The sequence below is a fragment of the Pseudomonas helleri genome, assembly GCF_001043025.1.
Lineage (GTDB): Bacteria > Pseudomonadota > Gammaproteobacteria > Pseudomonadales > Pseudomonadaceae > Aquipseudomonas > Aquipseudomonas helleri.
Genome location: NZ_JYLD01000007.1, coordinates 227,066 through 312,052 on the forward strand (window position 1 = coordinate 227,066; position 84,987 = coordinate 312,052).

General features: G+C 58.4%; 74 protein-coding genes, 10 tRNA genes and 1 riboswitch. Of the genes, 58 read left to right on the forward strand and 26 right to left on the reverse strand.

The window, feature by feature from the left end:
• The first annotated feature begins 72 nt into the window (after window positions 1-72).
• From TU84_RS13590 to TU84_RS13620, 7 genes are all read left to right on the forward strand, one after another.
• A complete protein-coding gene (locus TU84_RS13590) occupies window positions 73-789 on the forward strand; it encodes a response regulator transcription factor (RefSeq protein ID WP_048369720.1) in 717 nt (238 codons plus the stop codon).
• On the forward strand, window positions 779-2,146 hold the full coding sequence (locus tag TU84_RS13595; protein WP_048369722.1) for a sensor histidine kinase: 1,368 nt from the start codon (window positions 779-781) through the stop codon (window positions 2,144-2,146). The genes TU84_RS13590 and TU84_RS13595 overlap by 11 nt, the downstream gene beginning before the upstream one ends.
• Before the next feature lie 256 nt (window positions 2,147-2,402).
• Entirely contained in the window at window positions 2,403-3,305 is a 903-nt protein-coding gene (cysM, locus tag TU84_RS13600) for a cysteine synthase CysM (RefSeq protein WP_048369724.1), read from the forward strand.
• Complete coding sequence (rlmD, locus tag TU84_RS13605) at window positions 3,305-4,657, forward strand: 23S rRNA (uracil(1939)-C(5))-methyltransferase RlmD (RefSeq protein ID WP_048369726.1); 1,353 nt, start codon at window positions 3,305-3,307, stop codon at window positions 4,655-4,657. The genes cysM and rlmD overlap by 1 nt, the downstream gene beginning before the upstream one ends.
• A gap of 119 nt (window positions 4,658-4,776) precedes the next feature.
• Window positions 4,777-7,032 (forward strand): GTP diphosphokinase, encoded by a 2,256-nt coding sequence (relA, locus tag TU84_RS13610; RefSeq protein ID WP_048369728.1) that lies wholly within the window; start codon window positions 4,777-4,779, stop codon window positions 7,030-7,032.
• 93 nt (window positions 7,033-7,125) lie between these two features.
• Entirely contained in the window at window positions 7,126-7,959 is an 834-nt protein-coding gene (mazG, locus tag TU84_RS13615; RefSeq protein WP_048369730.1) for a nucleoside triphosphate pyrophosphohydrolase, read from the forward strand.
• 22 nt (window positions 7,960-7,981) lie between these two features.
• On the forward strand, window positions 7,982-8,527 hold the full coding sequence (locus TU84_RS13620; protein WP_048369732.1) for a DUF2058 domain-containing protein: 546 nt from the start codon (window positions 7,982-7,984) through the stop codon (window positions 8,525-8,527).
• Window positions 8,528-8,671: 144 nt separating this feature from the next.
• Here TU84_RS13620 and TU84_RS13625 read toward each other — a convergent pair whose 3' ends face one another.
• The 4 genes from TU84_RS13625 to purM all read right to left on the reverse strand — a co-directional run bounded on the left by TU84_RS13625 (window position 8,672) and on the right by purM (window position 11,858).
• The gene (locus tag TU84_RS13625) at window positions 8,672-8,854 is read right to left on the reverse strand and encodes a hypothetical protein (RefSeq protein ID WP_048369733.1); all 183 of its coding nucleotides are present in this window, start codon (window positions 8,852-8,854) and stop codon (window positions 8,672-8,674) included.
• Window positions 8,855-9,415: 561 nt separating this feature from the next.
• Window positions 9,416-10,141, reverse strand: coding sequence for a DUF3108 domain-containing protein (locus TU84_RS13635; protein WP_048369737.1), 726 nt, complete (start codon window positions 10,139-10,141; stop codon window positions 9,416-9,418).
• Window positions 10,142-10,149: 8 nt separating this feature from the next.
• Window positions 10,150-10,800, reverse strand: coding sequence for a phosphoribosylglycinamide formyltransferase (gene purN / locus TU84_RS13640; protein ID WP_048369738.1), 651 nt, complete (start codon window positions 10,798-10,800; stop codon window positions 10,150-10,152).
• Complete coding sequence (gene purM, locus TU84_RS13645) at window positions 10,800-11,858, reverse strand: phosphoribosylformylglycinamidine cyclo-ligase (RefSeq protein WP_048369739.1); 1,059 nt, start codon at window positions 11,856-11,858, stop codon at window positions 10,800-10,802. Before purM ends, purN begins: the two co-directional genes overlap by 1 nt.
• Before the next feature lie 382 nt (window positions 11,859-12,240).
• On the opposite strand from purM, the gene TU84_RS13650 reads away from it, so the two are divergent.
• The 5 genes from TU84_RS13650 (at window position 12,241) to TU84_RS13670 (ending at window position 16,856) form a co-directional block, all read left to right on the forward strand.
• Window positions 12,241-13,242, forward strand: coding sequence for a DUF2066 domain-containing protein (locus tag TU84_RS13650; protein WP_048369741.1), 1,002 nt, complete (start codon window positions 12,241-12,243; stop codon window positions 13,240-13,242).
• 33 nt (window positions 13,243-13,275) lie between these two features.
• A complete protein-coding gene (locus tag TU84_RS13655) occupies window positions 13,276-14,349 on the forward strand; it encodes an AI-2E family transporter (RefSeq protein ID WP_048369743.1) in 1,074 nt (357 codons plus the stop codon).
• Between the two features lie 228 nt (window positions 14,350-14,577).
• Window positions 14,578-15,282, forward strand: a complete 705-nt coding sequence (gene hda / locus TU84_RS13660) for a DnaA regulatory inactivator Hda (protein WP_048369745.1) — start codon at window positions 14,578-14,580, stop codon at window positions 15,280-15,282.
• A gap of 266 nt (window positions 15,283-15,548) precedes the next feature.
• On the forward strand, window positions 15,549-16,172 hold the full coding sequence (locus TU84_RS13665) for a C40 family peptidase (RefSeq protein ID WP_048369747.1): 624 nt from the start codon (window positions 15,549-15,551) through the stop codon (window positions 16,170-16,172).
• 144 nt (window positions 16,173-16,316) lie between these two features.
• The gene (locus tag TU84_RS13670; RefSeq protein WP_048369748.1) at window positions 16,317-16,856 is read left to right on the forward strand and encodes a C40 family peptidase; all 540 of its coding nucleotides are present in this window, start codon (window positions 16,317-16,319) and stop codon (window positions 16,854-16,856) included.
• 133 nt (window positions 16,857-16,989) lie between these two features.
• On the opposite strand, the gene TU84_RS13675 is transcribed toward TU84_RS13670, so the two are convergent.
• Entirely contained in the window at window positions 16,990-18,294 is a 1,305-nt protein-coding gene (locus tag TU84_RS13675; RefSeq protein ID WP_048369750.1) for a PQQ-dependent sugar dehydrogenase, read from the reverse strand.
• 128 nt (window positions 18,295-18,422) lie between these two features.
• A riboswitch (cobalamin riboswitch) is annotated at window positions 18,423-18,669 on the forward strand.
• A gap of 82 nt (window positions 18,670-18,751) precedes the next feature.
• Between TU84_RS13675 and cobO the strand changes: the two genes are divergently transcribed.
• From cobO to TU84_RS13740, 14 genes are all read left to right on the forward strand, one after another.
• Window positions 18,752-19,363 (forward strand): cob(I)yrinic acid a,c-diamide adenosyltransferase, encoded by a 612-nt coding sequence (gene cobO, locus TU84_RS13680; protein WP_048369752.1) that lies wholly within the window; start codon window positions 18,752-18,754, stop codon window positions 19,361-19,363.
• A 10-nt stretch (window positions 19,364-19,373) separates the two neighbouring features.
• A complete protein-coding gene (locus tag TU84_RS13685; protein ID WP_048369754.1) occupies window positions 19,374-20,687 on the forward strand; it encodes a cobyrinate a,c-diamide synthase in 1,314 nt (437 codons plus the stop codon).
• Entirely contained in the window at window positions 20,684-21,334 is a 651-nt protein-coding gene (gene bluB, locus TU84_RS13690) for a 5,6-dimethylbenzimidazole synthase (protein ID WP_048369756.1), read from the forward strand. Before TU84_RS13685 ends, bluB begins: the two co-directional genes overlap by 4 nt.
• Window positions 21,331-22,239: an adenosylcobinamide-phosphate synthase CbiB gene (cbiB, locus tag TU84_RS13695; RefSeq protein WP_048369759.1), complete on the forward strand. Its 909-nt coding sequence runs from the start codon at window positions 21,331-21,333 to the stop codon at window positions 22,237-22,239. Before bluB ends, cbiB begins: the two co-directional genes overlap by 4 nt.
• Window positions 22,232-23,236, forward strand: a complete 1,005-nt coding sequence (gene cobD, locus TU84_RS13700) for a threonine-phosphate decarboxylase CobD (protein WP_048369761.1) — start codon at window positions 22,232-22,234, stop codon at window positions 23,234-23,236. The genes cbiB and cobD overlap by 8 nt, the downstream gene beginning before the upstream one ends.
• On the forward strand, window positions 23,233-24,684 hold the full coding sequence (locus TU84_RS13705; RefSeq protein ID WP_048369762.1) for a cobyric acid synthase: 1,452 nt from the start codon (window positions 23,233-23,235) through the stop codon (window positions 24,682-24,684). The genes cobD and TU84_RS13705 overlap by 4 nt, the downstream gene beginning before the upstream one ends.
• 134 nt (window positions 24,685-24,818) lie before the next feature.
• On the forward strand, window positions 24,819-25,340 hold the full coding sequence (gene cobU, locus TU84_RS13710) for a bifunctional adenosylcobinamide kinase/adenosylcobinamide-phosphate guanylyltransferase (RefSeq protein WP_048369764.1): 522 nt from the start codon (window positions 24,819-24,821) through the stop codon (window positions 25,338-25,340).
• Window positions 25,337-26,392 carry a nicotinate-nucleotide--dimethylbenzimidazole phosphoribosyltransferase gene (gene cobT / locus TU84_RS13715; RefSeq protein ID WP_048369766.1) on the forward strand — a complete coding sequence of 352 codons (1,056 nt, stop codon included), beginning with the start codon at window positions 25,337-25,339 and terminating at the stop codon, window positions 26,390-26,392. Before cobU ends, cobT begins: the two co-directional genes overlap by 4 nt.
• Entirely contained in the window at window positions 26,389-26,964 is a 576-nt protein-coding gene (locus TU84_RS13720) for a histidine phosphatase family protein (RefSeq protein WP_048369768.1), read from the forward strand. Before cobT ends, TU84_RS13720 begins: the two co-directional genes overlap by 4 nt.
• Before the next feature lie 2 nt (window positions 26,965-26,966).
• Window positions 26,967-27,704, forward strand: coding sequence for an adenosylcobinamide-GDP ribazoletransferase (locus TU84_RS13725; protein WP_048369770.1), 738 nt, complete (start codon window positions 26,967-26,969; stop codon window positions 27,702-27,704).
• A 54-nt stretch (window positions 27,705-27,758) separates the two neighbouring features.
• Complete coding sequence (locus tag TU84_RS13730) at window positions 27,759-28,172, forward strand: MarR family winged helix-turn-helix transcriptional regulator (RefSeq protein WP_048369773.1); 414 nt, start codon at window positions 27,759-27,761, stop codon at window positions 28,170-28,172.
• A 51-nt stretch (window positions 28,173-28,223) separates the two neighbouring features.
• A complete protein-coding gene (locus TU84_RS13735) occupies window positions 28,224-29,432 on the forward strand; it encodes an MFS transporter (RefSeq protein WP_048369776.1) in 1,209 nt (402 codons plus the stop codon).
• Window positions 29,429-29,551 carry a hypothetical protein gene (locus tag TU84_RS26610; RefSeq protein WP_256677239.1) on the forward strand — a complete coding sequence of 41 codons (123 nt, stop codon included), beginning with the start codon at window positions 29,429-29,431 and terminating at the stop codon, window positions 29,549-29,551. The genes TU84_RS13735 and TU84_RS26610 overlap by 4 nt, the downstream gene beginning before the upstream one ends.
• 55 nt (window positions 29,552-29,606) lie before the next feature.
• Window positions 29,607-30,158: a glutathione peroxidase gene (locus TU84_RS13740; RefSeq protein ID WP_048369778.1), complete on the forward strand. Its 552-nt coding sequence runs from the start codon at window positions 29,607-29,609 to the stop codon at window positions 30,156-30,158.
• An 84-nt stretch (window positions 30,159-30,242) separates the two neighbouring features.
• Here TU84_RS13740 and TU84_RS13745 read toward each other — a convergent pair whose 3' ends face one another.
• Window positions 30,243-31,523: an OmpP1/FadL family transporter gene (locus TU84_RS13745; protein ID WP_048369780.1), complete on the reverse strand. Its 1,281-nt coding sequence runs from the start codon at window positions 31,521-31,523 to the stop codon at window positions 30,243-30,245.
• Between the two features lie 653 nt (window positions 31,524-32,176).
• On the reverse strand, window positions 32,177-32,401 hold the full coding sequence (locus TU84_RS13750; protein ID WP_048369782.1) for a hypothetical protein: 225 nt from the start codon (window positions 32,399-32,401) through the stop codon (window positions 32,177-32,179).
• 974 nt (window positions 32,402-33,375) lie between these two features.
• Between TU84_RS13750 and TU84_RS13755 the strand changes: the two genes are divergently transcribed.
• Complete coding sequence (locus tag TU84_RS13755) at window positions 33,376-33,699, forward strand: SEL1-like repeat protein (RefSeq protein WP_048369784.1); 324 nt, start codon at window positions 33,376-33,378, stop codon at window positions 33,697-33,699.
• A 172-nt stretch (window positions 33,700-33,871) separates the two neighbouring features.
• On the forward strand, window positions 33,872-35,236 hold the full coding sequence (gene rmuC / locus TU84_RS13760) for a DNA recombination protein RmuC (RefSeq protein WP_174479328.1): 1,365 nt from the start codon (window positions 33,872-33,874) through the stop codon (window positions 35,234-35,236).
• Between the two features lie 83 nt (window positions 35,237-35,319).
• Here rmuC and TU84_RS13765 read toward each other — a convergent pair whose 3' ends face one another.
• Together TU84_RS13765 and TU84_RS13770 are read right to left on the reverse strand one after the other, a co-directional pair.
• Window positions 35,320-38,787 (reverse strand): PAS domain-containing hybrid sensor histidine kinase/response regulator, encoded by a 3,468-nt coding sequence (locus TU84_RS13765; protein ID WP_048369788.1) that lies wholly within the window; start codon window positions 38,785-38,787, stop codon window positions 35,320-35,322.
• Between the two features lie 119 nt (window positions 38,788-38,906).
• Complete coding sequence (locus TU84_RS13770; protein WP_048369790.1) at window positions 38,907-39,452, reverse strand: TetR/AcrR family transcriptional regulator; 546 nt, start codon at window positions 39,450-39,452, stop codon at window positions 38,907-38,909.
• Between the two features lie 89 nt (window positions 39,453-39,541).
• Between TU84_RS13770 and TU84_RS13775 the strand changes: the two genes are divergently transcribed.
• The 3 genes from TU84_RS13775 to TU84_RS13785 all read left to right on the forward strand — a co-directional run bounded on the left by TU84_RS13775 (window position 39,542) and on the right by TU84_RS13785 (window position 44,019).
• Window positions 39,542-40,738 (forward strand): MFS transporter, encoded by a 1,197-nt coding sequence (locus TU84_RS13775; RefSeq protein WP_048369791.1) that lies wholly within the window; start codon window positions 39,542-39,544, stop codon window positions 40,736-40,738.
• Between the two features lie 120 nt (window positions 40,739-40,858).
• Window positions 40,859-42,010, forward strand: coding sequence for a TDT family transporter (locus TU84_RS13780; RefSeq protein ID WP_048369793.1), 1,152 nt, complete (start codon window positions 40,859-40,861; stop codon window positions 42,008-42,010).
• 134 nt (window positions 42,011-42,144) lie between these two features.
• Window positions 42,145-44,019 (forward strand): MFS transporter, encoded by a 1,875-nt coding sequence (locus tag TU84_RS13785; RefSeq protein ID WP_048369887.1) that lies wholly within the window; start codon window positions 42,145-42,147, stop codon window positions 44,017-44,019.
• Window positions 44,020-44,093: 74 nt separating this feature from the next.
• Here the strand turns inward: TU84_RS13785 and sugE are convergent, their stop codons facing one another.
• The 3 genes from sugE to rdgC all read right to left on the reverse strand — a co-directional run bounded on the left by sugE (window position 44,094) and on the right by rdgC (window position 46,535).
• Entirely contained in the window at window positions 44,094-44,408 is a 315-nt protein-coding gene (gene sugE / locus TU84_RS13790; RefSeq protein ID WP_048369794.1) for a quaternary ammonium compound efflux SMR transporter SugE, read from the reverse strand.
• A gap of 118 nt (window positions 44,409-44,526) precedes the next feature.
• On the reverse strand, window positions 44,527-45,492 hold the full coding sequence (locus tag TU84_RS13795; protein WP_048369795.1) for a bile acid:sodium symporter family protein: 966 nt from the start codon (window positions 45,490-45,492) through the stop codon (window positions 44,527-44,529).
• A gap of 122 nt (window positions 45,493-45,614) precedes the next feature.
• On the reverse strand, window positions 45,615-46,535 hold the full coding sequence (gene rdgC, locus TU84_RS13800) for a recombination-associated protein RdgC (protein ID WP_048369798.1): 921 nt from the start codon (window positions 46,533-46,535) through the stop codon (window positions 45,615-45,617).
• Between the two features lie 161 nt (window positions 46,536-46,696).
• On the opposite strand from rdgC, the gene TU84_RS13805 reads away from it, so the two are divergent.
• The 4 genes from TU84_RS13805 to TU84_RS13820 all read left to right on the forward strand — a co-directional run bounded on the left by TU84_RS13805 (window position 46,697) and on the right by TU84_RS13820 (window position 47,259).
• Window positions 46,697-46,772, forward strand: a tRNA-Val gene (locus TU84_RS13805).
• A gap of 19 nt (window positions 46,773-46,791) precedes the next feature.
• Window positions 46,792-46,868, forward strand: a tRNA-Asp gene (locus tag TU84_RS13810).
• A gap of 219 nt (window positions 46,869-47,087) precedes the next feature.
• A tRNA-Val gene (locus TU84_RS13815) sits at window positions 47,088-47,163 on the forward strand.
• 19 nt (window positions 47,164-47,182) lie between these two features.
• Window positions 47,183-47,259: transfer RNA gene (locus TU84_RS13820), tRNA-Asp, on the forward strand.
• 176 nt (window positions 47,260-47,435) lie between these two features.
• Here TU84_RS13820 and TU84_RS13825 read toward each other — a convergent pair.
• From TU84_RS13825 to rloA, 8 genes are all read right to left on the reverse strand, one after another.
• The gene (locus TU84_RS13825; protein WP_048369800.1) at window positions 47,436-49,871 is read right to left on the reverse strand and encodes a TonB-dependent siderophore receptor; all 2,436 of its coding nucleotides are present in this window, start codon (window positions 49,869-49,871) and stop codon (window positions 47,436-47,438) included.
• Between the two features lie 76 nt (window positions 49,872-49,947).
• Window positions 49,948-50,934 (reverse strand): FecR family protein, encoded by a 987-nt coding sequence (locus tag TU84_RS13830; RefSeq protein ID WP_048369802.1) that lies wholly within the window; start codon window positions 50,932-50,934, stop codon window positions 49,948-49,950.
• Entirely contained in the window at window positions 50,934-51,452 is a 519-nt protein-coding gene (locus TU84_RS13835; protein ID WP_048369804.1) for a sigma-70 family RNA polymerase sigma factor, read from the reverse strand. The genes TU84_RS13830 and TU84_RS13835 overlap by 1 nt, the downstream gene beginning before the upstream one ends.
• Before the next feature lie 158 nt (window positions 51,453-51,610).
• The gene (locus tag TU84_RS13840; RefSeq protein ID WP_048369806.1) at window positions 51,611-52,345 is read right to left on the reverse strand and encodes a phosphoadenylyl-sulfate reductase; all 735 of its coding nucleotides are present in this window, start codon (window positions 52,343-52,345) and stop codon (window positions 51,611-51,613) included.
• Window positions 52,346-52,414: 69 nt separating this feature from the next.
• Window positions 52,415-53,758: an aminodeoxychorismate synthase component I gene (gene pabB, locus TU84_RS13845; RefSeq protein ID WP_048369807.1), complete on the reverse strand. Its 1,344-nt coding sequence runs from the start codon at window positions 53,756-53,758 to the stop codon at window positions 52,415-52,417.
• Between the two features lie 183 nt (window positions 53,759-53,941).
• Entirely contained in the window at window positions 53,942-54,922 is a 981-nt protein-coding gene (locus TU84_RS13850) for an alpha-L-glutamate ligase-like protein (RefSeq protein ID WP_048369809.1), read from the reverse strand.
• A complete protein-coding gene (gene rloB / locus TU84_RS13855) occupies window positions 54,922-56,454 on the reverse strand; it encodes an osmotic stress tolerance membrane protein RloB (RefSeq protein ID WP_048369811.1) in 1,533 nt (510 codons plus the stop codon). Before rloB ends, TU84_RS13850 begins: the two co-directional genes overlap by 1 nt.
• A gap of 5 nt (window positions 56,455-56,459) precedes the next feature.
• The gene (gene rloA, locus TU84_RS13860) at window positions 56,460-56,996 is read right to left on the reverse strand and encodes a retropepsin-like aspartic peptidase RloA (protein WP_048369813.1); all 537 of its coding nucleotides are present in this window, start codon (window positions 56,994-56,996) and stop codon (window positions 56,460-56,462) included.
• A 281-nt stretch (window positions 56,997-57,277) separates the two neighbouring features.
• On the opposite strand from rloA, the gene TU84_RS13865 reads away from it, so the two are divergent.
• The 6 genes from TU84_RS13865 (at window position 57,278) to prpD (ending at window position 65,769) form a co-directional block, all read left to right on the forward strand.
• Window positions 57,278-58,000 carry a GntR family transcriptional regulator gene (locus tag TU84_RS13865; RefSeq protein WP_048369815.1) on the forward strand — a complete coding sequence of 241 codons (723 nt, stop codon included), beginning with the start codon at window positions 57,278-57,280 and terminating at the stop codon, window positions 57,998-58,000.
• The gene (gene prpB / locus TU84_RS13870; RefSeq protein ID WP_048369817.1) at window positions 57,997-58,884 is read left to right on the forward strand and encodes a methylisocitrate lyase; all 888 of its coding nucleotides are present in this window, start codon (window positions 57,997-57,999) and stop codon (window positions 58,882-58,884) included. Before TU84_RS13865 ends, prpB begins: the two co-directional genes overlap by 4 nt.
• Before the next feature lie 59 nt (window positions 58,885-58,943).
• Window positions 58,944-60,071: a bifunctional 2-methylcitrate synthase/citrate synthase gene (gene prpC / locus TU84_RS13875; RefSeq protein ID WP_048369818.1), complete on the forward strand. Its 1,128-nt coding sequence runs from the start codon at window positions 58,944-58,946 to the stop codon at window positions 60,069-60,071.
• 171 nt (window positions 60,072-60,242) lie between these two features.
• On the forward strand, window positions 60,243-62,834 hold the full coding sequence (acnD, locus tag TU84_RS13880) for a Fe/S-dependent 2-methylisocitrate dehydratase AcnD (protein WP_048369889.1): 2,592 nt from the start codon (window positions 60,243-60,245) through the stop codon (window positions 62,832-62,834).
• Window positions 62,835-62,934: 100 nt separating this feature from the next.
• Window positions 62,935-64,119 (forward strand): 2-methylaconitate cis-trans isomerase PrpF, encoded by a 1,185-nt coding sequence (prpF, locus tag TU84_RS13885; protein ID WP_048369820.1) that lies wholly within the window; start codon window positions 62,935-62,937, stop codon window positions 64,117-64,119.
• Window positions 64,120-64,284: 165 nt separating this feature from the next.
• Window positions 64,285-65,769 carry a 2-methylcitrate dehydratase gene (prpD, locus tag TU84_RS13890; protein WP_048369823.1) on the forward strand — a complete coding sequence of 495 codons (1,485 nt, stop codon included), beginning with the start codon at window positions 64,285-64,287 and terminating at the stop codon, window positions 65,767-65,769.
• Between the two features lie 90 nt (window positions 65,770-65,859).
• Here the strand turns inward: prpD and ppsR are convergent, their stop codons facing one another.
• Window positions 65,860-66,678, reverse strand: coding sequence for a posphoenolpyruvate synthetase regulatory kinase/phosphorylase PpsR (ppsR, locus tag TU84_RS13895; protein ID WP_048369824.1), 819 nt, complete (start codon window positions 66,676-66,678; stop codon window positions 65,860-65,862).
• Between the two features lie 178 nt (window positions 66,679-66,856).
• On the opposite strand from ppsR, the gene ppsA reads away from it, so the two are divergent.
• The 9 genes from ppsA to TU84_RS13940 all read left to right on the forward strand — a co-directional run bounded on the left by ppsA (window position 66,857) and on the right by TU84_RS13940 (window position 76,088).
• A complete protein-coding gene (gene ppsA / locus TU84_RS13900; RefSeq protein ID WP_048369825.1) occupies window positions 66,857-69,232 on the forward strand; it encodes a phosphoenolpyruvate synthase in 2,376 nt (791 codons plus the stop codon).
• 102 nt (window positions 69,233-69,334) lie between these two features.
• Window positions 69,335-70,288 carry an alpha/beta fold hydrolase gene (locus tag TU84_RS13905; RefSeq protein WP_048369827.1) on the forward strand — a complete coding sequence of 318 codons (954 nt, stop codon included), beginning with the start codon at window positions 69,335-69,337 and terminating at the stop codon, window positions 70,286-70,288.
• 220 nt (window positions 70,289-70,508) lie between these two features.
• Window positions 70,509-71,000 carry a ribonuclease E activity regulator RraA gene (gene rraA, locus TU84_RS13910; protein WP_048369829.1) on the forward strand — a complete coding sequence of 164 codons (492 nt, stop codon included), beginning with the start codon at window positions 70,509-70,511 and terminating at the stop codon, window positions 70,998-71,000.
• Between the two features lie 41 nt (window positions 71,001-71,041).
• Window positions 71,042-72,037, forward strand: a complete 996-nt coding sequence (locus tag TU84_RS13915) for a zinc transporter ZntB (RefSeq protein WP_048369830.1) — start codon at window positions 71,042-71,044, stop codon at window positions 72,035-72,037.
• A 65-nt stretch (window positions 72,038-72,102) separates the two neighbouring features.
• Window positions 72,103-72,348 (forward strand): hypothetical protein, encoded by a 246-nt coding sequence (locus TU84_RS13920; protein WP_048369831.1) that lies wholly within the window; start codon window positions 72,103-72,105, stop codon window positions 72,346-72,348.
• Window positions 72,349-72,350: 2 nt separating this feature from the next.
• Window positions 72,351-73,175, forward strand: coding sequence for a mechanosensitive ion channel family protein (locus TU84_RS13925; RefSeq protein WP_048369832.1), 825 nt, complete (start codon window positions 72,351-72,353; stop codon window positions 73,173-73,175).
• Window positions 73,176-73,268: 93 nt separating this feature from the next.
• Window positions 73,269-73,859 carry an RNA polymerase sigma factor SigX gene (gene sigX, locus TU84_RS13930; protein ID WP_088500243.1) on the forward strand — a complete coding sequence of 197 codons (591 nt, stop codon included), beginning with the start codon at window positions 73,269-73,271 and terminating at the stop codon, window positions 73,857-73,859.
• Between the two features lie 106 nt (window positions 73,860-73,965).
• Window positions 73,966-74,943, forward strand: a complete 978-nt coding sequence (locus TU84_RS13935; protein ID WP_048369836.1) for an OmpA family protein — start codon at window positions 73,966-73,968, stop codon at window positions 74,941-74,943.
• A 119-nt stretch (window positions 74,944-75,062) separates the two neighbouring features.
• Window positions 75,063-76,088: a quinone-dependent dihydroorotate dehydrogenase gene (locus tag TU84_RS13940; RefSeq protein ID WP_048369838.1), complete on the forward strand. Its 1,026-nt coding sequence runs from the start codon at window positions 75,063-75,065 to the stop codon at window positions 76,086-76,088.
• 131 nt (window positions 76,089-76,219) lie between these two features.
• Here TU84_RS13940 and rmf read toward each other — a convergent pair whose 3' ends face one another.
• Window positions 76,220-76,435, reverse strand: a complete 216-nt coding sequence (rmf, locus tag TU84_RS25585) for a ribosome modulation factor (protein WP_082148720.1) — start codon at window positions 76,433-76,435, stop codon at window positions 76,220-76,222.
• A 543-nt stretch (window positions 76,436-76,978) separates the two neighbouring features.
• Here rmf and rlmKL point away from each other — a divergent pair.
• The gene (gene rlmKL / locus TU84_RS13945) at window positions 76,979-79,234 is read left to right on the forward strand and encodes a bifunctional 23S rRNA (guanine(2069)-N(7))-methyltransferase RlmK/23S rRNA (guanine(2445)-N(2))-methyltransferase RlmL (protein WP_048369839.1); all 2,256 of its coding nucleotides are present in this window, start codon (window positions 76,979-76,981) and stop codon (window positions 79,232-79,234) included.
• 79 nt (window positions 79,235-79,313) lie between these two features.
• Here rlmKL and dacB read toward each other — a convergent pair whose 3' ends face one another.
• The gene (dacB, locus tag TU84_RS13950) at window positions 79,314-80,780 is read right to left on the reverse strand and encodes a D-alanyl-D-alanine carboxypeptidase/D-alanyl-D-alanine endopeptidase (RefSeq protein WP_048369841.1); all 1,467 of its coding nucleotides are present in this window, start codon (window positions 80,778-80,780) and stop codon (window positions 79,314-79,316) included.
• Window positions 80,781-81,012: 232 nt separating this feature from the next.
• Between dacB and TU84_RS13955 the strand changes: the two genes are divergently transcribed.
• On the forward strand, window positions 81,013-81,357 hold the full coding sequence (locus TU84_RS13955) for a YggL family protein (protein ID WP_048369844.1): 345 nt from the start codon (window positions 81,013-81,015) through the stop codon (window positions 81,355-81,357).
• Between the two features lie 164 nt (window positions 81,358-81,521).
• Here the strand turns inward: TU84_RS13955 and TU84_RS13960 are convergent, their stop codons facing one another.
• Window positions 81,522-82,292 (reverse strand): hypothetical protein, encoded by a 771-nt coding sequence (locus TU84_RS13960; RefSeq protein ID WP_048369846.1) that lies wholly within the window; start codon window positions 82,290-82,292, stop codon window positions 81,522-81,524.
• Between the two features lie 373 nt (window positions 82,293-82,665).
• Between TU84_RS13960 and TU84_RS13965 the strand changes: the two genes are divergently transcribed.
• The 6 genes from TU84_RS13965 (at window position 82,666) to TU84_RS13990 (ending at window position 83,339) form a co-directional block, all read left to right on the forward strand.
• Window positions 82,666-82,741 (forward strand) — tRNA-Glu (locus TU84_RS13965).
• A 2-nt stretch (window positions 82,742-82,743) separates the two neighbouring features.
• Window positions 82,744-82,819, forward strand: a tRNA-Gly gene (locus TU84_RS13970).
• A 103-nt stretch (window positions 82,820-82,922) separates the two neighbouring features.
• Window positions 82,923-82,998: transfer RNA gene (locus tag TU84_RS13975), tRNA-Glu, on the forward strand.
• Window positions 82,999-83,003: 5 nt separating this feature from the next.
• Window positions 83,004-83,079, forward strand: a tRNA-Gly gene (locus tag TU84_RS13980).
• A gap of 103 nt (window positions 83,080-83,182) precedes the next feature.
• Window positions 83,183-83,258, forward strand: a tRNA-Glu gene (locus TU84_RS13985).
• Between the two features lie 5 nt (window positions 83,259-83,263).
• Window positions 83,264-83,339: transfer RNA gene (locus TU84_RS13990), tRNA-Gly, on the forward strand.
• A 117-nt stretch (window positions 83,340-83,456) separates the two neighbouring features.
• Here the strand turns inward: TU84_RS13990 and TU84_RS26615 are convergent.
• Together TU84_RS26615 and TU84_RS13995 are read right to left on the reverse strand one after the other, a co-directional pair.
• Window positions 83,457-83,582, reverse strand: coding sequence for a hypothetical protein (locus TU84_RS26615; RefSeq protein ID WP_277620857.1), 126 nt, complete (start codon window positions 83,580-83,582; stop codon window positions 83,457-83,459).
• Window positions 83,583-83,679: 97 nt separating this feature from the next.
• Window positions 83,680-84,342 carry a GAD-like domain-containing protein gene (locus TU84_RS13995; protein WP_048369848.1) on the reverse strand — a complete coding sequence of 221 codons (663 nt, stop codon included), beginning with the start codon at window positions 84,340-84,342 and terminating at the stop codon, window positions 83,680-83,682.
• Window positions 84,343-84,987 lie beyond the last annotated feature (645 nt).

An 84,987-nucleotide genomic window follows, 5' to 3' on the forward strand; every position in this document is an offset into this window, starting at 1 on the left:
AACGGCCATGCCGGTTGCTCGTGCAGGCTCAATCTTGAATAATCAGCGATTGAGAATGACTAGCAGACGTTAATGAATCCCGTAGCCGTTCAGCCCTCGCGCCTTTTGGCCATCGAAGACGACCCCGTTCTGGGCACCTACTTGCATGAGCAATTGGTGCGCTGCGGGTTTGAGGTGGTGTGGTGCCAAAACGGCCAGGAGGGCTTGAGCCGCGCCAGAGATGAACACTTTGATGTGGTGCTGATGGACATCTTGTTGCCGGGCATGAACGGCCTGCAGGTGCTCACGCAGTTGCGCCAGACCCATGCCCTGCCGGTGATATTGATGTCGGCGCTGGGGGCGGAGGCCGACCGCATTAGCGGGTTTCAGCTGGGCGCCGATGACTACCTGCCCAAGCCGTTCAGCATGGCCGAATTGCGTGTACGGATTCAGGCCATCTTGCGCCGGGTGGCGCTGGACCGCATGCCGCCGCAAGCGCCGGTATTGGCCGAAAGCGCGCTGGTGCTCGATGAAGACGCGGCCGACGCCCGTTACGGCCAGCTGTGGGCCGGGCTGACCCGCAGTGAATACCGCTTGCTCGACACCCTGCAACGCAACGCTGACGAAGTGTTGAGCAAACCGTTCCTCTATCAGCAGGTGTTGCAGCGTGGCTATTCAGCCCATGACCGCAGCCTGGACATGCACATCAGCCAAATCCGTCGCAAGCTCAAGGCCATCGGCTATCACGAGCGGGAAGTGCGCACGGTGTGGGGCAAAGGCTACGTGTTGAGCGCCAGCGATGCGCTCTAAGTTGCCCGGAAAACACTCCTTATTCTGGAAACTGGCATGTTTGCTGGTGGCTTTCTGTTTGTTGATGATCTGGCTCAGTTGGTCCTGGGGCCGCTACATGGACAAACGCACCGGCTATTTAACCGATGAGGCCAAGAGCACGCTGATTCGTTATGCCGGTGAAGCCGAACAGGCCTGGAACCGCGGCCAGCAAACCGGCGTCGATCAATGGCTGCAAGCCTTCGGCAAAACCGAGCGGGGCTGGGGCGGCGTGGTCGGCCAGGATTTGCAGTCGCTGAGCAGTTACCCGTTGAGAGACCAGGAAGCACAGCGCATGACCTTTTTGCGCGGGCTGGATTGGCCCATCAGCCATATCAACCGCGTGCGCCCGTGGATCAAAGTACCGTTCCCCAAAGACCCGTCTGCCGGTTATCTGGTGATTGAACTGCCGCAGCGCTACATGCCGGGGCTTTCGCAACTGGTCTGGCGATTTCTGATTAATGGTGTGATCCCCGGAGTGTTCACCCTGCTGCTGTGCGTGGGCCTGTACCGGCTATTGATCGTGCCGCTGAACCAGTTACGTGAGCAGGCCAATGCCTGGCGTGCCGATCAGTTGGGCGTGCGACTGTCGAGCCAGACCACCAGCCGTCAGGACGAACTGGGCGAATTGGGCCGCGCGTTTGACCAAATGTCCGAGCGCTTGCAGACCACGGTCAACCAGCAGCAACAGTTGCTGCGCGATTTGTCCCACGAACTTCGTACACCGTTGAGCCGATTGCGCGTGGCCTGCGACAGCGAACAGGGGGTAGAAGCCCTGCGCGAGCGTTTGAGCCGCGAAGTGGACGGCATGCAGCGGCTGGTTGAAGACACCTTGCAACTGGCCTGGCTGGATGCCGAGCGCGGGCCGCTGCCGGTAGAAGACATCCAGATCCAGGCGTTGTGGGAAATGCTCACCGAAAACGCACGCTTTGAAAGCGGCTGGCCCCAGGCGCGTCTGCCGTGCAACCTCGACGCCAACTGCTGGGTCAAGGGCCACCTCAACAGCCTGGCCCAAGCGCTGGAAAACATCCTGCGCAACGCCATTCGGCATTCCCCGGCAGAAGGCACCGTTAGCCTGAATGGCCAGCGCGAAGGCGATGAATGGCACCTGTGGCTCGACGACCAAGGTGGCGGTGTGGCGCCAGAAGCCCTGGAACGGATTTTTGCCCCGTTTACCCGCCTCGACGGTTCACGCCCCGGTGACGGCGGCTTTGGCCTGGGCCTGAGCATCGCACGCAACGCCTTGCGCCTGCAGGGCGGCAGTTTATGGGCGCAAAACACCGAGCACGGGCTGCGCGTGCACCTGCGCCTGCCCATCGCAGACCCGCCCCACCTGTAGGAGCGAGCTTGTCTCGCGATCTTTTCACGATCAAAAGATCGCGAGGCAAGCTCGCTCCTACAGTTGTATCGCGTACCTCTGTAGTCGCTGACGAGGCACGAAGGCTGCGTCGAAAGATCGCGAGCAAGCTCGCTCCTACAAATGGTATTCCTTCGGCTTATAGCCTTTAGCCATAAGCTTTGCACTTTGCGTGATATGGGCTGTCGGTGTTTGTCGGTATGATGTGCGACCCCGCAGTCTGGATTGCGAATACGCCATGACCTTGCAGTACCCAACTATCGCCGATTGCATCGGTAACACGCCGCTGGTGCGCTTGCAGCGCCTGGCTGGCAACACCACCAATACTTTATTGCTCAAGCTCGAAGGGAATAACCCGGCGGGCTCGGTCAAGGACCGTCCTGCGCTGTCGATGATCACCCGCGCCGAAACGCGTGGGCAGATCCAGCCCGGCGATACCTTGATCGAGGCCACCTCGGGCAATACCGGGATTGCCCTGGCCATGGCCGCAGCGATCAAGGGTTACAAGATGATCCTGATCATGCCGGACAACTCCAGTGCCGAGCGTAAGGCCGGGATGACCGCCTACGGCGCCGAGCTGATTCTGGTCAGCCAGGAAGAGGGCATGGAAGGGGCTCGCGACCTCGCCGACAAGCTGCAGGCCGAAGGCCGTGGCAAGGTCCTCGACCAGTTCGCCAACGGTGACAACCCTGAGGCGCACTACACCAGCACGGGCCCTGAGATCTGGCGTCAGACCCAAGGCACGATCACCCATTTCGTCAGTTCGATGGGCACCACGGGCACCATCATGGGTGTTTCGCGCTACCTCAAAGAGCAGAACCCTAACGTGCAGATCGTCGGTTTGCAGCCGATGGAAGGCGCGGCCATTCCGGGCATTCGCCGCTGGCCGACCGAATACCTGCCCAAAATCTATCAAGCCGAACGGGTTGACCGGATTGTCGACATGGCCCAGCGCGAAGCCGAAGACGTGATGCGTCGTCTGGCCCGCGAAGAAGGCATCTTCTGCGGCGTGTCTTCAGGTGGTGCGGTAGCTGCCATGCTGCGCCTGTCGCAAGAAGTCGAAAACGCCGTGATTGTCGGCATCATCTGCGACCGTGGCGACCGTTACCTGTCGACTGGCCTTTACGATGCGCCCAACTGATGGCTAAGCAAGAGAGAGGCCTGCGCTTCCAGCCCGCTGGCGGCACCAAGGCCCCGCAAGTGCCTACGGGTAAAAAACAGCGTTTAAGTATCGAGCGCCTGGCCAACGACGGCCGTGGTATTGCCTTTATCGAAGGGCGCACCTGGTTTGTCTCGGGGGCTTTGGCTGGTGAAGAAGTCGAAGCTCGGGTGCTGGGGGCACACGGCAAAGTGGTCGAGGCGCGCACTGAGCGGGTCTTCACCGCCAGCGCCAGCCGTCGCGAGGCGCCGTGCAAGTTGGCCGGCAAGTGCGGTGGGTGCAGCGTGCAACATCTGCCCCACGAAGAGCAGCTTGCACTGAAACAGCGCATGCTCGCCGAGCAACTGACCCGCGTGGCTGGTGTTGAGCCCGACGAATGGGCAGCGCCGTTGACCGGGCCAGAATTTGGCTACCGCCGCCGGGCCCGCATCGCGGTGCGCTGGGACGCAAGGGCCAAGCGGCTGGACGTCGGCTTTCGGGCGGCAGGCAGTCAGGACATCGTCGCCATCGACCACTGTTTGGTGCTGGTACAGGCTTTGCAACCTATCATGAGCGGGCTGCCAGCCATGCTGCGCCAATTGAGCAATCCGAAAGCCCTGGGGCATGTCGAGTTGTTCAGCGGTTCGGCGAATGCCGTGTTGCTGCGCCATATGGCGCCGCTCAGCGCAGCCGACGTGCAGGTTTTACAGAATTTTTGCGCCACCCATCATGCCCAGTTGTGGCTACATGGCGATGGCGAGCCGCAACCGGTCGATTTGACGCAGACCTTGGGCTACCGTTTACAGCAGTGGGACCTGGAACTGGCCTACCGGCCGGGTGACTTTGTTCAGGTCAACGCCGGGGTCAACGAAGCCATGGTTGCGCAAGCGCTGGACTGGCTGGCGCCGCAGGCTGACGAACGGGTTCTTGACTTGTTCTGTGGGCTGGGTAATTTCGCATTACCCCTGGCGCGTCAGGTACGCGAAGTGGTGGCCGTCGAGGGCGTTACGACGATGGTCGAACGTGCCGCGCAAAACGCGGTCAGTAACAAGCTGCATAATGCAGCGTTTTTTCAGGCCGACCTGTCGCAGCCCTTGGTGGATGCAACATGGGCCTCGCAGGGCTTTGCCGCTGTCCTCCTTGACCCGCCGCGTGACGGGGCCTTTGAGGTGGTGCGCAAGCTGTCGGGGCTGGGGGCCAAACGTTTGGTCTATGTGTCGTGCAACCCGGCTACGCTGGCTCGCGACACGGTTGAGTTGATGAAACAGGGGTATCGGTTAAAACGTGCCGGAATCCTCGATATGTTCCCGCAAACCGCGCATGTCGAGGCGATGGCGTTATTTGAAGCAGACTAGGATGGTCTGTCTATTTCGACGGGCCCGCAATCCCATGCCACTAAACCCTGGAGCATGGGGTTGGGATTCGGGTCGGTATATCGGCGCATCAAACCTGCGCCGTAGGGAAGGTAAGCAAGATGGTACAGGTCAGAGCACACCAGCCGATCAACACTGACGGCAGTCTCAACCTCGAGGCATGGCTTGATCATGCGGTGAGTGTCGATGTGGCGCTGGACCGTGAAGCCTTGAAAGAAGCGTGTGAGTACGCACGTGAGGCGGAACAGCAAGCCAATGCAGCAAAAAACCTGTGGACTGAAGGCGCGTCGAGCTTTCGAACCGGGTTGGAAATTGCTGAAATCCTCGCCGATCTCAAGCTCGATCAAGACTCGCTGGTCGCGGCGATCTTGTATCGCGGCGTACGCGAAGGGCAGATTCAACTGCCTGCGGTCAGCCAGCGCTTCGGCCCGGTGGTCGCCAAGCTGATTGATGGCGTGCTGCGCATGGCCGCGATCAGCGCCAGCCTCAGCCCCCGCCAATCCATGGTGATGGGCTCTCAGGGACAGGTCGAAAACCTGCGCAAAATGCTTGTGGCGATGGTTGATGACGTGCGCGTTGCACTCATCAAGCTGGCCGAACGTACCTGCGCCATCCGCGAAGTCAAAAGTGCCTCGGACGAGAAGCGCATCCGCGTTGCCCGCGAGGTCTTCGATATTTACGCGCCGCTGGCGCACCGCCTGGGTATCGGCCACATCAAGTGGGAGCTGGAGGACTTGTCCTTCCGCTACCTGGAGCCTGAGCAGTACAAACAAATTGCCACCTTGCTGCACGAGCGCCGGCTGGATCGCGAACGCTTTATCAGCGATGTGATGAACCAGTTGCGCACCGAGCTTGAGGCCACCGGGGTGGTTGACGCCGACATCAGCGGCCGGGCCAAACACATCTATTCGATCTGGCGCAAAATGCAGCGCAAGGGTCTGGCTTTCAGCCAGATCTATGACGTGCGCGCTGTGCGGGTGCTGGTGCCGGAAATGCGCGATTGCTACACCGCGCTGGGCATCGTCCACACCTTGTGGCGGCATATCCCCAAAGAATTCGACGACTACATCGCCAACCCTAAAGAGAACGGCTACCGCTCGCTGCACACGGCGGTGATCGGGCCTGAGGGCAAGGTGCTGGAAGTGCAGATTCGCACCCACGCCATGCACGAAGAGGCGGAGCTGGGGGTGTGTGCGCACTGGCGTTACAAGGGCACCGACGTCAAGGCCGGGTCCAACCAGTACGAAGAGAAAATCTCGTGGTTGCGCCAGGTGCTGGAATGGCACGAAGAACTGGGCGACATCGGCGGTCTGGCCGATCAGTTGCGGGTCGATATCGAGCCGGATCGGGTGTACATCTTTACGCCCGACGGGCATGCCATCGACCTGCCCAAGGGCGCGACGCCGCTGGACTTCGCCTACCGGGTGCACACCGAAATCGGCCATAACTGCCGAGGCGCCAAGATCAACGGGCGCATTGTGCCGCTCAACTACAGCCTGCAAACCGGTGAGCAAGTCGAGATCATCACCAGCAAGCACGGCACGCCGAGCCGTGACTGGCTGAACTCCAACCTGGGGTACGTGACCACCTCGCGGGCGCGGGCGAAGATTGTTCACTGGTTTAAATTGCAGGCCCGTGATCAAAACGTCGCGGCCGGTAAAACCTTGCTTGAGCGTGAGCTGGGCCGCCTGGGCTTGCCTGCGGTGGACTACGAAAAGCTCGCCGACAAAGCCAACATGAAAACCGCCGAGGACATGTTCGCGGCGCTGGGGGCGGGCGATTTGCGTCTGGCCCAGCTCATTAATCTGGCGCAGCAACTGGTCGAGCCGGAACGCGGCAGCGAACAGATCGAGCTGATTCCGCGCAAAGCCCAAGGCTACAAACCGGGCAAACGCGGCGATATCCAGATCGAAGGCGTGGGCAACCTGCTGACCCAAATGGCGGGTTGCTGCCAGCCGCTGCCGGGCGATGCGATTGTCGGTTACATCACTCAGGGGCGTGGCGTGAGCATTCACCGTCAGGACTGCGCCTCGGTGCTGCAATTAGGCGGCCGTGAGCCGGAGCGGATCATCCAGGTCAGTTGGGGGCCGATCCCGGTGTCGACGTACCCGGTCGATATCGAAATCCGTGCCTACGACCGTTCGGGCCTGCTGCGCGATGTGTCGCAAGTGCTGCTGAACGAACGCATCAACGTACTGGCGGTCAACACCCGCTCGAACAAAGAGGACAACACCGCGTTGATGTCCCTGACCATCGAGATTCCGGGGCTGGATGCATTAGGGCGTTTGCTGGGGCGTATTTCGCAACTGCCGAACATCATCGAAACCCGTCGTATCGGACGTAGCGAACCGCGTTGATCTCTTGTAGGAGCGAGCTTGCCTCGCGATCTTTTGACCTTTAAAAGATCGCGAGGCAGTTGGCTCCTACATCGTTCTGCACAAGGATTAATGATGTACACCCTCGACGACTTGCTAAATCTCATGGCCCGCCTGCGCGACCCGCAGTTCGGCTGCCCGTGGGATATCAAACAAACTTACGCGACGATCGTGCCTTATACCCTCGAAGAAGCTTACGAAGTGGCCGATGCCATTGAGCGCAGCGACTTTGAGCACTTGCAGGGCGAATTGGGCGATTTGCTGTTCCAGGTGGTGTATTACAGCCAGTTGGCCCGTGAAGAGGGGCGCTTTGAGTTTGCCGGGGTGATCGACAGCATTACCCGCAAATTGATCCGCCGCCATCCCCATGTGTTCCCCACCGGCGACCTGTACGCGCCGCTGGACGTGCCGCGCTTGAGCGAAGCGCAGGTCAAGGAGCGTTGGGACGAAATCAAGGCCGAAGAGCGCGCAGAAAAATCTGCGGCGCCGCAGCAGTTGTCGTTGCTCGATGATGTGCCGGTGGCGCTGCCTGCGTTGTCCCGTGCGGCCAAGTTGCAAAAGCGTGCGGCTCAGGTCGGCTTTGACTGGCCCGGCGCCTTGCCGGTGCTGGATAAGGTGCGTGAAGAGCTGGACGAAGTGCTGGAGGCCATGGCGGATAACGACTCGGCGGCGATCCACGATGAGGTGGGCGACTTGCTGTTTTCGGTGGTGAACCTGGCGCGGCATCTAAAAGTTGACCCGGAAACCGCCTTGCGCGGTGCAAATGCCAAATTTGACCGACGTTTCCGGTTTATCGAGCAGGCATTGCGCGATACCCTGCGTCCCATTGAAGATTGCACCCTTGAAGACCTGGACGCCCTGTGGGGTGAAGCCAAGCGCCAGGAAAAGAATTTGCCCAGCTGCGGCTGAGTTTGCCTAAGTGAGTAAGACAATGAGCATTTCCCTACGCGACCAGTTGCTCAAAGCCGGATTGGTCAACGAGAAGCAGGCCAAGCAGGCCGGTAAAGAAAAGCAAAAGCAGCAGCGTCTGGCCCATAAAGGCCAGATCGAGCTGGATGACACGCAGCAGCGCCTGGCGGCTGAAGCCAAGGCCGAGAAGATCAAGCGTGATCAAGAGCTCAATCGTCAGCAGCAAGAAAAGGCCGAGCAAAAAGCCCGCGCTGCGCAGATCAAGCAATTGATCGAAGTGTCGCGCCTGCCCAAGCTGAACACCGAGGACTACTACAACTTTGTGGATGACAAGAAGGTCAAGCGCCTGTCGGTCAACACCTTGATGCGCAACAAGCTGGCCAATGGCTCATTGGCGATTGTGCAGCACCAGGGCGGCTACGAAGTGATCCCGCGTGAGGCGGCGTTGAAGATCCAGGAGCGCGACCCGCGCCGTATCGTTCAGTTGAACGTGCTGGTCGAGTCGAAAACGCCGGAAGAAGATGATCCGTACGCGGCGTACCAGATCCCTGACGATCTGATGTGGTAAAAAGTTAAACAGACTGTAGGAGCGAGCTTGCCTCGCGATCTTTTTAAAGATCAAAAGATCGCGAGGCAAGCTCGCTCCTACAAGGTAATAAACAAACCCCGCTTCGGCGGGGTTTGTGTTTTTCAAGACTGTCGTTGCCGTGGTTCAGGCTTTGAGTTTCTGCGCTTCAAGCTTTTCCAGCTCTGCTTTGTAGTTATGAGCGTCGCTCTCGCGGTGAAACATGCCAACCAAGATGTTTTCCTGATGAACATCCCATAGGTGTACGCCATGGGCTACAAGCTGGTGGAACATACGTGAATCGTCGCGTTCAGTTACTGTGATAGTCATCTGCTTGCTCCAAATTCTGATAAGGACCTGCGGCAAGACGTCGCAGGACTTCTTTATAGAATTTGTTAGCTTCCTAAGTAAATAGCTAATTGTCGCTCTGTCATCTTGGAAAAAAGCGCAAAACGCTGCAGCCCTTGTACGACGCGGTGTTTACGGGTTTTGCCAATAGTTTTATGACAAAAGTTTCATGTTCAAGGTCCTGCGAATCACTCCAATCCCCTGTAGGCGTTGCTGCCCCGTCTACGACGCCGCGCTGTCGCACAGCAAACAGGACCGCGAGTATCTTCAGCATCCCTCAATCGGTTCCCTCTCCTTCGGGAGAGGGCTAGGGTGAGGGTTGCTCTTGATTAGAGAGGCTTTTATGTACATATCCGTTGCTGCAGCAATGGATATGTACCCAAGAATCCCGAGGTGGATGGATTTACGGCTGCACGTAGCCGTTCGCAGCCTTCGTACCTCGTCAGCGACTACAGTTGCCTGTTTGTTGCGCGGACTCAGAAACGAAAAAACCTCGCCGGAGCGAGGTTTTCTTGAAGCGTGCTGCTTAAGGCATGTCGCGCCTCAGCTGCCCTTGACGGCTTTGCCGTCCACCGTGCCGTCTTGCAGCATGATGTTGTATTCCTTGCCGTCTTTTTCAACCTGGCGCAGTTTGACCAGCAAACCGTCCCAGCTCTTGGCGAACCACATTTCGGTGATGCGCTTGTTCTGGTTCTGGTCCAGTGTCGGGTCGCGTACGCGCTCAACCTTGATGGCGTCTACCTTGCCCGCCTTGGTTTCGACCACTTCCGGGCCTATGACGCGAAAGTCGTAGGTGTCTACGCCATCTTCGTCAACGACCTGGTAGCTCATGCTCTTTTTGCCCGCCACGACATCGCGCTGCAACGCCAACTGGTAAGTCGACTTGTCGAGCATGCCGCTGAGCAATGTCACCTTGACCGGGTCTTTGTTGAACGTGCCGGTGACCATGTTGGTGGTCCAGTCAAAGTCCAGGTTTATGTTCTTGGCTTTGCCCAGGCCGCCACGTTCGAAACGGTAGGACTGAGGGATCAGGCTGTCGTTCTTGAACGCGAAGGTGCTGGATTCCGACAGGCTGGCGATCATCATCGAGGCCTTGAAGTTCAAGGTCCAGGTGCCGTTGTCATTCTTGACCAGACTGCGCTCGGCAGAACCGCTCATGGGTAACTGTTTCCAGTCGGCCGTGTAGCTGGCCTGGAAAGGATGAGGTTCAGCCGCTTGCACTGCTGGGACAGCCAGCAGGCTCAAGGCGAGGAGCAGGGCACGACGCATAATGTCTCCTAGGTTCGTATCAAGTGGCCGCTGGCCGCGAGTAATTGACCGTCTAATAATGCGCCTTGCTCGTCAAGTGACAAGCGACCTTCGGCAAACCAGCGCACTGCAAGCGGGTAAATCCGGTGCTCCTGGGCGTGAACCCGTTGCGCCAGACTGTGCGGCGAGTCATCGGACTCTACCGCAATGATTGCTTGTACGACCAGAGGCCCGCCATCGAGTTCCTCGGTGACAAAGTGCACGCTGCAGCCATGCTCGCTGTCACCGGCTTGCAGCGCACGCTGATGCGTGTGCAGGCCTTTGTATTTGGGCAGCAGGGAAGGGTGGATGTTGAGCAGACGGCCCTGATAGTGACGCACGAAGCCTGCGCTGAGGATGCGCATGAATCCGGCCAGAACGACCAGTTGCGGGTTGAACGTATCAATGACTTCGATCAGTGCAGCATCGAAGGCCTCGCGGCCCTCGAATGCTGTGTGATCCAGTACGCGGGTGTCGATACCCGCGTCTTTGGCGCGTTGCAGGCCGTAGGCGTCTGCGCGGTTGGAGATCACCGCGCGGATTCTGGCCGGGCTGTCCTTGATCGCACAGCTGTCGATCAAGGCTTGCAAGTTGCTGCCGGTGCCGGAAAGCAGCACCACTACATCACAGGTATCGGGCATTAGTGCGCCTTGAGGTTTTGCAGCTCAACTTGCGGCGCGCCTTCGGCGGCCGTGGCGATGTGGCCGATCACCCAAGGTTGCTCGCCCGCTTCACGCAGTACGTTCAGCGCGGTGTCAACGTCAGCCTGAGCCACGCAGATCACCATGCCTACGCCGCAGTTCAGCACGCGGTGCATTTCGGTTTCGTTCACGTTGCCTTTTTCTTGCAGCCAGTTGAAGACTGCAGGGCGCTGCCAGCTGGCCACGTCAACCACCGCTTGAGCACCTTTTGGCAGCACGCGCGGGATGTTGTCGAGCAGGCCGCCACCGGTGATGTGGGCCATGGCTTTAACTACGCCGGTGTCCTTGATCAGCTTGAGCAACGGCTTGACGTAGATACGGGTCGGCGCCATCAGCAGGTCGGTCAGCGGCTGGCCGTCGAGCTGGGTGTTTTCGATGTCGGCACCGGACACTTCGATGATCTTGCGGATCAGCGAGTAACCGTTGGAGTGCGGGCCCGAAGATGGCAGGGCGAGCAGGGCGTCACCGGTGGCCACTTTGGAGCCGTCGATGATCTCGGCTTTCTCGACCACGCCAACACAGAAGCCGGCCAGGTCGTAGTCTTCGCCTTCGTACATACCAGGCATTTCTGCGGTTTCGCCGCCTACCAGCGAGCAACCGGACAATTCGCAGCCAGCGCCGATACCGGTAACCACTTGGGCTGCGGTGTCTACGTTGAGCTTGCCGGTGGCGTAGTAGTCGAGGAAGAACAGAGGCTCTGCGCCGCACACGATCAGGTCGTTAACGCACATGGCGACCAGGTCGATGCCGATGCTGTCGTGCTTGTTCAGGTTCAGCGCCAGACGCAGCTTGGTGCCCACACCGTCGGTGCCGGAAACCAGAACGGGTTGCTTGTAACCGGCCGGGATTTCGCAGAGGGCGCCAAAACCGCCGAGGCCGCCCATCACTTCAGGGCGCGCAGTGCGCTTGGCTACGCTCTTGATGCGTTCGACCAATGCTTCACCGGCGTCGATGTCTACACCGGCGTCCTTGTAGCTCAGGGAGGGTTGCTTGCTCATAATCCAGGCCTTTAGGGGGGATTCGGGGGTATCGACCGATCTCAGCGGGCCTGCTTGCAAGTGCTCAGGGTTTGAAACAGAGCATTTGCAGAGTGCCCGGCTGTCGCCGGTCTGCGAAGGCGCGCGATTTTATCAGGCTTGAAGGGCAGCGGCCATCCTCGGGCCGACAGGCAGGGTTATATCTGTCGAAAAAAACCTTTTTTAGTCGTACTGGCTGCTTGGCGCGACGCTGTATAAGGTATATCCGCTAAATTCTGATTTTTTATGACCGTGTGAAATCTGCGAGTTGCACCTGAATGATTTGGCTGCGCGCCTGTCTGAGGTGTTATCGAGTGTGTTTATACGGCCTTTTAATGCCCTTTTTTGCCGTTGGGAATCTTTCATGCGTTTTCATCAATTAATAGCTGTGGGCTGTTTGTCTTTTTTCAGCCTGGCGAGTCATGCCGAAATCCTGACGGGCCTGTATCAAGTGCGTGAGCCGGTCACCAGTCAGTCGCCTGATGAGCGCGCGCAAGCCACGCAAAAAGCCCTGGAAACTCTGGTGTTGCGCCTGACGGGCGACGCCAAGGCGGTGCAGAACCCTGCGCTGGAGCCTATTCGCAAAGACCCTCAGCAAATCATCAGCCAGTACGGCTATGACGCAGGCCCGCCTGAATCCCTGCAAGTGGATTTCGACCCGGTGAGCACGGACCGCGCCTTGCGCCAGGCCGGTTTGTCACTGTGGGGCAGCAACCGCCCGGCCTTGCTGGGTTGGTGGCTGAACGATTCTGTAGACGGCTCCAGCCTGGTGGGTGACGGTCAATCCGTTGCCGAACCATTGCGCCGCGCCGCCCAACACCGTGGTTTGCCACTGCGCTTGCCGCTGGCTGACTTGAGCGAGCAATTGGTGGGCACCGCTGAAAATCTTGAAGGCTCTAATCCGGCGCCGCTGAAAGAGGCGTCCGAGCGTTACGGCGCAGACGCGCTGCTGGCCGTGCATGCCCACGAAGACAGCGGCCAGTGGCAGGCCAAATGGCGCCTGTGGATCGGCGATCAACAAGAGCAAGGCAGTGCAACCGGCGCTGATCAGGCGGCACTGGCGGATGACGTAATGCTGCAAGTCAGCCAGCGTCTGGCTCCGCGCTACGCCGTCAAGCCGGGCGTGTCGACCGATCAGTTACTTGAAGTACAGGGCATGACCCTGGAGCGCTATGCTCAGTTGAGTCGCTTGCTTGAACCGTTTGGTGGCCAATTGGTGAGCGTCGACGGCAACCGTATCGTCTATCAGGTCAACGGCAGTGCAGAGCAGCTGCGTTCGCAGTTGGCGTTGGCGCAAATGCATGAAGTGCCTGCAGATCAGGCGTCGGCTACACCTCAGGCGGCGCAGTTGCGCTTTAGCTGGTAGTTTTTTCTCTTCTATATATAAGGACAGGCATTTATGCGGGATTCGCGACGGTGGGTTTGGTGGGGTGTAGCGCTGGCCGCGGTGCTATTCGTGTATTTCTTGCACGCGATACTGACGCCTTTTCTGATTGCGATCGTTCTTGCTTACATGTTCGACCCGGTGGTTGATCGCCTCGAAAAAATCGGCCTGTCCAGAACCTGGGGCACGATCACGGTCTTTACCCTGTTCACGGTCATTCTGGTGACGTTGCTGGTGGTGCTGGTGCCGATGCTGGCCAAGCAGTTGGTGAAGCTTTACCAGTTGGCGCCACAGGTACTGGACTGGTTGCAGAATACCGCCTTGCCGTGGGTGCAAACCCGGTTCGGGCTGGGTGATGGCTTCTGGAACTTCAACAAGATCAAAGCCACCATTACCGAGCACATGGGGCAGGCCGGGGATATCGCCGGGGTAGTGCTGTCACAGGCGACCGCTTCAAGCCTGGCGCTGTTTGGCTTTTTGGCGAATCTGGTGCTGATTCCAGTGGTGGCCTTTTACTTGTTGCGTGACTGGGATGTGTTGCTGTCCAAGATTCGTGGCCTGCTGCCGCGCGATCGCGAAGAGCGGATCGTGTCGCTGGCCAAGGAATGTCACGACGTACTCGGCGCTTTCGTTCGTGGGCAGCTATTGGTGATGGTCGCTTTGGGCATCATCTATTCGGCTGGCTTGATGCTGCTGGGCCTGGAGCTGGGGCTGTTGATCGGTTTGATGGCTGGTTTGGCGGCTATCGTGCCGTACATGGGCTTTATCATCGGCATCGGCGCCGCGTTGATTGCGGGCCTGTTCCAGTTTGGCGGTGACCTGTACCCGATGCTGGGGATTGTCGCGGTGTTTATGGTCGGGCAGGCGCTGGAAGGCATGGTGTTGACCCCGCTGTTGGTGGGTGACCGCATCGGCCTGCACCCTGTGGCGGTGATCTTTGCGATTCTGGCGGGCGGCGAGTTGTTCGGCTTTACCGGCGTACTGCTGGCCTTGCCGGTCGCGGCCGTGATCATGGTGCTGGTGCGCCATATGCACGATTTGTACAAACATTCGCAGGCCTACAAAGGTGATGAAGAACCTGAGTTGTAGGCGGGTGAGCGATTGAATGAGAGGCCGGTTCATGTGGCGATGAACCGGCCTTTTTTAATGACCGGGCGTGAGCTTGTCTGTCAGAAAAACTTGATTCAATCCAATGCGTTAACGCAAACCTTTGATTTTGCTCGTGGTCTGTTACATTGTGCGCCCGGCTACACGGGTATAAACTTTGCAAACTTTACACAGAGGCCACTAACGGTTCGTTTGAACTGTTCAGTCAGCATGAAACCGATTCAGCTGCCCCTAGGTGTGCGTCTGCGAGATGACGCTACCTTCATCAATTACTATCCAGGCGCCAATGCCGCTGCACTCGGCTACGTCGAACGTCTGTGCGAAGCCGACGCCGGGTGGACAGAAAGCCTGATTTATCTGTGGGGCAAACACGGGGTAGGGCGCACGCATTTGTTGCAGGCCGCATGCTTGCGTTTCGAGCAACTGGGCGAGCCAGCGGTGTATTTGCCATTGGCGGAGTTGCTGGATCGCGGTATCGAGATCCTCGACAACCTTGAGCAATACGAGCTGGTGTGTCTGGACGACCTGCAGGCCGTGGCCGGTCGGGCTGATTGGGAAGAAGCGCTGTTTCACCTGTTCAATCGCCTGCGTGACAGCGGGCGTCGCTTGCTGATCGCCGCCTCGGCCTCGCCGCGTGAATTGCCGATCAAGCTGGCCGACCTTAAATCACGCCTCACCCTGGCGCTGATTTTTCAAATGCGCCCCTTGTCTGATGAAGACAAACTGCGTGCCTTGCAGTTACGCGCCTCGCGCCGTGGCCTGCACCTGACCGACGAAGTCGGGCATTTCATCCTCACGCGCGGTACACGCAGCATGAGCGCATTGTTTGAATTGCTTGAGCGCCTCGATCAGGCCTCGTTGCAGGCACAACGCAAGCTGACCATTCCCTTCTTGAAAGAAACCCTCGGCTGGTAAACCCCCGCCATCCCCTTTTTTTGCAGGAGCGAGCTCGCCTCGCGATCTTTTGCTGTAAAAGCGCATTCCTACAAGGTTTTGGCAGTATTCAGGCGCCAGAAAACCTGCGTGTCAGACGTGTGTCTACGCAAAATCGATTGTCAGGGGTGTAAAACCTTAGATGTCACGTGAAATCGACCAAGTCACATTTAATTCGATTGAATTTGCAAATGAGGATCATAGAGGGCATAGTCGCGGTAACTTTTCCTACAGCCACGGTCGTGCCCATGCTAAAGCGCTTCGCACCCCTCGTGCCTCTCGCACTCGTTACCCTGCTTTTCGGCTGCGCTGCTCACTCGCCAGTGTCCCAGCAAGTTGTCGATTCACAGGTTCAAAAGTCATCTTCGTCGCAGTCTTCCGCTCTTTATCAGGAAGAACTGGCCACTGAAAAAGAACTGGCTCAATTTTCCGAAAACAGCAAGCCTTACGAACTGCCGGCCCTGGCTGACAGCATTCTTGAGCGCGGAATGTCCTTGATCGGTACCCGTTACCGTTTTGGCGGCACCTCTGAAGCTGGTTTCGATTGCAGTGGCTTTATCGGCTATCTGTTCAAAGAGGAAGCGGGCATGCAATTGCCGCGCTCCACCCGCGAAATGATCAACGTAAATGCACCGTTGGTCGCGCGAAACAACCTCAAACCGGGTGACCTGCTGTTCTTCAGCACCAACGGTCGCGGACGTGTCAGCCACGCTGGCATTTACCTGGGCGATGACCAGTTTATTCACTCCAGCAGCCGCCGCAGCGGTGGTGTAAGGATTGATAGCCTGGGCGACACCTACTGGAACAAGACCTTTATTGAAGCCAAGCGTGCTTTGGCCATGGCGCCAACCAGCGTAGTGGCTCGTAAGTAAAGTTAAAGTCTTACTTGAAGTTTGGCTTCTAAGCGCTAGAATTCAGTCGCAATGTTAAATTCCTGAAGCCGCGAAGGTATCCCCTGTCGCGGCTTCGGGTTTCGCGGCCCAGTAGCCGTATCCAGAATCAGGAACGTTCTGTTTATGTCGACCCTGGCCCGCGTTGCCCTCATCACGTTCGCCGCACTGCTCAGTGCCTGCGCAAACCGTCCTGCACCTGCTCCCGTTGAAGTCAAACCGGTTGTGTCGTCGAGTCCGATCGATGATGGTTCGCCGTTGGCGGCAGACGTACTGTTTCGTGCGTTGGGCCTGGTAGGCACGCCGTATCGCTGGGGCGGTAATACACCGGACTCAGGTTTTGATTGCAGCGGCTTGATCAAGTACGTCTACAACGACATGGCGGGTATTTCGTTGCCGCGCACCACCCGCGAAATGATCGTAATGCGCGGGCAGAATGTCGGCAAAGACCAACTGCAAACCGGTGACCTGTTGTTCTTCGCCACCAATGGTGGAACCCAAGTCAGCCATGCCGGCATCTACGTGGGTGAAGGCCGCTTTGTGCATGCGCCTGCCACGGGCGGCACGGTCAAGCTGGACAGCCTCAGCAAAGCCTATTGGCAAAAAGCCTACCTGAACGCCAAGCGCGTCTTGCCAACCGAGCAGCATTTGGCGCGGTTGCCTTAATCTCTCTAATTTGATGAGGCCTCTGTAGGAGTTGCCGCAGGCTGCGATCTTTAGTTTTTAGAGATCAAAAGATCGCAGCCTTCGGCAGCTCCTACCAAAAGTGCATAGATCTGTCGTGACAGGGTTTAAAGGTTTACTCCCCCGACACCCGCCACACTTTGTTGCCGACATCATCGGCCACCAGCAAGTCCCCCTGTTTATCAATGACGACCCCCACCGGGCGGCCCATGGCTTTTTCATCGGAGTTGAGGAAGCCGGTCAGCACGTCAATCGGCATGCCGTTGGGTTTGCCGTCGGCAAACGGAACGAAGATCACTTTGTAGCCACTGTGCGGTTTGCGGTTCCATGAGCCATGCTGGCCGATAAATACGCCGTCGGTGAAGTTCGGCAGTGTGCTGTTTTGCGCGAAGGCCAGGCCCAGCGAGGCGGTGTGCGGGCCGACGGCATAATCCGGGGCAATGGCTTTGGCCACCAGCTCGGCGTTTTGCGGGTTGACCCGGACGTCGACGTGCTGCCCGAAGTAGCTGTAGGGCCAGCCATAGAAGCCGCCGTCTTGCACCGAGGTGATGTAGTCGGGCACTAAATCGCTGCCGATTTCGTCACGCTCGTTCACAGCGGTCCACAGTTTGCCGGTCTTGGGTTCCCAGTCCATGCCGTTAGGGTTACGCAGCCCTGAGGCAAAAATGCGATGGCTACCGGTGGCCGGGTCGACTTCCCAGATCGCCGCGCGACCTTCTTCGATGTCCATGCCGTTTTCGCCGACGTTACTGTTCGAGCCGACACTCACGTAGAGTTTTTTACCGTCAGGGCTGGCGATGACGTTTTTCGTCCAGTGGTGGTTCAGGCCGCTTGGCAAATCAATGACCTTGGTCGGTTGCGCGCTGATGGAGGTTTCGCCCGGTTGATACGGGAAGCGCAGCAACTTGTCGGCATCCGCCACGTACAGGTCGTTGCCCACCAGGGTCATGCCGAAGGGCGAGTTCAGGTTTTCTAGAAACACTGTGCGGGTGTCTGCTTTGCCATCGTGGTTGGTGTCGCGCAACAAAGTGATGCGGTTGGCGCTTGGCACGCCCGCACCGGCGCGGCCCATGACCTTGCTGGCGATCCACTCGCGCAGCCCCTGGCTGCCATCCGGTTTGGCCGGTGCGTTGCTTTCGGCCACCAGCACATCGCCATTGGGCAACACATAGAGCCAGCGCGGGTGGTCGAGCCCTTCGGCAAATGCCTGCACCTGCAAACCTTGCGCGGCAACTGGCTTGGTGCCTTGCGCCCAGCCCACCGCCGGGGCGATGTTGACGGTGGGGATCAGCGTTTTGTTCGGTGCCGGCAGAGTAGGCGAGGGGCCTGTGCCATCGGTAACTTGCAGGGTCGAGCTTTCACCGCAGGCGGCCAACCCTGCCGCTAAAACGATGACAACAGCGTGCTGGCGCTTGAACATAGGGATCTCCATGAAAACAGTGGGCGTGTAGTCATAGAGAAGCGTAGCCGTTCAAAGGTTCAGGCCGACGGGTTTGTTTGCTGCGCAGCCCGGCACCTTTAATTGACGCTCCACCCCCAACCCTCTAACCTTCGCGGCGTGTTTCAGGTGCTCTGCAACCCAAGGTTGGCAGAGTGAAACAGGGAAGCCGGTGAGGGCGCGTTTGACCCACACAACCGCTTTGATCCCGGCGCTGCCCCCGCAACGGTAAATGAGTCAACATCACGCTCAATGCCACTGTGTTTATTACACGGGAAGGCGCGTGGCCCGGTGCTGTTCCTTATTCAGGAACGCCCACTCATGAGCCCGGAGACCGGCCTGATCCATCCAGCACCCTTGCGGCGGGCGAAGGTGTGTCGATTGTTAACGAATTCCCCCGCCTCCCGTTTGCATTTTTTAGCCCCAACGGAGAGCTGCCATGAATGAATCCCCCGAGCGCGACGAACGTCACCTGGCGCGCATGCAACGCAAAAAAGCGATTATGGACGAACGCATTGCCAGCGCTCCCAATGAGTGCGGCCTGCTGCTGGTGTTGACCGGCAACGGCAAAGGCAAGAGCAGTTCGGCTTTCGGCATGTTGGCCCGGGCCATGGGCCACGGCATGCAGTGCGGCGTGGTGCAGTTCATCAAGGGGCGTAACAGCACCGGCGAAGAGATTTTTTTCCGTCGCTTCCCTGAACAAGTGCGCTATCACGTGATGGGCGAAGGTTTTACCTGGGAAACTCAGGACCGCCAGCGTGACATCGCCGCCGCCGAAGCCGCCTGGCAAGTGTCCCGCGAGATGCTGCGCGACCCGGCCATTGGCCTGGTGTTGCTGGATGAATTGAACATTGCGCTCAAGCACGGCTATCTCGACCTGGAGCAAGTGCTGAGCGATCTGCAAGCTCGCCCGCCGATGCAGCATGTGCTGGTCACCGGGCGCGGCGCTAAACCTGAACTGATTGACCTGGCCGATACCGTGACTGAAATGGGCGTGATCAAACATGCCTTCCAGGCCGGTATCAAAGCCCAGAAAGGCATTGAATTGTGAGTGTTGAAGCATGAGAGAGTCGCGTCATTGCCCGGCGGTATTGATCGCCGCACCGGCCTCCGGTCAGGGCAAGACCACCGTCACCGCCGCCTTGGCCCGATTGCACCGCAATCAGGGGCGCAAGGTGCGGGTCTTTAAATGTGGCCCCGATTTTCTCGACCCCATGATCCTCGAGCGCGCCAGCGGTGCGCCGGTGTATCAGGTCGACTTGTGGATGGTCGGCGCCGACGAAAGCCGGCGCTTGCTCTGGGAAGCGGCCGGTGAATCGGACCTTATCCTCATCGAAGGGGTCATGGGCCTGTTTGACGGCACGCCGTCCAGCGCCGATTTGGCCCGCCATTTTGGCGTGCCGGTATTGGGCGTGATTGACGGTACGGCCATGGCCCAGACGTTTGGCGCGTTGGCCCTGGGGCTGGCACGTTATCAGCCGGACCTGCCGTTTGCCGGGGTATTGGCCAACCGGGTGGGCACGGTGCGCCACGCGCAGTTGCTGGAAGGCAGCCTGACCGAAGGCTTGCGCTGGTACGGCGCGTTGTCTCGCGAAACCGGGATCGAGTTGCCCAGCCGTCATTTGGGTCTGGTGCAAGCCAGCGAGTTGAACGATCTGGATATGCGTCTGGACGCCGCCGCCAATGCCTTGGCCAGCACCTGTGAGGTAGCGCTGCCACCGCCGGTGGAATTCGCCGCGCCTGAGCCGGTGGCCATTGAGCCGTTGCTGGCCGGTGTGCGGATTGCCGTGGCGCGCGATGAAGCGTTTGCCTTTACCTATGGCGCGAGCCTGGCACTGCTGCGCGGCATGGGCGCTGAGCTGGTGTTTTTCTCGCCGATTCGCGACACCCAACTGCCGCAGGCCGACAGCGTGTATTTGCCCGGTGGTTACCCGGAACTCCATCACCAGGCCCTTGCGCGCAATACCTCGATGCTTGAAGCGATCCGTGCCCACCATCACGCGGGCAAACCGCTGTTGGCCGAGTGCGGCGGCATGCTTTATCTGCTTGACGCCTTGACCGATGTTGAAGGCCAGCGTGAAACGCTGGTGGGCTTGCTCAAGGGCGAAGCGACGATGCAAAAGCGCCTGGCTGCGCTGGCCTTGCAAGCCGTCGAAATGCCCGAAGGCCTGCTGCGGGGTCACACTTATCATCACTCGCTGACCAGCACCGAACTTGAGCCCATTGCGCGGGGCCTGAGCCCCAATGGCGGGCGCGGTGCCGAAGCGGTGTATCGCCAAGGGCGTATGACGGCGTCTTATGTGCACTTTTACTTTCCGTCCAATCCCCAGGCCATTGCTGCGTTGTTCGCGCCGTGCGCTGTGAAGGTGCCATGAGCGACAACGCATTTAGCCCTGAAGAAAAGGCCGCTGTGTACCGCGCCATTGCTGAGCGCCGCGATATGCGCCACTTCAGCGGTGGTGAAGTGGCGCCCGAGTTGTTGGCCCGCTTGCTCGAAGCCGCGCATCAGGCGCCGAGCGTGGGCCTGATGCAGCCGTGGCGGTTTATCCGCATCACCGACCGTGAGCTGCGCGGCAAGATTCAAACCGTGGTCGAAGCCGAGCGGGTACGCACCGCTGAGGCTTTGGGCGAGCGCTCAGACGAGTTCATGACACTCAAGGTCGAAGGCATTAATGACTGCGCCGAAGTGCTGGTGGCCGCGTTGATGGATGACCGTGAAAAGCACATTTTTGGCCGTCGGACATTGCCGGAAATGGACATGGCGTCGCTGTCCTGTGCGATTCAAAACCTCTGGCTGGCGGCGCGGGTCGAAGGCCTGGGCATGGGCTGGGTGTCGTTGTTTGAGCCTCAGGCGTTGGCCGATCTGCTGGGCCTGCCTGCCGGGGCCAAACCGCTGGCGGTGTTGTGTCTGGGGCCGGTCGAGCAGTTTTATCCGGCGCCGATGCTGGTGCTGGAAGGGTGGGCGCAGGCGCGCCCGCTGAGTGAGTTGGTGTACGAGAATTATTGGGGAGTAAAGCCATGAGTGTGGCGTTGTTGTGCGTTGCCGGTGTGGCGTTGGATGCGCTGCTCGGCGAGCCTAAACGCTGGCATCCGCTGGTTGCGTTTGGCCGCATGGCTGACCGTATCGAACAGCGTTTCAATTCCGGTGGCCGTGGCTGGCGCAGCCATGGCGTGACCGCCTGGGTACTGGCGGTGTTGCCGTTGACGATTGTGGCCACGGCCTTGTCGTGGCTGCCGTATATCGGTTGGATGGTGGAGATTCTGGCGCTGTACTGCGCGCTGGGCATGCGCAGCCTCGGTGAGCACGTGCAGCCGGTGGCCGAGGCCTTGCGCGCCAATGACCTGGACGAGGCGCGTACGCGGGTTGGTTATCTGGTCAGCCGTCAAACCAGCGAACTGGATGCAACCGAAGTGGCCCGGGCCGCCACCGAGTCGGTCCTGGAAAACGGCAGTGATGCGGTGTTCGCGGCATTGTTCTGGTTTGCCGTTGCCGGTGCGCCGGGCGTGGTGCTCTACCGTTTGAGCAACACCCTGGACGCGATGTGGGGTTATCGCAACGAGCGCTTCGAGCGTTTTGGTTGGGCTGCCGCGCGCATCGACGACCTGCTTAACTACATTCCTGCACGGCTGGTGGCACTGACCTACGCCTTGCTCGGTAAAACCCGCTTGGCGTTGACCTGCTGGCGCAAACAGGCGCCGCAATGGGACAGCCCCAATGCCGGGCCAGTGATGGCGGCCGGTGCCGGTGCGCTGGGAGTTGAGTTGGGCGGTGCAGCGATTTATCACGGTGAAGTGCATGAGCGCCCGCAGTTGGGTGAAGGCGTGCCCGCCGATGCCGATTCGATTGGCCGTGGCTGGCAGTTGGTGCAGCGCGGTGTGTGGCTGTGGTTACTGATCTTGTGCGTGGGGAGTGAGTTCTTTGCTTGAGCATGGTGGACGTTTGCGTCAGGCGGCCCTCGACTACGGCATCGCCGAGTCGCAATGGCTGGACTTGTCCAGTGGCCTCGCGCCCTGGCCTTTTGCGATTCCGGCGATCCCCGAGCGGGCCTGGGCGCGTTTGCCCGAAACCGATGACGGACTTGAGCAGGCGGCCTGCGAGTATTACGGCGCCCCCCACGTATTGCCGGTGCCGGGTTCGCAATGCGCGATCCAGTTGCTGCCGCGTCTGCGCCGCAGTGGCAAGGTCGGCGTGCTGTCACCTTGCTACGCCGAGCATGCCGAGTCGTGGCGGCGCAGCGGTTACATCGTGCGTGAAGTTCTGGAGCAGGAAGTCGACACCTACCTCGACACCCTCGATGTGCTGGTGGTGGTCAACCCTAACAACCCCACGGGCCTGAGCCTGCCCCCCGAGCGTTTGCTCGACTGGCACGCACGGCTGGCCCAGCGCGGCGGCTGGCTGGTGGTGGACGAAGCCTTTATGGACAACACCCCCGAGTTGAGCCTGGCCGCAGAGAGCGGGCGCAGCGGATTGATTGTGCTGCGTTCGTTCGGCAAGTTTTTCGGCCTGGCCGGGGTGCGGTTGGGCTTTGTGCTGGCGGAACTTAAATTGCTCAAGCTGCTGGCAGAGCAAGTCGGCCCGTGGGCCGTCAGCGGCCCGACGCGGATTGTCGGCCAGGCGTGCCTGCTCGACGCCCAAGGCCATGCCCGGCAGCGAGAGCGCAGTGAGTTGGCCAGTGCCCGCTTGCAGCACTTGCTGGGCCAGCATGACTTGCTCCCGCAGGGCGGCTGCGCCTTGTTCCAGTGGCTGATCACCCCAGAGGCCGAGCAGCTTTACGACTTTATGGCCCGGCGCGGGATTTTGCTGCGCCTGTTTACCAGCAACAGCAGCGTGCGTTTTGGCCTGCCTGCCGATGAAGCCGACTGGTTGAAGCTGCAAGAGGCATTGCAGGCTTATACCCAGTCGCGAACCAAGGACGTTTCATGAGCACATTGATGGTGCAGGGCACCACTTCCGATGCGGGCAAAAGCACGCTGGTAACGGCGTTGTGCCGCTGGCTGACCCGCGAGGGCGTGCGCGTGGTGCCGTTCAAACCGCAGAACATGGCGCTCAACAGTGCCGTGACCGCTGAAGGCGGCGAAATTGGCCGCGCCCAGGCCGTACAGGCGCAGGCCGCCGGTTTGCCGCCGCACACCGACATGAATCCGGTGTTGCTCAAGCCCAACAGCGACACTGGCGCCCAAGTGATCATCCATGGCTGCGCCGTCACTACCATGAACGCGGTGGCGTATCACGACTACAAGGCCATCGCCATGCAAGCGGTGCTGGCCTCGCATCAACGGCTGAGTGCCGCGTACCCGGTGGTCATGGTTGAAGGCGCGGGCTCGCCGGCCGAGATCAACTTGCGCGCCGGTGACATCGCCAACATGGGCTTTGCCGAAGCGGTGGATTGCCCGGTGGTGCTAATTGCCGACATCAATCGGGGCGGCGTTTTCGCGCACTTGGTTGGCACCCTGGAGTTGCTCTCCGAGACGGAGCAGGCACGGGTCAAAGGCTTCATCATCAACCGTTTTCGCGGTGACATTGCCTTGCTGCAACCGGGCCTCGACTGGCTGGAACAGCGCACCGGCAAGCCGGTGATTGGCGTGTTGCCCTACGTGCTGGATTTGCACCTTGAGGCCGAAGACGGCATCGACCAGCGCCAGACCGACAAGGTCGAGCACGTGCTCAAAGTGGTGGTGCCGGTATTGCCGCGCATCAGCAACCACACCGACTTTGACCCGCTGCGCTTGCACCCGCAAGTGGATTTGCAGTTTGTCGGGCCGGGGCAAGCGATCCCGCCGGCTGACTTGATCATCCTGCCGGGTTCAAAAAGCGTGCGCAGTGACCTGGCGTATTTGCGCGCCAATGGCTGGGAAACGGCGATCAATCGCCACCTGCGCTACGGCGGCAAGGTGCTGGGTATTTGCGGTGGTTTGCAGATGCTCGGGGAGCAGGTGCATGACCCGTTGGGGCTGGAAGGGGCGCCCGGTTCGAGCGCTGGTTTGGGCCTGTTGGGTTTTAGCACCGAACTGGCCGCCGAGAAGCAGCTGCGCAACGTGCGCGGCCATTTGCTGCTGGAAGACGCCGAGGTCAACGGCTACGAAATTCACGCCGGTGTCACCACGGGGGCAGCCCTGGAGCAACCGGCGGTGCGTCTGGATGACGGCCGTTGTGACGGCGCGCAGAGTGCTGACGGGCATATTCTCGGCACGTACCTGCACGGCTTGTTCGAGTCGCCTGAGGCCTGCGGCGCGTTGCTGCGCTGGGCCGGGTTGCAGAACGTGCAGCACGTCGACTACCACGCCCTGCGCGAGCGCGACATCGAGCGGCTGGCCGATCTGGTCGAGAAGCACCTGGACACGGCGTACTTGCGCGAGCTTTGCGGTATCTGATGCGTTATGGATCCTGTGGGAGCGGGCTTGCTCGCGATAGCATCGACCTGGTTTGCCAGTAATAGCGCGTCGCTTGCATCGCGAGCAAGCCCGCTCCCACAAGATCAAAAGCGGTATTTTTGAGGTTTTTAAACATGCAGCAACTGATTTTGGGTGGCGCCCGTTCGGGTAAAAGCCGCTTGGCCGAGAAGCTCGCGGCCGACTCTGGCTGCGCTGTTATCTACATCGCCACCAGCCAGCCGCTGGACGGCGAAATGAACGAGCGGGTTCGCCTGCACCGTGAGCGTCGCCCCGCACAGTGGGGCTTGATCGAAGAGCCGATTGAGCTGGCCCGCGTGTTGCGTGAAAACGCCGGTGCACAGACCTGCCTGCTGGTGGATTGTCTGACCTTGTGGCTGACCAATCTGCTGATGCTTGAAGACCCGCAGCGCTTGAGCGCCGAGCGTGAGGCGCTGCTGGAGTGCCTGGCTGGATTGCCGGGGCACATTGTATTTGTCAGCAACGAAACCGGAATGGGTGTCGTGCCGCTGGGCGAATTGACTCGCCGTTACGTCGATGAAGCCGGTTGGTTGCATCAAGCCTTGGCCGAACGTTGCCAGCGAGTCGTACTGACCGTGGCGGGCCTGCCCCTGACATTGAAAGGAACTGCGCTATGAACACCCCGTGGTGGCTGAACCCGTGCAAAGCGGTTGATCGTGAGGTGCAAGCGGCGGCGGCCGAGCGCCAGCAGCAGTTGACCAAACCGGCGGGTTCGCTGGGGCAACTGGAAACCCTGGCTGTGCAGTTGGCCGGGTTGCAGGGGCGCTTGAAACCCCGTGTCGATCAGCTGTGGATTGCGATTTTTGCCGGAGATCATGGCGTGGTCGCCGAGGGCGTATCGGCCTACCCGCAGGAAGTGACCGGGCAGATGCTGGCCAACTTTGTCAGCGGTGGGGCGGCAATCAGCGTGCTGGCCCGTCAATTGGGTGCGCACCTGGACGTCATCGACCTGGGCACGGTAACGCCGATGCTCAACCTGCCGGGTGTGCGGCATTTACAGCTGGGCGCGGGCACCGCCAATTTCGCCGCAGGCCCTGCCATGTCTGATGCTCAGGGCCTGAAAGCCCTGGCGGCCGGTCGTGACAGCGTGGTGCGGGCACAAGAGCTGGGCTGCGAGTTATTCGTGGGCGGCGAGATGGGCATTGGCAACACGGCCTCGGCCAGTGCCGTGGCCAGTGCGCTGCTGCAATGCCCGGCGTCTGAGCTGACCGGGCCTGGGACCGGGCTGGACGCTGCGGGCGTGAGCCACAAGGCGCGGGTGATTGAGCAAGCGCTGGCATTTCATGACGGCTACCTGGACGACCCGCTGCAAACCTTGTTCCGCTTGGGCGGTTTTGAAATCGCGGCCCTGGCCGGTGCCTATGTGGCGTGCGCGCAAGCGGGCATTGTGGCGTTGGTTGACGGTTTTATTTGCACCGTTGCCGCCATGGTTGCCGTGCGCTTGAACCCTGAGTGCCGGGAATGGCTGGTGTTCGGTCACCGCGGTGCTGAACACGGGCATCGCCGTGCCCTGCAAAGCTTGCAGGCTGAGCCGTTGCTCGACCTCGGTTTACGTTTGGGTGAAGGCAGTGGCGCTGCATTGGCGGTGCCGTTGGTGCGTCTGGCCTGCGACCTGCACGGGCAGATGGCAACGTTTGCTGAGGCGGCTGTCGCGGATCGCCCGGCATGAGCGTGACCCTGGACTTGCTGCGCCACGGTGAAACCGAGCTGGGCGGCGGGCTGCGCGGCAGCCTTGATGATGCGCTGACGCCCGTGGGCTGGGAGCAAATGCGCGCAGCCGTTAAGGGCCAAGGCCCGTGGGACCGGATTGTCAGTTCGCCGTTGCAGCGCTGTGCTTTGTTCGCCCACGAACTGGCCGGGCAACTCGCGCTGCCGGTCACGTTCGACAAAGACCTGCAAGAGCTGCACTTTGGCGAGTGGGAAGGGCAGAGCGCCGCCGCGCTGATGCAAACCGATGAGCAGGCACTGGGCCTGTTTTGGGCAGACCCTTACCGCTTCACCCCGCCTCAGGGCGAGCCGGTGCTTGAGTTCTCGCAGCGGGTGTTGGCGGCGGTCACGCGCTTGCAGCAAGCCCACGCGGGGGAGCGGGTACTGGTGGTGTGCCACGGCGGGGTGATGAAGTTGCTGTTGGCGCAGGCCCGTGGTCTGCCCCGTGAACAGTTGCTGAACATTCAGGTGGTTAATGGTGCGCTGTTCGAGTTGCAGGTCGACGCACACGGCGTTTTGAGCGAGGGGGGCTGAACATGTTGCCGTTCTGGATTGCCTTGCAGTTTCTGAGCAGCTTGCCGATCCGCTTGCCCGGCATGCCGCAACCCCAAGAGCTTGGGCGTTCGTTGTTGTTCTACCCGCTGGTCGGTCTGTTGTTTGGCGTGCTGTTGTGGGCGCTGAACGGCCTGTTGGCCGGGGCGCCGTTGCTGTTGCATGCGGCGCTGTTGCTGAGCGCCTGGGTGTTGCTCAGTGGTGGCTTGCATCTGGACGGACTGGCTGACAGCGCGGATGCCTGGCTGGGCGGCTTTGGGGATCGCGAGCGCACCCTGACCATCATGAAAGACCCGCGCAGCGGCCCGATCGCCGTGGTCACGTTGGTGCTGGTGTTGTTGCTCAAGTTCTGTGCCTTGCTGGCGTTGATCGAGCATCAACACACGGCCGTCTTGTTGATCGCCCCGCTGATCGGCCGCAGTGCATTGTTGGCGGTGTTTTTGACCACGCCTTACGTGCGGGCGGGCGGCTTGGGCCAGGCCTTGGCCGATCACTTGCCGCGCAAGGCGGGTTGGTGGGTGCTGGGGCTCAGTGCTGTGGCCTGTGTTGTGTTGGCCGGTACTGCCGGGATGTGGGCCTTGTTACTGGCGGCGTTGGGCTTTGTGTGGCTGCGCCGTGTGATGATGCGGCGCTTGGGCGGCACCACGGGCGATACGGCGGGTGCGTTGCTGGAATTGCTGGAAGTACTGGTTTTAGTGGGGTTGGCGCTGGTGGCAGACTGACCCCGGTGTTGTTTAAATCTTGATTCTCCTTCATTGCGGGTATATACATACAAAATGTTACCAACCCAGTGTTTATGCACCAACCTGCGGCGTGCTTCGCGGGGCATCAGCCGACATTACGACGGAGCCCTGGATGGCTTCGGGATCAACGTTGCGCAGTTTTCATTGATGAGCAACCTCAAGCGACTGGATCAGCCGAGTATTTCCAGCCTCGCCGAGGCCATGGGGCTGGATCGCAGTACCTTGGGCCGTAACCTGCGGGTGCTGGAAGGCGCTGGCCTGGTGAAGATGTCTGAAGGTGAGGACCACCGTAATCGGCTGGTCTGCCTGACCGAAGAGGGTGAGAGGCGCTTCAATGCAGCCTGGCCAGCCTGGGAGGCCGCACAACAGCGCTTGGTCGCGCGTTTGGGAGAAGACCGGCGCGAACAGTTGCTGCAGTTATTGGATGAGCTGGCGGGTGTCGATTAGCACCCGTTTTACGAATAAGAATGGGTATATACCCGCATCAGGAGAATAACAATGACATCGGTGTGGCGAACGAGCGGGTGGGTGCTGCTAGGCAGTGCGTTGATTTTGGCGCTGTCGTTGGGGGTCAGGCATGGCTTTGGTCTGTTCTTGCCGCCCATGAGCGCGCAGTTCGGCTGGGGGCGTGAGGTGTTTGCCTTCGCCATCGCCTTGCAGAACCTGATCTGGGGCCTGGCTCAGCCGTTCACCGGTGCATTGGCCGATCGCTTTGGCGCCGCCAAGGTGGTGATCGTCGGCGGTGTGCTTTATGCCGTCGGGCTGGTGCTGATGGGCATGTCGGACTCGTTGCTGACGCTGTCGTTGAGTGCTGGCCTGTTGATTGGTATCGGCCTGTCCGGCACGTCGTTTTCGGTCATTTTGGGTGTGGTCGGCCGTGCCTTGCCGCCAGAGAAACGCAGCATGGGCATGGGGATCGCCAGTGCGGCGGGCTCCTTTGGCCAGTTTGCAATGCTGCCCGGCACGCTGGGATTGATCGGCTGGCTTGGCTGGTCGTCCGCTTTGCTGGTACTGGGCTTGCTGGTGGCCATGATCGTGCCGTTGGTGAGCATGCTCAAGGACCGGCCAACACCGAGCCTGGGCGGCGAGCAAACACTCAAGGAAGCGCTGCGTGAGGCCTGCACTCACTCGGGCTTCTGGCTGCTGGCGTTTGGTTTTTTTGTCTGCGGGTTTCAGGTGGTGTTTATCGGCATCCACTTGCCGGCCTACCTGGTCGATCAGCATTTGCCTGCCACCGTGGGCACCACGGTATTGGCCCTGATTGGCCTGTTTAATATTTTTGGTACTTACACCGCCGGATGGCTGGGCGGGCGTATGTCCAAACCGCGTTTGTTGACCGCGTTGTACCTGGCGCGCGCCGTGGTGATCGTGGTGTTTTTGTGGGCGCCGCTGTCGCAATTCAGCGCTTATCTGTTTGGCATGGCCATGGGCTTTTTGTGGCTCTCGACCGTGCCACTGACCAACGGTACCGTCGCCACAATGTTTGGCGTGCGTAACTTGTCGATGCTGGGCGGGATTGTCTTCCTGTTCCATCAACTGGGCGCATTTCTAGGCGGTTGGCTGGGCGGCGTGGTCTATGATCAAACCGGCAGTTACGAACTGATCTGGCAAGGTTCTATCGTGCTCAGTCTGTTGGCAGCGGCCTTGAACTGGCCGGTGCGTGAGCGTCCGGTCGCGCGTTTGCAGGCACAAGGGAGCATGGCGTGAGTTCACTGTGGCTTTGGTTGGGTGGCATCAGCGCGGGTTTTTTGCTGCTGGCCCTGAGCTGGTGGGGCTGGCATCAAGGTGGCCTGGCCTTGCTGGAGTTAGGCATGGGCACTTGCTAGTGCCGTGCCGGGGCGAGTAAGTTCTGTGCCTGCACCTCTATAAAGGACACGAACAATGCTAAAGCGCTGGATTGCGATGCCCGTACTGTTGTTGGCGTGCGCGGGTTCTGTCTGGGCGGCTGATTGCCCGTCTTTGCTTGAAGGTTCATTGCCCAAACTACGGGCTAAAGAGTCGATCGATCTGTGCAAGCAGTTTGCCGGCAAGCCTTTGTTGATTGTGAACACGGCCAGCTTTTGCGGGTTTGCGCCCCAGTTTGAAGGCCTCGAGGCGATAAACCAGCGCTTTAAGGGTCAAGGGCTGGAAGTGATCGGCGTACCGTCCAATGACTTCAAGCAAGAGGCCAAAGATGGCGAAGAGACGGCCAAGGTCTGCTACGTCAATTACGGCGTGACCTTCACCATGACCGAACCGCAAAAGGTGCGGGGTGACGATGCAACGCACCTGTTCAAGGTCCTGGCTGAACAAAGCAGCACGCCCAAGTGGAATTTCTACAAGTACGTGGTGGACCGCAAAGGCAATGTGATTGCCAGCTTCTCGAGCCTGACCAAACCGGACAATCCGGAGTTGATCGAAGCTATAGAAAAAGCCATCGCCTCAAAGTCCTGATTCCTACACAAGAAAAAGCCCCGCCTCTGCAAAGAGAGCGGGGCTTTTTAGTTCAGGCTGTGTGAGCGTCAGGCTCTCGCAAGCTTAGAACTTGTACGTTGCACCGACAGCAAAGCCATTGGCGCTGTTTTCGTACTTGGCGCTGTAGTTGTTGATGCCTTTGGAATCGTTAACTTTGACCGACTCTTCTTTCAGGTAAGAGTAAGCCACGTCAATAACCAGATTCTCGTTAACGGCATAACCGGCACCCAAGCTGAAGATCGTCCGGTCACCGGTAGGGATGCGTGGCGAGCGATTTTCATTGTTGGTAGGCGATTGGTCCCAGGTCAAACCGGTACGCAGTACCCACTGCTTGTTCAACTGATACGACGTACCGATGGCGTAAGCCCAGGTGTCGTGCCAGTTTTGTTCTTCTTTGATGGTCGTGAACGCTTGAGCGCCGCCAGCACCGGCGTTGGCCATGGTCACGCCTTTGTTCTGCACGGTGATGTCTTTCAAGCGGCTCCAGCGGGTCCAGGTGCTACCGGCATAGACCTTCCAGGCATCAGACAGGTCTTGGGTAACGGACAGGTCCCAGGATTCCGGGGTGTCGATCGACAGCGAAGCGTCATAGCGGTTGCTTTGCAGCAACTGTGGCGGAGTACCTGCGCCCGCTCCGATTTCGGTGTGGCCTTTAAGCTTGTAGGTCACTTTGGAGTGGTAGGTCAGACCGACACGGGTAGTGTCTGTGGCTTGCACCAGAACACCGGCGTTCCAGCCCAGTGCGGTGTCATCACCTTTGATCTTGACGTGGGCTTCAGGTGTGCCGGGCACCAGTGCAAGATCCGACTCCAGCTTGCCGGAGATGCGGTTGATGGTCGGGCCGAAACCTACCGAAACGCGATCGTTGAAGGCGTAGCTGACAGTAGGCTGCAGGGTCACGACTTTTACGTCACTGGTGCTGCCGAAGGCACGGCCCTGGAAGCTTTTTTCGTACTCAGTTGCCAGGCCGAAAGGTGCATAAACACCGAAGCCGATGGCCCACTGGTCATTGAGCTTGTTGGTGTAGAAGCCCATTGGCACGCCGGTGAAAGGGACCATGTCGCCTTTGTTGGTGCCTTTGACGTTGCCGTTGGCATTTTTGATATCGGTTGAGGCGTCGATCACGGCGATACCGCCTGTGACCTGTTGTCCGCTTAGGCGGGACATACCGGCAGGGTTACCGAAAACGGTACTTGCATCGTCAGCAGAAGATGAGCGACCTGCGAAGCCGGTCCCCATACCGCTAACGCTTTGTTCGTTGAGGGCGAAGCCGCTTGCGAAAATCTGGCTGGAAGCCAAAGTGACAGCGAGGCTAAGTGTGGTCTTGAGCATTACTTTTTTCATTATTAGAACTCCTTTTGATCACCGGACGAAAGCTACCAACATTTTTGTAAGAGCGCTATAGGCTAAATCGCAGAAGATAACGATGTTTTGTAGGACAATCTGACCGTTTTCCGATCATTTACAGGTTTGCAGAGGGTTGAAAAATCTCAAGCCGCTTGGTTGAGAACGGTCATGCAGTCGCGGCCAACATCCTTGAAAGTGTGCAAACGTCCTTTTAGCTCAACTACTTGGCGCTCCTGCAGGTCTTGCGGGTGTTCTGTCGGTGCAACGGTTGGCTGACTGCAATGCCTGGCAACAAAACATTGGCGTACAAAGTGTATTTTTGTTTGGTCAGGTTAACTTTGATGCAGTGATGTAAAGCACCAGCTCCCTGGCGTGATCCCTGTGCAGCGTCGGCGCCTGAAAATGGCCGGCGGCACCCAGGCGCTTGGCAGCTGTGGGTCGTGAGGGTGCGCCGGAAGCGGTTTTTACCGCTTGAGTTGAAGTGTAGTGTCATATCTCTGTTGTAAAGCTCTGTTTTTAAATCGTTTGTAGCTTCTAGGTGTAAACGATATATCCGCAAGTGCTTAAGCGATGCCGGATATTTCTTTAATGACGCCCAACAAAAAGCCCTGCTGTTCGGGCAGGGCTTGTTGGGTAAGCGCTTGCGGGTCTTAGGCGATAAGAGCCTGACGAGTACGCTCGATCACAGCTTGCAGAGGCTCTGCGCTGGAATATTGATCGGGGTACAGGCGTTCGCTGTGACGGGCGATGCCGTGTTCGTTGACCAGGGTGAAGCTGAAGCAGCCTTTGCGAGCGGCCATAATCAGGCAGTTCATTGGAGCAAAAGCGTTGGTTAGGGTGCGAATGGCATCCTGAGTGTGGATTTGAGTATTCATAGTTATTAGGTGTTCCTACAAAAGACACAGATATGATCCGTGCTGCGTTAAAACGTTCCAGTGACGTCGGGCCATTTTGGCGGGACGAAGAACCTGTCTGGAACAAAGCCGCCAGTTGGAGCGCATTAAGTATGTGGCGCTTGGGCTGGCAGGTAGGTACTTAGGAGGGCAGGCAATCACAACAAGAGCTAAGGTTCCATGCTCTGGGTGAAGATCCTGATCAATTTGCAGGTTGGTTCGGTCAGAGTAAAAAACTTCGCGATACCCTTTGCTTGTTCAAAGGCTGTATCGGCGCAAGGTTTACCTGGAAACCATCTAGGGGGTCGATCCCGTTTAATCAGCGCGGCCATCTATTTGAGAAGCTGCTGAGGGATTTGTTCGGCCCGAATTGACTTTCAGCTTGGTACTAACGCTGCGGATACTATCGGGTTGAAAATTTAAATGCAAGTGTGCTAGCGAAAAAACATCCTGCAACGGTGTTCGGAGCATCACGCATAACAGGCCGTATCGGGGCTGTTATTAGCCTGTTTTAGGCAATATTCCACGTGGGCTTGCCTGGGCAGCGAGCGTCACACGGGTGTTGAATGGGGGTGTTTTCTGCGGGTGAGTCCTACATTTTTTGCCTCTGAATCGCCCTGCGCGCTGCACGGAATGTGATCTTTTGCACATTTGCAACACAACCAACATATTCGTCTGCGAGGTCAAAGTCGGCAGCTGTCTAGCCTGTTCCGCAAATTTAAGTCAATGAAAAACATCGTTTTTTTTAATTGGTGAAAAAATCGACAGTTTGACTCTAGGCCCCGTAGGGTGGGGGTTTGCGGGGGGTAAACGAGGGTTGTCCACTGACTTATCCACAGGATCTGTGGATTGTCACGCGCGCTTGCTCTAGATCGCGGGTATAGACTTTTTTCGGCTTTACCCAAGCGAAAAAAGGAGTAGAGTGGCGCGCCTTCTGTTCTGCCCTACAGTGTTTTATGAAGTTTCGCACAGCTACTTCCTCTGCTACTCGCTCCAGCACATCGCCCGCAGCGCCTAAACGCTTTTCTTTGCGCATTGCGGTCTGGCTGCTGGACAACCCTCACCTGGGCGCTAAATCCAGCGTCAAACACGTTGCCGGCCATTTGCTCAAGCAGCCTGCCCGCCAAGGTGTGGTGCTGGCGCAAAGCCGTTTGGGGCAATTGATGTGCCGTGATTGTGGAAGCTCCCGGGACCAACGCATTGGTCACGAGCTTTTACGTCAGGCCGCCCGCGCCGGTGACCGCGTTGCTCAACAGGAATTGAGCAAGATCGAAGACTGAGCTGTCTTCGTGCCCTGAGCTTGGTTAACCTTGCTTTTTTACCTTGCGCGGAGTGGTTATGGCCCTGGACCTGAGCAGTATTTTGCTGGGCTTGGCGTTGGCAGGCGTGCCGTTGTTGGCGTTCGTTTGGCAATTGCAGCGGCGCGCCAGCGGGCATCAAGCCGAGTTGAACCTGCTCGAAGAGCGCCTGAATATGGCCCAGTTGGCTCAGGACGGTCTGAGCGCACAGCTGGACGCCAGCCGCGATGAAATCAGTGACTTGGGGCAGGCCAACACGGCCAAGCAGGCCGATCTGGCGGCGCTGCGCCGTGAGGTCGAACTGTTGCAGGTAGAGCGCGACAACGCGCGTGATGCTGCCCACGCCTGGAACCTGGAACGCGCACAGAAAGAAGCCGAGCTGCGTCACCTTGGCGCTCAGGCTGCTGGTCTGAGTGCCGAACTGCGCGAGCAACAAGAAAGCCATCAACAACGTTTGAGCGATCTGCAAGGGTCACGAGATGAATTGCGCGCGCAGTTCTCGGAGCTGGCCGGCAAGATTTTTGATGAGCGCGAACAACGTTTTGCGCAAACCAGCAATGAGCGTCTGGGCCAATTGCTCGACCCGCTTAAAGAGCGCATTCAGTCTTTCGAAAAGCGCGTTGAAGAAAGTTACCAGCAGGAAGCCCGTGAGCGCTTCTCGCTGGGCAAAGAGCTGGAGCGTCTACAGCAACTTAATCTGCGCTTGAGCGACGAAGCCACCAACCTGACGCGCGCCTTGAAAGGACAAAAGACCCAGGGCAACTGGGGCGAACTGATTCTGGAGCGGGTGCTTGAGCATGCCGGGCTCGAAAAGGGCCGCGAGTATCAAACCCAGGTCAGCCTCAAGGGGCCGGATGGCGAGCGCTTTCAGCCGGACGTGTTGATCCTGTTGCCGGGCGACAAGCAGGTGGTGGTCGACTCCAAAGTCAGCCTGACGGCGTATCAGCAGTTTGTCGGTGCTGATGACGACGTGATCGGCCAGGCGGCGCTTAAACAGCATGTGCTGTCACTGCGTAATCACGTCAAAGGTCTGGCCGGCAAAGACTATAAACGTCTGGAAGGCCTGCACAGCCTGGATTTCGTGTTGTTGTTCGTGCCCATCGAAGCGGCTTTTTCGGCGGCGCTGCAAGCCGAACCCAACCTGTTTCAGGAAGCCTTTGACCGTAACATCGTGATCGTCAGCCCGACCACATTGCTCGCCACCTTGCGGGTGATCGACAGCCTGTGGAAGCAGGAACGCCAGAGCCAGAACGCCCGAGAAATCGCCGAGCGGGCCGGTTGGCTGTACGACAAGTTTGTGCTGTTTATCCAGGACCTGGATGAAGTCGGTAATCGTCTTCAGCAGTTGGATAAAGCCTACGCAGCAGCACGCAACAAACTGACCGATGGGCGCGGCAACCTTGTCAGCCGCAGTGAGCAGCTCAAATTGCTCGGCGCCCGGGCGAGCAAGAGCTTGCCGCCCGAATTGCTGGAGCGGGCCATGACCGACATCAACGGCGTAGCGCATCCGGCTGAGTAGCTGCGTCGCCTCACCCCGCCCTGTAGGAGCGAGCTTGCCTCGCGATCTTTTTACGATCAAAAGATCGCGAGACAAGCTCGTACCTACAACGGCACATGCCGGCTCAGCAATGCTCTCAACACTGCAGGCTTGACCGGCTTACCCAGATACTTAAGCCCCGCTGCATGCACTTCGGCAATCATTTCCTGGCGTCCGTCGGCGCTGATGACCACGCCCGGCACGGGCTCGCCCAGTTGCGCGCGCAGCCAGCCCATCAGCTCAGTGCCGGTTTCGCCGTTGTCCAGGTGGTAGTCGACCAACACCAGTTGCGGGCGCACGCCGTCGTTTAGCAAGGCTGCGCATTCATCGCGGTTTCTGGCGGTCCACACGCGGCAGCCCCAGCGCGTCAGCAGGCTCTGCATGCCGATCAAAATGCTGTCTTCGTTGTCGATACACAGCACTTGCGCACCGGTCACCGATTGGCTTTTTGGCTCGTTGGGCACCGCTTGTGGTGCGGCTTGGGCCTGTGCCAGCGGCACGCTGACGCTGAACACGCTGCCTTTGCCCGGCCATGAGCGCACTTGCAGGGTGTGCCCGAGCACTCGGCACAGGCCGTCAGCAATCGCCAAACCCAACCCCAGGCCTTTTTCGGCGCGGGTCTGGTGGCTGTCCAGGCGTTTGAATTCTTCGAAAATCACTTGCAGCTTGTCTTGCGGGATACCGGGGCCGCGATCCCAGACCTCCAGGCACAAGTGCTGGCCGCGACGCCGCACGCCCAGCAGTATCGGGCCCTTGGCGTAACGGAAGGCGTTGGTCAGGAAGTTTTGCAGGATGCGCCGCAGTAGCTTGATGTCGCTGCTGACCCGCAAACGGCTCCCGCGTACCCGGAACTTGAGGCCTTGCTCTTGTGCCTGGGCGGTAAATTCAGTGCCCAGGGTATTGAACAGATCGTTGATTGCAAAAGGCTTGATGTCGGGTGTGAATTTGCCGTTTTCCAGGCGGGAAATATCCAGCAAGTCGCTGATCAAGTCCTCGGCTGAACGCAGCGAACTGTCCAGATGTTGCACCAGTCTCTGCGCTTCCGGGCTTAAGTCTTCCTGGTGCGAAAGGGCGGCCGAGAACAGCCGCGCCGCATTCATGGGTTGCATCAGATCATGGCTGACAGCGGCCAGAAAACGGGTTTTCGATTGGTTGGCGGCCTCGGCAATGCCTTTGGCTTCGGTCAGCGCCTTGTTCAGTTCCGACAGTTCACGGGTTCGCTCGGCGACGCGCTGTTCCAGGCCTTCGTTGGCCTCGGTGAGCGCCTGTTCGGCCTCACGAAACGCGGTAATGTCGGTAAAACTCATTACGAACCCGCCGCCCGGCATGGGGTTGCCGATCAGTTCGATCACCCGACCATTGGGGAACAGGCGTTCAGAGGTGTGCGCCCGACCTTGGCGCATCCAGTGCAGGCGGCGCGCCACGTGCACTTCTGCTTCGCCGGGGCCGCACAGGCCGCGTTCGGCGTTATGGCGAATAATGTCGGCAATCGGGCGGCCAACGCTGATCAGCCCCTCCGGGTAGTCGAACAGTTCCAGGTAGCGGCGGTTCCAGGCCACGAGTCGCAGGGACTGGTCGACCACGCTGATGCCTTGGGTGATGTTTTCGATTGCGCCCTGGAGCAAGGCACGGTTGAACTGCAATACTTCTGACGCTTCGTCGGCAATGCGTACGACGTCTTCAAGCTGCATTTCCCGGCCTTCAATGGCGGCCTTAACCACCGCGCGGGTTGACGACGCGCCCAGTACACCGGCCAGCAAGCGCTCGGTATGGGCGATCCATTCGCCATCTGCGTTCTGATTGGGGTTGAAGCCTTTGCCCTGGCGGTAGGCGAAGCGGATAAAGCTCTGGCGGGCGCGTTCTTCGCCGACAAAGCGGGCCGCCAGTGTCAGCAGGTCGTTAATTTGCACCGAGAGCATGGAGCGGCCGCTGGGGTGGCTGCTGATTTCCTGGCCGATAAAACGTCCGGCCTGCCAGTGCTCCGACACTCGGGTACGCGACAGCACCGAGACCCAGGCAAACAGGGTGAAGTTACCGGCCAGCGACAGCACCACGCCCTGTGTCAGCGGGGTGATCGGCAGACCCAGCGGGTTGCTGTGCAGCCACGCCAGCCCCGGAAAGTGATTTAGATGCCAGCCCATGCTGTGGGCGATCAGCGGCAGCACCAGGGTGTAAAACCAGATAAACGTACCGGTCGCCAACCCGGCAAAAACACCCCGGCGGTTGGCTTGTTTCCAGTACAGCGCGCCGAGCATTGCGGGCGCCAGTTGAGTGACCGCAGCGAAGGAAATTTGCCCGATGGTGGCCAGGCTGGCCGTAGAACCCAGCAAGCGGTAACTGACATAAGCCAGCAGCAGGATGACCACGATCGACACGCGGCGCACTGAGAGCATCCAGTAACGGAACACCTCGAACGGGCGCTCAGCGTTTTTGTGGCGCAACAACCACGGCAACAGCATGTCGTTGGACACCATGGTCGACAGCGCCACGCTCGCCACAATTACCATGCCGGTGGCGGCCGAGGCGCCGCCAATAAAGGCCAGCAACGCCAGCGCCGGGTGAGCCTGGGCCAGTGGCAGGCTGATCACGAACGAGTCCGGCAGCACCGAACTGGGCAGCATCATTTGCCCGGCCAGGGCAATCGGCACCACAAACAGCGCCGCTAATATCAGGTAGGCCGGGAACACCCATTTGGCCAAGCGCAGGTCTTGCGGCTCGATGTTCTCAACCACGGTGACGTGGAACTGCCGGGGCAGGCAGATGATCGCCATCATGGCGACGCCGGTTTGCACCACCATCGACGGCCAGTTGATGGTCTCTTTCCAGTACTCTTCAAGACGCGGCGCCAGCATGGCCTGGCTGAACAGGTCGTCGAAACCGTCATACAGGCCGAAGGTGACAAACGCGCCGACCGCTAAAAAGGCGAAGAGCTTGACCAGCGATTCGAAGGCAATGGCCAGCACCATGCCCCGGTGGTGTTCAGTTGAGTCGAGATTGCGGGTACCAAACACAATGGTGAACAGGGCCAGCACCAGTGACACCAGCAACGCCGTGTCCTGGGCGCGAGTGCCGGTGGCGTCTGCGCCCGCGCCGATCAGCAGGTTAACGCCGAGCACGATGCCTTTAAGTTGCAGGGCAATGTAAGGCAGCACGCCGACCAGGCAGATCAAGGCCACGACAATCGCCAGTGACTGGGATTTGCCATAGCGTGCAGCAATAAAGTCGGCAATCGAGGTGATGTTCTCTTGCTTGCTGATCATCACCATTTTTTGCAGGACCCAGGGTGCGCAGACCAACAGCAGCACCGGCCCCAGGTAAATCGGCAAGAACGCCCAGAGTTGTTCGGCGGCCTGGCCTACGGCGCCAAAGAAGGTCCAACTGGTGCAGTACACCGCCAGCGACAAACTGTAGACCCACGCGCGTACCCGCGGCGGCAGCGGTTTGCTGCGCCGGTCACCATAAAAGGCAATGGCGAACATGATGGCCATATAAGCCAGGGCGACGGCGGCAATCAGCCCGCTGGACAACGACATGGAGACTCCTGAAGGTAAATAGACCCGGGCGATCCGGCCCGCAAGTCTAGTCTCGCACGATGTTTAAATCGCGTCAGGCTCGACCATGGTCTGAGCGCGGCCTGGTGTCGCAGTGCGGCTCATTGGCCCAGTGCCAGGTCGATTTGCTCATTCAGTTGTTCAAGCGTTAATGGCGCTTCGGCAAACAAGATGCGAAACACCACCGGGGCGACGATCACGTTCAACAGGCGGTCAATGTCTGGCAGTTGGTCGACGTGCCCACGGTGACGTTCGAGGATGATCCGCAACTGAGCGCCGAGGATCTGCACGCAGGTCCCTTTGGTCGGGCTGCATTGCACGTCACGCATCATGTTGCGCCCGGGCTCGGAGTTCATTTCATCCAGATACTGCTCGGCCCATGCCTGGATGTCCCCGCGCAAACTGCCCGTGGCTAGCGGCTCGGTATCGGGTCGCATGCGCTCCAGGGCAACGTCGGCGAGTAACACGTTCAAGTCGCCCCAGCGCCGATAAATGGTCGACGGGGTGACCCCGGCGAGGGTGGCCACCATGGGCACGGTGACGTTGGCGCGCTCGTGCTCCTTGAGCAATTGGCGCACCGCCGAATGGATTGATTCCTGCACGCGGGCACTTCGCCCGCCCGTGCGTACTTCCTTAGGTTGGTTCATGCGTAAAACCTTAACACAAAGAATTTGCTTTAAGCCGCAGGCCGTCGCACACTCCGCAAAAGCAAATTCTTAGCTTTAGCGAGGATGGTATGTCCAACAGCACTGATATCCCGGCTCCAAACCGTTCCAGCATGGTGTTTCTCGGGCTTACCGTCCTGACCTTTCTGGCGGCTTCGGCGGCGCCCACGCCGCTGTACCGTATCTACCAGGAAAACATGCACTTTTCGGCCGCCACCTTGACCCTTATTTTCGGCGTTTATGCCTTGAGCTTGCTGACGGCGCTGCTGACAGTGGGCTCATTGTCGGATTATTTGGGGCGTAAACCAGTCATTTTTTGTGCGTTGATCCTCGACATGCTGGCGATGGGCTTGTTCCTCAGCGCGGACAGTGTGGCCTGGCTGATTGCCGCGCGCTTGTTGCAAGGCTTTGCCACGGGTATGGCAACCAGTGCGCTGGGCGCTGCAATGCTGGACAACGATCGCCAGCAAGGGCCACTGATCAATAGCATTTCACCCTTGGTGGGCATGGCCTGCGGGGCATTTGGCACCAGCGTGCTGGTGGAGTTTGCGCCGCAACCGTTGCACCTCGCGTACTGGGTATTGCTCGGTTTGCTGGCCGCCCAGGCCGTGTATGTCTGGCGATTGCCCGAGAGCGTGAGCCCGCAACCCGGCGTACTAGGTTCGTTGCGGCCCAGCTTGCATATCCCGCCGCAAGCACGTGCGGCGATGTGGCAGGTGTTGCCGGTCAACGTTGCGGTGTGGGCGATGGGGGGCTTTTACCTGGCGCTGGTGCCGTCACTGATCCGTGCGGCCACGGGCTCAAACTCTTTTCTGGTGGGCGGGGCGATGGTGGCCGTGCTGACCTTGAGTGGCGCCCTGGCTATTTTCAGCATGCGCAATCAATCTGCCACGTGGGTGCTGACGCTGGGCTCCAGTCTGCTGGTGGTGGGCGTCAGCACAATCATGCTGGCCGTTCACAGTGGCAACCTCGGGCTGTTTTTCTTTGGCTCGTTAGTGGCTGGCAGCGGCTTTGGCACCGGCTTTTTAGGCAGCATCCGCAGTGTCGTGCCGTTGGCGCTGCCCCATGAGCGGGCGGGCTTGATGTCGGCTTTTTACATCCTCAGTTATCTGGCGTTCTGCCTGCCGGTATTGCTGGTGGGGAGCCTGACGCGCATTTTTGGTCTGGTCAGAACCGCCGACGGCTTCAGTGTGGTGTTGATTGTGCTGGCACTGGGGGCACTGTTAAGTGTGTTTTTAAGACGAGCTGCCAGCCCGTACAAGGCTTGAGTCCGCGCCTTTCGTACCTATATAGGTAAAACAGATAACAGTTAGAGAAATTACCCGTTATATAGATATTCGATTCAGTTCTACTCTTGAATCACCTCACAAGAGGAACAGGAGGAGCCCATGAATTGCACCACAACTGCCAAAGCTGACTTTCGGCCACTGAGCCAATTGCAGCACCCACGTGAAATGATTCGCCAGTTCACCCCGAACTGGTTTGCCGCCACCATGGGCACAGGCGTCCTGGCCTTGGCACTGGCGCAATTGCCGGTACAAATCCCGGGGCTGCATGCCGTTGCCGAAGGCCTCTGGCTGTTCAACATCGGTTTGTTCATTCTGTTCAGCCTGCTCTACGGTGCGCGCTGGGTGCTGTATTTCGATGAAGCGCGGAGGATCTTCGGTCACTCCACCGTGTCGATGTTTTTCGGCACCATCCCTATGGGCCTGGCGACCATCATCAACGGTTTTCTGTTGTTTGGCGTCGCCCGCTGGGGCAGCGATATGGTCCAGGTGGCGCATGTGCTGTGGTGGCTGGATGTGGCCATGTCGCTGGCGTTCGGGGTGATGATCCCTTACATGATGTTCACCCGTCAGGATCACAGCATCGACCAGATGACCGCGGTCTGGCTGTTGCCGGTGGTGGCGGCTGAAGTGGCGGCGGCCAGTGGCGGCTTGCTCGCCCCGCATCTGGCTGACCCGGTGATGCAGTTCCATGTGCTGATCACCAGCTACGTGCTATGGGCGTTTTCGGTGCCGGTCGCTTTCAGCATTTTGACCATCCTGATGTTGCGCATGGCGCTGCACAAGTTGCCGCACGAAAACATGGCCGCGTCGAGCTGGCTGGCGTTGGGGCCGATTGGTACCGGCGCACTGGGCATGTTGCTGTTGGGGGCTGATTCGCCCGCGATTTTTGCCGCCAATGGTTTTGCCCGCATCGGTGAAATCGCCGAAGGCCTGGGTTTGATCTCGGGTATCGCGTTGTGGGGCTTCGGGCTGTGGTGGATTCTGATGGCGCTGCTGATCACCATCCGCTACTTCCGTGCCGGTATTCCGTTCAACCTGGGCTGGTGGGGCTTTACCTTCCCGCTGGGCGTTTACTCGCTGGCCACCTTGCGTCTGGGCCATGTGTTGCAACTGAGCTTTTTCGATGGGGTGGGCTGTGTGCTGGTCGCGATGCTGGTGATGATGTGGTTCATTGTCGGTTCGCGCACCCTTAAAGGTGCCTGGCGCGGCGAGTTGTTTGTGTCGCCGTGCATCGCCGGACTTAAGAAGTAATCCATGTGCCCAGGCTCTGTGCGAAAACGCCGAAATTGACGTTTTTCGTTACAGAACCTGGGTAAGGTTGTGTCTTGAGTGTTAAAACCACACTCCAATGAGAAAGCCTCCGGCGCAACTTGAGTACATGGATGATGAGTCACCCTTCGCAGTTCAGTTTGCTCGGGAAGCGTCGCTTCCTGCCGTTCTTTGTCACCCAGTCCCTGGGTGCGCTCAATGACAACCTGTTCAAGCAGTCGCTGATTCTCGCCATCCTTTATAAGCTGAGCATCGACGGGGATCGCGGCATCTGGGTCAACCTGTGTGCGCTGCTCTTCATCATTCCGTTCTTTTTGTTCTCGGCCTTGGCCGGGCAATTTGGCGAAAAATACCCCAAAGACCAACTGATTCGTCTGATCAAACTGGGCGAAATCGCCATCATGGTTGTCGGCGCCATCGGTTTTGCGTTCGATCATTTGACCTTGATGCTGGTCGCGCTGTTTGCTATGGGCACCCACTCGGCTCTGTTCGGTCCGGTGAAGTACTCGATCTTGCCGCAGACCCTGCACGACGATGAACTGGTAGGCGGTAACGGCCTGGTTGAAATGGGCACCTTTTTATCGATTCTGGCGGGCACCATCGGCGCCGGGATCATGCTCTCGTCGCAGCACTACACGGTGATTGTGTCGGGGGTGATTATTTCGGTGGCCGTGCTCGGGTATCTGGCCAGTCGCGCCATACCGCGGGTTGCTGCCGACACTCCAGAACTGCGCCTTAACTGGAACATCTTCAGTGAGACCTGGGCCACGCTGCGCCTGGGTTTGAATCAGACGCCTGCCGTGTCGCGGTCAGTGGTCGGCAACTCGTGGTTCTGGTTTGTCGGGGCGATTTATCTCACGCAAATCCCGGCCTACGCCAAAGAATGGTTGTACGGCGATGAAACCGTGGTGACGCTGATTCTCACCGTGTTTTCGGTGGGCATTGCCGTGGGCTCGATGCTCTGCGAAAAGCTCTCGGGGCGTAAGGTCGAAATCGGCCTGGTACCGTTTGGCTCGTTTGGTCTGACTGTGTTTGGCCTGTTGCTGTGGTGGCATTCGGGGCACATGCCGCAAAACATCCAGGCCAACGACTGGCTCGGCGTGCTGGGCTTTAGCCAGGCCTGGTGGGTGTTGCTGGATATTTTGGGGCTGGGCGTGTTTGGCGGCTTCTATATAGTGCCGCTATATGCGCTGATCCAGTCGCGCACCGCCGAAAACGAACGCGCCCGGGTCATCGCCGCCAACAACATTCTCAATGCGCTGTTTATGGTGGTGTCGGCCGTCGTCACCATCCTGCTGCTGAGTGTGGCCAAGCTGACGATTCCAGAGCTGTTTCTGGTGGTGTCGTTGCTGAACATCGCGGTCAACACCTACATCTTCAAAATCGTCCCTGAATTCACCATGCGCTTCATGATCTGGCTGCTCAGCCATTCCATGTACCGCGTCAAACACAAAAACCTGGAAGCCATCCCGGATGAAGGGGCGGCCTTGTTGGTGTGCAACCACGTGTCGTTCGTGGATGCGTTGTTGATCGGCGGCGCAGTGCGTCGGCCGATTCGCTTTGTGATGTATTACAAAATCTACAACTTGCCGGTGCTCAACTTTATCTTCCGGACTGCGGGCGCGATTCCGATCGCCGGGCGTGCTGAAGACGAGGCGACCTATGAGCGTGCGTTCAGAAAGATTGCCCAGTATTTGAATGACGGTGAACTGGTGTGCATCTTCCCGGAAGGCAAGTTGACCAGTGATGGCCAGATCAGCGAGTTCAAGGCGGGGGTTCGGGTGATTTTGGAGCAGACGCCAGTGCCGGTCATTCCGATGGCGTTGCAAGGCCTGTGGGGCAGCTTTTTCAGCCGTGACCCGAACAAGGGCTTTTTCCGCCGCTTGTGGTCGCGGGTCACCCTGGTGGCGGGCGCGCCGATACCGGCCAGCGAAGCCACACAAAAGCTGTTGCGTGAGCGGGTCAGTGAATTGCGCGGTGATGTCGCGTGAGGTAAAGGCTGGGGAGGGCGAGCCAGTCTCGCGATCTTTTGATTGTCAGAAGATCGCGAGACACGCTCTAGCGTTTAGCTGCTGAGCTTAAGCCCGGCCAGGCCGGCAATGATCAGCGCAACGCTGGCCAGTCGGAACAGCGCCATGGATTCACCAAACAGAATGATCCCGGCGATGACCGTGCCGACAGCGCCCACACCGGTCCAGATGGCATAAGCGGTGCCCAGTGGCAGTTCTTTCATGGCCAGGCCGAGCAGGCCAAGGCTGACCAGCATGGCTGCAACGGTCAGGGCGGTGGGGATTGGCCGAGTGAAGCCTTCGGTGTATTTGAGGCCGACGGCCCAGCCCACTTCAAACAGACCGGCAAAAAACAGAATAATCCAGGACATGGTTATCTCCATCAATTGATGGGGTCGTCCCCAGATTAATCACTCGATGAGTCGCAGGGTCGTCCCCGCAGTGCGCACTATATTGCACACGATTTTTCTGACGATCAACCCCGAGTTTTCAGTCAGTGGATGGCTGGTTGGCCTTCAAGCGATCGTCTTTTTCACTCATCCGGCGGAAATACGTCGACAGCAACGCCCCCGAAATGTTGTGCCACACACTGAACAGCGCACTGGGCACGGCTGCCAGCGGCGAAAAGTGCGCGCTGGCCAATGCCGCGCCCAGGCCGGAGTTCTGCATGCCGACTTCCAGGGCCAGGGATTTGCGCTGGGCCAACGGCAGTTTGAACAGGCGGCCGGTAAAGTAGCCGAGCAAATAGCCAAAGCTGTTGTGCAGCATGACCACGGCCATGATCAACAGGCCCGACTCGGCGATTTTTGCCTGACTGGCGGCCACCACAGCGGCCACGATAATCACAATGCTGACCACCGACACCAGCGGCAGCACGTCGACTGCGAAGTGCACGCGCGCGCCGAGCAAGCGTTGCACCAGCACGCCCAGCACAATCGGCAGCAACACCACCTGCAGGATTGACCAGAACAGCTCCATAAATGACACCGGCAACCAGGCCGATGCCAGCAGCCAGATCAGCGCCGGGGTCAGCAGTGGGGCGAGGAGGGTGGTCACGGCGGCAATCGCCACGGACAGGGCCAGGTCGCCTCGCGCCAGCCAGGTCATGACATTGGAAGACGTGCCGCTTGGGCAGCAGCCCACCAGAATCACCCCGACGGCGATCTCGGGCGGCAGGTGGAAAATCTGACAGAGCAACCACGCCACGCCGGGCATGATCACGAAATGAGCAACCACACCCAGCGCAACGCGCCACGGGTGGCGGGCGACTTCAGCGAAGTCATCGAGTTTGAGGGTCAGGCCCATACCGAACATCACCACACCCAGAAGCGGCACGATGGCGCCTTTGAGGCCGATAAACCAACCGGGCTGCAGAAACGCCAGCACGGCAAAAATTAGCACCCAGTAAGCAAAGGTATTACCGACAAAGCGGCTTAAAGCAGCAAGTGCACGCATGGTGTTCCTTATTATGGTCAGGCTTTTGTGGGAGCGGGCTTGCTCGCGATGCAAGCCACTCGGTCATTTTGATGTACGAGTCGATCCAATCGCGAGCAAGCCCGCTCCCACGGGCGTCAGGGTTAAATCCCTTGTGGAATTTCTTCACCGCCCAGCGCTTCAAACAACTGCGGCAAGAACTCACCGAAGGTCAGCATCATCAAGGTGAAGCTGGCGTCTTGTTGGCCGAGGTCATCGTCACCGCCGTTCTGTTCGGCTTCGTCTTGCAGCAGGTCTTCAAACTTCAGGCGTTTGACCACCAGTTTGTCGTCCAGCACAAACGACAGCTTGTCTTGCCAGGCCAGCGACAGTTGGGTCACGACTTTGCCAGTGCTCAGGTGCAACTGGATTTCATCGCTGGTCAGGTCCTGACGCTTGCAACGGATAATCCCGCCGTCTTCGTGGGTGTCGCGCAGTTCGCACTCATCCAGCACAAAGAAGTTGTCGGCCGCTTTTTGGGTTTTGACCCATTCGGTCATGGTGGCGCTTGGCGCGACTTTTACGCCCAGCGGGCGAACCGGCAGCGAGCCGATCACTTCACGCAGGGTGGACAGCAAGTCTTCGGCGCGTTTAGGGCTGGAGGCGTTGACCAGGATCAGGCCCTGTTTTGGCGCGATGGCGGCAAAGGTGGCCGAACGGCGAATAAAGGCACGCGGCAGGAAGGCCTGGATGATTTCATCCTTGAGCTGGTCACGCTCCTTCTTATAGACCTTGCGCATTTGCTCGGCTTCGATCTCTTCGACCTTCTCCTTTAATGCATCACGCACAACGCTGCCTGGCAGGATGCGTTCTTCTTTACGGGCGGCAATCAGCAGGAAGTCCTGGCTGGCGTGAACCAGCGGTGCGTCTTCGCCTTTGCCGAAAGGGGCGACGAAACCGTAGGTGGCTAATTCCTGGCTTGCACACGGGCGGGCCGGTTTGGTGGCCAGTGCCGTTTCCAGCACCTGCGCATCAAAAGGCAGATCTTGGGTCAGGCGATAGATAAGCAGGTTTTTGAACCACATGGGGTGAATCACTCCTTTATACAAAGAGGGCATTATTCGCTTGATAGCCTTAATAGGCCAACCCTGCGCTAAGCCTTTGTCGTGCATAAGAAAATTATTTTAAAAAGTGCTTGCCAGACTATAGGTCGCTCCGTAGAATGCGCGCCACACCGAGAGTGAAAGGGTGATTAGCTCAGCTGGGAGAGCATCTGCCTTACAAGCAGAGGGTCGGCGGTTCGATCCCGTCATCACCCACCATTCGCTCACAGTGTTACGCGCAGCGGTAGTTCAGTCGGTTAGAATACCGGCCTGTCACGCCGGGGGTCGCGGGTTCGAGTCCCGTCCGCTGCGCCATTTTTTGTACCACAAGCCCCTTGAACGCTTGTGGTTGGGAAGGTCCGCTGAATGCAGGCTTTTCCTGAAAGGCTTCGGTTCAGCAGCTCGCTGTTGAATCAAAGATGCAGGGCGTTGGAAACGGTAGTTTTTAAACGGGTTTGAAAAAAACTTGAATAAAAACAACCACTTACACAAAAAGTGTGAGAGAATGCGCCCCGCAACGAGAGTGAAGTGAAAGGGTGATTAGCTCAGCTGGGAGAGCATCTGCCTTACAAGCAGAGGGTCGGCGGTTCGATCCCGTCATCACCCACCATTCGCTTTCAGTGTTACGCGCAGCGGTAGTTCAGTCGGTTAGAATACCGGCCTGTCACGCCGGGGGTCGCGGGTTCGAGTCCCGTCCGCTGCGCCATATTCGGAACACAAGCCCCTTGAACGCTTGTGATCCACAGAAAGCCCGCCTAGTGCGGGCTTTTTTGTGCGCGTGTGTTTTGTATGTGGCTGTAGGAGCGAGCTTGCCTCGCGATCTTTTAAAACTCAAAAGATCGCGAGACAAGCTCGCTCCTGCAGGTTTACTGCACGGGCGCTTTAGAAATCCCAGCGCGTGCTCACCATCACGTTGCGCGGATCACCGTAATACGACGAGTTGTAGAAGCCGATGTTGGTGTAATACGACTTGTCGAACACGTTGTTCAGGTTGACCGTGGCCGAGAGGTTTTTGCTGATCTGGTAGCGCGCCATCAGGTCCACCAGCCAGTACGGGTCTTGGGAAAACTTCTCTACGGTGCCGCCCTTGTTCCAGTTGGTCAGCATTTGCCAGCCCGTGCCTTGCCAGCGTACGCCACCGCCCAGGGTGAGCTTGTCCCAGTCGCCGGTCAGCTTGTAACTGGTGTACAGGTTGATCTGGTCTTCAGGCTCCCAGGTAGACACCTTCTTGCCGCCTTTTTCGCGGCTGACCTTGTGCGTGTAGCCCGCTTGCAGTTGCCAGCCGGGCAGCAGTTCGCCCGAGATTTCTGCTTCGTAACCTTTGGTCGTGGCCTTGATGCCCTTGTAGGCGTACTCGATGTCCGGGTTGGTCGGGTTCGCGTTGTAGGCGGTGTCGTCTTCCGGGCGGTTGTCCTGGTGCACTTCGAAGTAGGCCAGGCTTGAATTCAGTCGCCCGTCGAAGAACTCGCCCTTTAAGCCGATCTCGTAGTTGGTGCCTTCATCGGGCTCAAGCATTTTGTTGTCGCGGTTGCGGTAATACGACTGCGGCAAGAAGATTTCGGTGTAGCTGGCGTAGGCCGAGATGTTTTGATTGATGTCATAAATCAACCCCGCATACGGCAACACCTTGCCCGTGTCCTTGGCCTGGCTGGTGCCGGTGAGGGTGTAGTCGGCCACGCGGGTACCGAGCATCAGGGTCAGGTCATCGGTAAGGCTGAAGCGGCCGGTGATGTAGGTGCCGGTCTGACGGGTAGTTTCGTCGTTTCGCGAGGTCACGTTGCCCCAGTCCGGCTCATACGCATCGCCTTTCCAGTTGTAGTAGTCGTACATGCTTTTAAACTGGATGGCGCTGGTGTAGTCGTTGCCGGTCCAGTGCGAGCGCGATACCGAACCGCCAACCACCAGTTCATGCTCGCGGCCCAGGAACTCGAACGGGCCGGTGGCGTAGATGTCGCCGCTGTCGCTGACGTATTCGCCGGTATATTTGCGCGCCAGCAGTCGTGCTTCGCCGGTTTCTAAGTTGGGGAACAGCAAAGCGCCCAGCGGGGCGTTATAGCCGTTGATCTGGTGGTTGTACTGGGCTTTGGCGACCCAGCCGTTGTCAAAACTGTGTTCGAGGGTGGCGAAAGCGGTGCGCGTGTATTGCTTCCAGCTGCTCCACTTGGCGCCGTTGTTGAACGAGCGCGGGGTGCTGATGCGTTCACCGGCGGAGTTGAACAATGAGGCGCTGCCTGACCAACTGGAGCCTTTGGGGTTGTTGTCCTGATAATCGGCGCCGAGGGTGAGCAGGGTGTCTGGGTCCAGATCAATCTCAAGAATCCCGTAATAGACCTCACTGTCGCGTTTGTAGTGGTCCATGAACGAGTGTTTGTCCTGGTAGGCCGCCACGGCCCGGCCCCGCACATTGCCGCTTTCGGTCAGTGGCCCGCTGACGTCGATTTCCGAGCGGTAGTTGTCCCACGAGCCGGCGCCGACATCGATGTGGGCCTTGAACTCGCGGGTGGGTTTTTTACGCACCATGTTGATGGTGCCGCCGGGGCCGCCAGCGCCGGTGAGCAAGCCCGTTGCGCCCTTGAGGATTTCTACCCGGTCGTAAATCGCGGTGTCGGTAAGGGTGTGCCCGGCGGAGTATTGCGGGTCTTGCAGGATCGGGATGCCGTCGTATTGGAAGTTCTTGATCGCAAAGCCGCGCGAGTAATAGCTGGTGCGGTCACTGTCATAGGTGGCCACGGTGATGCCGGGGGTATGGCGCATCACGTCATCAATCGAGGTGAGGCCAAAATCGTCCATCGCCTGGCGTGTGACAACCGAGATCGACTGCGGGGTTTCGCGGGGTGTCAGCACCATGCGCGTAGCCGTGGCGATGCTGCCGGGGGTGTAGGAGCCCGAGCCTTCTGTGATGGTGCCCAACTGGTTGGCGCTGACCTGGGTTGCGCCCAATTCCAGCGCGCCACCCGCTGCAGGCAAGGCGTCAAGCATGTAACCGTTAGTGCTTTTGACCACGGTGTAGCCGCTGCCGTGCAGCAGTGTTTCAAAGCCGCTTTGTTCGTTGTAGACCCCATGCAGACCGGGTGTGGTCAGCCCTTCAAGGTTGTGCGATTGAAAAATGATCGCCACGCCCGCCTGTTGCGCGAAGCGATTCAAGGCGCTGCTCAGCGGTCCGGCAGGAATATCGTAAGTCTGCACGGCCGTTTGCGCCTGGGCGATCGAGGTGCTCAACACGCCGGCCGCCGACGCCACAATCAAATGAATGGCCAGTGTCAGCGGCTTGCAGGCCTGAGGGCGAAAACGCCCGCGATGAAGGGAGGAGGTCAGCATGGAGAACGCAATCCTTTATGGGTCTGTATACCTTCCTTGACGGCTGACGCTGAAAAAGCGGAACGAATGCGAATTATTATTTTTTAGGCTGCGGCAATTGGCTGATCACAATCAGCCACGGGGTATAGGTTTTGATGCTCAACGGCAGGGTCTCGGCGATCAATTGCAGCGCCCGGTCGGTGTCATCCAGCGGCAGCACGGCCGTCACGCGCAAGTCGGCCAAGGCGTTGCGATCAAACTGCAGATGGCCGCGGCGATGGCGCGCTATCTCATCCAGCACCTGATCCAGCGGCTGGTTTTCGACCACCAACTGATGGCGGCGCCAGGCTTCATTGATGCTGGCGGGGTCTACGGTGCCAGACAGTTTTACCGCGTCGCGGCTGATCAACGCCTTTGAGCCGGCGCCCACTTCCAGGGTTTGTTGCTCGTTGGCACTTTGCGCCGCCACCCGCGACTGCAGCATGCTCAGCACGGTGGTGTCTGCCAGATGATTGACCACAAAACGGGTGCCCAGGGCGCGCATGGTGCCCTGCGCGGTCTGCACGATAAAGGGTCGTGAACGGTCATGCGCCACCTCGACCAGAATTTCGCCCTGGAGCAATTCGATCCGTCGCTCCGTGCTGTTGAAGTGCACGTTGACGGCACTGGCACCGCTGAGGGTGAGGGTGGAGTCGTCCGCCAGGTGCAGGGTCTTCCAGTCGTTGGGCCCGGTGCTGATATCGGCCAGCCAGCGTTCGGGGTACTGGCTTTTTAGCGTCAGAGTCACGGGCAAGGCCAGGCATGCAGCAATCAGCACAACACGCAGTATGTGCTTGCGCGGGGCCGTGGGTTTACGCCCGGTAAAGGCGGCATTCAACGCGGCCTTTGCTGGGGCCGACTGTTCGCGCAGCGATTGCAGGCGGCTGATGGCATCTTGCATGCGCTGGGCGGCGGCTGCATGTTGCGGGCTCTGCTGCTTCCAGCACTCGAACTCAAGACGCGCCGCGTCGCTGAAGCCTTCTTCGTGCAGGCGCAGCATCCACTCGGCCGCTTGCTCATCAATGATCTGGCGGGGCGCTGGCATCAGGTGTCCAGGCTATGGCTGCAATGCAGCAAGGCTTGAATCAGGTATTTGCGCACAGTGCGGTCGGACAACCCCAGTTGGCGGGCGATCTCGCTTTGGGTCAGGCCGTCGAGGTAATACAAGACAAACGCCTGGCGGACGTTGTCGTGCAGACCTTCGAGCATAAAGGCGATGTGTTCAAGGGCTTCGAGGGTGCTGAGGATGTGTTCGGGGGACTGATAGCCTTCCAGTGCCTCGGCGGTCAGGGCCAGCTCTTGCAGGTAAGCGTTTTCGATGTGTTTGCGGCGCACTTGATCGATGATCAGCCGACGGGCGGTGGTGCTCAAAAACGCTCGCGGCTCGCGCAGGGAGGCCACCGACTCACGGGCATTGAGAATTCGGGCGAAGGTGTCCTGAGCCAGATCGGCAGCATTGTGCGCACAGCCGAGTTTTCGGCGCAGCCAGCCAAACAGCCAGCCGTGATGTTCGCAGTACAGGTCTGAAATCGCGGCCTGGAACGGAGGTTCACCCGAAGACATAGAATATTACTCAAACGTTATTGAGAATTATTGCTAATTCTGAACGTAAGTTCGGGGTAAACGCAAGCGGGCGAAACAACTGTACGAGCGAGCTTGTCTCGCGATCTTTTGATCTTTAAAAGATCGCGAGACAAGCTCGCTCCTACAGGGTGGGGGGGTTAGTGCTTGGCGATCAGGTTGCCGGCGTGCAGGCCGCATTCCTTTTGCGTCGCTTCTTCCCACCACCAGCGGCCTTCGCGTTCGTGCTGGTTTGGCAGGACCGGGCGGGTGCAAGGCTCACAGCCAATGCTGATGTAACCGCGCTCATGCAGGCTGTTGTACGGCAGCTCGAGCATGCGGATGTAGCCCCAGACTTCCTCGCTGGTCATTTGCGCCAGCGGGTTGAATTTGTACAGCGGGCGCTCCGGCGTCGAGAACGCACCGTCGATTTCCAGTGCCGCGACCTGGCTGCGGGTGCCAGGGCTTTGGTCACGGCGCTGGCCGGTCGCCCAGGCTTTAACAGTCGACAGTTTGCGACGCAGGGGTTCGATCTTGCGCACGCCGCAGCACTCGCCGTGGCCGTCTTTGTAAAAGCTGAACAAGCCTTTTTCTTTGACGAACGGTTCCAGTTTGGTCTGGTCCGGCGAGATCAGCTCGATCTGGATCTTGTAGTGGTCGCGCACCTGTTCAATAAAGCGATAGGTCTCAGGGTGCAGGCGCCCGGTGTCGAGGCTGAACACTTTGACGTTCTTGTTGAGCTTCCAGGCCATGTCCACCAGCACCACGTCTTCGGCGCCGCTGAACGAGATCCAGAGTTCGTCGCCAAAATGTTCAAAGGCGAGTTTGAGAATGTCCTGCGGGGACTTGCTGGCGTATGTCGCGGCTGTTTGCGCAACGTCGAACGGATGGCTCATCAGGCGGTTTCCTACGGTGAATGGCGCTGGGCGCTCTCTAGTGGGGCGGATGGTAGCAAAAACCGCGCGCTACAGGGTTTGCAGCGTGTCGAGCAGCACCTTCACTTTGGTGATCGATTCTTGATATTCATCGTGCCAGTCAGAGTCGGCAACGATCCCGCCGCCGCCCCAGCAATTGACCCGGCCGTCTTTGACCAGCAGGCTGCGAATGGCGATTGAGCTGTCCATTTCCCCGCGCACATCCAGGTACAGCAGCGAGCCGCAGTAAATGCTACGCCGGGTGGGTTCCAGCTCATCAATGATCTGCATGGCGCGAATTTTCGGCGCGCCGGTAATCGAGCCGCCGGGGAAGCTGTCACCGATCAGGTCCAGCGCGTCTTTGCCCGGCGCCAGTTCACCGACAACGCTGCTCACCAAGTGGTGAACGTTGGGGTAGCTTTCGAGGGCGATCAATTGCGGCACGCTCACCGAGCCGGTGCGGCAGGTGCGGCCCAGGTCATTGCGTAACAAGTCGACGATCATCAGGTTTTCCGCACGGTCCTTGGTGCTGGCCAGCAGCTCGGCGGCGTTGGCGGCATCTTCTGCCGGATTTTGACCCCGTGGGCGCGTGCCTTTGATCGGTCGGGTTTCGACCTGATTCTGGCTGACATGCACAAAGCGCTCGGGCGACAGGCTGAGGATGGCAGTGTCTTCGGGCAGGCTGACAAAGCCTGAAAACGGCGTCGGGCACGCGTCGCGCAAGGCGCAATAGGCGGCCCACGGGTCGCCCTCGCAGGGGGCGCTGAAACGCTGGGTGTAATTGACCTGGTAGCAGTCGCCCGCCTGAATGTAGTGCTGGATTTTTTGCAGGGCGTGTTGGTAAAACTCAGCGCTGATGTCGGGCTGCATGGGGTGTTTGAGCGAGAACGTGCCAGGCTCGCTCTGCGCGGGCTGAGCGAACAGCTCAATCAGGCGCTCGCGTTCGGCCACGGCCAGGCTGGGGTGAAACACCAGTTGGCTGGTCGCCGCCTGGTGGTCGCTGACCAGCGCCCAGGCATACAGCCCAAGCCGTGCATCGGGTAAATGCAGGTCGTTGAGCGACTGGGCGGGCAGGTGTTCAAGCTGGCGGCCGAAGTCATAGCTCAGGTAGCCGATGAGCCCGCCGACAAAAGGCAGCTCATAGGGCGCTGGCAGTTCAGCGTCGCCCAGTTGTTTTAGCGCATCACGCAGACGTTGCAGAAACCCGCGCCCTGATTCATCCGCACGCACGCTCAACTCTTCGACTGGCCAGGCGCTCAGCAGGTCATAGCGCCCGCGCTCTGCGACGGGGCGGCCGCTGTCCAGCAACACGGCGCCAGGGGCATGGCGAATCGCCGCAAAATAAACGGCAGGGTTGGGGTGGTAGGGCAGGGGGTGTACAGAGCAGGTCAACATGCGACGCCAATCAGCCAACGGAGCGGGGTGCTGATTGTAGTCTCGTGCAGGACGTCAAGGCTATGTCGGAACCGTGGGAGCGGGCTTGCTCGCGATGGAATCACCGCAGTGACTCAGACAAACCGGGTTGTCTGAATCGCGAGCAAGCCCGCTCCCACAACATTGTTGCGATCGGATCATTCTTTATTGCTGGTGAATATGCCCGAACAGCTCTTGGGTAAAGCGCACGCGCTCTTCGGGGGTCTCTTGAATGCCTTTTTCTGCCAGTTCGGCGAGGTGGGCTTCCACGGCGTGGGTGCGCAGGGTCAGGCCGCAGTTGTTGGCGATCTGGATGTTCAGCCCCGGTCGGGCATTGAGTTCCAGAATCAACGGGCCTTTGTCCTGGTCGAGCACCATGTCGACGCCGATATAGCCCAGGCCGCATAGCTCATAGCAACCGGCGGCCAGCTTCATGAAGCCGTCCCAGTTGGGCAGTTGCACGCCGTCCACCGCATTGGTGGTGTCCGGGTGTTTGCTGATGATGCTGTTCAGCCACGTGCCGCGCAGGGTCAGGCCGGTTGCCAGGTCGACACCCACACCGATGGCGCCCTGGTGCAGGTTGGCCTTGCCGCCCGATTGGCGGGTCGGCAAGCGCAGCATGGCCATTACCGGGTAGCCCATCAGCACAATAATGCGAATGTCCGGTACGCCTTCATAGCTGATGCTTTTGAAGATCTGGTCAGGCGTGACGCGGTACTCGATCAGTGCCCGGTCACGGTGCCCGCCCAGGGAATACAGGCCGGTGAGGATGCTGGAAATCTGATGTTCGATTTCTTCGTGGCTGATGATCTTGCCCGACACGGTGCGAAAGCGGTCCTCGAACCGGTCAGCGATCACCAAAATGCCATCGCCGCCCGCGCCTTGTGCGGGCTTGATCACGAAGTCCGAGCGGCCACCGATGATGTCATCGAGTTTCTCGATTTCTTTCTCGGTGGAGATCACTCCGTACAACTCCGGCACATCAATGCCGGCGGCAATGGCGCGCTCTTTGGTGATGATCTTGTCATCCACAATCGGGTACAGGCTGCGTTTGTTGTACTTGAGTACGTAGTCCGCATTACGCCGATTGATGCCCATGATGCCCTTGGCTTCCAGGGCCTTCCAGGTCTTCCAGAAGCCAAACATCAGGAGTCAGCCTTCAAGAACGCTTTGAAACGCACCAGCTCGGTCAGGCGGTAGCCGCGATAACGACCCATGGCCAGCATGAAGGCCACCAGAATCAGCAGCACGGCCGGGAAGGTGAACACGAAGTACACCAGCTCAGGCACGCTCATCACCAGATAAGCCAGGGTGGCGGCAAACAGGGTGCCGATGGCGACTTTCATGGCATGGCCGCCGCCACGCTCTTCCCAAGTGATCGACAGGCGCTCAATGGTCATGGTCAGAATCACCATCGGGAACAGTGCCACCGACAGCCCGCGTTCAAGGCCCAGTTTATGGCTGAACAGGCTGATGGCGGCGATCAGAATTACTACGAACGTCAGCACCACCGACAACCTGGGTAGCATCTGCAACTTCAGATGTTCCAGATAGGAACGCAGCATCAACCCGAGCGCCGTTATCACCGTAAACAGGATGATGCCGAACTCCAGTTGAGTTTCGCGGAACGCCAGTGCGATCAGTACCGGGGTAAAGGTGCCGAGGGTTTGCAGGCCGATCAGGTTGCGCAGGACCAGAATCACCAGTACGCCAATCGGGATCATCACCATGATCATGAAGGTCTGCTGGGTTTGCAGCGGCAAGCCGTACAGCGAGTACTCCAGGAAGTTGGCGTCGGTGTTCTCGTCGGTCAGTTTGGCCAGGCGAATGGCGTTCATTTCGCTGTTGTTGAGGCTGAACGTTACGTTGGCTTTTTTGCCGCCATCCATCGTCACCAGCGGCTCGTCGCCGATCCACCAGAGCAGGCGGTCAGACGGCAGGCCTTGCTCGCCCGATTCCGGGTTGAAGTACAGCCAGTCGTTGCCGTTGAAGCTGCGCAGCCACAGTTCCGGGTTTTGCGGTTGATCGGCGACCAGGCGGATGGTGTGCACGCGCTCCATCGGGACGTGGGCAATCGACAGCAGCAATTCAATGATCTGGGCTTTGTGCGGGGTCGACGGATCGCCCGCCAGCAGCAACTTGACGTTGTCATCATTGAGGTTGTTCACCCGCTTGATGGTTTCGCTGATAAAGGTTTCGACGTCGGCAGAGTGCTGGCGAATCGGTGCAAGCAGGGCTTCGGCGGCGATTTTCTCCGGGCCGTCGACGGCGATGCTGTCGCGGAATACCGGGCCTTTGACCTTGGTTTTGTCACCCGAATAACGCTTGGTCAGGACCAGGCGGTAGTACAGGGTTTGCTTGCCGCTGACCCGGCGTGCCGACCAGGTGACCTTGCGGTTGCCGTCGACGCGGTTGACGCTTACCCCGTAGTTGTTCGAGATAAAGCTTTCATTGAGGCTGACGTAATCGCGGTTAAGCGGCGGGACGAACATCTGGATTTTGACCGGATCTTTGGCGTTGGCCACGAACTCGACTTTGGCGTCGATGTTCCACAGGTCGTCGGTCGCGTCTTCGGTCACAGGGATGCCGATGACGAAAATCTGGTAGGCGGTAATTGAAACGCCCAACACCAACAGAATGGTGATCAAGATTTTCAGGTGAAGGGTAAGAGCGCGCATTTCAATTACTCTGCGATTTGAGCGTTAGCGACGCAGGCAGGTTTGCCAGCAGCGTATTTAAGACTGGGGTCGACCAGCGCATCAAAGCGTTTAAGCGCTTCGGAGCCAATCAACAGCGGGTATTGGAACGCACTTCGGTCGGTCAAGTTCACTTCGATGGTGCGTAAAGCCTTGCCCATACAAATTTCCAGGCTGATGACCGGGCGTGAGGTGTAGTTCTTGTCGGCCTGCGGATCGTAGTCACCGGAGCGGCGTTTGATCTTGCTCACGCGGGCCAGCGGGCGTTCGATGGGGTGGCTGTGGGCGTCGTCGATGGCCAGGTAAAAGCGCACCCAGCTTTCACCATCACGTTTAAAACGTTTGATGTCGCGGGCGCTCAGCGAGGCGGTTTTGGCGCCGGTGTCGAGTTTGGCTGCAACTAGCAGGTCTATGCCTGCCAGTTCGGCGTATTCATTCAGGCCGTACACGGTTTTTTCGCCGCCAAGGCTCAGGCCCGGCAGCGACAGCAGACATAGAAAGGTGAAGAGGGTGATGAATTTCATAAATTGAGGCGTGATCTCTTGCAATCTTCAGTTCAAGGCGACTGGCAAAGATGCAAGTTTCCTCGTGCGGCTGCCCGATGGAAAGGGGCAGGGCGGATGCGGCGGGCATTCTAACATGATGGTTTTATGGCGCCAGCGTTCGCGCCGTCTGCGCGGGCTGTTAGTAATGTCGATTACACCAAGGTCTTATTCGACGATTGTCGACAATCCATATTTATCCTTTGACTGATAGCGCTTAAATGGCTAGTTTTGGCGCTATTGATTTAGAAGGTGTCGACAATATGCAGCAAGCACTGGAGCCGTCCCTGGTTATCCAGGATGACTCGGAAACCTTGTCCGAGAACGTCTTTCGACGCATTCAGGCGGCCATTGTTAAAGGCGAAATCGCCCCGGGCAGCAAGATCTCCGAACCTGAACTGGCGCGCACCTACGGCATCAGCCGCGGCCCTTTGCGTGAGGCGATTCATCGGCTTGAAGGCCAGCGTTTGTTGGTGCGCGTCCCGCATGTTGGCGCCCGCGTGGTCTCGTTGAGCCATGCCGAGCTGATCGAACTTTACGAAATTCGCGAGTCCCTTGAAGGCATGGCCTGCCGTTTGGCGGCCGAGCGCATGAGCGATGAAGACATCGCTGAGTTGCGCCAGGTGCTCGAAACCCATGAGCGCGATGAGGCGTTTCAGGCGGGTGTCGGGTACTACCAGCAAGAAGGCGACTTTGATTTTCATTACAAGATTATTCAAGGCAGCGGCAATCGCACGCTGACCCAGATGCTCTGCGGTGAGTTGTATCAATTGGTGCGCATGTACCGCATCCAGTTTTCCGCCACCCCCAACCGCCCGCACCAGGCGTTTGCCGAGCATCACCGGATTCTCGATGCCATTGCCGATCGCGACGGCGAACTGGCCGAGTTGTTGATGCGCCGCCACATCGGCGCTTCCAAACGCAATATCGCGCGTCACTACCAAGACAGCGCCCAGCAGACAGCCACTCCACGAGGTGAGTCATGAGCAATAAAAACAGTCCAGGCCAGCGTTTCCGTGATGCAGTCGCCAGCGAACACCCGTTGCAAGTCGTCGGTGCGATCAACGCCAACCACGCACTGCTGGCCAAACGTGCCGGTTTCAAAGCGATTTACCTGTCGGGTGGCGGTGTCGCTGCGGGTTCGCTGGGCGTGCCGGACCTGGGCATTACCGGCCTGGACGACGTGCTGACCGACGTGCGCCGTATCACTGACGTGTGCGACCTGCCGCTGCTGGTAGACGTGGACACGGGCTTTGGCTCGTCATTCTTCAACGTTTCGCGCACGGTCAAATCGATGATCAAGTTTGGCGCTGCGGCCATTCACATCGAAGACCAGGTCGGCGCCAAGCGTTGCGGTCATCGCCCAAACAAAGAGATCGTTTCGCAGCAAGAAATGATCGACCGTATTAAAGCCGCGGTGGATGCGCGCACCGATGACAGCTTCGTGATCATGGCGCGCACCGATGCGCTGGCGGTCGAGGGCCTGGAGTCGGCGCTTGAACGTGCGGCGGCGTGTGTTGAGGCCGGTGCCGACATGGTGTTCCCGGAAGCCATCACCGAGCTTGAGATGTACAAACTGTTTGCCGACCGGGTCAAGGCGCCGATTCTGGCCAACATCACCGAGTTCGGCGCTACGCCGCTGTACACCACCGAGCAATTGGCCAGCGTTGATGTATCGCTGGTGCTGTACCCGCTGTCGGCGTTCCGGGCGATGAACAAGGCAGCAGAGAACGTGTACGGCGCTATCCGCCGCGACGGTACCCAGCAAAACGTGATCGACACCATGCAAACCCGCATGGAGCTGTACGACGCCATCAACTACCACGAATTCGAGCAGAAGCTCGACGCGCTGTTTGCAGCGAAGAAATAACTCAGAGATATGTACAAAGACTTGCCGAATCCCTAACAAATTCAAGATTGGAGAGCGCAATGGCCGAAGCAAAAGTATTGAGTGGTGCCGGATTACGTGGCCAGGTGGCCGGGCAAACAGCCCTGTCGACGGTCGGTCAGGAAGGCGCCGGCCTCACTTATCGGGGTTATGACGTGCGTGAACTGGCAGCCGATGCCCAGTTTGAAGAAGTGGCTTACCTGCTGCTGTACGGCGAACTGCCGACTAAAACCCAGCTGGCTGACTACACCGCCAAGCTGAAAACCCTGCGCGACTTGCCGCAAGCGCTGAAAGAAGTGCTGGAACGCATCCCCGCAGACGCCCACCCGATGGACGTGATGCGCACCGGTTGCTCGTTCCTGGGCAATCTGGAACCAGAGAAAGACTTCTCCGAGCAGTTGGACAAGACCAACCGCCTGCTGGCGGCCTTCCCGGCGATCATGTGTTACTGGTACCGCTTCAGCCACGACGCCAAGCGCATTGAGTGCGTGAGCGATGAAGCGTCGATTGGCGGTCACTTCCTGCACCTGCTGCACGGCAAAAAGCCGAGCGAGTTGCACGTCAAAGTGATGAACGTGTCGCTGATCCTCTATGCAGAACACGAGTTCAACGCCTCAACCTTCACCGCCCGTGTCTGTGCATCGACACTGTCCGATCTGTATTCGTGCATCACTGCGGCCATCGGCTCGCTGCGCGGCCCGCTGCACGGTGGCGCCAACGAAGCGGCCATGGAAATGATCGAGCGCTTTGCCTCGGCCGAAGACGCCGTCGAGGGCACCCTCGGCATGCTGGCGCGCAAAGACAAGATCATGGGCTTCGGTCACGCGATCTACAAAGACAGCGACCCGCGTAACGAAGTGATCAAGGGCTGGTCGAAAAAGCTGGCTGAAGAAGTGGGCGATACCGTGCTGTTCCCGGTGTCCGAAGCCATCGACAAAACCATGTGGGAGCAAAAGAAGCTGTTCCCCAACGCCGACTTCTACCATGCCTCGGCGTACCACTTCATGGGCATTCCGACCAAGCTGTTCACCCCGATATTTGTCTGCTCGCGCCTGACCGGCTGGGCTGCACACGTGTTCGAACAGCGCGCCAACAACCGCATCATCCGTCCAAGCGCCGAGTACATCGGCGTTGAACAGCGCAAGTTCGTGCCAATCGAGCGTCGCTGAATGAGGGAGTTGATGGCCGCTGTTGACTAAATGTGGGAGCGGGCTTGCTCGCGATTCGGCTACCTCGGTCTTTCAGCAAGACCGTGTCGATGCTTTCGCGGGCAAGCCCGCTCCCACATGAGCGCTGCGCCGTCACTCTTTTTTGTCATTACCGTGATCGAGTCCCGCACCATGAATACTGAATTTCGTAAAACGCTGCCGGGCACCCGGCTGGATTACTTCGACACCCGTGCGGCGGTCGATGCGATCACCCCCGGTGCCTACGACACACTGCCTTATACCGCGCGCGTGCTGGCCGAAAACCTGGTGCGGCGTTGCGATCCGGCCACGTTAAATGCCTCCCTGAGCCAATTGATCGAGCGCAAGCGCGACCTCGATTTTCCGTGGTTCCCGGCGCGTGTGGTGTGCCACGACATCCTTGGTCAAACCGCTCTGGTTGACCTCGCAGGCCTGCGTGATGCAATCGCCCAACAAGGCGGCGACCCGGCGCAAGTCAACCCGGTGGTGCCGACCCAACTGATTGTCGACCACTCGCTGGCCGTAGAATGTGGCGGTTACGACCCCGAGGCGTTTGAAAAGAACCGCGCCATCGAAGACCGCCGCAACGAAGACCGCTTCCACTTTATCGAGTGGACCAAAAAAGCCTTTAAAAACGTCGACGTGATCCCGCCGGGCAACGGCATCATGCACCAGATCAACCTGGAGAAAATGTCTCCGGTGATTCAGGTGCGTGACGGCGTAGCGTTCCCCGACACTTGCGTGGGCACCGACAGCCACACCCCGCACGTCGACTCGCTGGGCGTGATCGCCATCGGCGTCGGCGGCCTCGAAGCCGAAAGCGTGATGCTCGGTCGAGCCTCGTGGATGCGCCTGCCAGAAATCGTCGGCGTTGAGCTGACCGGCAAGCTGCAACCGGGCATCACCGCCACCGACATGGTGCTGGCGCTGACCGAGTTCCTGCGCAAGCAAAAAGTGGTCGGCGCCTGGCTGGAGTTCTATGGCGAAGGCGCTGCGGCGCTGACCTTGGGCGACCGCGCGACCATTTCCAACATGGCCCCGGAATACGGCGCCACGGCGGCGATGTTCTACATCGACCAACAAACCATCGATTACCTCAAACTGACTGGCCGCGAAGACCAGCAAGTGCAGTTGGTGGAGCACTATGCCAAGGTCAACGGCCTGTGGGCCGACAGCCTCAAGGGCGCGCAGTACGAGCGCAACCTGAGCTTTGACCTGTCATCGGTGGTGCGCAACATGGCTGGCCCAAGCAACCCGCATGCGCGGGTGGCCACCAGCGATCTGGCGAGCAAAGGCATCGCCGGGCAGTGGGATGAAGTGCCGGGGCAAATGCCCGATGGCGCGGTGATCATCGCTGCGATCACCAGTTGCACCAACACCAGCAACCCGCGCAACGTAATTGCCGCCGGTTTGCTGGCCCGCAACGCCAACAAATTGGGGCTGACCCGCAAGCCGTGGGTTAAATCGTCGCTGGCGCCGGGCTCGAAAACCGTGGCGCTGTACCTGGATGAAGCGGGCCTGACGGACGAGCTGGAGCAACTGGGCTTTGGCGTTGTGGCGTTTGCCTGCACCACGTGCAATGGCATGTCCGGGGCGCTGGACCCGGTGATTCAGCAAGAAATCATCGACCGTGACCTCTACGCCACGGCCGTGCTGTCGGGGAACCGTAACTTTGACGGGCGTATTCACCCGTACGCCAAGCAGGCGTTTCTGGCCTCGCCGCCGCTGGTGGTGGCTTATGCGATTGCCGGGACCATTCGTTTTGACATCGAAAAAGACGTCTTGGGCCCGGACGCTCAGGGCAATGAAATCCGCCTGAAAGACATCTGGCCGACGGATGAAGAAATCGACGCAGTGGTCAAGGCTTCGGTGAAACCGGAGCAGTTCCGCCAGGTGTACATTCCGATGTTCGCCATTCACGAAGACACCGGCCCGAAAGTCGAGCCGCTGTACGACTGGCGCCCGCAAAGCACCTATATCCGCCGCCCGCCGTACTGGGAAGGGGCGCTGGCCGGTGCGCGTCCGCTCAAGGGCATGCGCCCGCTGGCCGTGCTGCCGGACAACATCACCACCGACCATTTGTCGCCGTCCAACGCGATCATGCTCGACAGCGCCGCCGGTGAATACCTGGCGAAAATGGGCTTGCCGGAAGTCGACTTCAACTCCTATGCCACCCACCGTGGCGACCACCTGACTGCTCAGCGCGCGACCTTTGCCAACCCGAAACTGTTCAACGAAATGGTCATCGAGGACGGCAAGGTCAAGCAGGGTTCATTGACTCGCCTTGAGCCGGAAGGCCAGGTGATGCGCATGTGGGAAGCGATTGAAACCTACATGGATCGCAAGCAGCCGCTGATCATTATTGCCGGCGCCGACTATGGCCAGGGTTCGTCCCGTGACTGGGCAGCCAAGGGCGTACGGCTGGCGGGTGTGGAGGCGATTGCCGCCGAAGGGTTTGAGCGCATTCACCGCACCAACCTGGTGGGCATGGGCGTGTTGCCGCTGGAGTTCATGCCGGGCACCAACCGCAAAACCTTGCAGATCGACGGCAGTGAAACCTACGACGTGATTGGCGAGCGCACCCCGCGTGCCACGCTGACGCTGGTGATTACCCGTAAAAATCGCGAGCGTGTCGAGGTGCCTGTGACTTGCCGCCTGGACACGGCTGAAGAAGTGTCGATCTACGAAGCGGGCGGCGTGTTGCAGCGCTTTGCCCAGGACTTCCTGGAGTCGGCAACCGCTTAACCACTTCCTGTAGGAGCAAGCTTGTCTCGCGATCTTTTGATCTTCTAAAAAGATCGCGAGGCAAGCTCGCTCCTACAGAGGACATGACAGGATTCTATTCATGGCTTTTGCAGCGCAAATCAAAATCCCGGCGACGTATATGCGGGGCGGTACCAGTAAAGGGGTGTTTTTCAGCCTGCTCGACTTGCCTGACGTGGCTCAGGTGCCGGGAGCGGCTCGTGATGCGCTGTTGCTGCGGGTGATCGGCAGCCCGGACCCGTATGAGAAGCAAATCGACGGCATGGGCGCCGCCACGTCCAGCACCAGCAAAACCGTGATCGTCAGCAAAAGCCTGCACGCTGACCATGACGTCGACTACCTGTTTGGTCAGGTGTCGATCGACAAGCCTTTTGTCGACTGGAGCGGCAACTGCGGCAACCTGTCGGCGGCGGTCGGCTCGTTCGCCATCAGCAGCGGTCTGGTCGACCCGAGCCGTATACCGCGTAACGGCACGGCGGTGGTGCGCATCTGGCAAGCCAACATCAGCAAAACCATTATTGCCCACGTGCCTATTACTGACGGCGCGGTCCAGGAAACCGGCGACTTTGAACTGGATGGCGTTACCTTTCCGGCGGCAGAGGTTCAGCTTGAGTTCCTCAACCCGGCGGCAGAAGAAGAGGGCGCGGGTGGTTCGATGTTCCCCACCGGCAACCTGGTGGACGACCTGGAAGTGCCGGGCGTCGGCACCCTTAAAGTCACGATGATCAATGCCGGCATCCCGACCATCTTCGTCAATGCCCACGACATCGGTTACACCGGCACGGAACTGCAGAACGACATCAACGCGGATGCGAAAGCGCTGGCGCTGTTCGAAACCATTCGTGCCCACGGTGCGTTGCGCATGGGCCTGATCGATAACCTCGACGATGCCGCCAAGCGCCAGCACACACCCAAAGTGGCGTTTGTAGCCAAGCCTGCGGATTACTTGTCGTCCAGCGGTAAGCCGGTGAGCGCGAACAGCATTGATTTGCTGGTGCGTGCCTTGTCGATGGGCAAACTGCACCACGCCATGATGGGCACCGCTGCGGTAGCGATTGGCACGGCAGCCGCCATTCCGGGCACGCTGGTCAACCTGGCCGCGGGTGGCGAATTGCGCAGCGCCGTGCGCTTCGGCCATCCGTCGGGCACCCTGCGGGTGGGCGCACAAGCGCAGCAGGTTGACGGCGAATGGACCGTGACCAAAGCCATCATGAGCCGCAGCGCGCGGGTCTTGATGGAAGGTTGGGTGCGGGTGCCCCCGATTTGAAAAAAAACCTGTAGGAGCGAGCTTGTCTCGCGATCTCTTAACTACCCAACAGATCGCGAGGCAAGCTCGCTCCTACAACTGGTATGTAGAGCGGGCATTCAGACCTGCCAGCCTGACCCTGAGGATGGAACACGACACTCATTCACCCACTTGGAGTCACTCCACATGAGCGCCAACGTCGACCTCAACAATCGTCCCGACTATGACAAGGTTTTGCAGGACATTGCTGACTACGTCCTGACCTACCGCATCACTTCCCCAGAAGCCCTGAAGACCGCCCGAAACTGCCTGATGGACACCTTGGGCTGCGGCCTGCTGGCGTTGCGTTTTCCGGAATGCACCAAGCACCTGGGCCCGATTGTCGAGGGCACGGTGGTGCCGTTTGGCGCCCGTGTGCCCGGTACGTCGTTTCGCCTGGACCCGGTCAAGGCTGCATGGGACATCGGCTGTATCGTCCGTTGGCTGGATTACAACGACACATGGCTGGCGGCGGAGTGGGGGCATCCTTCGGATAACCTGGGCGGTATTCTGGCGGTGGCCGACCACCTCTCGCAAAAGCGTGTGGCCAATGGCGAAGCGCCTTTGACCGTGCGTGCGGTGCTGGAGGCGATGATCATGGCGCATGAGATTCAAGGCGTCATTGCCCTGGAAAACTCCTTTAATCGCGTCGGCCTTGACCATGTGCTGCTGGTGAAAGTTGCGTCGACGGCGGTCTGCGCCAAGCTGATGGGCGCTGATCGCGAGCAGTTGCTGGCGGCGTTGTCCCATGCGTTTGTCGATGGTCAGGCCTTGCGTACCTACCGCCATGCGCCCAACGCCGGCTCGCGCAAGTCGTGGGCGGCGGGGGATGCGTCGAGTCGCGGCGTGCGCCTGGCGGATATCGCGCTGCGCGGTGAAATGGGTATCCCGGGCGTGCTGACGGCGCCGCAGTGGGGCTTTTACGACGTGCTGTTCAGCCACACCAACAAGGACCTGGCGCTTAAGCCTGAAGGGCAGCGCCAATTCAGCCTGTCACAGCCTTATGGCACCTATGTGATGGAAAACGTGCTGTTCAAGATCAGTTTTCCGGCTGAGTTCCATGCGCAGACGGCGTGCGAAGCGGCCGTGACCTTGCACCCGCAGGTGAAAGATCGCTTGCATGAGATCGACAAAATCGTGATCACCACCCACGAATCCGCGATCCGGATCATTTCCAAGCAAGGCCAGTTGGCCAATGCGGCGGATCGAGATCACTGCATTCAATACATGACTGCCGTGCCGCTGGCATTTGGCAATCTGGTGGCGGAACAGTACGAAGACGACTTCCACGCTGCGCATCCGATCATTGATGAGCTGCGCGAGAAGATGGTCATTGTCGAAGAGCCACGCTACACCCGTGAATACCTGGAGGCCGACAAGCGTTCGATTGCCAACGCCATTCAGGTGTTTTTCAAGGACGGCTCCCACACGGAGCAGGTGATGGTGGAGTACCCGATCGGCCATCGTCGGCGCCGGGCTGAAGGCATTCCGTTGCTGGAAGACAAGTTCAAGGCCAACCTGGCCACGCGCTTTGTCGGCCAGCGCTGCAAGCAGATTTTTGAACTGTGCAAAGATCAGGCGAAGCTTGAAGCGACGCCGGTTCATGCATTTATTGATTTGCTGGTGATTTAAACCCAATCCCCTGTAGGAGCGAGCTTGTCTCGCGATCTTTTGATGGTTTAAAAGATCGCGAGGCAAGCTCGCTCCTACAAGGCGGTGGGGTTATTTAAAACGTCGCTCCACGCCTTTTTCGACCAGGATCTTGGCCGAGATTTCTTCTACCGAGAAATGGGTGGAGTTGATGTGCGGGATGTTTTCGCGCTGGAACAGGCTTTCGACTTCGCGCACTTCAAATTCGCACTGGGCGTAGCTGGAGTATCGGCTGTTGGGCTTGCGCTCGTTGCGAATGGCGGTGAGGCGATCCGGGTCGATGGTCAGGCCGAACAGTTTGTGCTTGTGCGCGCGCAAGGCCGCGGGCAGCTTCAGGCTTTCCATGTCGTCTTCGGTCAACGGGTAGTTGGCCACCCGAATGCCGAATTGCATGGCCATGTACAGGCAGGTCGGGGTTTTACCGCAACGCGACACACCTACCAGAATCAGGTCGGCCTTGTCGTATTTGTGTGTGCGCGCGCCGTCGTCGTTGTCGAGGGCAAAGTTCACCGCCTCGATACGCTCCATATAGTTGGAGTTATGGCCAATTGAGTGGGATTTACCCACTGAGTAGGAGGAATGTTCCGCTAGTTCCTGCTCCAGGGGCGCCAGGAAACTGGAAAAAATGTCGATCATGAAGCCATTGGCGGTGGCGAGGACTTCGCGAATATCCTGATTGACGATAGTGTCGAAGATTATCGGGCGAACACCGTCTTTTTCGGCGGCGTTGTCGATTTGTTGTACCATTGCCCGCGCTTTTTCCACGCTATCTATATAAGGGCGTGTGAATTTGCTGAAGGTCACGTTTTCGAATTGCGCCAACAAACTCTGGCCGAGGGTTTCGGCTGTGATGCCGGTGCCGTCGGATATAAAGAAAGCAGATCGTTTCATTTGCGCCTTGGGCCTTAAGCTGGTGACGTTTCTTGGATATGATAGGCGCGATTTTGTCGCCCGCAATGGCAGGCAGTGTCACTTATTTTCCAGGTCCAGGCCACAATCGCCGAGAGACTCCATAGACGGAGTGTCCGGCACCCTGAGCTTTTCCAACACAGTTAGTGGAGAGATCACCTTGGTAGAGTACGTAGTTTCCCTCGATAAGCTCGGCGTCCATGATGTGGAGCATGTGGGGGGCAAGAACGCATCCCTCGGCGAGATGATCAGCAACCTTGCAGGCGCTGGTGTATCGGTTCCCGGTGGTTTTGCGACGACTTCCCAGGCATACCGTGATTTTCTTGAGCTGAGCGGCTTGAACGATCAGATCCATGCAGCGTTGGACGCGCTGGATGTTGATGACGTCAACGCCCTGGCCAAGACCGGCGCCCAGATCCGTCAATGGATCATGGAAGCCGAGTTCCCTGAGAAACTCAACGCTGAAATCCGTGCTGCGTTTGCGACCCTCTCGCAAGGCAACCCGGACATGGCCGTTGCCGTACGTTCTTCGGCCACCGCCGAAGACTTGCCGGACGCCTCCTTTGCTGGTCAGCAAGAAACCTTCCTGAACATCCGTGGCGTTGAAAACGTGATTCGTGCGGCCAAGGAAGTGTTCGCTTCCCTGTTCAACGACCGTGCGATTTCTTACCGCGTGCACCAAGGTTTTGACCACAAGCTGGTGGCTCTGTCGGCTGGCGTACAGCGCATGGTGCGTTCCGAAACCGGCACCGCAGGCGTGATGTTCACCCTGGACACCGAGTCGGGCTTCCGTGATGTGGTGTTCATCACCGGCGCCTACGGCCTGGGCGAAACCGTCGTACAAGGCGCGGTCAACCCGGACGAATTCTACGTTCACAAACCAACCCTGGAAGCCGGTCGCCCTGCGATCCTGCGCCGCAACCTGGGTAGCAAAGCGATCAAAATGATCTACGGCGACGAAGCCAAGGCCGGTAAATCGGTCAAGGTCATCGACGTAGAGAAGGCGGACCGCGAGCGTTTCTGCCTGAGCGACGCTGAAATCAACGAACTGGCCAAGCAAGCGATGATCATCGAGAAGCACTACAAGTGCCCGATGGACATCGAGTGGGCCAAAGATGGCGACGACGGCAAGCTGTACATTGTTCAGGCCCGTCCTGAAACCGTGAAGAGCCGCACCCAGGCCAACGTGATGGAGCGTTACCTGCTCAAAGAAACCGGCACTGTGCTGGTTGAAGGTCGCGCCATTGGCCAGCGCATCGGCGCGGGCAAGGTTCGCATCATTAAAGACGTCTCCGAGATGGACAAAGTCCAGCCGGGCGACGTGTTGGTGTCGGACATGACTGACCCGGACTGGGAACCGGTCATGAAGCGCGCCAGCGCTATCGTTACCAACCGCGGTGGCCGTACCTGCCACGCCGCGATCATCGCGCGTGAGCTGGGTATCCCGGCGGTCGTCGGTTGCGGCAACGCCACTCAGTTGCTCAAAGACGGCCAGGGCGTGACGGTTTCGTGTGCTGAAGGCGATACCGGTTTCATCTTCGAAGGTGAGCTGGGCTTCGACATCAAGAAAAACTCCGTCGATGCCATGCCGGAACTGCCGTTCAAAATCATGATGAACGTGGGTAACCCGGACCGTGCGTTTGACTTCGCACAACTGCCGAACGCCGGTGTGGGCCTGGCCCGTCTGGAGTTCATCATCAACCGTATGATCGGCGTGCACCCAAAGGCACTGCTGAACTACGACGGTTTGCCGCAAGAAATCAAAGACAGCGTCGACAAGCGCATCGCGGGTTACAGCGACCCGGTTGATTTCTACGTCGACAAACTGGTTGAAGGTATCAGCACCCTGGCTGGCGCGTTTACCCCGAAAAAAGTGATCGTGCGTCTGTCGGACTTCAAGTCCAACGAATACGCCAACCTGATCGGCGGCAAACTGTACGAGCCGGAAGAAGAAAACCCGATGTTGGGCTTCCGTGGTGCTTCGCGTTACATCAGCGAAAACTTCCGCGATTGCTTCGAGCTCGAGTGCCGGGCCCTCAAGCGCGTGCGCAACGACATGGGCTTTACCAACGTCGAAATCATGGTGCCGTTCGTACGCACCCTGGGCGAAGCGAGCCAGGTGATCGACCTGCTGGCTGAAAACGGCCTCAAGCGTGGCGAAAACGGCCTGCGCATCATCATGATGTGCGAGCTGCCATCCAACGCGATCCTGGCTGAAGAGTTCCTTGAATTCTTCGACGGTTTCTCGATCGGCTCCAACGACCTGACTCAGTTGACCCTGGGCCTGGACCGTGACTCCGGCGTGATCGCTCACTTGTTTGACGAGCGTAACCCGGCCGTTAAAAAGCTGCTGTCCAACGCTATTCAGGCGTGCAACAAGGCTGGCAAATACATCGGTATTTGCGGTCAGGGCCCATCCGATCACCCGGATCTGGCGCTGTGGCTGATGGAGCAAGGCATTGAAAGCGTGTCGTTGAACCCGGACACCGTACTGGAAACCTGGTTCTTCCTGGCTGAAGGCCAAGCGCAAGCTTGAGTCGTTGAGAGAAGGGGCAGGGCAACCCATGGGTTGCCTTGCTCTCTATACGTGTTAGGGCGAGTTCGTGTTCGGATTCGCCCTTTTTTGTGCAAGAGCATTATGCAAAGCAGCAGCCATTTATTTCCCGTTGCCCTGATCAGCGCTGAGCGTCGGGGTGATCTGAGCGAAGACGTTTATCGCTTGAAGCCCGCCAACAGCCCGGATATTTCCGTGGAGTTGGTGGTGACCCGTCTGGGCATGGCCGATGCGGGCCAGGTGCGGGGTGTGCCGGTCATTTTGTTGCACGGCAGTTTTTCCAATCGTCGGTTCTGGTATTCGCCCAAAGGTGTCGGGCTGGGGGCCTTTTTGGCTCGCGCCGGCTTTGATGTGTGGCTGCCTGAAATGCGCGGCCATGGCTTGTCGTCGCGCAATATTCACTGGGCCAAAAATCGGGTGGCGGATTACGCCCGCTACGATTTGCCAGCCATTGGTGCGTTTGTGCGTGAGCAAAGCGGGCAAACGCCGCATTGGATCGGCCATTCACAAGGCGCTATCAGCCTGGCGGCGGCCCTGGGCGGTGAGTATCTGCAGGCGGCCGACGTGGCCTCGGCGGCGTTTTTTGGCTGTCAGATCAATCGCCGCTACTGGTCGCTGAAAATCCCGCCGGTGCAGTGGGGCGCTTACCTGTTGTTGAAGCGATTTGCGCAGTTGTCAGGCACCCGTCTCAAACGTGGCCCTGAAGATGAACCGGTCAGCATCGCACTCGAAACCCTGCGCTGGAATGGCTTTATGGGCCGTTTTAAAGACGCGGATCGCGATTGGTGGGCCGGCTTGGCACAGGTTGAACTGCCGGTGCTGGTGGTTGCCGCGGAGGGCGACCGACAAACACCGGAGTGGGCTTGCCGCAAACTGTATGACCAACTGGGCGCCGCGCAGCGCCAGTTTGTGTGCCTGGGACGCGAGCAGGGGTTCAGCTCTGACTTTAATCATGTCGACATGCTGGTGAGCCCGGCGGCTCAGCAAGAGGTGTGGCCACGGGTGCTGAACTGGCTGACCCACGCTGAGATGCGTTGATTGAAACCGCTCGGCAAGGGGGAGGGGGTTTCGGCGGGTAGTGGTTGCGGCTACTATATGACGCTTGTGGTGTTTCTGGTCATATTTTGTGGCCGGTTAGCTAATGAGTTCTCATTGGCGAGTGCGCGGCATGTTTAACGCCAGCGCTCGTCAGAACGTCTATAACAGTAGTGCTGCCGTTTTTCATCTTGCTGCGCCCACCTTTAACAGGAGCTAGTTCATGAATCACTACCTTACCCCCGACTTGTGCGATGCCTATCCAGAGCTGGTGCAAGTGCTGGACCCCCTGTTCAGCAACTTTGGCGGGCGTGATTCCTTTGGTGGTGAGATCGTGACCATCAAGTGCTTTGAAGACAACTCGCTGGTCAAAGAGCAGGTTGAACTCAAGGGGCATGGCAAAGTGCTGGTGGTGGATGGCGGCGGTTCCCTGCGCCGGGCGTTGCTGGGCGACATGCTGGCTGAAAAGGCCGCTAAAAATGGCTGGGAAGGTTTGGTGATTTACGGCTGCATCCGTGACGTCGACGTGATTGCACAAACAAACCTGGGCGTTCAGGCGCTGGCGAGCCACCCGATGAAGACTGACAAGCGCGGTATTGGCGATTTGAACGTGGCGGTGACCTTTGCGGGTGTCACGTTCCGTCCCGGAGAATTCATTTATGCCGATAACAATGGCGTTATTATTTCGCCCTCAGCTCTGAAAATGCCGACATGATTCAGGGCAAAAGCTCACCGCTCTAATCACAAGGACCACGGATGCAAGAGGAAGACAACGCACAGTGGGGGCTGGTGTACGCCCTGGTGCTGGACGGTAAGGGCGGTGCTCGCCATATCCCGCGTACTGAGCTGGACACGCTAGAACTGCAAAGTCATGAAAGCCTTTGGTTGCACTGGGATCGCAGTCACCCGCAAGCCCAGACCTGGTTGCGCGGTTCCAGTGGTTTGAGCGATTTCAGTTGTGATTTGCTGCTCGAAGAAAACACCCGTCCCCGTCTGCTGACCTTGCCCAACAACGAACTGTTGCTGTTTTTGCGCGGGGTTAACCTCAATCCGGGCGCTGAGCCGGAAGACATGGTTTCGCTGCGCATCTTTGGCAGTTCGCAGCGGGTTATCTCACTGCGTTTGCGAAGGTTGCGTGCCATTGATGAAATGCTCAGTGATTTTGAGCAAGGCGATGGCCCGAAAGATTCCGCCGAATTGATCTTGTACCTGGCTCAAAACCTGACGCTGAAGGTCCAGGACTTGATCGGCGACCTGTCCGAAATCGTCGATGACGAAGAAGATAAGATAGATGCCGACGAACGGTATACGCCGGAACACGGTGCTATTTTGCCGATCCGTCGAAGAGCCGCCGGTTTGCGTCGTTTTCTGGCGCCGCAACGGGATATTTTCGGGCAACTCGCGCGAACAAAAATCCCGTGGTTCAGCAGTGATGTGCTCGATTACTGGAACGAGCTCAACAACAGCCTGACGCGTTACCTGGAAGAGCTCGAACTCACGCGAGAGCGCGTGGGGCTGGTGCTTGAGGCCGTAGACCGGCGCATGAGCGAGCGCATGAGCCGCATCATGTACCGCTTCGGGGTGATCACCGGGATCTTTTTACCGATTACATTTCTCACGGGCTTGCTCGGGATCAATGTGGGCGGCGTGCCGTTCTCTAATAATCCCTGGGGTTTTCCCGTGGTTTGCAGCCTGATGGTGGTGATTGCCGTCGTGCAGTGGTGGTTTTATCGACGTTTGCAGTGGCTTTGAATGGGCGCGGAATGTGACCCGATTAAAGTGGCTTGCGTCTTTCACTGAGATACCGAGAGGTGCATATGCACGATCCGTTTGAACAGTCGCTACGTGAAATGCTCAAAACGCCGTCATCCAGCCGTGACGATGATGCGTGTTTGGGGCGAGTGCTGAAAACCGCCAATCGCCAGGTAGGCGCGGGCGATCTATTCAGCCTGCCCGGTCGCTGGATGCAAGCGCTGACGATTGCATTGAATAGCGGTTCGGCCCATATTGCGCCCGTTTCGCGGCGCAAACCTGCTGCTCGCCCTGTTGATAAGGCTGATTGAACATGGAACTTGATCTCTGGACTCAGAGCCTGGTCACAGCAATGACTGCCCTGTGGACTAAAATTGCCAACTTCATCCCGAACCTTTTCGGGGCGCTGGTTGTCGTACTGCTGGGCTTCGTGGTTGCCAAACTGCTCGATACCCTGTTGTCCAAGTTGCTCGCAAAGTTGGGCCTCGATCGCCTCATGGGCGGCACCGGCCTGACCAAAATTCTGGCTCGCATCGGCATCAAGGTGCCGATCTCGATCCTCATTGGCAAAATTGTTTACTGGTTCATCCTGCTGGTGTTTCTGGTGTCGGCGGCGCAATCGCTGGGGCTGGACCGCGTTTCTGCGGCACTGGATATTTTTACGGTTTATTTGCCCAAGGTTTTCGGAGCTTTGCTAGTGTTGTTGGCGGGTGTGCTGCTTGCACAGCTGCTCAATGGCCTGGTGCGAGGAGCGGCCGAGAGCGTCGGGTTTGATTACGCAAGCGGCCTGGGGCGTGTTGCCCAGGGGCTGGTCATCATCATCAGTATTTCCGTGGCTATCAGTCAGTTGGAGGTCAAAACCGACCTGCTGAACCACGTGATTGTGATTGTGTTGATTACCGTTGGTCTGGCTGTGGCCTTGGCCATGGGCTTGGGAAGTCGTGAAATTGCCGGTCAGATTCTGGCCGGGATCTATGTGCGTGAGTTGTACCAGGTTGGGCAAGAAGTGCGAGTTGGCGAGGTCGAAGGGCAGATCGAAGAGATCGGCACGGTTAAAACCACGTTGCTGACCGAGGAAGGTGAGCTAGTCTCAATTTCCAATCGGATCTTGCTGGAGCAGCACGTGACAAGCCGCTAATGCGGCAAACCCTGCTAATGTATGCCGCCGTAAAAATGCCTGCTTTGAAGGCTGATACGGTGGCCATTGACCTGACTGTCGGCACGACTCGTTTTGAATAAAGCCCAATCGCTATCCATGCGCTACGATCCCCGCGAGCTCTCTGATGAGGAGTTGGTTGCGCGCGCGCATGATGAGTTGTTTCACGTTACGCGTGCTTATGAAGAATTGATGCGTCGCTATCAACGCACTTTGTTCAACGTTTGTTCAAGGTATTTAGGGAACGATAGGGACGCGGATGATGTCTGTCAGGAAGTGATGCTTAAGGTGTTGTACGGCTTGAAAAATTTCGAAGGAAAATCGAAATTCAAGACATGGCTATATAGCATCACTTACAACGAATGCATCACACAGTATCGAAAGGAACGGCGAAAGCGTCGCTTGATGGACGCATTAAGTATTGACCCCCTTGAGGAAGCGTCTGAGGAAAAGGCGCCGAAACCTGAGGAAAAGGGCGGACTTGATCGCTGGTTGGTGCATGTGAATCCGATTGATCGCGAAATTTTAGTGCTGCGTTTTGTCGCAGAACTGGAATTTCAGGAAATCGCAGACATAATGCATATGGGTTTGAGCGCGACGAAGATGAGATACAAGCGCGCTCTTGATAAATTGCGTGAGAAATTTGCAGGTCTTGCTGAAACTTAGTTCAGTGCAAATGGCTCTACGTGTAGGCAAGGTCTGATAGACTTGCCGCCGAGTTGTCCCCCGGTATGTGGGACTGCTTTACAATCACCAGATGGGGATTTAACGGATGAAACTGAAAAACACCTTGGGCATTGCCATTGGTTCCTTTGTAGCCGCAACTTCGTTCGGTGCCCTGGCACAAGGCCAAGGCGCGGTCGAGGGTGAACTGTTCTACAAAAAACAGTACAACGACAGCGTCAACCACGTTGAAGACGGTTACAACCCAGGCGCCTCGATCGGTTACTTCATCACTGATGACGTTTCGATCAACTTCGCGTACGACAAGACCAACCACACCCGTTCGAACGACGGCACTGGTCACCAGAAGCTGCAAGGTGACAACTTTGGTCTGAACGCTCAGTACCACTTCGGCACCGTAGGCGACGCTCTGCGTCCATACGTTTCCGGCGGTGTTGCTCACAAGAGCATGACCAACGTTGAGGCTGATGGCCACAGCGGTCGCGACAAGTCGACTTTCCTGACTGCTGGCGCCGGTGTTAAGTGGTACATCACTGACAACCTGTTCGCCCGTGCAGGCGTTGAAGCTGACTACAAACTGGACAACGGCCGTTGGGACTACGCTCCTACCGTTGGTCTGGGTGTGAACTTCGGTGGCAGCGGTGGCAAAGTAGCTCCTGCTCCAGTTCCAGCTCCAGCACCAATCGCTGAGCCAGAACCAGAAGCTCCGATCGCTGAAGTGGTTAAAGTTGAGCTGGACGTGAAGTTCGACTTCGACAAAGCCGTTGTTAAGTCTCAGTACCTGCCAGACATCAAGAACGTTGCTCAGTTCATGCAGCAGTACCCTGCGACCAGCACTACTGTGAATGGTTACACTGACAGCGTCGGTACCGATGCTTACAACCTGAAACTGTCCCAGCGTCGTGCTGACTCTGTGCGTCAGGCTCTGGTACAGCAAGGTGTTTCGGCTGGCCGTGTAGACGCAGTTGGTCACGGTAAGGCAGATCCAGTTGCGACTAACGCAACTGACGAAGGCCGCGCTCTGAACCGTCGCGTTGAAGCCGTTGTACAAGCTCAATCTAATTAATTTTAGATAAGCTGCCAGAAAAACCCGGCTCAGGCCGGGTTTTTCTTTGCCTGTGATTTGCCAGGCGGCGCGGCTATAATTGCGCCCACTTTCCGTCACCCATCGAGTCCATTGCGCCCATGTATAACCTGGCCCGCCAGCTGCTTTTCAAACTGTCCCCTGAAGCCTCTCACGATCTGTCGCTGGATTTGATCGGGGCGGGCGGCCGTCTGGGGCTTAATGGTTTGTTGTGCAAGGCACCGGCGAAGCTGCCAGTGACAGTCATGGGGCTGAATTTTCCAAACCCGGTCGGTCTGGCTGCCGGTCTGGATAAAAACGGCGCAGCCATCGATGGTTTCGCCCAATTGGGTTTTGGCTTTGTTGAGATCGGCACGGTCACGCCGCGCCCTCAGCCAGGCAATCCAAAGCCACGTATTTTTCGCTTGCCGGAAGCGCAGGCCATTATCAACCGCATGGGCTTTAACAACCTTGGGGTTGATCATTTGCTGAGTCGCGTTCAGGCGGCCCGCTACAGCGGCATTCTGGGCATCAATATCGGCAAGAACTTCGACACGCCGGTTGAGCGTGCCGTCGACGATTACCTGATCTGCCTGGACAAGGTGTATGCCCACGCCAGCTACGTCACCGTCAACGTCAGTTCGCCGAATACACCGGGTTTGCGCAGCTTGCAGTTCGGTGATTCGCTCAAGCAGTTGCTCGAAGCCCTACAACTGCGTCAGAACGAACTGACGCAGCGCCACGGCAAGCGCGTACCGCTGGCGATCAAGATCGCACCGGACATGAGCGACGAAGAAACCGTGCTCGTGGCTCAGGCGCTGCTGGAGACCGGTATGGACGCTGTTATCGCCACCAACACCACGCTTAGCCGCGTCGGCGTTGAAGGTTTGGCCCATGGTGATGAGGCGGGCGGCTTGTCTGGCGCCCCGGTGCTTGAAAAAAGCACGCACACCGTCAAGGTGCTGGCCGCTGAACTGGCAGGGCGTTTGCCGATCATCGCGGCCGGCGGGATTACAGAAGGTAAGCACGCGGCTGAGAAAATCGCCGCGGGTGCGAGCCTGGTGCAGATCTACTCAGGCTTTATCTACAAAGGCCCGGCGCTGATTCGCGAATCGGTTGATGCAATTGCAGCGTTGCCGCGCAAGTAACGGGCAGCGCCTGGCGTGCGGGCATAAAAAAGGGCTCCTTTAAGGAGCCCTTGGGCCGAAGCCCGCCGCCTGGATAGGACGGCAAGGTTAAATCGTTGTCGCTTCAAGGTGATGTCGGAAGGTGTCCAGTGTTAGCCGACGGCGTTGATTTCGTTGAGTCTGTGGATGCCCGCAGTGCCAGTCATACCGTCCCAGTTGTCGCCGCGTCCTTCGCGCCAGCCGTTAATCCAGGCTTGACGTACCGACGGTAGAGTAAATGGGCAAAGCTCACGGGATTTACCATGTACGCCATTTTGATATCCGCGCAAAAATGCTCTTTCCAACGGATCACGCTTAAGTCTTCTCATAGGGTGTTTCCCTCACTTGTTGACTGTTTTATTTAGCGTCGACCTTCCAAAGGTCGGGGCAGATTGATCTGCCGTCGGGGGTGCTCGCTGCCGGCGTGGCGAGCCTTTCTGTTGTTGCCTGTGCGGCGACAACCTGAGTCCAGTTCTAACCAATGCACTCGGGTGAGGGAATGATCGTTTTGTCATAAGCACGTAACGAAAATGGTGTTACAGCCATAAGACAGGCTGTTTTTGCTCGTCCGGCTCCGGCAAAAGCCTGACAGGACGAGCGCTTGCAAAGATGATGAGTTTCATTCTCCGTTGCTAATAGCTGCCTGATCCACTCGGGCACTATTCGACGAAGGGTCTGAATATGACCAATTGTTTCTTAATGAATGACCTGCCTCAGCGTCTAGACTCACTCTGCCTCAGGGTGGGTGTTGTTGCTGAAGTGGAACGGCACAGTTTCGTGCCACGCGAGCGCTCTTCAAGAAAAGCGCTTGATTGAAAACGGAGCAGGCGATGCGTTGCCTGCCCACAGAAAGCTAAAAGCTCAGGAATCCCATGTCGGATCGTAACGAACTCTTCCTTACCTGCCCTAAAGGCCTTGAAGGTCTGCTCCTCGAGGAGGCTATTGGCCTTGGTCTTGAGGAAGCTCGCGAGCACACCTCGGCCATTCGTGGCTTGGCAGATATGGAAACTGCCTATCGCCTGTGTCTGTGGTCGCGCCTTGCCAACCGCGTGTTGCTGGTCCTCAAGCGCTTCCCGATGAAGAACGCCGAAGACCTGTATAACGGCGTGCTTGACGTTGACTGGCATGATCACATGGTCCCGGACGGCACCCTGGCCGTTGAATTCAGCGGGCATGGCTCGGGCATCGATAACACTCACTTTGGTGCTTTGAAGGTCAAGGACGCCATCGTCGACAAGCTGCGTACGCCGTCTGGTGAGCGCCCGTCGATTGACAAGTTCAGCCCGGACTTGCGTATCCACCTGCGCCTGGATCGCGGTGAAGCGATTCTGTCCCTGGACCTGTCGGGCAGCAGCCTGCACCAGCGTGGCTACCGTCTGCAGCAAGGTGCTGCGCCCCTGAAAGAAAACCTCGCCGCCGCCGTGCTGATCCGTGCCGGCTGGCCGCGCATGGCCGCTGAGGGCGCCGCACTGGCTGACCCGATGTGCGGTGTGGGTACGTTTCTGGTCGAGGGCGCAATGATCGCCGCCGACATTGCGCCGAACCTCAATCGCATTCATTGGGGCTTTGATGCCTGGTTGGGTCACGTACCGGCCATATGGAAAAAACTCCATGAAGAAGCCACTGAGCGCGCAGAAATCGGCATGGCCAAGCCACCGCTGTGGATTCGCGGATACGAGGCTGACCCACGGCTGATTCAGCCTGCGCGCAACAACATCGAGCGGGCTGGCCTGAGCCACTGGATCAAGATTTACCAGGGTGAAGTGGCGACCTTTGAGCCGCGCCCAGATCAAAACCAGAAAGGCCTGGTGATCTGCAACCCGCCGTACGGCGAGCGTCTGGGCGATGAAGCAAGCTTGCTTTATCTCTACCAGAACCTCGGTGAGCGTCTGCGTCAGGCGTGTCTGAACTGGGAAGCGGCGGTGTTCACCGGCGCCCCGGATCTGGGCAAGCGCATGGGCATTCGCAGCCACAAGCAGTATTCGTTCTGGAACGGCGCTTTGCCGTGCAAGTTGCTGTTGATCAAGGTCACCCCGGATCAGTTCGTGACGGGTGAGCGTCGCACCCCTGAGCAACGTCAGGCCGAGCGTGAACAGGCTGAGTCTGTGGTCGAAGCGCCTGTGCAGCAGCAGTTCAACAAGAACGGCAACCCGATCAAGCCTGCACCGGTGGTGATCGAGCAACCGCGCTTGAGCGAAGGCGGGCAGATGTTTGCCAACCGTCTGCAAAAGAACCTCAAGGCACTGGGTAAATGGGTCAAACGCGAGGGGATTGATTGTTACCGCGTTTACGACGCCGACATGCCTGAGTACTCGATGGCGATCGACCTGTATCACGACTGGGTCCATGTCCAGGAATACGCAGCGCCTAAATCGGTTGACCCGGAAAAAGCCTCAGCCCGTATGTTCGATGCCCTGGCGGCGATTCCACAGGCGCTGAACATCGACAAGAGCCGGGTGATCGTCAAACGCCGTGAGCGTCAGAGCGGCACCAAGCAGTACGAGCGTCAAAGCGCGCAGGGCAAGTTCACCGAAGTGATGGAAGGTGGCGTAAAGCTGCTGGTGAACCTCACCGATTATCTGGACACCGGGCTGTTCCTTGATCACCGTCCAATCCGCATGCGCATCCAGAAAGAGGCGGCCGGCAAACGCTTCCTCAACCTGTACTGCTACACCGCAACGGCGAGTGTGCACGCTGCCAAAGGCGGTGCGCGCAGCACCACCAGCGTTGACTTGTCCAAGACGTATCTGGACTGGGCGCGGCGTAACCTGTCGCTGAACGGTTTCTCGGACAAAAACCGCCTGGAGCAGGGCGATGTGATGGCCTGGCTGGATGCCTGTCGTGAAGAGTACGACTTGATCTTCATTGATCCGCCGACCTTCTCCAACTCCAAGCGCATGGAAGGCATATTCGACGTTCAGCGTGACCACGTGCAGTTGCTCGATCTGGCCATGGCGCGTCTGGCGCCGGGCGGCGTGCTGTACTTCTCGAACAACTTCCGCAAGTTCGTTCTGGATGAGCATCTGGCCGCGCGTTATGCCGTTGAAGAAATTACCGCGAGCACCATCGATCCGGACTTTGCCCGTAACAGCAAAATCCACCGGGCCTGGAAAATCACGGCCCGTTGATGCTGCCCCGGCGGTAATCAGCCCATAAAAAACGCCCCCTTTCTTGCGATCGGGGGCGTTTTTTATTGCCTGCCTGACGTTATGGCGCGATAGACACCGCGCGGTTAGCCACGGCTGGCTGGCGATACAGGTCTAGCAATACCTGATCGAGAATCGAAGACGCACCCCACGGACGCGGGTCGTTCAGGATGGCGACCACGGCCCAGGTGTCGCCGTTGCTGTCGCGGCTAAAGCCGGAAATGGCGCGCACGGTATTCAGGGTGCCTGTCTTGATGTGTGCCTGACCGTTCATCGCTGTGGTTTTCAGGCGCTTGCGCATAGTGCCGTCTTTACCTGCGATCGGCAGGGAGCTGATGAACTCGGCAGCGTAGGGGCTTTTCCAGGCGGCTTGAAGCATTTGCGCCATTTCACGTGCGCTCACACGCTCGGCACGCGACAGGCCGGAGCCGTTCTCCATGACCAGATGCGGCGCTGTGATGCCTTTTTTGGCCAGCCATTGGCGTATCACGCGCTGCGCAGCTTTGGCGTCATCGCCGTCGGCATCGGTACGGAACTGAGCGCCGAGGCTGAGGAACAACTGCTGGGCCATGGTGTTGTTGCTGTATTTATTGATGTCGCGAATGATCTCGGCCAGGTCTGGCGAGTAGGCGCGAGCCAGCAGTTTTGCACCTTTAGGGACGCTGGCCTGACGGTCCTGGCCCTGAATACTGCCGCCCAGCTCCTTCCATATGGCGCGCACGGCGCCGGCGGTGTAGGTCGCGTGATCAAGCAAGGACAGATACGTCTGAGAGTTGCAGCCGTCTGCCAGTTGACCGCTGACGGTGACAATCACCGAGCCGTCGGCTTGGGTGACGGGGTTGTAGCGGACATCGCCGGTGCATTGCTTGGCGTTGATGGCCTTGACCTGATTGTCGATGCGGATGCTCGCAATAGGCGGCTCTACCGAGACCAGCACCTTGCCCGAATCGTTACGCGCTACAAAGCGCAAGGCTTTGAGGTTGACCATCAGAGCGTCGGGTTTGACCAGGAACGGCTTGTTTTCGTCATTGCCGTCATCGTTGAACGCCGGCAATTGCGGTTGTTCGAAGAAATTGCGATCCAGTACCAGGTCGCCGGTGATTTGCTGTACGCCGTTGGCCCGCAGGTCGCGCATCAACAGCCAGAGCTTCTCCATATTGAGCTTGGGGTCGCCGCCGCCCTTGAGGTACAGGTTGCCCTGCAAAATACCGTTGTTCAGGGTGCCGTCGGTGTAGAACTCGGTTTTCCACTGGTGGGTCGGGCCGAGCATTTCCAGGGCTGCATAGGTGGTCACCAGTTTCATGGTGGACGCCGGGTTCATCGATACATCGGCGTTGAAGACGGTCGGAACACCCGGGCCGGTCAGTGGCAGCAATACCAAGGACAGTGCGTCGTCTTGCAACTTGTTGGTCTTGAGCGCTTGCTGGACTTTCGGAGTCAGGGTGGCGTTGACAGGGGCGGCATTGGCGCCGAAGGCGAGCGGCAAAAACAGGCTGGCCAGAAACAATGGTCGTAAAGATTTAATCATCAAAAGTAAAACCCTGCAGGCGAGGGGGAAAATAAGAGGGCATGAACAAAAAGTCCCTCGATGGTCATAAAAGTGTTGGCATTATGCCCCAAGGTTATCGGGCTTGTGCATCAGCGTAGGCCAGGGATTGACTTATTTAATGCATAAAACGATGAGTCGCTCACATGCAACCGGGCAGCGCCAGCCTGAAGCTGGTAAAGTGCCGCCGGTAATTACTTAAGAGGATTGTTCAATGGCTACTAATCGTTCCCAGCGTCTGCGCAAAAAACTGTGCGTTGATGAATTTCAGGAGCTGGGTTTTGAGCTGAACCTGGATTTCAAAGAAGACCTGTCGGATGAGGCTGTCGACGCATTCCTTGACGCTTTCTTGAAAGAAGCCATGGAAGCTAACGGCCTGGGCTATGTTGGCGGCGACGACTACGGTCTGGTTTGCCTGCAGAAGCGCGGTTCGGTCAGCGAAGAGCAACGTGCTGCTGTTGAAGCCTGGTTGAAAGCTCGTCCAGAGCTGACCAGCGTTGAAGTGAGCCCGCTGCTGGACGTGTGGTACCCGGAAAAGCCAATCAATCCGGTAGCCTGACGTCAAACATAAAGGCAGCCTGCGTGGCTGCCTTTGTGTGTTTCATGCCTTTGCCCGTCCTGGGTGCTTGCTGTTTCAAAAATCCCTGTGCTGACACTGTATGCCTATCTCTTCGGACGTAGCCTCGCAAGGCTCGACAACGACTACGGGCATGGCACAGATTTTTAGTCGTAAATGGCTTTCTTCTTCCAGTCGCCCTCAGCCTCATCGGTTTTAAGCCCTTCAGTCAGCGCGTTGACCTCATCGCTGCTGGGCTCCAGCGTGCTTTGCAGCAGGGCATTGGCACGCACCAATTGTGCTTCAAAGGCTTTGAGTGACTGGCCATACGGGGCAGGGTCGGCCTGTTTGCGCAAATACTGCACGCCGCGCTCATAGGCCAGGCGCGCCTGACCCGGCTGGTTTTGCTGGAACGCCAATTGGCCAAGGTTATTGAAGAACTCAATATGCAGCACCACCAGCAGGTGACGGATCTCTTTGAGCCAGTGCTTGGCTTCATTGGCGGGCAGTACACGGTCTTTGGCGGCGCGGGTGATCTGGCCATGCAGCGTTTCCAGCAGAAAGCGCACATCTTTGGCCTTGGCTTCGGTCATGATCGGGTTGGGCGGATTGTTGACCGGGATCGACTCACCTTGCGCAACCAGTGCTTCAAGCTCGGCAACCCGTGCTTTTAAGCTGGCGTCGGATTTTTGCAGCAGCAACAGACGTTGGGTGGCATTGAGTTCAAGGCGGGTCAGCAACAACTTGAGTGCCGACGTCATCAGTTGCCCGGGAAAGGTCTCGTTGACTTCACTGCAACGGCGAATACGGTCATTAAGTTCGGTTTTGAGCCGGGCTTTTTCCACCTTGTTGTGTTCCACCATGTGGTTGATGTAGCCGATGGCGATCAAAAGCACGATCCCGGCAACGACGAGCAGGGTGATGATGGAAGGCGTCAACGTTAAAACCTCTTCGGGTGGTCTGCCTGCAATAGAGTGTGCCAGACAATGTTGCTAATAGGCTTGATCTTAAACAGGTGCGTTAGTTCATTGGGGTCAGGCGGTTGGCTATCTATAGAGAGGTCCATATTCGATAGGTGCATTTGGCCATCACTCAAGCCTGATCATCATAGCGCCTTGTAGGAGGCCGGAATATAGGCCCTAGGAGTCATACGTCACACTATGTAGGAAAAGGCCTAGAAGGGCGGGAAGTCATTGATTTCAATAAATTTTCATATTGGGGTTGACGACTTCCAAAACCATCCCTAGAATGCGCGCCAATTGCAGCGTAAAGCGAACAGCGAAACGCATGTAACCAGTGAAGTTGTAGTGTGTCCCCTTCGTCTAGTGGCCTAGGACACCGCCCTTTCACGGCGGTAACAGGGGTTCGAGTCCCCTAGGGGACGCCAATGCGGGAATAGCTCAGTTGGTAGAGCACGACCTTGCCAAGGTCGGGGTCGCGAGTTCGAGTCTCGTTTCCCGCTCCATTTTTAAGCAGCTTCGCTCTCGGGCGGGGTTGAGTGAAAGCCAAAGCGCACACTTAGGTGAGCGTAGTTGGCACTGAAATGTACAGTGTACGTTTCGGGCAACGTCCCCTTCGTCTAGTGGCCTAGGACACCGCCCTTTCACGGCGGTAACAGGGGTTCGAGTCCCCTAGGGGACGCCATTATTGCGGGAATAGCTCAGTTGGTAGAGCACGACCTTGCCAAGGTCGGGGTCGCGAGTTCGAGTCTCGTTTCCCGCTCCATTTTTAAGCAGCTTCGCTCTCGGGCGGGGTTGAGTGAAAGCCAAAGCGCACACTTAGGTGAGCGTAGTTGGCACTGAAATGTACAGTGTACGTTTCGGGCAACGTCCCCTTCGTCTAGTGGCCTAGGACACCGCCCTTTCACGGCGGTAACAGGGGTTCGAGTCCCCTAGGGGACGCCATTATTGCGGGAATAGCTCAGTTGGTAGAGCACGACCTTGCCAAGGTCGGGGTCGCGAGTTCGAGTCTCGTTTCCCGCTCCATATTCTTGTTTTAAAGAGTGCTCAGCCACTGTTTAAAGCATTAAAAAAAGAGGCCTCTTAGGCCTCTTTTTTTATGTCTGTAGTTTTTACTCCGTACCCAAACAGGCATCCGCCCAATCAGTGCACCTCCCCCAGTGTACGCTTGATCAGTTGCGCCGCCGGATCGGTCTCAAAGCGCGCTTCGAGCACCCGTATATCGAGGTTATTGGGCAGGCTGATGCGATGGGTCAGCACCAGGGTCATGGCCTCGGTATCGATGCGCAGGGTGGCGTCTGGCGTATGGTTTTGCGCGACGAATGCCTGGACACCCTCCAGATGTGGGCCGCTTTTGAACTCATGGCTATTTCATAAACTTGTCAAAATCGATGTTGGAGAAAGGAAGAGTCGGACTGTCGAATTGACGCAGAATGTGGAGGTGTGGATCCAGCTTAAGGCGTCGAAGGTTATCCAATGTAGCGCTTCCACCCATGACGAGCGCAGGTTCGAAGCCGAACATTTCATCGGGCTCAAGTGGGCCGTACTTCTTTATAGCGCGTTCAAACAGCAGTTTTCCGTTGGCGTCAGGGTAGTCGAAGTCTTCTAGCTTGGCAGAACCAAACAGAGCCTGAATGGAAGGATCGTGATCTGGTAAGGGTTTGGGGTTGAGCTGGTTTTTCAGAGCGAGGATTTCATTGTGGATACAAGTGATGGTGACGCTTGCGCCTGTTGTTTCGCCGCACAAGTAGAGGTCGCCAAAGGCATCGCGGGCAATGACGTGGAAGTTATCTATGTTGACAAACGGTGTCCCCTCAAGCCATACATCCTTGATGTCTTCATATTCATCGGGATTAACTGTCCATACTCGTCCGTTTGCATACCCTGCCCAGCCTTCTTCCCGCCAGTAAGTCATCAAGATGGGAGGGAGCTTGCCGGTCCATTGAGCAAGGGTGGCTTCTGAAACAGGCGTGCTGTAAGTGGCTTCGCCAAATTTCTCGATGAAGTATTCGAAATGAGAGTCTCTCATGTTTATTTTCCTTTTTGGCTGATGACAGATTGTCAGTTCCGTATTCTTTACGTCTGAGCCATCACCGCGGGCGACTGCATTGAGTTATTTCTAATAGTACTTTCGTAAATACCGTCATTAACTTGCCCGCTGAAAGGCAACTCTTTCTCTGGCAGATTGCGGCGTGTGGGCGCATTAGCGCGGCTTGTGGGCGACCATGCATCGAGCTTGCTATTCCTGACGCCGGAGTTCGTTCAGCTGTTCGAGCGGCAAGTCTATGTGTTAGTACACAGCTGGCACGGCGCATTTTTAATGACTTATGCGCGTAATCGTCCCGGGAGGTCATAAATCGGCAACAACCAGTAATCGACCTCGTGGTTAGTACTGGTTACTGTCCTATTACATCACGGAACTGAGGTCATACGCTTAGTATGCCGGGGTGCCTGCTCTAAGTTGGAGCGCAGCTCTGCTGCTCCAAAAAGAGTTGCGATGGGGTTTCAACAATGGCACAAAGTTTACTCAGGCTTATAAATAACCTTTGAATCGCCCCTAGTTTCGTAGACACCTCCAAGCCTTAAAATGAGGCCCATTAGGAGGTGCCATGAGCAACCAGCGATATCCCGAAGAATTCAAAATCCAGGCGGTCAAACAAGTGACCGAAAAGAA

Bases quoted from the DNA above. Each gene is read 5' to 3' on its own strand.
- TU84_RS13755 (WP_048369784.1), top strand. From the start codon at position 33,376: ATGAAGTTTCGCACAGCTACTTCCTCTGCTACTCGCTCCAGCACATCG.
- TU84_RS13725 (WP_048369770.1), top strand. From the start codon at position 26,967: ATGTTGCCGTTCTGGATTGCCTTGCAGTTTCTGAGCAGCTTGCCGATC.
- TU84_RS13835 (WP_048369804.1), bottom strand. From the start codon at position 51,452: ATGTCTTCGGGTGAACCTCCGTTCCAGGCCGCGATTTCAGACCTGTAC.
- rdgC (WP_048369798.1), bottom strand. From the start codon at position 46,535: ATGTGGTTCAAAAACCTGCTTATCTATCGCCTGACCCAAGATCTGCCT.
- prpD (WP_048369823.1), top strand. From the start codon at position 64,285: ATGAGCGCCAACGTCGACCTCAACAATCGTCCCGACTATGACAAGGTT.
- TU84_RS13785 (WP_048369887.1), top strand. From the start codon at position 42,145: ATGAGTCACCCTTCGCAGTTCAGTTTGCTCGGGAAGCGTCGCTTCCTG.
- rloA (WP_048369813.1), bottom strand. From the start codon at position 56,996: ATGAAATTCATCACCCTCTTCACCTTTCTATGTCTGCTGTCGCTGCCG.
- TU84_RS13730 (WP_048369773.1), top strand. From the start codon at position 27,759: ATGTTACCAACCCAGTGTTTATGCACCAACCTGCGGCGTGCTTCGCGG.
- rmf (WP_082148720.1), bottom strand. From the start codon at position 76,435: ATGAGAAGACTTAAGCGTGATCCGTTGGAAAGAGCATTTTTGCGCGGA.
- TU84_RS13770 (WP_048369790.1), bottom strand. From the start codon at position 39,452: ATGAACCAACCTAAGGAAGTACGCACGGGCGGGCGAAGTGCCCGCGTG.
- hda (WP_048369745.1), top strand. From the start codon at position 14,578: ATGAAACCGATTCAGCTGCCCCTAGGTGTGCGTCTGCGAGATGACGCT.
- cysM (WP_048369724.1), top strand. From the start codon at position 2,403: ATGACCTTGCAGTACCCAACTATCGCCGATTGCATCGGTAACACGCCG.
- acnD (WP_048369889.1), top strand. From the start codon at position 60,243: ATGAATACTGAATTTCGTAAAACGCTGCCGGGCACCCGGCTGGATTAC.
- TU84_RS13795 (WP_048369795.1), bottom strand. From the start codon at position 45,492: ATGCGTGCACTTGCTGCTTTAAGCCGCTTTGTCGGTAATACCTTTGCT.
- TU84_RS13905 (WP_048369827.1), top strand. From the start codon at position 69,335: ATGCAAAGCAGCAGCCATTTATTTCCCGTTGCCCTGATCAGCGCTGAG.
- TU84_RS13665 (WP_048369747.1), top strand. From the start codon at position 15,549: ATGCTAAAGCGCTTCGCACCCCTCGTGCCTCTCGCACTCGTTACCCTG.
- TU84_RS13735 (WP_048369776.1), top strand. From the start codon at position 28,224: ATGACATCGGTGTGGCGAACGAGCGGGTGGGTGCTGCTAGGCAGTGCG.
- TU84_RS13740 (WP_048369778.1), top strand. From the start codon at position 29,607: ATGCTAAAGCGCTGGATTGCGATGCCCGTACTGTTGTTGGCGTGCGCG.
- TU84_RS13625 (WP_048369733.1), bottom strand. From the start codon at position 8,854: ATGACTATCACAGTAACTGAACGCGACGATTCACGTATGTTCCACCAG.
- TU84_RS13865 (WP_048369815.1), top strand. From the start codon at position 57,278: ATGCAGCAAGCACTGGAGCCGTCCCTGGTTATCCAGGATGACTCGGAA.
- TU84_RS13655 (WP_048369743.1), top strand. From the start codon at position 13,276: ATGCGGGATTCGCGACGGTGGGTTTGGTGGGGTGTAGCGCTGGCCGCG.
- TU84_RS13765 (WP_048369788.1), bottom strand. From the start codon at position 38,787: ATGTCGTTGTCCAGCGGGCTGATTGCCGCCGTCGCCCTGGCTTATATG.
- TU84_RS13620 (WP_048369732.1), top strand. From the start codon at position 7,982: ATGAGCATTTCCCTACGCGACCAGTTGCTCAAAGCCGGATTGGTCAAC.
- TU84_RS13705 (WP_048369762.1), top strand. From the start codon at position 23,233: ATGAGCACATTGATGGTGCAGGGCACCACTTCCGATGCGGGCAAAAGC.
- cobU (WP_048369764.1), top strand. From the start codon at position 24,819: ATGCAGCAACTGATTTTGGGTGGCGCCCGTTCGGGTAAAAGCCGCTTG.
- TU84_RS13780 (WP_048369793.1), top strand. From the start codon at position 40,859: ATGAATTGCACCACAACTGCCAAAGCTGACTTTCGGCCACTGAGCCAA.
- TU84_RS13685 (WP_048369754.1), top strand. From the start codon at position 19,374: ATGAGAGAGTCGCGTCATTGCCCGGCGGTATTGATCGCCGCACCGGCC.
- TU84_RS13650 (WP_048369741.1), top strand. From the start codon at position 12,241: ATGCGTTTTCATCAATTAATAGCTGTGGGCTGTTTGTCTTTTTTCAGC.
- cobT (WP_048369766.1), top strand. From the start codon at position 25,337: ATGAACACCCCGTGGTGGCTGAACCCGTGCAAAGCGGTTGATCGTGAG.
- TU84_RS13940 (WP_048369838.1), top strand. From the start codon at position 75,063: ATGTATAACCTGGCCCGCCAGCTGCTTTTCAAACTGTCCCCTGAAGCC.
- TU84_RS13675 (WP_048369750.1), bottom strand. From the start codon at position 18,294: ATGTTCAAGCGCCAGCACGCTGTTGTCATCGTTTTAGCGGCAGGGTTG.
- prpC (WP_048369818.1), top strand. From the start codon at position 58,944: ATGGCCGAAGCAAAAGTATTGAGTGGTGCCGGATTACGTGGCCAGGTG.
- bluB (WP_048369756.1), top strand. From the start codon at position 20,684: ATGAGCGACAACGCATTTAGCCCTGAAGAAAAGGCCGCTGTGTACCGC.
- TU84_RS13830 (WP_048369802.1), bottom strand. From the start codon at position 50,934: ATGCCAGCGCCCCGCCAGATCATTGATGAGCAAGCGGCCGAGTGGATG.
- TU84_RS26615 (WP_277620857.1), bottom strand. From the start codon at position 83,582: ATGACCCTGGTGCTGACCCATCGCATCAGCCTGCCCAATAACCTCGAT.
- rlmKL (WP_048369839.1), top strand. From the start codon at position 76,979: ATGTCGGATCGTAACGAACTCTTCCTTACCTGCCCTAAAGGCCTTGAA.
- TU84_RS13590 (WP_048369720.1), top strand. From the start codon at position 73: ATGAATCCCGTAGCCGTTCAGCCCTCGCGCCTTTTGGCCATCGAAGAC.
- TU84_RS13995 (WP_048369848.1), bottom strand. From the start codon at position 84,342: ATGAGAGACTCTCATTTCGAATACTTCATCGAGAAATTTGGCGAAGCC.
- rlmD (WP_048369726.1), top strand. From the start codon at position 3,305: ATGGCTAAGCAAGAGAGAGGCCTGCGCTTCCAGCCCGCTGGCGGCACC.
- TU84_RS13595 (WP_048369722.1), top strand. From the start codon at position 779: ATGCGCTCTAAGTTGCCCGGAAAACACTCCTTATTCTGGAAACTGGCA.
- TU84_RS13750 (WP_048369782.1), bottom strand. From the start codon at position 32,401: ATGAATACTCAAATCCACACTCAGGATGCCATTCGCACCCTAACCAAC.
- TU84_RS13920 (WP_048369831.1), top strand. From the start codon at position 72,103: ATGCACGATCCGTTTGAACAGTCGCTACGTGAAATGCTCAAAACGCCG.
- TU84_RS13635 (WP_048369737.1), bottom strand. From the start codon at position 10,141: ATGCGTCGTGCCCTGCTCCTCGCCTTGAGCCTGCTGGCTGTCCCAGCA.
- TU84_RS13915 (WP_048369830.1), top strand. From the start codon at position 71,042: ATGCAAGAGGAAGACAACGCACAGTGGGGGCTGGTGTACGCCCTGGTG.
- relA (WP_048369728.1), top strand. From the start codon at position 4,777: ATGGTACAGGTCAGAGCACACCAGCCGATCAACACTGACGGCAGTCTC.
- rraA (WP_048369829.1), top strand. From the start codon at position 70,509: ATGAATCACTACCTTACCCCCGACTTGTGCGATGCCTATCCAGAGCTG.
- TU84_RS13745 (WP_048369780.1), bottom strand. From the start codon at position 31,523: ATGAAAAAAGTAATGCTCAAGACCACACTTAGCCTCGCTGTCACTTTG.
- TU84_RS13775 (WP_048369791.1), top strand. From the start codon at position 39,542: ATGTCCAACAGCACTGATATCCCGGCTCCAAACCGTTCCAGCATGGTG.
- mazG (WP_048369730.1), top strand. From the start codon at position 7,126: ATGTACACCCTCGACGACTTGCTAAATCTCATGGCCCGCCTGCGCGAC.
- prpB (WP_048369817.1), top strand. From the start codon at position 57,997: ATGAGCAATAAAAACAGTCCAGGCCAGCGTTTCCGTGATGCAGTCGCC.
- dacB (WP_048369841.1), bottom strand. From the start codon at position 80,780: ATGATTAAATCTTTACGACCATTGTTTCTGGCCAGCCTGTTTTTGCCG.
- TU84_RS13825 (WP_048369800.1), bottom strand. From the start codon at position 49,871: ATGCTGACCTCCTCCCTTCATCGCGGGCGTTTTCGCCCTCAGGCCTGC.
- rloB (WP_048369811.1), bottom strand. From the start codon at position 56,454: ATGCGCGCTCTTACCCTTCACCTGAAAATCTTGATCACCATTCTGTTG.
- sugE (WP_048369794.1), bottom strand. From the start codon at position 44,408: ATGTCCTGGATTATTCTGTTTTTTGCCGGTCTGTTTGAAGTGGGCTGG.
- TU84_RS13670 (WP_048369748.1), top strand. From the start codon at position 16,317: ATGTCGACCCTGGCCCGCGTTGCCCTCATCACGTTCGCCGCACTGCTC.
- TU84_RS13955 (WP_048369844.1), top strand. From the start codon at position 81,013: ATGGCTACTAATCGTTCCCAGCGTCTGCGCAAAAAACTGTGCGTTGAT.
- TU84_RS13720 (WP_048369768.1), top strand. From the start codon at position 26,389: ATGAGCGTGACCCTGGACTTGCTGCGCCACGGTGAAACCGAGCTGGGC.
- cbiB (WP_048369759.1), top strand. From the start codon at position 21,331: ATGAGTGTGGCGTTGTTGTGCGTTGCCGGTGTGGCGTTGGATGCGCTG.
- TU84_RS13925 (WP_048369832.1), top strand. From the start codon at position 72,351: ATGGAACTTGATCTCTGGACTCAGAGCCTGGTCACAGCAATGACTGCC.
- TU84_RS13850 (WP_048369809.1), bottom strand. From the start codon at position 54,922: ATGTTTGGCTTCTGGAAGACCTGGAAGGCCCTGGAAGCCAAGGGCATC.
- ppsR (WP_048369824.1), bottom strand. From the start codon at position 66,678: ATGAAACGATCTGCTTTCTTTATATCCGACGGCACCGGCATCACAGCC.
- prpF (WP_048369820.1), top strand. From the start codon at position 62,935: ATGGCTTTTGCAGCGCAAATCAAAATCCCGGCGACGTATATGCGGGGC.
- cobO (WP_048369752.1), top strand. From the start codon at position 18,752: ATGAATGAATCCCCCGAGCGCGACGAACGTCACCTGGCGCGCATGCAA.
- TU84_RS13935 (WP_048369836.1), top strand. From the start codon at position 73,966: ATGAAACTGAAAAACACCTTGGGCATTGCCATTGGTTCCTTTGTAGCC.
- purN (WP_048369738.1), bottom strand. From the start codon at position 10,800: ATGCCCGATACCTGTGATGTAGTGGTGCTGCTTTCCGGCACCGGCAGC.
- TU84_RS13840 (WP_048369806.1), bottom strand. From the start codon at position 52,345: ATGAGCCATCCGTTCGACGTTGCGCAAACAGCCGCGACATACGCCAGC.
- pabB (WP_048369807.1), bottom strand. From the start codon at position 53,758: ATGTTGACCTGCTCTGTACACCCCCTGCCCTACCACCCCAACCCTGCC.
- purM (WP_048369739.1), bottom strand. From the start codon at position 11,858: ATGAGCAAGCAACCCTCCCTGAGCTACAAGGACGCCGGTGTAGACATC.